This is a genomic window from Paraburkholderia tuberum STM678 (genome assembly GCF_902833905.1).
GTDB classification, from domain to species: Bacteria; Pseudomonadota; Gammaproteobacteria; order Burkholderiales; family Burkholderiaceae; genus Paraburkholderia; species Paraburkholderia tuberum.
The window spans coordinates 57,326-171,853 of record NZ_CADFGP010000003.1; the positions used below are offsets into that span (position 1 = coordinate 57,326).

A 114,528-nucleotide genomic window follows, 5' to 3' on the forward strand; every position below is an offset into this window, starting at 1 on the left:
CTCCTTTGCGCTGAAGGGAGCGCGTGCTCTCTCGCGATGATGTCCATATTCGGGTGCCTTCGAAGCGATTGCAAGTTATGTGCCAATGGTTTTGCCCGCCTTCAGACGGCCGGCGAGCGCCAGCCGTGACCGATCGCTCTTGATACCGCATGGCGATGATGCACAGTTTCGGCGCACTTCACCATTTTCACTCGATGAGTGCACCGTAACAAGTCGCAACATGCTGCGCGCTGACCGGCCGTGTATCCGGCTCAACATCTTCTGGACCCGGAGCCTACGGTCCGACCGGTTCTCGTAATGCGGAGCGTCGCGGAGGTGGGGAATATACGCAGCGAGCCTCGCGGCGAGCGAGCTGCGGCTCGCTGTGGTGGGCCACGCGGATGGTTTCGCCGAGCGGGCCAGCGCGTTGCTGCTGCTCGGCTGCATGCCAGGCGGCCCTGTGAAGACAATCGGTGCCGGCGAGGCTTACGACACCCGCGATTTCATGAACGATTGTCGGGATCGTAACGTGACGCCGCATATCGCGCGCAACGATGAGCGCTCTGATGGCAGTGCGATCGACGGCCGCACTTCACGGCACGAACGCTTCCGGATCAGCCAGATCCTCCGCAGGCGTATCGAGGAGCATTTCGGCGAGGGGGCAAAACGGTCGGACGGACCCGGCGGACGGTTTATCGCGAGATCCGAGGCGCCAACCAGCACTTCAAGCTGACGACGCTTGCGTGGAACCGGTAGTCCGGCCGACGATCGTACGTCCGGGTTGGCTGACGTTCCACGCCGGGTGCTCTATTTGCGAATCCATTCCGACCGTTCAGCGTACTAGTCACTAGCCTTATTGAGCATCGCAATCGCCTCGGACGGCAGAGGAATCTGTGCGGCTGCCATCAGGTCGTTCAGTTGATTAAGCGAGGTGGCGCTGGCAATCGGTGCGGCAACGGTTGGCTGCGCGATCAACCAGGCCAGTGCGATCTGTGCGGGTGTCTTGCCCAGACCCTGTCCAACTTCGTCGAGTGCCGCGAGAATGCGCATGCCTCGCGGGTTCATGTAGGGCTTGACCGCATCGCTGCGCGCACTGTTGGCCAGGTCCCCGGCCGTGCGGTACTTACCCGTCAGGAAGCCGTTTGCCAATGAAAAGTACGAGAGCACGCCGATGTTGTACTTCTCGCAAACACCCCGAGCAGCACTTTCGAACTCGGCCCGGTCGTAAAGGTTATAGTGCGGCTGGAGCGTCTGATAGGCGGGTAGTCCTTTGCTGCTGCTGACCTGGAGACTTTCTTCGAGTCGGGTCGCGGTATAGTTCGAAGCACCGATGGCTCGCACCTTTCCTTGCTTGATCAGGCGATCGTAGGTGTCAAGGGTCTCCTCGAGCGGTGTCCCGGGATCGTCCTCATGCGACTGGTACAGATCGATATAGTCCGTGTTCAGCCGCCGCAATGACGCCTCAACGGCCTCGGTGATGTATTGCTTCGACAACCCCTTTTGGCCCGGTCCCATCTCCATGCCCACCTTGGTAGCAAGCACGATCTTGTCCCGCTTGCCGCTGCGGGCTAGCCATTTGCCCAGGATCGTCTCGGACTCGCCGCCCTTTAGCCCTGGAATCCAGTTCGCATAGACGTCGGCTGTATCGATGAGATTGAAACCCGACGACGAGAAGGCGTCCAGAATGCTGAACGAGGTTGCTTCGTCGGCAGTCCACCCAAAAACATTTCCGCCCAAAGCAAATGGCGCGACGCTGATACCTGTATGACCTAACTTACGCTGATCCAATTTCGCTTTCCTCTTGATTGCTTAGCATGATGTTGGCGTGCGCTGTACGCACCCGCGATGGCCGGCAAGTACCGGCCGCAAGGCCGGTTAGCAACGGAGCTTCGCGGCTGGCAACAAAGGTAACGCGTCAATAACGCCGCTCCGGCGGCTTTTCACACAGTGGATTTTGGGGCGCAACTTCTTATAGTTCATATGCTTACGTGAACTTTTAAATGAAATTGCTGTTGTCGAGGCTTTTTTGAAATGTCGGGGTCTGGGCTAATTAGAGTTTTTAGTAATGTCCGATTCAGGCTCATTAGAAATGTCCGATTTCCGCCCTGAGGCGCACGCTGTCGCGATGCGTTGACCCAGGGGGCAATCATGAATGGGCGTGGCCTGATCACGGCAACCATGCGCGAACTGGAACGAGTCAAGGTCATCGAGGCGGTCATTGAAGGCCGCCTGCGCTGCTTTCAGGCAGCCGAGCGGCTGGACCTCTGTGAGCGCCAGATCAGCCGGCTGTGCCGGCGTTATGAGGCCGATGGTCCAGCCGGGCTGGTGTCGGGCAAGCGTGGCAAGCCGAGCAACCGTGAGTTGCCCATCGATCTGCGTGCACGGGCCATGGCACTCGTGCGTGAGCGCTACGCCGATTTCGGACCGACACTCGCGTGCGAGAAGCTGGCCGAATCTCATGGCCTGGTGCTGGCAAAGGAAACCGTGCGGCGCTGGATGCGCGATGCCGGGCTGTGGGTGCCGCGCCGGCAACGGCCACCGAAGATCCACCAGCCGCGGGCCCGGCGCGCGTGCCTCGGCGAACTGGTGCAGATCGACGGCAGCGACCACCGGTGGTTCGAGGACCGGGCGCCAGCCTGCACACGCTGGTGTATGTCGACGACGCCACCAGCCGGCTGATGGCGCTGCATTTCACGGCCACGGAATCGACGTTCAGCTACTGCGAGGCGACGCGGGCGTATCTGGAGCGCTACGGCAAGCCGGTGGCGTTCTACAGCGATCGGGCCAGCGTATTCCGGCCCACGTACAGCCGCACCGGCGCGCGGGGCGTCACGCAGTTTGGCCGGGCGATGTACGAGCTCAATATCGACACCTTCTGCGCGAACTCGAGCCCCGCCAAGGGGCGCGTGGAGCGCGCCCACCTGACGCTGCAGGACCGGCTGGTCAAGGAGCTGCGGCTGCGCGGCATCCAGACCATGGAAGCGGCAAATGCCTGGGCGCCCGCCTTCACGGCCGCCTACAACGCGCGCTTTGCGAAGCCGCCGCGGAGCACGTTCGACGCGCACCGGCCGCTGCGTGACGATGAGGATCTCGACGCGATCCTGACCTGGCGGGTGATGCGCAAGGTGTCGGAATCGCTGACGGTGCTGAATGACCTCATGATCTGGCTGCTGGAGGACACACCGGCTACGCGCCGGCTGATCGGCCACTACATCGATGTATGGGAGTACCCGGACGGTCGCATCGAACTGCGTGCCGGTGGCGTGGCGCTGCCCTGTGTGCCATACGACAAGCTCGCGGAGATCGACCAGGGGGCGGTCGTTGAGCACAAGCGGCTGGGTCATGCGCTGCAGGTCGCGCAGGCGCTGCAGGCCCAACGCGATAACCGTCGTGTATCGGGCTCGCCGTCACGCACGAATCGCGGTGCAGCGGTACGCAAACCGGCAGCCTCGCCCGGCACGAAGAAGCCGCGCGCATTCACGCAGACCGATCTGAATGAAACGATCCTGCAGCTCGTCACGCAATACACAAAACAGCCAAAGGCAGCATCAAAAGCAGGCCGTCGGTCTGCAAGGGCACACTGAACGGACTGACACGCCCTGCCCATTCATAAGCAGTCCTTCAACACCGGATGAGTTGAAACCCGTGAAAGACAGACTCCACACCAACCCCTGAGATCAGACATCTCTAATTAGCCCAGACCCCGACATTTCAAAAAAGCCTCGACATATAAGTAGTCCTACCTATAACGCCGATGCTCGAGTGTTCAAACGACGTTAGCGCTTCGCCTTGCGGGCATATGAACGTGGTGAGCGTGGCTTCGCGCCGCTAGAGATCACCGCTCACACCCGAGGATGTCGTCGCTTGAACTCATACGGCCCACAAACTAGTGCAGCGGCGGGAGAGTTACTCCTCCACGACGATAGGCGAGCTTTCCGTTCCTGCGAGAAAATCCCTGAGTTGCTCTTCCGAGTGAAGTACCGCATGCAGTGGTGCGCGGGCAAGTTGCGCGTCATACAGAGCTATCAGTTCTTCAAAGTCGCCGATGACGTCCGGCGTCAGACGCCACTCGCCCGTCTTACGCGCGCGCGCCAGCGTCACCTCCACAGCACACTCGGCGACCTTGAAGTGCTCGGCGGGATGCCTTCCGTAGCCCGCACGTTGCAAAAAATAAGCGAGATAGACGGCGCGCATCAGTTCGTTGATCAGGTGACTATTGGCCTGGCACTCACGACAAGCGGCCAGCGCCAGATGCAGCCTCAGGGACTGTTCGCTAGCGGACGCACGATCCATCGGTAATAACAGCGCCTTTGTCAACGGCCGGCGTCGCTGACCGGTCCGAGTCCGGTTTCGTTTGACAGACATCTACTGGAAATAGGGGTGTGGGAAGATAGCCCGATTATAGCGAGCCTGTTTGCCAGATCAGTTTCGGTGCCTACACCACCGACTTATGCGTCCAGGTATTGGAAAGGCGGTGTATCCGCGACAGGTTGTGAAAAAAGCCGTGCTCCTGGAGGTCAACAGGTCGGCAGCAGCTCAATTAATCCTGACTTCTCGCAAATCATCCCGCACTTCCGCAGACCGCCATGAATCTGTCACTGTTGCGACAAGAAATCCGTTACGGGCCACGCCTCTTGCCCCATGGGCAACCGCCCCGGCCGTGTCATCGAAGAGGTGCCGGTCGGCCAGAAGAATACCATCAGAAGGAACAAGCCGATGGACCGCTTCGGGTGCAGCCGATCGCTGCTTAGTCTCTAGTTCCAAGTGCAACACCTTGAATGAGGTAGGGTGTTGCGATGAAGAAGAACTACAAGCATTTGAGTGCGGAAGAACGCGCGGCGATCATGATCGAACATCAAAAGGGCGGCAGCATAAGAACTATTGCGGGGCTGCTGGGGCGCAGCGCTTCGACGGTGTCGCGCGAACTGGCGCGTAATTGCAGCGTGGACGCGCCGCGCTACTGTGCGACGCAGGCGGCCTCGGCCTATCGGCTGCGTCGTCGGCGCTGCGTACGGCCGCGCAAGTTGATCGAAGGCAGCGCGCTTTATCGGCATGTGCATGATCACCTGGTCTACTGGCGCTGGTCGCCGCAGCAAATCGCTGCCAAACTGCGGGCCATGTATCCAGACGACCCAAGTCAGCACGTCAGCCACGAGACGGTCTATGCTGCCATTTACACCTATGCACGTGGCTCGCTGAAACCAGCCATGATCGCAGCCTTGCGCCAAGAAAAACCGGCGCGCGGAAATCGGCGCACGACGCTTGCTGGCGGCAGCTATGTTCCCGAGGATTTGCGCATCCAATATCGCCCCGAGCAGATCGAGCAACGGCTGTTGCCGGGGCACTGGGAGGGCGACTTCATCAAGGGTGCGTTTAATCGTTCCGCCGTGGGCACGCTGGTCGAACGCAAGACGCGCTTCGTGATTCTGTGCCGCATGGATGGCTGTACGGCCAAGAATGCGCTGGAAGGCTTCTCGCGGCAAATGAAGAAGTTGCCGGCCTTTCTTCGCGAGAGCCTGACCTACGATCGGGGAACGGAAATGGCCTGCCATGTCGAGCTCTCCAGGCGGCTCAATATCGATATCTGGTTTGCTGATCCGCATGCGCCCTGGCAGCGCGGCAGCAATGAGAACACCAACGGCTTGCTGCGTCAGTTTCTGCCAAAGGGCACAGACCTTTCGACGCTCTCGCAGACCCAACTCAATGACATCGCCAAATTGCTTAACGGGCGGCCTCGCCAGACGCTCGGCTGGGACTCCCCCGAGGAAGCAATGGCTAAAGAGTTAGAGAAGGCTGGATTAGCTAATCGTTGCACTTGACTCTTGAGACTGCCCTGTCAGGCAGAGGTCGGCCAAGAGCGTCTGTCGGCATTTACGCTCCGAAGTAGTCGAGTTCGGGCGTCACGCGCTGAAGATCTGCGACCGAGCGCGTTATGCGCTCGCCTGTTGCAGATGATGCTCCATATCGTTGCACGCTCCTTAGAATTCGGCGTTTGTTCAACTCGAACGCGAGTCGCACCTGCTGTACAGTCTCATTGCGAGGGCCAAGCTCTTCGCAAACGACTTCAGATGGCAGCGCGAAGGCGCGGTATCCCCAGCCGAACCCATAGGCGGAAAACCACACCGCCGAGTCTGCGTAAAAAATGGGGGCGGCAATGACAGTACGTTGCTGATCCATCGCATTCACCTGCGTCGACGATAGGTTGACATCAAAGTGTTGCACAGCGACCTTACAAACGCGGGGTTCTGTCGACACGACGTTACCACTCCGCCGAGATGATTGCCTTGTAGCAGAGGTGTGATTTTGCGAATCGGGACTGACTCGAACGGGTCGCGTCCTTCGCATCCCCAACAGGCAGGACCAGCATTATTTACGAACTCCAACAGCACCGGCTCGAGGGGCTGGGTTGGCAGCTCGATGCGGATTGCAGTCCCGGGGAGGCCCGGCTGGGCGGAAAACTGGAGGAGTTCAGCAACCGCTCGCCATGTGCCCGACGCGCCTGGCAGCATGCGGCCAAGACCCAGTCACTCGCGGCATCGCGCCGAACGGCCGTTTGTCCGCCTCCTACGAACGATCCGTGCTACCCCACTCTGGCACTGCCAGCGTACGTGCGGATATTCCCAGCATGCTCTCGCACTCGTCGCGCGAGACGGGCACAGCGGCAAAATCGTCGAAAGAATGGCTCGCCACTGGGACAATGTGCTCGCGAATGAACCCGGCACCTTCCTTTGCTCCAGCTTCCCGATGCTTCAGTGCGCATTCCCATTCAAGAACCGCCCAGCCCGGAAAATCGTATTGCGCCATCTTGGAAAACACCGTGCGAAAATCGATCTGCCCGTCACCGAGCGAACGAAAACGACCGGCCCGGTCAACCCATCCTTGATAGCCGCCGTAAACACCTTGCCGTCCAGTCGGTCGAAACTCGGCGTCCTTGACATGGAATGCCCGAATGCGCTCGTGGTAGATGTCTATGAACTCGAGGTAGTCGAGCTGCTGAAGCAGCATATGACTCGGGTCGTACAGAATGTTTGCCCTTCGATGGCCGCCAACTGCCGAAAGGAATCGCTCGAACGTGATTCCATCAAAGAGGTCCTCTCCCGGGTGCAATTCGAAGCAGACGTCGACGCCCGCGTCGTCGAATGCATCGAGCACCGGCCGCCAACGGTGCGCCAGCTCGGAGAATGCCGCCTCTATGAGACCGTGGGGGCGTTGCGGCCAGGGATACAGGAACGGCCATGCCAAGGCGCCCGAAAACGTTACGTGCGCCGACAGCCCGAGGCGCCCGGACGCGCGAGCGGCCAACCTCAATTGGTCCGTGGCCCACTCTGCCCGGGCTGCTGGCGCGCCGCGAACCGCGGCTGGGGCGAAGCCGTCGAACAACCTGTCGTAGGCAGGATGGCTGGCGATCAATTGCCCCTGCAGATGAGTCGATAGCTCTGTAATGACGCAACCATGACTCGCGAGTATCCCCTTGACATCATCACAATAGGCCTGACTTTCCGCGGCAAGCGCCAGGTCGAAAATCCGCTCGCTCGAAGTTGGCAGCTGCAAGCCGCAAAACCCAAGAGATGCTGCCCACTGCGCGAGGTGCGGCAGCGTGTCGAACGGTGCGTCGTTGCCGATGAACTGCGCCAGAAAGATGCCGGGCCCAAGAAGTGTTTTCATGGTCTTCCAATGAGATGATCAGGCTGAGTTGCGAATCACAAGCTCGTGGTCGAGCAACGTGCCGAGCGCCGGTGTGCTCGGATCACGCATCCGTTCGAGCAGCAGATTGGCGGCATTCTCTCCCAGCCGGAACATAGGTTGAGCAATGGTGGTCAGCGCGGGCTGCACCATCGTCGCGAGCGGTATATTGTCGAAGCCGATAACAGCAACGTCCTGCGGAACGCGCAGGCCCAGTTCATGCACTGCTTGCATCGCGCCAATTGCAAGCGTGTCCGATACCGCGAAGATGGCGTCCGGTTTGATGGCGCTGGCAAGCAGCCTTTTTGCCACGCGTCTGCCGTCGTCGAACGTCAGGCCATCGGTCTTGACGATCGCCCCGTCATAAGGCGTCAGCCCGGCCTCCGACAGGGCTGTCATGTAACCGACCTTGCGCTGCCTCGCATACAGGAAGCGCTCATCGCTATTGATGAACGCGATTCGTCGGCGACCGCGTTCCACCAGATACTTGACGGCGTCGCGAGCTGCCTTCGCGTTGTCGATGCCCACATAAGGCACTGATCCTTTCGGATCGAACTCACAACAGGCAACCCACTGCAGCAGGCTGTTTTCGGACGCCAACTCCCGCTGGGTCGAAACGGGATCGAGACAGATCGCGCCGTCAGCGAGATGGGTTCTCAACATATCGAAATAGGTGCGCTCCTCCGTGAGGCTCGCACCCGTGTCGCACAGCAGCAAGTGATAGCCGTGGCGGCGTGCGACCGCGTCGATGCCCTTTACGATCTCTGCGTAAAAGGGATTGCTGAAATCCGGGACCATCGTGATCAGCAAGCGGCTTTCCGCTGTGCGCAGGTTTCTCGCCAGTCGGTTCGCTGTATAGCCTTCCTGAGAGATTATCGCTTCCACGCGCGCACGCGTAGAAGCCTTCACCGAGCGAGATCCGTTCATTACGCGCGACACCGTGGCCGTTGATACGCCGGCCTTTTTGGCAACCTCATCCATTGACATTTTTGTGCTCGCTTATGTAATCGATTGCAATTCTACGGCGCTCACGTTGATCCTGCTCTGCGTGTAAACCACGATGATGGTGCTATTGCCTGCTCCCGCTTTCGCGAATAGAGTTCTGTAAAAATGCAATCGATTACAAAAACGGCCCGGCGTCGGTGACGAACGGCCGTTCACCAGGAGACATGTGTGAGCAACATTGAGTTAGGAGTGGCGATTGCGGGCCCCGGCATGATTGGCGCCGTGCACGCCCGCGCGGTACGCATGGCGGGGGCACACCTTCGCGGCGTCGCAGCGGCAAGCCCCATCGCCGGAGTCGAGGCCGCCAGGCGCTTCGGCGCGGCACGCGGCTACGATTCCTTTGATCATCTGATTGCCGATCCGTCCGTGGACGTGGTGCATGTCTGCACGCCAAATTCGTCGCACCGAGACCTCGCTCTTGCAGCCCTCGAAGCCGGCAAACACGTGATCTGCGAAAAGCCGCTCGCGACGAAGGCCAGCGACGCCCGCCTGCTTGCCGATACCGCGCGTCGCACGGGATGTGTCGCCACGGTGCCGTTCGTCTATCGGTTTCATCCCATGGTGCGCGAGGCACGCGCCCGAGTCTCAGCGCTTGGACGCCTGCAACTCATTCACGGCAGCTATCTGCAGGACTGGCTCCTCGGCGCCGACGATACCAACTGGCGAGTCGACGCCACAGTCGGGGGCGCTTCACGCGCGTTTGCCGATATCGGCTCTCACTGGTGCGACCTCATTGAATGGGTGACAGGCGAGCGTCTGTCATCGGTCGTCGCATCGTTCGATACGACGGTGGCGCAACGCCCCGACCAGGAGCGCCAGTCTTGTGCGTCCTGCGGCACCGCTGAGGGTCATGCGGGTGGCTCGATTGCAGTGAAGACGGAAGACGTAGCCGCGGCGACGTTCAAGACCGGATCCGGAGTTCTGGTCAACGTGACGGTCAGCCAGGTCTCTGCTGGACGCAAGAACCGCTTGTGGTTCGAGATCGATGGTGCCAATGGGAGCGTGGTTTTCGATCAGGAGGATCCCGAACGCCTGTGGTTTGCGCGCGAAGGGAGAACCGAGCTGCTGGTGCGCGACCCGAACGTCGGTTCGCCAGAGCAACGACGGCTGGCGACGCTTCCCGCCGGCCATGCACAGGGATACGCGCAATGCTTCGAGGCATTCGTCGCCGACACTTACGCAACCATTCGCGGGGAACAGCGCGACGGGCTCCCGACTTTCGATGATGGTCTGCGCTCAGCGCAAATCGTCGAAGCGGTCCTGGAGTCCTCCCGCACGAACAGCTGGATATCGATTAACGGAGGACATCAATGACTAATCTTCTGCGATGGGGGGTGATGGGCGCGGCCGAAATTGGACGCACCCAGGTGATTCCCGCCCTTCAGACCTCCGCGACCGGAACCGTTGTCGCGCTTGCGAGCCGTGACGGCGCAAAGGCGCGTGAGTACGCACAGGCGCTGAACATCCCGCGTGTCGTGCCGACCTACGAGGCGTTACTCGCGGACCCGGAAGTCGACGCTATCTATCTTCCGCTGCCTAACAGCTTGCACGCCGAATGGGCGATTCGCGCGGCTCAGGCCGGCAAAGCGGTGTTGTGCGAGAAGCCGCTCGCTGTGACGGCACAATCAGCCCAGGCAATCGTTGACGCGTTCGATCGGTACGGCAGTTCGTTGATGGAAGGCTTCATGTATCGATTCCATCCGCAGCATCGGCGAGTGCGGGAACTGATAGCGGATGGCGCGGTAGGCGCGGTTCGTGAGGTCCGAGCGCACCTGTCGGTGAATCTGATGACTCCGCCGGACCCGGCCAACGTGCGCCTGCAGCCTGCGCTGGGCGGTGGGGCCCTACTGGATATGGGTTGCTACGCGGTGAACGTAGTCCGGATGATTTTCGGCGTCGAGCCCACACGGGCACAAGCGAGCTGGATCGTCGACCCGCGCTTTGATGTGGATGTCGCCGGTACCGGCATCCTCGAATTCCCGGACTGCTGCACCGCATCGGTTAGCTGGTCTTTCATCGCCGGCGGGCAGGGAAACTATACGGTCATCGGCACGGAAGGCTCAATCGAAGTGCCGCGCGCGATTCTGCCTGGAATGGGCACCCGTGCGCCCGATGCGCTGGTGGTTGTAGTGGACGCCGATGGCAAGCGCCGCGAGGAGTCGTTCGCGCCGGTGAACCAGTACAGGCTGATGGCTGAAGCCTTCGCGTCCGCGCTGTTGAACAAGCAGCCCATGCCGTTCGCTGCAAGTGACGCGGTTGCAAATATGGAAGTGCTTGATGCGCTGGCCGAGGCCGCTCGCTCAAGGTGCGCGCAAAACATCGGAGCTCGATGATTGCGGCGACGGCAGATGCGAGTCATCAGCCATTCACCGACTTCAAGCGCATGCATCACTACTTCTTGGGGTACGTCATGTCTAACGTTGTCACACCATCTACCGGTCAATCGGGTAGCTCGCCAACCGTTTCGCCCGATGCTCAACGGCTTGCACCGCTATTTGCACCGCTTGATATTCGCGGGCTCGAATTGCGCAACCGCTTCGTGTTCCAGCCGCACTTCACCGCATTGGGTAATCTCGACGGGTCTGCGTCGGATGACCTCGCGGCCTACTACGAAGAACGCGCGCGCGGCGGCGCCGCTCTGATCATCACGGAGAGTCAGGCGATCCATCCCACCGGCAAGATGTCACGGCGGTTCATCCACGCATGGGATCCGAAGGTCATTCCCAACCTGCGCAAAATCACGGCCGGCGTTCACGCGCACGGCGCCAGGATTTTCAGTCAGCTCACCCACGCAGGCCACACGTCGCTCGAGCACCCGCCGCACATCCTGTGGGCACCGACCCAGATGCCCGAGCCGTCCAGCCACTTCAGCACCAAGGCGATGGATGAGGACGATATCCGTACGGTGATTGACGGGTTCGCGATTAGCGCGCGCAACGCACGAGAAGCAGGCTTCGATGGTGTCGAAATCAAGATTGCGCATGATGGCTTGTTGCGCTCTTTCGCATCACCGTTCTTCAATAGACGCACCGACCAATATGGCGGCTCGTTCGAAAATCGCATGCGCCTGTCCATCCAGGTGCTTGAGGCTATCAAGCAGGCAGCGGGCGATGACTTCCCGGTCGGAGTCCGTCTTTGCCTCGACGAGTTCACGCCATTCGGGTATGACCTCGAGTACGGCCTGCAAATGGCACATGCGCTCGAGGCGACCGGGAACGTCGACTACTTCAATTCGGATGCCGGTTCGTTCTCCAGCTACTGGATGGAGATTCCGCCTGCGGCCGTCGCCGCCGGAGATTTTCGCAGGCTGTGCTCGGAGCTCAAGAAAAATACCAGGCTTCCGGTCGTCGCATTCGGGCGGATCAACGCCACGCAGCAAGGCCTTGACATGATTCGTGCGGGCGAGGCCGACATGCTTGGCTTCGCACGGCAACTCATCACGGATCCGGAGACGCCCAACAAGATCCAGCGCGGGCGCGGCGACCTCGTTCGCATGTGCATCTCCTGCAACGATGCATGCCTGCATCAGGTCAACCAGGAGAAAGGAATTCGATGCATCCAGAATCCGGGCGCCGGACGGGAATTGACAGTCAACGAGCGGTTTATCAAGCGGGCCGATTCAACGCGGCGGGTAGTCGTGGTCGGTGGTGGTCCGGCCGGACTGAAAGTCGCAGAGGTCGCAGCAAAACGCGGCCACACCGTCACGGTGCTCGAACGCCAGCGAGTGTTGGGCGGCCAGGTCATGCTGGCGGCCAATCAGCCTGAGCACTCGGCTATCGCCGAAGTGACATCGTATCTGGAAGCGGTGACGGCCGATCAAGGTGTCAAAGTGCGTACGGGCGTGACAGCCACTCCTGAAATGTTGCTCGAAATGGCGCCCGATGTGATCGTGATTGCTACGGGCTCTGAGCCCAACCTGCCTAATCAGTCGGACGACAACGCCGCGCAGGCTCGCGCCTTGGGACGCCAGACGCTGCCCGAAATCCCCGGTCTTGATCTCCCTTTCGTGGTGTCTTCCGACCGTGTGTTGTCGGGGGAGGTGGACGTTAGCGGAAGGGTCGTGGTGATCGACGACAACGGCCACTGGGAAGCAGCGGGCACAGCGGAATATCTCGCGGACCGGGGCTGCCATGTCGAAATCATCGCGACACATTCAGCGGTGGGGGAAGACCTCGAAAGCGGGACGCGAACTCTTTTTCATCGACGCGCCGCAATCAAGCACATCGGCATACGTACCAGCACGCTTGTGTGTGAGATCGCGCCCGGCCGTGTGCAGACCGCCAAGGTCTTCAGTTCGGGTGACGCCGTGGGTTGGGGCCAGTATCTGCTGCTGCCGGGTGACGAGGAATGGATCGAGGGTGTCGACTGGGTCGTCGCGGTGATCGGCAGACGCTCGCGTGAGGATCTGTATCTGAGTCTCAAAGCGTCGACGGATTTCAGCGGCATCCAGATCGAACGCGTGGGCGACTGCGTCGCGCCTCGACTCGTTCAAAGCACGATTGGCGAGGCGTTCGCGCTCGGTCAAACGCTCTAAGCACTTCGACATAGGAAGGAGACAATGATGAAGCTTTCATTCAATACCTGGGTTTATTCCAGTTTTCCCGTGTGGGTTCCGTCGTATCCGCTCAGCGAGACCATCGAGCGGATCGCGGCCGTCGGTTACGACGGCATCGAGATCGGCGCAGCTGCGCCGCACGCTTATCCTGACTATCTGGACACCGCGCGCCGCCGCGAGATCAAGCAGATGCTTCAGACGAACGGCATCGCGCTGTCAAGCATGCTGCCCGCGCCCGGCGGCGGCCCGGGCTTCAACGTTTCTTCGCCAATGGTCGAAGAACGGATCGCTGCGATCGATCAATACAAAAAGGTCATTCAACTGTGCGCCGAACTGGGCGGCAAGACCGTCATCTACGTTGCTGGCTGGCAAATCTACGGCACGACGCGTGGCGAGGCATGGGAGTGGAGCCGCGAAGCGCTGCGCACGCTGGCGCCGGTGGCACGAGACGTAGGGATCACACTGGTGATCGAGCCGACCTCGGCCGACAGCAATCTCGTCGATGATTGCGACGATGCGCTGCAGATGATGCGCGAAGTCGACGAGCCGAACGTCAAGCTGATGTTCGACACGTATCACGTGCTGTATCGCAACGAGGTTGCGAGCGACTATGTGTATCGGTTCGGCAAGGATCTTCACCATGTGCATTTTGCCGACTCGAACCGGCTTCCTCCAGGCGAGGGCAAAGGGGATTTCCTTTCGGTGGTGCAAGCGCTGCACGATATCAAGTACGACGGATATATCGCAATGGAGATCGGCTACGATCGGCGCGATTCCAATCCGGACGCCATCGCGCGGCGCGCCTATAAGAACGTCAAGGAATTCCTTGGCGCGATTGAACGTAACGGAAGAAGCTCATGAACGCGATCCTTCGTAGTGCTTCCGTACGTTATCGGCGAGACGTCCCCAAAGGCACACCGATCCTTGTCGCCAAAGGCATCGGCAAATCGTTTCCGGGCGTCGTGGCCCTCGACAACGTGGACTTCGAAATCCGTGCGGGCGAGGTCAATGCGCTGGTGGGCGAAAACGGTGCGGGGAAGTCCACGCTGATCAAAATGATGGCGGGCTTTCATGCACCGGACGAAGGTGAGATCCGTGTCGATGGAGAGTTGCTGACTCCAAGTCCGCAGGCTGCACATGCGGCTGGGGTGGCCACCATTCATCAGGACCACCATCTCGTACCGAACATGACGGTTGCCGAAAACATCATGCTGGGGCGCTGGCCATCGCGTTTTGGCGTTATCTCCAGGCGCGAGCAAATGGCGCGAGCAGAGGCTGTCCTGGCACGGGTCGTTCCGAACTTGTCGCCCACGACGTTGGCACGCCAATTGACGCCGGCCGAAGGACAGTTGGTCGAGATTGCCCGCGCTATCTCGGAGGATTCGCGAGTGCTGGTGATGGACGAGCCGACCACGTCGCTTTCGCCGCCGGAAATCGAGAGACTGTTTCAGGTCGTGGATGACCTGAAAGCGCAGGGACTTGGCGTCGTATTCGTCTCGCACTGGCTCGAGGAGGTGTTTCGCATCTCGGATCGTATTACGGTGCTGCGCGATGGCAGGCTTGTCAGCAGCATCCCTGCGTCCGAGCTTGACCACGCGAAAGTCATCAAGATGATGGTGGGACGCGATGTACAGCAAGTGAAGTATTCTCCCCGCCAGGCCGGCGAGGTCGTACTGCACGTGGATGGACTGAGCCGCGCGGGCGTCCTTGAAGATATCTCGTTCAGCGTTCGCGCAGGCGAGATCGTGACGCTCGCGGGACTCGTCGGTGCAGGCCGCACCGAGGTCGCGAACTGCATTGCTGGGATCGATCGATATGACGAAGGAGCCATATCCATTGATGGCAAACTTGTCGCAGCCGGCGATCCGAAGAAAGCGATCAAAGCGGGTATCGCGCTGGTGCCCGAGGATCGGCGCGAACAGGCGCTGGTGCCAAAACTCAGTGTCAGCACCAACATCACGATGCCATTGCTCGATCGCATCGCACCGAGGGGCGTGATTTCCGAGTCGCGCGAAGCCGAAATTGTGAACGAGGCAGCGCGCTCGCTTTCCATCAAGATGGCCTCCGCAAGCGTTCCCATCTCGACACTGTCAGGCGGCAACCAGCAAAAAGCCGTGATCGGCCGATGCGTCGCTCTTGGGCCGCGCCTTCTTATTCTCGACGAGCCGACCAAAGGCGTCGATGTCGGCGCAAAGGCGGAGATCAGCGAAATCATCATCCGGCTTGCATCGCAAGGCGCGGCGGTACTTCTCATCAGTTCGGAGTTACCGGAGGTGCTGGCGCTCAGTGACCGGGCGCTGGTCATGCGCTCGGGTCGGATTGCTGGGCAGTTGACGCGCGACGAGCTATCTCAGGAATCCGTGATGAACTTGGCCACTATGGGCTGAAGAGGAAATCGAAATGAATCAGGAACGCCAAACCTTAACTCAAGCGGTGCCTGTGCTGGGCCGCGGCGCGACAACCAGGCGACTCTCCCTGCTGGACGCAATCCAGGACCTGGGACTGCTCGCTGTCATCGTGATCGGCGCGGTTGTGCTCGGCTTGTTGAGCCCCGTGTTTTTCACGCGCATGAATATCGAGAATCTGCTGTACTCATCGACCATCATCGCGGTCGTGGCAATCGGTCAGGCTTTTGTCGTGCTGGTCGCCGGCATTGACCTGTCCGTCGGCGCAGTGCTCGCGCTTTCATCGGTGCTATGTGTCGGACTTCCGCTCAAGTTCGGAGTGCCGGTGGGCATGGCCGCGCTTATCTCCCTGGCGTTGGGCGCACTCGTCGGACTGGTTAATGGGTTGGCCGTAACGGCGATCCGGATTCCGGCGCTGATCGCCACGCTCGCGATGATGAGCATTGCGCGCGGTATCGCCTACATCTTTTCCGACGGTCGCAACATTGCACCGGTTCCGGATGTGTATCTCGACATCCAGGCCGCGCGCGTGTTCGGCATCCCGGTTGTCATTGTGCTGGTGCTGGCGCTATTCGTCGTCGCTCACTTCGTGCTGAGCCGAACCCGCTTCGGTCGCTCGATCTATGCGACAGGGGGCAATGCGGTCGCAGCACGGCTGGCCGGCATCCGTACCAATCGCGTGGTCGTTCTGGCGTACGTCATCTCGGGTATCGCAGCGGCGCTCGGCGGGCTCATGATCACGGCACGACTCGAAGCCGGTGCGGCAACCGCAGGGTTCGGCTATGAACTCACCGTGATCTCGGCTGTCGTGATCGGCGGCGTCAGCCTGTTCGGGGGCGAAGGAAAAATGGGCGCGGTGCTGCTGGGCGTTCTGTTGCTTGGACTCGTGCAAAACGCAATCAATCTGCTCAACGTGCCTGCCAATTACGACTACGTAGTGAGCGGCGCCGTTATCGCCATAGCGGCCTCGCTTGACGTTTATCGCCGACGGTATGTCGAAGCCGGATTGAAGAAGCGCTTGCTCGTCAACAAGAAGGCGAGCGAGCAAGAGCGGGATAACAGGCAAAACCCGGAGCATGCCTGACAGGCAGTAGATCAATCAAGGAGACAACCCATGAAACATCTTCGTTCAATCAGCCGCCGCACCATACTGAAACGCAGCGTCGCCATCGCCGCCGCTACCCTGATCGTGGGCGGTCTTTCCGCTCCGGCCGGCGCGATCGCCGCCGTGCCAACCGCCAAAGGCAAGAGCGTTCAATACGTTACGTTCGGGCTTCAGTTCGAATACCAGGTCGCCATGGTGGATGGCATCAAGAAGCGGGCAAAAGATTCGGGCCTCAACCTCGAGACAGTCGATGGCAAGGGCGATCCAAACCTGCAGATGACTCAGGCGCTCGACGCGGTGAGCAGGAAGCCCGATGCACTGCTGGTCGACCCGGTGGATGCAAAGCTGATCACGGCCGGGGTCAAGAAAGCGAACGCCAACAACGTTCCCGTCTTCATGATGGAAAATGCGCCGCCCGAAGGCAAATACGATGCTCTGGTCGAGTTCGACAACCAGGCCGGCGGTGCGATGGGAGCCGATACGGTGGCCAAACTGGTGGGTGACAAGGGCACTGTGCTGGAACTTCGCGGCTCGGTTGATTCCGCTCAGGCGCAGGCGCGACATCAAGGGTTCATCGATCGCATGAAGTCGAAGTATCCCAACATCAAGGTCAAGTCGCTCAATACCGAATGGAATGCCGACAACGCCTACAAAATGGTGCTGGACGCCTTGACCCAGGACCCGGACATCAAGGGCATCTTCAGCCACAACGACGAAATGGTGCGCGGCGTGATTTCCGCATTGCGTCAGACGAACAGGCTCGTACCTGCGGGCAAGCCGGGGCACCTGTTCATCGTCGGACTTGACGGCACGCCGCTGGCGCTCAATCGCATTCGTGCGGGCACACAGGACGCCTCAGTCGGCCAGAATCCTGTGGCGATGGGATCTGACATCGTCGATGCGATCGTCGCCGGTTTTCAGGGCAAACCGTACCCCAAATCGATGCACATCGAACCGGTCCTGATCACGAAGGCCAATGTCGACGACCCGACACTGTGGGGAAATTTTGAAAGGAAGAAATAGCTCGGCAATAGGGCAACGAGGCGCGGCAGCCACTCAAGGAAGGCCCGCCCTGCCTCGGATGTAACTAGCTAATAGGAAATGCAGATGAAAATCCTGGTGCCAGTCAAGCGCGTAGTCGACTACAACGTGAAGGTCCGGGTGAAGTCGGACGGCACGGGCGTCGACATTGCGAATGTGAAGATGTCGATGAACCCGTTCGACGAGATCGCGGTGGAAGAGGCGGTGCGCCTGAGAGAAGTGGGCGTGGCGACGGAGGTCATCGCGGTGTCGTGCGGCGTCACGCAGTGTCAGGAAACGCTGCGCACGGCGCTCGCGATCGGCGCGGACCGCGCGATCCTGATCGAGTCTAATGAAGACCTGCAGCCGCTGGCGGTGGCCAAGCTCTTGAAGGCGGTGGTCGAAAAGGAGCAACCGCAGCTCGTCATCCTCGGCAAGCAGGCGATCGACGACGACTCGAACCAGACAGGCCAGATGCTCGCCGCACTGGCGAACCTGCCCCAAGCCACGTTCGCCTCGAAAGTGACGATCGCCGATGGTAAGGCGACGGTCGCGCGCGAAGTGGATGGCGGTGCGCAAACGCTGTCGCTTATGCTGCCGGCGGTGGTGACCACCGACCTGCGCCTGAACGAGCCGCGTTATGTGACGCTGCCCAACATCATGAAGGCGAAGAAGAAGCCGCTGGAGACGCTCAGGCCTGAAGACCTTGGAGTGGACGTCACGCCGCGCCTGAAGACGCTGAAGGTGGTCGAGCCGCCCAAGCGCAGCGCCGGCGTTATGGTGCCGGATGTGAAGACGCTGGTCGAGAAGCTGAAGACCGAAGCCAAGGTGCTGTAAGAGACGCGGAGACGAAAGAGATGACGATTCTGGTAATTGCGGAACACGACAACGCATCGATCAAGGCGGCAACGCTGAACACGGTCGCGGCAGCGGCAAAGATCGGTGGCGACATTCACGTGCTGGTGGCCGGTCACAACCCGCAGGGCGCGGCGGAGGCTGCAGCGAAGATCGCGGGTGTGGCGAAGGTGCTGCTGGCCGACGCGCCGCAACTGGCCGAAGGCTTGGCGGAAAACGTCGAAGCGACGGTGCTGACGCTCGTGCAAGACCCGGTGAAGGGCTACTCGCACGTCTTCGCGCCTGCGACAGCATACGGCAAGAACATCGCGCCGCGCATCGCCGCGAAGCTCGATGTCGCACAGATCAGCGACATCACCGCAGTCGATACCCCGGACACGTTCGGGCGTCCGATCTACGCGGGCAACGCGATCGCCACGGTGCAGTCGACTGACCCGATCAAGGTGATTACGGTGCGCACGACGGGCTTCGACCCTGTCGCAGCCGAAGACGGCGGCGCGACGGTCGAGAAGATCGAAGCCGCTGCAGATCAGGGTATCTCGCAGTTCGTGAGCCGCGAGGTGACGAAGCTGGACCGTCCGGAACTGACCTCGGCATCGATCATCGTGTCAGGCGGCCGGGGGCTGGGCAGCGGCGAGAACTACATGAAGGTGCTCGAGCCCCTGGCGGACAAGCTCGGCGCGGCGCTCGGCGCCTCGCGCGCGGCAGTCGACGCCGGCTTCGTGCCGAACGACTACCAGGTGGGGCAGACAGGCAAGATCGTCGCGCCACAGCTATACGTGGCGGTCGGCATCTCGGGTGCGATCCAGCATCTGGCCGGGATGAAGGACTCGAAGGTGATCGTCGCGATCAACAAGGACCCGGAAGCACCAATTTTTAGCGTCGCGGATTATGGCCTCGTCGGCGACTTGTTCACGTCGATTCCCGAACTGACGGCGGAACTTGGCTAGAGCGTGTTAGGCACTTTCTGTCAGACCTGGTAACAGTATGACTTCCTGCGGGACAGAGGCTGGCCTGCCGCAACGGAATCAAACGCGGGTTAGCATTGCTGTCAGAGCCGCACGGTGCGGACGTGCCGCACCCGGCGATTTCCGACGCGGAGGCCAGCATGGAGCACGATAGCACTCTTTACGTGGGTCTTGATGTTCATAAGGATTCGATCACCGTCGCCTATGCCATTGGTTCGGGCGAGGTTGAACTGCTCGGCAAGATCGGTACTACGCAGGCCGACGTGGAACGGTTGTGCAAGAGACTGCAATCTAAAGCGCGATGCGTCAGCATCGTCTACGAAGCCGGTCCGTGCGGATATGGGCTTTACCGGCAGCTTGTCCAGAAAGAATTCCAGTGCATGGTCTGCGCGCCCTCGCTGATTCCCCGCAAGCCAGGTGAGCACATCAAGACTGACAGACGTGATGCCGTCAAGCTCGTCCGATCGCTGCGTGCCGGCGACCTGTCGGCCGTATACGTCCCCAGCATCGACGATGAAGCATTCCGGGATCTGGCCCGCGCATGGGTGATTGCCAAGGACGACCTCAAGCGTGCACGGCAACGGGTAAAAGCCTTTCTGCTGTCGCACGGCGTGCGCTACACCGGCTCTGCCGACTGGGGGCCGGCGCACCGACGCTGGCTGAGCGCATACAGCTTCGACAGTGCGTGGCAGCAGTTTGCGTTTGAAGAGCTACGTCGCGCGATCGAAGACCGGCTCGCCCAATGTGACCGGCTGGAGTCCGCGCTGCGTGAGGCAGTCGTCAACTGGCGCTTCTATCCCGCCGTCCTGGGCCTGCAGGCAATGCGCGGTGTCCAGTTCACCACGGCAGTGGGCATGCTCGCCGAGCTGGGCGATCTCTCACGCTTCGTGCACCCACGCCAGTTGATGGCGTGGCTCGGGGTGACGCCGTCCGAGCACTCATCGGGCGGCAAGCGTCGTCAGGGCAGCATCACTAAAAGCGGCAACAGTTATGCAAGAAAGCTGCTAGTTGAAGCTGCATGGAGCTATCGCCACCCTGCGCGTGTGAGCCCCGATATTCAGCGTCGTCACGAAGGTCTGCCTAAACCGATTGTAGATCGAGCCTGGGACGCACAGGTGCGCTTGTGCCGACGCTATCGCAAACTCGTCGCGCGCGGCAAGCAGAAGAATATCGCCGTAGTCGCAGTTGCCCGTGAACTCAGCGGATTCATCTGGGACATCTGCCGGCTCTCCTTGTCGCTGGCCATACCGCGCGAGACACAGATGCCATGATGTACAGCAATGCCCTGCGTCTGCATCCACCGTAACGACACGTGCAGGAGTTTCCTGAAGGCGGCGTAGCCCGGCACACGAGTAACCCGCGACCAGGGTAGGCAACGGATCTCATCCGAATTGCGGTGGTAGGTAGCGGAAGGCTCATTGGGCGGACATCTGTAATGCGGTAGCCAATCCGCGGATATCAGCTTGATCCACCGTCGAGATTTACTGCTACGTCGCCCTCAGGAAATTCAAACATCGAAAACACAGAACCGATCATATTGACACGAGAAGTCATATCAGGCCTGGCGGGATGATAGAACGCAAGCCATACCCGACAGATGTTTCGGACGAGGAATGGAGCTTCGCCGCTCCGTATCTGACCTTGATGAACGAAGATGCACCGCAGCGCCGATACGAACTGCGCGAAATGTTCAACGCGCTTCGCTGGATGGCGCGCGCGGGTGCATCGTGGCGCATGCTGCCGACCAACTTTCCGCCGTGGGAAATGGTCTACCAGCAAACGCAGCGCTGGCTGAACGCGGGTTGTTTCGAGGCGATGGTCAACGATTTGCGCTCGGTGCTGCGCGTGGCGCAACAGCGTCAGGGCCAGCCCAGTGCGGTCATTCTGGATGGACGCACATTGCAGTCCACGTGTGAAAGCGGGCCGCGTGCGGGCTACGACGGTTACAAGCGCAAGCGGGGCAGCAAGGTTCACATGGCTGTCGACACGCTGGGGATGCTGCTCGCGGTGCACATTACGCCGGCCAACGAGCAGGAGCGCGCGCAGGTGGCCGAGCTTGCGCGTCAGGTTCAGCACGTCACCGGTCAGACGGTGAAACTTGCGTTTGCTGACCAGGGCTATACGGGCGACACTGCTGCACAGGCCGCACGTGATGAAGGCATTGAGCTGCAGGTCATCAAGCTGCCTGAGGCGAAGAAGGGCTTCGTGCTGCTGCCCCGCCGCTGGGTGGTCGAGCGCAGTTTCGGCTGGCTCAACCGCTTCCGGCGGTTGGCACGCGACTACGAGCGCCTGCCCGAAACCCTGGCAGGCCTGCACTTCGTCGTCTTCGCCATGCTTATGCTCGTTCATGCTGCACCGATTATGAAAAGTGCCTAACACGCTCTAATCTGCGCTTGCTCGAGCATCCAGGCCTCGATCTTGTCATGCCACATGCGTAGCAGGTCGAGAGGGCGACGGCGGTAGTGCTTCTCAGCAATTGCGGACGGCTTATGCCCTTGGATTTGGGCGACAACGCCGACCGGAACTTCTACCCACTCCGAAAGCGTGCCGAATGATCGGCGCAGGCCATGCAACGAAATATGAGGCAAACCTGTCGGCGCCAACGCTCGATTGTGCGCATGACGTGGCTCGGCTATTTTCCCGTCGGACGCTGTTTTACTGGTGAACACCCACTCGGACGGCTCCCATTGCTCGCCCCTTTGCGCAAGACGCGCGGATTGGCGTTTGTTGGGAGGGCTTTCGTTCAGTCGTTGAAGGTTCAACAATAGGCTCGCTAAGTACGGGGTGAGCGGAATAGTCCGACCGCCAGTCCCTTCGACTTTGTCGTTCATTGTCAGGCTCCGCCAGCGGAAGTCCACGTCTTCCCAGCGCAATGCTGCCAGCTCCTCCCGACGGGCTCCGGTAATCAGAAGGCCTTGTAGGTATGCGCTGATGACTGGATTCGCGATGCCACGTACCGCGTTAAACCAAACGGACAGCTGTTCGCGCTGAAGGCAGTCGTCCTTCGCGGCGCTGCGAGGGAGAATGCCCTTGACCTTTGGCGAAGCATACGCGTCTTGGGGGATGATGCCCGCGTACGTTTCGTGAGTGTCGCACCACCGAATGAACGCCTTGAAGAGGCCGAAGGCATGGCCAGCATTCGTTGGTCCCCGGGGTATTTCGACCTCGAGCCACTCGGACATGGATGTTGCCGTGATCTCGGTCAACCTGCGCGGCATGAGCGGAGCCAATGGTCCACGCACTTTTTCTTTGCCGCCACGTTTTGCAATGCCTCCGCCAGGCGACGAGAGGTTGATGTGGTCGAGGATGTATCTCTCCGATCGCGGCTTTTTCGTTTTGGGCGAGATCTTTGTTCGCAGATGTTCCAAGTAATGCTCCCACGCTTCGCCGACGGTCACATCTTGACGGCGCTTCGCTGCCTGTCGGGCTTCGTGTGCGGCTTTCTGCTCGGCCTCTCGTTCGCGCGGATCAACGCCGCCGTCAATGAGCGTCTGGAGACTACGCGCGCGCTCCTGAGCCTTGTCGATCGTCCAGCTCTTCGGATCGCCGATCGTAATCCGCACGGTCGAGCCATGGATCTTCCCTTGGAAAATGTAAGCCTTGGCTCCGCCGGTTGTGGCTCGCAAACCGAGTCCGGGAGTCTTGCTGTCCCACAGAAACGACTGCGATTTACCCTGTTCGCAGCGATGGGCTTCCACCCGAGCCGCAGTGAAGTTTACCTTCGCCACCCTAACCTCCTTGTCCATAAGCCGGCAGTCTCATGTAACCGCCATGTAACCGAATTATGGGGCAATGAAGCTATGCGGATCAACTTCCATCGTAAAGTTGGTAATTTAAAATTGTTCAAATACAATAACTTACCGATTTTTATCAACTCGAATCCATCTCGAGAAATACCGGCTTGTTCGTATTCGCAATGCGAAGGTCGGGAGTTCGATCCTCCTCCTCAAAACGAAATCCGGCCTCGCGCCGGTTTTTGTTTTTCTACATCGACAAACGCACATCGTCATTGCCCTCGACGCACGAGTTGACCGCGTGCCGTGCCTTTGGGAACAGCAGGCGCGACGCACAGGCGAAAAAGCTCCGCTCAAAACTTATCCCAACCTCCGCGATCAAGTCGGTCGCGCGTGCAACGGCGTGCATGACCTCGCTCATCGTCCTCCCCGCTTGGCCAGCGAGCGCCGAGCCGTCGCGGATCCGGTTGACCGACGTCGCGATCGGGTCCTTGATCTCCTTGGCCGCGCTCGACGAGCGTTGCGCGAGGCTGCGCACCTCGCTCGCGACCACCGCGAAGCTGCGTCCCTGCTCGCGGGCGCGCGCCGTTTCGACGGCCTGGTTCAGCGCGAGAATGTTGGTCTGAAACGCAACGCCTGGATGATCTCCGTGATGTCCGCGATCTTCGTCGCGCTGTCGATGATGTACCGCGTCGTGTTGACGACCTAGGGCCGGCCACCGCGCTGCCCTTCTGCGCAACAGACAACGCAATGACCGAAAAATTAGAAGCTTGCGCGGTTTTGCGCGTATTTAAAATGCGTGATGAATGCATCGCTTTTCGTTTGAATTTCGGTCTCTTTTCCATTTGGCAGCGATTCTCCATGCCAGCACAGCGGTGCTTTACCGGAGGACAATGTTTTATTCATCCACCCGGAGCGGTCACGGTTGAGGTAGGCTTAGCCAATCCCATCATGTCCCCCGTTCTGCGCCCTGATGGACTGTCTCCCCTCGGGGCACGCACCTCAATAGCTCGTCTCCACGTATGTCAACTCCGGACCCCGGCAATCGCGACCTCCGTGCCGCGTTAAACGACCTAGACGGCGCCCGCAACTGGATGGCATCCATCTGCGGCCCCCACGGGCTCCAGGTCAGTCACCCAGAGCGCTTGCGCTTCCACCAGTCCGGCACCGTACTTCGTTCGATGGCGACGACGATAGGCTACGTCGAATACGGCACCGACGTGACGGTCGCGGTGAGCGAGAGCAGTCCGCTGAACTGCTACAGCGTGAGCCTGCCGGTGGTCGGTCAACAGGAGCTCGCAGCACACGGCAAGAGGTGGTTGTCGGATCAGGATTGCGGTCTGATCGTCAGTCCGCAGGAATCGCAGGATCTCGCGATCACCGGCAATTGCCGCAAGCTGCACGTCGCGATTCCGCGCTTTGCGCTTCAGCTGGTGTTGCAGACGATGCTGCAACGCCCCGTCGAAACGCCGCTCGTGTTCCAGCCTGACATGGACGCAGCCGCCGGCGACCAGGCATCGTGGTGGCGCGTGGTCAAGTTCCTGGCCGGCGAGATGGAGCGCTCGGGACCATCGCTGGGGCAGCTTTACATGTCCAGCGAGTTCGAACTGACGTTGCTGAAGGGGCTGCTGCTGTCACAGCCGCATAACTATTCGGAACAGCTGGCCAACGCGACCGCGCCGACTCCGCCGCATTATCTGACCCGCGCGCGTCAGTTCATTCACGACAACGCGCGCGAGCCGATCACGCTCGAAGACATCGAGCGCGCGTCGGGTGTGTCGCGCTTCAAGCTGTTCGACGGCTTCCGTCAATATTTTGGCTGCGCGCCGATCGCGTATCTGAAACGCTACCGGCTCGAATCGGCGCGGCGCGATATTCTCGACGACCGCTCGGTGCGCAATATCTCGTCGGTGGCGTTGGGCTGGGGGATGTCGCATCTCGGCCGTTTTTCGACCGAGTACAAGGCATTGTTCGGCGAGTCGCCATCCGAGACGCTGAAGCGCGCGGCGCGGCGTTAGAACGTCCTATCGCGCGTTGCTTTCGCCGAACTTCTCGTAAAACAGCCGGTAATCCTGAATACCCTGCTCGGTGAGCCAGGTCTTGATCGCTTCGACCATCGGCGGCGGTCCGCACACGTACATGTCGAAGCCATTCGATTCGAGAAACGAGCGGTCGAAATGCTCGGGAATCAGCCCGGTCTTGCCCGACCATTCCGGCGCTGGATTCATCACGACCGTCTCGACCGCGAATCCTTCGATGCTCGCCTTGTAGCCGTTGATGCGCCCGGTCTCGCACAGATCGGCTGCATTCGTGACGCCGTAGTACAGATGCACCGGATGCGCGACATTGCGTTTCGCCGAGATGTCGTCGAGCATGCCGAGGAAGGCAGAGAGTCCCGTGCCGCCCGCCACCATCACGAGCGGACGCTCGACCTGGCGCAGATAGAACGCGCCGAGCGGCGCCTCGAACTCGACCGTATCACCGGCCTTGCAACGTTCGCGCAGATAGTTGCTCATCATGCCGTCGGGCAGCAGACGGATCAGGAATTGCAACTCGTTGCGCGCGTTCGGATGATTCGCGAACGAGTACGAACGCCATTCTTCGGTGCCGGGCACCTTCACGCGCGCATACTGGCCCGGCAGAAAATCGAGCTGACGCTCATGCGCGCTCGCATCGACTCGCAGAATCGCGGTCGTCGCCGACACCAGCTCGACGCCGACCACGCTCGCGCACACGGTGCTCGTGCCGGCGCCTTCGCACAGCGTCGAGTCGAAGTCGAAATAGAACGACGCATCCGACTTCACGCGCGTCTGGCACGAGAGGATCTTGCGCTGCGCGAGGTCCTCTTCACTGAGCGTTTCCTCGTCGACGTAATCGAGCGTGTAGTCGCCCGATTCGCAGCGCCCCTGGCAGGTGCCGCACACGCCTTCGCGGCAGTCGAGCGGAATGTTCACGCCGTTCTTCAGCGCCGCGTCGAGCAGCAACTCGTTCGGACTCACATCGAAGAACGCGGTTTTGCCATCGGCAAAGCTCAACGCGACCTTATGTTTCATCGTCGTGCTCCCGGCTCACAGATGGTAGAAATCCAGCACCGCGTTGATGTGGTCGTTCAGCAGCAGCACGTGCTTGCGCTTGATCTTCCAGCTATCGCCCGACGCTTGCAGGTCGTACACCGCGCGGCCGTAGAAGTAGTCGGTCGAGCCGTGACGCGTGTACAGCGTCGACCAGTTCACGTTCGCTTCGACGCTCGAATCTTCGCGCTCGCTGAGGCGCACGTTACTGATCTGATGCATCGTGCGCGGCAGCGGCGTCGACGCGGCCGACTTGCCGGTGCGCAGCCGAAACACGCGGTCTTCGAGACCGGCGCGATCCGAGTAGTAAATCAGCGACATGCCCTGCTTCGGATCGGTCGTGTACACGTGCTCGGAATCCCACTGCGGCACATGAAACACGCTCTGCGGATCGAACAGGTCGACATATTCGTCCCATTGCTGCTTGTCGCACAGATCGGCCTTCAGATACAGAAACTGCTCGACGGAGTGTTGGAGTTGGCTCATGCCTGCTCTCCCTGCGATTCGATGGATTTGTCGAGACCCTTGAGGATCGTGTCGCGCCAGGTGCCGTGCTGGTTCACGTAAAGCCCTTCGTGGGTCAGCTCGGTGCCGGTCAGATTCGGCTCGACGCCGAGCAGCGTGGTGTTCGCGGTCGCGCCGCTGGCCCACTTGTGATGCCCGCGCGAGATGTCGCTCCAGCGTTCGAGGCGCGCCTGGAAGCCGCGCTGCTGCTCGCGGAACTCGACGAGATCGTCGGGCGTGCCCATGCCGGACACGTTGAAGAAGTCTTCGAACTGACGGATGCGGTTCTCGCGATCCTTCGCCGACTCGCCCTTCACGCCGATGCACTGGCTGATGACCTCGGTCTTGTTCCACGCGACCGGCCGCACGATGCGCAGCTGCGAGCTGATCTGGTCCATGAAGAACAGGCTCGGGTAAACATTCAGATTGCGCAGCCGGTGCATCATCCATTCGGCCTTGTCCTGGCCGTAGGCTTCGACGAGCCGCGGCATCACGCTCTCGTAGCCGGGACGCACTTGCGGGTTCGGCATGTCGCTGAACAGCACGCTGTGGCCATTCCTGAACGCGAACCAGCCGTCGTCGGTTTCGCTGTCGCCGGCGCCGAGCTTGCTGTAGTCGAGCGTGCCGCCGGGGTTATCCCCTTTCTTCGCATTCGACTCGATGCGGTGCTGCACGGTCGCCACGTAGTTGTAGTGCACGGTGCTCACGTGATAGCCGTCGAGACCGTTCTCGTTCTGCAGCTTCCAGTTGCCGTCGAACGTGTAGGTCGACTTGCCGGGCAGCACTTCGAGCTCGCCGGTCGGCGACTGCGCGACCATCATGTCGAAGAAGATGCGCGCGTCGCCGAGATAGTCTTCGAGCGTGTCGATGCCGTCGACGTCGAGGCTCACGAACACGAAGCCCTTGTAGCTCGCGATGCGCGCTTTCTTCAGGCCGCGCACCGACTTGTCGAAGTCGTCGCAGTATTCGCCCGGCGCCTTCACCTTCACGAGCCGGCCGTCGTTCTTGTAGCACCATGCATGGAACGGGCACGTGAAGGTCGACTGGTTGCCCTTGGTCATACGCGTGAGCGTCGCACCGCGGTGCTGGCACGCGTTGATCATCGCGTTCAGGTTGCCGGCGCCGTCGCGCGAGATGATCAGCGGCTGGCGGCCCGCGCGCATCGTCAGGAAATCGTTCTTGTTGGGGATCTCGCTTTCGTGGCACGCATAGATCCAGGCCTTCTCGAAGATGTGCTCCATCTCGAGCGAGAACAGCTCTGGCTCCGTGAACATTTCGCGGGCAATCCGGTACACGCCTTCCGCGGGGCGGAAGTCCAGACAGCCGCTGACGAATTCGCGCCATTCCGAGGCGCTGCGCTTCTCGCTCATGATGTCTCTCTCTCCTTGTGTCCAATCGTTTGAACGTGACAGGCTCGATTGAATACCCAAGTGGCGAGGCCAACTATCCAGCCAATTCGCATTTGCTATCCGAATATTTGGACGGCGCCTGGATAATCTGGCGATCGGGCGCAACCCCCGCCGGACGGGACTTCTGGCGTGCCGTTCCGGTGCATGCGGGCAAAAACCCGGCTACGCAAACGTTTGCCTGCGCGCCATGTCTGCTACGCTCACGTTTTCGTAGGTCGCGTTTTTGACGGTGATTGCCGAGACGCGGCCGCTTCTTCACGCGCGACGTTCAGCGCATGTCAGAACCAAAAACGCATGGTGACGCGCCGACCGAACAACGTGATTGCGATCAGTGTCTTACTGGCTGGCGCGATCCTCGCGATCGCCGTGTCGCTGCTCGCACAGATGCGCGACGATGCGTTGCGGCGCGCGCAGGACTCCATCGCCAACATATCCCTGCTGGTCCAGCGCGATGTTTCGCGCAATCTCGAGATCTACGACCTGTCGCTGCGCGCGGTGATCGACGGACTGAAGCAGCCGGGCGTGCTCGATCTGCCGCCGGAGATCCGCCAGATGGTGCTGTTCGACGGCTCGATCAGCGCAAAGGACATGGGCTCGGTATTCGTGCTCGACGAGAACGGCAACGTGCGCTTCGATTCACGCGCGTGGCCGCCGCGCGCAAGTAACCATGCGGACCGCGATTACTTCAAGGCGCAGCGCGCTTCACCCGACGTCGGCCTGTACATCAGCCATCCGTTCAGCCCGAGCGGCACCGACGACGACCTGCGCATCGCGCTGAGCCGGCGCATCTCGAGGCCGGACGGCAGCTTCGGCGGCGTGGTAGTCGGCACGCTGCGCCTCACGTATTTCCATCGGCTGTTCGACGGCATGAAGCTCGGGCCGAGCGGCTCGATGGCATTGATGCTCAGCGACGGCACGATGTTGATGCGCCGTCCTTACGATTCGAAAACGATCGGCATCAATCTGACCGGCTCGGCCAACTTCTCGCGCTTCATCAAGCAGCCGAGCGGCGACTTCTTCGGCATGGCGGCGATCGATCGCGTCGAGCGCTGGTATGCGTTCCGCCATATCGACGGCTTTCCGCTGATCCTCGACGTCGCGCTCTCGACGCGCGACGTCTACGTCGAGTGGCGGCGGCGCGCATGGATCATCGGCACGCTGATCGGCGCGCTCGACGTGACGATCATCGCGCTCGCGATCCTGTTCTCACGCCAGTTGCGTCTGCGCCGCGCGGCCGAGGAAGAGTTGCGCGAACTGGCGCGCACGGACGGGCTGACCGGCCTGAACAACCGCCGCGCCTTCGAGGAGCACGTGAACGACGAATGGCGACGCGCGCAGCGCACCGGCCGGCCGCTGTCGCTGCTGCTGATCGATGTCGACAACTTCAAGGGCTTCAACGACCTGTACGGCCATTCGGCCGGCGACGAAGCGCTGATCGGCGTCGCGCGCTGTATCGCGCAGAACGTGCGACGTCCGGGCGATACGGCCGCGCGCTTCGGCGGCGAGGAGTTCGCGGTGCTGCTGCCGGACACCGACGCGACGGGCGCGCAGCGGATCGCCGAGCAGATCCGCGCGGCGGTGCAGGCGCTGCAATGCCGCCATGTGGCCAGCACGCATCACGTGCTGACGGTGAGCGCAGGCGCTGCGACCGCGCAGGGCGCGGCGCTCGCGACGAGCCGCGCGCTCGTCGACGCCGCCGACGAAGCGCTGTATCGCGCGAAGGATGCCGGCCGCAATCGGGTGATGCTGTACGGCGCGCCGACGGACCACTCCTCGCGGGACGGCGCCGCGGTGACGCCGGACCCCGACCCGCGCCGCGCGAATTGACGCGCTTCCAGGGCTCGTTTCCCGAGCCACTTGTCGGCCCGCTTGCCAGCCCTTATTGCTCTCCGTAAACTCGCGCGTAACTTTTGCCGGACCCACGCCGCAGCGCGTGATCGGCACACACTACGCCGACCCTGAGGAGAATCCCCGCGATGGCCGCATCCTATTTCCCCCGCTGGCGCCGCCAGCCTGCTGGCGCCGAAGGCGGCATCGTCGGCATCGACGAACGGCTCGGGTGGCCGCAGATGTTCGCGATGGGCGTCCAGCACGTCGTCGCGATGTTCGGCTCGACCGTGCTCGCGCCGCTGCTGATGGGCTTCGATCCGAACCTGGCCATTTTCATGTCGGGGATCGGCACGCTGCTGTTCTTCGTGCTCGTCGGCGGGCGCGTGCCGAGCTATCTCGGTTCGAGCTTTGCGTTCATCGGCCTCGTGATCGCGGTGACCGGCTATGGCGGACACGGCGCGAACCCGAATATTGCGGTCGCGTTGGGCGGCATCATCGCGTGCGGCGTCGCGTACGGGGTGATCGGCCTGATCGTGGCGGCGGTCGGCACGGGCTGGATCGAAACGCTGATGCCGCCGGTCGTGACCGGCGCGATCGTCTGCGTGATCGGTCTGAACCTCGCGCCGATCGCCGTGCATGGCGTGAGCGGCAGCAATTTCGAGTCGTGGATGGCGCTCGTCACGGTGCTGTGCGTCGGCGCGGTCGCGGTGTTCACGCGCGGCATGCTCCAGCGTCTGCTGATCCTGGTCGGCCTGCTGCTCGCCTACGTCATTTACGCGATCGTCACGAACGGCCTCGGCATGGGCAAGCCGATCGATTTCTCGATCGTCGCGAACGCCGCGTGGTTCGGCATGCCGCACTTCATGTCGCCGGTGTTCGACCCGCACGCGATGACGCTGCTCGCGCCGATCGCGGTGATCCTCGTCGCCGAAAACCTCGGCCACATCAAGGCCGTCAGCGCGATGACGGGCCAGAACCTCGACCGCTATATCGGCCGCGCGTTTCTCGGCGATGCGCTCGCGACGGTCGTGTCCGGCTTCGCGGGCGGTACCGGCGTGACCACGTACGCGGAGAACATCGGCGTGATGGCGGTCACGAAGATCTATTCGACGCTGGTGTTCGTGATCGCCGCGTTGATCGCCCTCGTGCTCGGCTTTTCGCCGAAGTTCGGCGCGGTGATCCAGACGATTCCGGGACCGGTGCTGGGCGGTGTGTCGATCGTCGTATTCGGGCTGATCGCGGTGACGGGCGCGCGCATCTGGGTCGTCAACAAGGTCGACTTCTCCGACAACCGCAATCTGATCGTCGCGGCCGTCACGCTCGTGCTCGGCGCCGGCGACTTCTCGCTGAAGCTCGGCAGCTTCGGGCTCGGTGGCATCGGCACCGCGACGTTCGGCGCGATCATCCTGTACGCGCTGCTGAGAAGAAAGCCGACGCAAGGGCCGGTGGCCTGAGCGTTTTTTATCGGCACTGGCATGTCAAGCGCCGGTGCCGACGCCGATGCGGCAGCCAACTCCTACCTTTTGCGCGCGGTCAGCGCCGTTTCCGACAGATCCACCTCGCGCATCAGCTTGTACAGCGTCTCGTCGTTGATGCGCTGGGTGTCGCGCAGGTCGAGCAGCGTCTTGCGCTCGGCGCGCATCGCCGCGAGCTTCATGCGGAATTCGAGGGCATCGGCACGGCGCGCGAGTTCGCGTGGCGCCTGTTCGTCGTCGAGCGTCGCGAGGCGGCGGCGGTACAGGTCCATTACCCGCGCGGTTACATCGGTCGCGTACGCCTGAGCCGATTCCTCGAGGTCCGCGCATTCCGTGTCGTGCAGATGATCGATCGCGCGAATCGCCGACTGCGCGGCGAGCGTACGCGCGAGTGCTTCCTCGGCGGCGTGCGGGTCCTTGCCGCGCCGCCAGCCCCGCAGCAGCAGCGGCAACGCGGCCACCGCCACCAGCAGCGACACCAGGATCACCCCCGACGCGATGAAGATCGCGAGATCGCGTCCCGGCAGCGGCGTGCCGTTCGGCAGCACCTCCGGCAGCGACAGCACGCCCGCGAGCGTCACCGCGCCGCGCACGCCGGCCACCGTCGTCACCGACACCATGCGCAACCCGGGCACTGCGTTCGCGACGCCGTGCTTCGTCGCGCCGCGGCTCGCGAACCAGCGCAGCAGCCACACCCACGCGAAGCGCATCGCGTACAGCGCGAGCGCCACCGCAACGATATAGCCGATCAGCAGCGCGACCTGCGCGTCATTGGTTTCGTGCGCGTCGAGCAGCGCGCGGCCGAGGATGCGCGGAAACTGCAGGCCGAGCATGATGAACACCATGCCGTTGAACACGAACTCGATCATCGTCCACGTGCTCGAGGCCCGCACGCGCGAGGCGACCTGCCATTTTTCCGTGATGCTCGCGTAGTTCATCATCATGCCGGCGGAGACCGCGGCGAGAACGCCCGACAGCTCGAAGCGCTCGGCGGTCAGATAGGCGGCGAACGGGATCAGCAGGGTCATCACGACGCCCGGCGCGGGATCGCCTTCTTCGGTGAGATTCAGGAAGCGCGCGGACACGAAGCTGAACACCGCGCTCACCGCCGCGCCGACCGCGAGGCCGCCCACCGCGATGATCACGAAGCTCACCGACGCTTCGCGCAGCGAGAACGCGCCGGTCAGCGCGGCGGCGATCGCGAACTTCAGCGCGACGAGGCCTGACGCGTCGTTCATCAGCGCCTCGCCTTCGAGGATATGCATCAGCTGGACCGGAATCTTGCCCTTGCCGGCGATGCCGGACAGCGCGACTGCGTCGGTCGGCGACAACACGGCGGCGAGCGCGAATGCGACCGGCAGCGAGATCTGCGGCACCAGCGCGTGCACGAAGTGACCGACCACCAGCACCGTCATGAACACGAGGCCTAGCGCGAGCATCAGGATCGCGCGGCGCGCCATGAAGAACTCGCGCTTCGGGATGCGCCAGCCGTCCGCGAACAGCAGCGGCGGAATGAACAGCAGCATGAAGATTTCCGGATCGAACGCGACGTGCAATTCGAGGCGCGGCCACGCGAGCATCGCGCCGATCGCGATCTGCACGAGCGGCAGCGGCAGCTTGAACGGCAGCGCGCGGGTCAGCATCCCGGACGCGGCGACCGCGAGTAGCAGGATCAGGACGGTAAAGACAATTTCCATCGTGTTGTTTCGGGGGATGCAGGGGTTGTCCCGGGAGAGGGCGCGATGCGCAGGGTCGAGTGTAGCCCGGCGGCGCGCGCCGTTGCCGCGAGCTTCGCCGCGACGCGGCCTGCGAATCGGTGCACCGCAACGGTGCGCGCGACGCCCACGGGCGGCGCACGAGCGCTGTCGCCGGTGCAATGTTTCGGCCGAGTTACAGCGCAGTGTGCGTCAGCGTGCGCATGGACCTTGCTTAACCGGTAATGATGACGCACATTTTGAGAGCTCGTTGCCGGTCGCGTTCGGACCGGCCGGCTCTCGCGTGAGAGGATTGCATGACGATTGCGCAACAGGACAGGGCGGCGAGCGTGCCGCACGGCTTCGAGGTCGAGGTGAGCTCGGGCCTTCAACGCTATTCGGTGCAGCACGGCGAACTGACGCTTACCAGCGTGTTCCAGCCGATTTTCAGTCTGTCGCACCTGCGCGCGGTCGGCTATGAGGGCTTGCTGCGCGCGCACGACGCGCTCGATCGCGCGGTGTCGCCGCTCGATGTGTTCGGCGAGGCCGCGCGCCTCGGCGACGCGCTGCAGATCGACCGGCTGGCGCAGACGCTGCATCTGGAGAACTTCAAGGTGCTCGGCGCCGAGCGCGAATGGTTGTTCCTGAACGTGCACCCGGGCGTGCTGACCGACCCGTATCTCGCGGCCGCTTTGCTCGCCAACCTGCGGCGGCTCGATCTGTCGCCGCGGCGCGTCGTGCTCGAAGTGCTCGAGCAGAGCGCCGAAGATCTCGATCGACTCGCCGACGCGGTGCGCGAGTTTCGCGAGCGCGGCTTCCTGATCGCGCTCGATGATTTCGGCGCCGGCCATTCGAACATCGAGCGGATCTGGCAACTGAATCCCGACATCGTGAAGCTCGACCGCGTCATGCTGTCGCATGCCGCGCATCGCGCCGACATGGCGACGATCCTGCCGGGGCTCGTGGCGATGCTGCATGAAGCGGGCAAGCTCGTGCTGATCGAGGGCATCGAAACCGAGCACGAAGCGCAGATGGCGCTCGCCTGCAATGCCGACTTCGTGCAGGGCTTTTTCTTTGGCCGGCCGAATCCGGGTGTTGCCGATCCGATCCACGCGGCGGTTTGCATCGGCGAAGTCACCGAGCGTTATCGTGAGCAGGCCGAGGCACGCGAGCGGCGCAGCGCGAGTCGGCTCGCGCCGTATCTGCGCGCGTTCGAGCGCGCCGCGGAGCGTCTCGCCGCCGGTGAGCCGCTCGACGAGGTGTGCTGGAATTTCCTCGCGCTCGATCACGTGGCGCGCTGTTTTCTGCTCGACGCGAAGGGGCGCCAGGCCGGCCGCAACGTCGTGCTGCGCGCCGATCGCGCGGCGCACGAAACGCGCTTTCTGCCGCTCGCCGACGCGCAGGGCGCGAACTGGCTGCGTCGGCCGTACTTCAGCGTCGCGATCAATGCGCCGGAGCGGGTGCACGTGACGCGGCCGTATCTGTCGATCAACGAGGCGTTGCCGTGCGTGACGCTGTCGGTGGCAACGCGCGTCGGCAGCGAGACCTGCGTGCTGTGCGGCGATATCGACTGGGTCGAAGACGAACGCGACGCGCGCATCTGACATGGTGTCGTTTTCAACGACACCAGGTTGCGCTCATGTCCGTGCTGCTCGAAGTGATTGCCACGACCGTCGCCGATGCGCGCGCTGCCGCGCAGGCCGGTGCCGACCGTCTCGAACTCGTGACCGCGATGGGCGAGGGCGGATTGACGCCGAGTGTGGGGTTGATCGAGGCGGTGGTTTCAGCGCTCGGCGTCCGGGCAGCCGGCGTCCCCGTGAACGTGATCGTGCGGCCGCATAGCCGCGCGTTCGTCTACGACGCCGACGACTACGCGGTGATGCTGCGCGACATCCGGGCCGTCAAGGCGGCCGGCGCGAACGGCATCGTGATCGGCATGCTCGATGCGGAGCGGGGGATCGACCGCGAAGGTCTCGCGCGCGCGTGCGAAGCTGCCGATGGACTCGCGATCACGTTCCATCGCGCGTTCGACGAGGCGCGCGATCTGCGCGAAGCGCTCGACGTATTGCTCGGTTTCGAGGCGGTGACGAATGTGCTGACGTCGGGCGGACAGCCGTCGGTGCTGCGGGCGCAAGCGACGATCGGCGAATTGCTGCGGCAGGCTGCCGGCTCGCATTGCACGGTGCTCGCCGGTGCCGGCTTGACGGTCGATGCGGTCGCGGAGTTCGTGAGCAAAACGCACGTCGAGGCCGTGCATTTCGGCTCCGGCGTGCGCGTGAACGGCAACGGACTCGCGCCAGTCGATCCGGCGAAGGTGATGCAGGTGAGGGCGCTGCTCGACGCAATGCAACGGTGAGCAGCGCAAAGAACCACTTACTTCGCGACCACCACCGGAATGCCGCGCAACTGCCCGGCGCCCTTCATCTCCTCGAGCGACTTCTTCACCGCGACACCCGTCGCCGCATCGATGCCGAGGCGCGCGGCGAGGTCACGCTCACCACGCTTGACCCCCGCCAGATTCGCCAGCTTCACGTGCCCATACCCGCGCACGCGCGCATGCAGCTCAGCGAGTTTCGCGACGTCGTCGAGATGGCCCGCGTCGAGTTTCGCTAGCGCACGGTGCAGCGTGGCTTCGTAATCGCTCGCGAGCTCGCGCTCCATCTTGCGCTCGAGCGTGCGGCCGAACGGATCGAGCGCAGAGCCACGCAGACCGCGCCATTTCGCGAGCAGGCCGAGCACGGGCCACATCCACTGACCATAGGTTTTCTTCGTCGGCGCGGCGCCGGGCTGCGCGCGCGTGAGCGTCGGCGGCGCGAGGTTGAAGCGGATCGTGAAGTCCTTGCCGGCGACGCCCTCGAACTGCGCTTCGAGCGCATCGCGGAACGCGGTATCCGTATGCAGACGCGCAACTTCGTATTCATCCTTTACCGCGAGCAGCCGGTAGAACGTGCTCGCGACCGCGCGCGTCACGCGCTCGCTCGCCGCATCGACGGCGGTTTCCGCGCGCCGTGCCGCATCGACGAGCGAGCGATATCGCTTCACATAAGCCGCGCCGCCATACGCGAGCAGCCGTGCTTCGCGATGGGCGATCAGCTCGTCGAGCGTATCGACCCGCACGCTCGGCTTCGGTGCATGACGCGACTGCCACAGCGATTCGAGCGCGGCGGGATCAGCCGCGGCCATGCGCCCGATCGAGAACGCGAGCTGGTTCATCTGCACGGCGACGTTGTTCAGTTCGATCGCGCGCATCATCGCGGCGAACGACACCGGCACGAGACCGAGCTGCCACGCGAAACCGAGCATCAGAATGTTCGCGCCGATCGTATCGCCGAGAAAACGCGTTGCGAGCGCTTGCGCGTCGCACGTCGACATACGCTCTTCCCCGGCCGCGTGACGCATCTTGTCGATCAGCGCGTCGGCATGCAGCGTCGCATCCGGGTTCTGCACGAAGCTCGCGTTCGGAATCGCATGCGTGTTGACGACGATGCGCGTGCGGCCATGTCGCACCGTCTGCAGTGCATCGGCACTCGCGCCGACCACCGTGTCACAGGCGAGCAGCACGTCGGCCTGCTGCGTGTCGATGCGGACCTGGTTCAGCCATTCGTCGCGGGCGGCAAAGCGCACGAACGACAGCACCGCGCCGCCCTTCTGCGCGAAGCCCATGAAGTCGAGCACCGACGCGCTCTTGCCTTCGAGGTGCGCGGCCATGCTGATCAAGGCGCCGACCGTCACGACGCCGGTGCCGCCGACGCCCGTGATGAGGATGTCGTACGGCGCGGCATCGAGTTGCGTCGCGGGAATCGGCAACGCGTCGACGTGCGCGGCGAGCGCCTGCGGATCGAACGCGTCGCCCGCGGCTTTTTTCAGCGTACCGCCTTCGATGGTGACGAAGCTCGGGCAAAAGCCGTTCACGCACGAGTAGTCCTTGTTGCACGACGACTGATCGATGCGGCGCTTGCGACCGAGCGCGGTTTCCACCGGTTCCACCGACAAACAGTTCGACTGCACGCCGCAATCGCCGCAGCCTTCGCAGACTTCCTCGTTGATGAAGAGCCGTTTGTTCGGGTCGGGGAATTCGCCCTTCTTGCGGCGCCGGCGTTTTTCGGCCGCACAGGTCTGGTCGTAGATCAGCACGGTCACGCCGTCGGTGTCGCGCAACTGGCGCTGCACCGCGTCCATCTCGCTGCGATGGTGAAACGTCGTGCCCTGCGGAAACTGGCCGTGATGGCCGTCGTATTTCTCCGGCTCGTCGCTGACCACGACGAAGCGCGACACGCCCTCGGCTTCGACCTGACGTGCGATCTGCGGCACCGAGATGCTGCCGTCGACCGGCTGGCCGCCCGTCATCGCGACCGCGTCGTTATAGAGGATCTTGTAGGTGATCGTCGCGTTCGCGGCGACCGCCTGGCGGATCGCGAGAATGCCGGAGTGAAAGTAGGTGCCGTCGCCAAGATTCTGGAATACGTGGCGGGTTTTCGTGAACATCGAATGCGCGGCCCAGTCGACGCCTTCGCCGCCCATCTGAATCAGCCCGGTCGTGTCGCGCTCCATCCACGACGCCATGAAATGACAGCCGATGCCCGCCTGCGCGATCGAGCCGTCCGGCACTTTCGTCGACGTGTTGTGCGGGCAGCCGGAGCAGAAGTACGGCGTGCGCTTCACGCTGTCCGCCGCGTTCGACAGGATCTGCGGCGCGACCAGATCGACGACGCGTTCACGGCGATCGAGCGCCGGCTTGTGCTTCGCGAGCCAGTTCGCGAACACCGGGAGAATGCGCGACGGCCGCAATTCGCCGAGCGACGACAGCAGCAACGTGCCATCTTCGGCGTGCTTGCCGACCACGACCGGCCGTGTGCCTTGTGTGCGGTTGTACAGATAGTCCTTGATCTGTTGCTCGATGACCGGGCCTTTCTCTTCGATCACGAGCACTTCGGACAGACCCGACACGAACGCGTCGATGCGCGTCATCTCCAGCGGAAACGACAGCCCGACCTTGTAGATGCGCACGCCGGCCGCGTCGAGATCGGCGACCGTCAGATCGAGCCGGCGCAGCGCTTCCATCAGATCGAGATGCGCCTTGCCACAGGTGACGATGCCGACATTGGCGTGCGGGCTCGGCGCGATCCATTTGTCGATGCTGTTCATGCGCGCAAACTGGCGCACCGCGTCGAGCTTCGCGTGCAGGCGCGCTTCGATCGTCAGGCTCGGCAGATCGGGCCAGCGGTTGTGCAGACCGCCGGCTGGTGCTTCGAATTCCGGTGGCGGTGTCCATTCGGTTTGCAGCGCGTCGAGATCGACGGTCGAGCCCGATTCGACGGTCTCCGAAATGGCCTTGTAGCCGACCCACGCACCGGAGAAGCGCGACAACGCCCAGCCATACAGGCCGAATTCGAGCATGTCCGCGATGTTCGACGGATTCACGACCGGCATGTGCCAGCCGATCAACGCGAAGTCGCTCTGATGCGGCATCGACGACGACACGCAGCCGTGATCGTCGCCCGCGACCACCAGCACGCCGCCGTGCGGCGACGAGCCGTACGCGTTGCCGTGCTTCAAGGCATCGCCCGCGCGGTCGACGCCCGGGCCTTTGCCGTACCACATCGCGAATACGCCATCGACGGTGCGCTCGGGATCGGCTTCGACGCGCTGCGTGCCGAGCACGGCGGTGCCGCCGAGTTCTTCGTTGATCGCGGGCAGAAAGCGGATGTCGCTCGCGGCGAGCAGTTTTTTCGCCTTCCACAACTGCTGATCGACCATGCCGAGCGGCGAGCCGCGATAGCCGCTGATGAAGCCGGCCGTGTTCAGGTTGCGGGTCTTGTCGAGCGCGCGCTGCATCAGCGCGAGGCGCACGAGCGCCTGCGTGCCGGTCAGAAAGATCCGTCCGCGCGTCGCGGTGAGATTGTCGGAAAGCTTATAGTCGGCGAGTGCGGGCGTGCCGTCGATGGGCAGGCGAGCGGTCATGGGGGAGTCTCCAATGTTCTGGCTTCGCGCGCGGGCGGTGGGGTCACGGATGCCGCGCAGCGAAAGAGACTCTATTTTTTAGCGCTCGTGAGAGTGAATTATTTCTTCTTTAATCGGGCGTGCGCGAATGGGCGCGACGAGTCGCGCGTTTCGGCCCGCTTTTGAGCCGGATTTGCCACGCGGCGGCGCGCTTCGGGTATGCCCTGGGGTATCGTGGGGCGGCGAATGGGACGATGGCTGTTGCTATTGCGCCGTGTTCGCCGCGATGTCCGGTTGGAGCGGTGCCGCATCGAGCGGCACGATTTCGTCGAAGTGCGCGTAGTCGATGTGGCTCACGCCGTCGCGCTCACTCATGATGTCGACGAACCGGTGCTGCCAGACGATCTGGTCGCAAGTCCACATGTGGCGCGCCTGCATGGTTTGCGACGTCGATTCGTCGATGCCTTCGAGCGTGAGCAGCAGCGAAACGTCGCGGCCTTTCAACGATTCGGCGTTTTCGCCGAACAGCGGGCTCGCTTCGTCGATGATGTGCATCAGCGTCCAGCCGAGCTTGAAGACCGGGTGCTGGTCGCGCACCAGCGCGAGGTCGTAGAGCTTGCGCAGCGTAAAGCCTTCGATCGAGGTCTCCAGGCGCATGATGCGCAGCCGCGCGCGTGCCTCGGCGATCACGTTCTGACGCGCGTTGGCCGAACGCACCATCAACGTCATGCGGCCGTCGATCGGCCGGATCACCGCGTAGCGCGCGAACATGATCTTCGCGTGCGGCCGCGAAAAGCGCGCGAAGATCAGCCCGGTCGCCAACGCGATGCTCGACATGCCGATGAAGATTTCGAGCGTCGCGATCCAGTGCGCGTAGACGGTTTGCGGATGCATGTCGCCGTAGCCGACCGTCGCGAGGGTTTCGACGCTAAAGAAGAACGCGCCGGCGAAGCCCTTCGGAAACTGATTCGCGATCGGAGCGTCGCCGAGCATGTAGAGCATGGCGAACACGATGTTGAGCAGCAGGAACAGCAGCGCGAGCGACACGAAGAACCCCGGCCAGCGCACGCCGAGCGCGCGGTGATACAGGTCTTGCCACAGCGGCGTCGGCATGCCGTGCGCGATCACCACGCGATCGTCGAGACGCATTTCGCGACTGCCGCGCGCGCGGCGCCTCGCGTCGGTGTCGCCGAGCGTGGAAAAACGGTCTGACGGTTCGCTTGCCATCACGCGCTCGTGGGAATGAAGACGTGGACAGCGTAGCATGGCGCGCTGCGCGAGTTCCCGCGCGGTGCGAAGGCAGCGCGGCGCGATGTATCGCCAGGGTGCGAGGTTGCGCGATGCCGTCGTTGAAATGCTTTCGGGCGCGTCCCGGAATTCAGGCTGGGTCAGGTCGCATCACGCGCGGCGAGCGGGTCGGGCGTAGCCGCGCGCCACACCCACCCACTCGCCGTCACGGAAACACGCGCGGCTTCGGAATTCCCGCGCCATGCTCGATATCGTCGACCGCCTGCCGATGCGCACTTTCCACCGCTTCGGCCTGCTCGGCATAACCCGCGTCGCCGCCGACCGTGGTCCACGCCTTGACGGCCTTCTCGCGATGACGGATTTCGTATTCCGCGTCCCAGCGCGCGCCACTGAGTTCGAGCGGACGAACGTGAATCGAATACACGCCGTATTGGAACAGCTGTTCAGCCATGATCGCCTCCAGCCGGCCGATCCGGCAGCGGCGCGCCGATGCGCGAGGACGCGCGACGCGCTGCCCCTTGGTTCGGCCTACAGTTCGATTTCCCCGAGGATACGATGTGCGAGCGCTTTGGCTTCTTCGAGCGCTTCTCCCGGCGTCGACGACGTCGAGTCGACTTCGTAGAGCGTGGTTTCCTGATCGGCGCTGGGTTCGCCTTCGTCGCGCGCGAGGGTGACGACACCTTGCCAGGCGTCATGTGCGACTTCTCTTATCGACGCGGTGGCCGTGTAGAGCCCTTTGGTGTAAGTGACGTCCTCCATGGCCTCGCTCCTTTTCGCAAAGGTTTCGATGTTTTCATCCTAGCACGGCGTGGCGGGATCGGTTCCCGCCCTGGGGCGGCTTCGCGCCGCGCGACGTGCTCGACATCCGTTACGCTACGCGCCCCCCAAGGCAGCAGAATTACAGCGCCGCGTGTTATAGCAGCGCGACCACCTCGTCGAGCGTCGGCGCGTGCGCACCGGCGTGCCCGCAAGCCGCCGCGCCGGCCGCGAGCGCGAACGCGAGATGCTCGGGCCACCCGCGTTGCGGCGCGCTCATCAGGCTGAACAGCAGACCGCCGATCGACGCATCGCCCGCGCCGACCGTATCGACCACTTCGACGCGCGGCGGCTTCGCCTCGATCACCGCGGCGCCGTTTAGCAGCATCGCCGCTTCGGGGCCGCGCGTGACGAGCACGCTGGCGGCGGGATTCATCGCGCGCAATTGCGCGAGCGCGGCGGCTTCGTCGCTGGTCTTGAAGATCATGCGCAGGTCTTCGTCCGATACCTTGATCAGATCCGCGAGCGCCGCCATCTTGCGCAGCGTCGGCTCGTAGCCGTGCTCCATCAGGTTGCGATAGTTCGGATCGAAGCTGATCTTCACGCCGTGCGAACGCAACTCGGCGGCGAGTTGCGCCAGTGTGTCGCCGAGCGGCTGACGCACGAGGCTGATGCAGCCGAAGTGCGCCCACTTCACCGCGTTCATCCAACCGGCGGGCAGCTTCGCCGGCTCGAACGCGAGGTCGGCGCCGTTCTCGCCCATGAAGAAGTACGCGGGCGGATGCGTCTGATGCACGATCGCGAGCAGCGGCGGGCGCTCGACGCGCTGCAGGAAGCGCATGTCGAGGCCGGCCGCGACGCTCGCGTCCCACAGCTCGTCGGAAAAGTTATCGACGCCGAGCGAGCCCGCGCACGCGGTCGGCAGGCCGAGCCGCGCGACGCAGCGCGCGGCGTTCCAGCCCGCGCCGCCCGGACGCGACAGCCAGTGCGATGCGCCGGTGCGCACGAGATCGGTCAGGATGTCGCCGGCGGATACGAAAACGGGGAGGTTGGTCGTCGCGCTCATTGTGCTTTCTCCGCGGAAGCCGCTGCGGCGGGAGCGGCTGATTCAGCCGCAGCGTTTTCGCCGAGCGCGTGGGCGAGCACTTCGTAGCACGCGCCCATCGTGTGATAGTCGGTCTTGCCGGCCGGGCTCTTTTCGTCGCTGTACTTGCGGTTGTCGCAGGTGAGGATGCGATACCAGGCGCCGTACTTGTGGTCGACGAAGTGCGTCCAGCCATAGCGCCAGATCTCGTCGTACCAGTCCCAGAAGCGCTCGTTGCCGGTGCGCTTGCCGAGCAGCGCGGCGGTCGCGAACGTTTCGGCCTGCACCCAGAAGTACTTGTCGTGATCGCACACGGTGCCGTCGGGGCCGAAGCCGTAGTAGAGGCCGCCGTGGTCTTCGTCCCACGCGTGCGTCATCGCGGCGTCGAACAGTTCGATCGCGCGCGGCAGCAGCCATGGCAGCGGACGGAAGCGTTCGAGAATCAGCAGCAGCTTCGCCCATTCGGTCTGATGACCGGGCTGGAAGCCCCACGGACGGAAGATGTTCGAGCTGTCTTCCTCGTTGTAATGCCAGTCGACCGACCAGTCCGCGTGAAAGTGCTCCCACACGAGCCCTTGCGACAGCTTCGCCTGGCGCAGCGTGATATTGGACGCCACGCGCTCGGCGCGATCGAGATACACCAGATGACCGGTCGCTTCGTGCGCGGCGAGCAGCGCCTCGGTGGTATGCATGTTCGCGTTCTGCCCGCGGTACGTGCTGACACGCCAGTCGGCCGACGCGTCGTCGGCATAGAGGCCGGCGGCGGCGTCCCAGAAGCGGTGCTCCATCAGCTCGAAGGTCGCGCCGATCATCGGCTTCGCTTCCTCGATGCCGGCCATCGCCGCGTGCGAGTACGCGAGCAGCACGAACGCGAGGCCGTAGCAGTGGCGCGTCGCGTCGAGCGTGCGCTGTTTGCCGTCGCGCCATTCGATTTCCCAGTCGTAGCCCTCGTGCTGCGAGTCCCAGTGCGCGTCGCGCAGAAAGCGCAGGCCGTGGCGCGTGTATTCGAGGTGCTTCGGGTCGCCGAACTGCCGGTACGCCATCGCGTAGTTGAACACGTAGCGGCAACTGCTGACCAGGTGGCGCGTGGTGCGGTTGTAGATCGAACCGTCGTCGCGCAAGAAGTGGTAGAAGCCGCCGCTCGGGTCGAGCACGTTCGGCGCATAGAAGCGCAGCGTGTCTTCGATGTGCGTGAGCAGAAACTCGCGCTTGCGGAAGCTGGCGAACGGCGGCGCCTTCGCGGCGTCGCTGGAAAGTTGAAGCGGATCGGTTAGCGTCATGGCGTTTTCACCAAAGTACTGGCACGGGCAACGAGTTGAACGGGCAAGCGGACTTCGAGTTCGGCGGGCGAGTCTTCGAGCAGCAGTTCGACGCCGCGTCGGCCGAGCGCTTCCTTGTCGACCGCGATCGTCGATAGCGGCGGGGTAGCGTGGGCGGCGGCGGGGATGTCGTCGAAACCGATGATCGCGATGTCGTCGGGCACGCTGAAGCCGCGCGCGAGACACACGCGCAGCGCGGCAAGCGCGGCGGCGTCGTTGAACGCGAATACGGCGTCGGGGCGCGGGCCCGGCGCGTCGAGCAGGCGCTGCATCGCGCGCGCGGCGCCGGTGTCGGGATCGAGCCCGGCGTCGATGTTCACTTCGAGCGACGGATCGAACAGCAGCCCCGCTTCGAAGAACGCGCGCCGGTAGCCGAGCGCGCGCTCGGCGATGCTGAAGTGCGCGAGCGAGCCGCCGATGAACGCGACGCGCTTGCGCTGCTGCGCGAACAGATGGCGCATTGCGAGCGTGGCGCCGCCAGCGTTGTCGAGATTGACCGAGCGCAAGCCCGGCGACCATAGATCGATCAGCACCAGCGGGCGTTGCATCGCGACCAGCGTGGCGAGCGTTTCGGGCTCGACGAAGCCGGCGATCGCGACGGCGTCGGGCGCGTGCAGGCGCATCTGGTGAATCACGTCCTCGGTCGGCCCGGCAGTCAGCACCGACGGCACGATGCCGCGCTCGCGGCACGCGTCTTCGACACCGTGCAGCACGTGCGAGAAGAACGGGCTCGCGGCGAAGTTGTTGTGCTGACGATGCAGCAGGAAAGTTAGCCGGCGGATGCGCGGACGCAGCTGCGCCGAGTCGTAGCCGAGCTGGCGCGCCGCTTCGACGACGCGTTCGCGCGTGGCCTCGGAAAGGCCCGGCTGATTCTTGAGCGCGCGCGACACGGTGCCGATCGAAACGCTGGCCGCGCGGGCGACGTCGCGGATGGTTGTGGCCATCGAATGAAGCTGCCGCGCGAGGCGAGGCAGCACGGGTTCAGGTCGGGCGATTGTATAGTAAAACGTAGCTAGAGCCGCTCGAAAAACGCCAGCATGACGCCAGTAAATACCCGTATTTTATGGACTTGTTGGAAATTAAGTTGTTTAGTAAAAATGCCTAAACAGTAGGCGGGCCGCCGTTTTCGAGACGGTTCGAGAATCGTCCTATGCCATCCGGCCGAGGCGACAGCGAGAGCGTTTGCGCGTGAAATAACGACAAAGGCCAGTGAAGAGCCAAAAGAAAAGCCGCCCGAAGGCGGCTTGCTTCACACGATCAAAACGACGCTCAGGGAGGGCGCTTATGAATGTCCTGTTTGCATTGCGTGTGTTTTCAACGGCGCGCGACGGCGGCCGCGGGTCGCCGCGCCGCGGCATTGCTCTCGCCGCTGAGGTCGCGGGCGCCCCAGCGTTGCGCGAGCGCGGCGCAGACCATCAGCTGGATCTGGTGGAACAGCATCAGCGGCAGCACCACGGCGCCGACCGCATGCGACGCGAAGATCACCTTGGCCATCGGCACGCCGGCGGCGAGGCTCTTCTTCGAGCCGCAGAAGATGATGGTGATCTGGTCCGCGCGGCTGAAGCCGAGCCGCTTGCTCGCGAAGATCGTCACGGCCAGCGCGAGCGCGAGCAGCACGGCGTTTACCACGACGAGGCCGCCGAGCGCGGACAGCGGAATCGTGTGCCAAAGGCCTTCGGTGACGGCCTCGCTGAACGCGCCGTACACGACGAGCAGGATCGAGCCCTGGTCGACGAACTTCAGCACGCCGCGATTCTTCTCGATCCACTTGCCGATCAGCGGGCGCAGCAGCTGGCCGGCAACGAACGGCACGAGCAGTTGCAGCACGATTTTGCCGGTCGTATGCCACGGCGACGCACCGCCGCTCGCGGCCTGATTCGTCACGATGACGCTGACGAGTGCTGGAGTGACGAAGATGCCGAGCAGGCTCGAGGCGGACGCGCTGCATACCGCGGCCGGCACGTTGCCCTTGGCAATGGACGTGAACGCGATCGACGACTGGACCGTCGACGGCAGCGTGCAGAGGAAGAGGACGCCGGCGTAGAGCGACGGCGTGACCAGCGGCGAAAGGACCGGTTTAAGCGCGAGGCCGAGCAGCGGAAACAGCGCGAACGTGCTCAGCAGCACCACGAGATGAAGGCGCCAGTGCGTCGCGCCCGCAATGATCGCCTCGCGTGACAGCTTGGCGCCGTGCAGGAAGAACAGCAGGCCGACCGCGATGTTCGTCACCCAGTTGAACCCCGCGGCGGCCTGTCCATGAACGGGCAGGAAGCTGGCGAGGATCACGGTGCCGACGAGGCACAGGGTGAAGTTATCGGGCAGGAATTTCGGGCGGGCCATGTCGCAATCTCGATTCAATGACGCGGTGTAAGCATGGGACGGGTCTGTCAGGCGTGGTCCATGCCAATGGAAAGCGGCTATTGTTGTCGAAAGCCGATTGAAAACGCAAATTCATTTGCCGAATCGATTAATGAAGTTTGCGCATCGACTCTCCAATCAGGCCGAGCCCATTCGTGCGACGCGCCAGGTTTCAGTATTGGCGAGGTGCTTTCTCGCGACAAACCGTTTAACCATTGACGTTGCAAGCGGCGTTTATTTGCAACAAACGGCGCCCGCGCGGGCCAGGCGAAAACGCCGGCCAGCAAGCCGCCGAGGCGCGTCCGCAAGAGGGCTCCGGCGCGGAAAACGCCGCAGTAACAGCGTGTTACATCCACCGACGAGACCTAACACTTTTTGGCTCGACACCCTCTGCCCCCGACCATAAATTACTCGTTCAAAGGCCGCAGGGATGCCCTGCGCCGCGACAGGAACGCGGCGCTTTTCTCCTCCCGCAACAGGTCCATCGCAGCTCGAACGGTGGATTTCAGGCAAGTCTTCGGGCGTGAGAGTCACAGGTGGACGCGTTGTCGAGAACGAGACACTGGGCGTGGGGCGCGGTCATCGCCGTGCTGTGCTCGTTCGCCTATGCGAAGGAGCCGGGTGGGCCGCATGGCGGCGGTGCCGCCGCGGGCGGCGCTTATTCGCGCGACACTGCCGGGCGCGCGCCGCGCATGGAGATGCGTGGCGACGGCCGTTATGCCGGTGCGGGCGGCGCACCTGCTCCGCGCGGCTCGCGCGGTGCGATGGCTTCTCGTGACGCACGCGCGCAGCGCGGCAACCCGAATATCGCGGACGCCAATTTCGGTTATGGCCTCGGCAGCTACGAGTCCGGCATGCGCCGCGTCGGCGATCCGTCCGGCTATGCGGGCGCGATCACGCCGGTCAGCGCGGAATCGCGTCCGGTGCCGCATCCCCCGTCCAACATGCCGATGCGCAACGGCTCGATCCGCGCCGACGTCGCCCGCTACAACGAAGAGCGTGGCGCAGCGCGCCCGATGCAACGCCCAGCCGACGATCCGCGTCAGCCGGGCGGTTCACCGTACCGGAATTAGCTGAGCGCGATTTCGCAAACCACCGCACCGCCCCAACCGCAGTCCCGAAACCCGTCTTCCAGATCCTTCCCGCGATCCCTCGCGCGGCTTCGCGCGCCTTCCTCTGCGCCGTAGCCCCGAATCTGACGTTTCGACGCCACACTTTTTTGAAAACACCCGGCATCGAATTACCGGTCAGCGTCAAATCTTGGCATTCTGCCGCGTCGCGTCATCGGCCCGTCATTTAAGGCGTTCACGCACGCTGTGGCGCGCGGTTCGCCGCATGCCGCATTGCGTCCAGGGGGCGGCGCTAGTCCGCTCTGAAGCGTCATATCAAGCCGATAACCAACCAAACTAATCAGACCGATATACCCGCAATAAGCAGCGATATTTTTGTTTATAAAAATGGTCCGCAAAGATGGGACCCGCCCAGATTGACTCGACGATCAAACGGATAACAACGACGTTTCGTGCGAGCGCCCCCTTTCGCACAGCCACACCCTTTTGACAAAGAATGGAGAACCCATGAATACAAGCCTCAGCAGCGCGCTGAAGACTACTCTCAAGGCCACTGCATGCGTCGCCGCGCTGGCGAGCGCGTCGTCGGCGTTCGCGCAATCGAGCGTGCAGCTCTACGGCCAGGTCGACGAATGGGTCGGCTCGCAGAAGTTTCCGGGCGGCCAGACCGCGGCGGTCGTATCGGGCGGCGGCATGTCGACGTCGTACTGGGGCTTCAAGGGGACCGAGGATCTGGGCAACGGCTACAAGGCGATCTTCACTATCGAAGGCTTCTTCCGCGCGCAAACCGGCGAGTACGGTCGCTTCACCGGCGACACGACGTTCTCGCGCAATGCGTACGTCGGCATCGAATCGCCGTACGGCACGGTGACCGCCGGCCGCCTGACGACGCCGCTGTTCGTGTCGACGATCCTGTTCAACCCGTTCGTCGATTCGTACGTGTTCTCGCCGATGGTCTATCACGTGTACCTCGGCCTCGGCACCTTCCCGACCTACACGACCGACCAGGGCGTGACCGGCGACTCGGGCTGGAACAATGCGGTGTCGTATACGTCGCCGAACTTCAACGGCCTTTCGGCGACCGCGATGTACGCGCTCGGCAACACGACCCAGAACGGCGCGAAGAAGTGGAGCGGCCAGGTGCTGTACTTCCATGGCCCGTTCGCGGCGACGGCGGTGTACCAGTACGTGAACTTCAACAACGTGCCGGGCGACCTCGGCAGCTTCGAAACGTCGGGCGTGCCGGGACTGCGCAGCCAGAGCGTCGCGCAGGCGGGCGTGTCGTACGACCTGAAGTTCGTCAAGCTATACGGCCAGTACATGTACACGTACAACGACCAGCAGGTCACGAGCTGGCACGTCAACACGGGCCAGGGCGGCGTCACGGTGCCGTTCGGGCCGGGCACGGTGATGGCGTCGTATGCGTATTCGCGTAACGGCGGCGGTTCGAACCAGACGCGCCAGACGGCGGCGGTCGGCTACGACTATCCGCTGTCCAAGCGCACCGATGTCTATGCCGCGTACCTGTATGACCACATCACCGGTCAGTCGAGCGGCAATACATATGGCGCGGGGTTGCGCGCGAAGTTCTGATCTCGGCCCACGGTGTCACCGCAAAGCCCGCGTTCCGCCCGGAACGCGGGCTTTGTCGTTTTCGGGTGCCGCCGGATACGAGCGTTTGCTGCCGTCCTTTTGATAAACCCGGCAAAATGACGTCGATTGATTCCTGAAGCGAGCGACTGAGATGGACACCCTCGTCAGCATGAAAGTGTTTCGCCACGTGGTCGAAGCCGGCAGTTTCGTCGGCGCGGCGGACAAGATGGAGATGTCGGCGGCGATGGCGAGCAAGCATGTGATGCATCTGGAGCAGCAGCTCGGCGCGCGGCTCCTGAACCGCACCACGCGCCGCGTCGCGCCGACCGAGGCAGGCCGCGAGTACTACGAGCGGCTGAGTCAGGCGCTCACCGAGCTCGACGAAGCCGGCCAGGCGGTCGGCGCGGCAAGCGTCGTGCCGCACGGGCGGCTGCGGGTGTCGTCGCTGTCGGCGTTCGGCCTGAATCACGTGATGGCCGCGGTCGCGGACTACGCCGCGCAGTATCCGCAGGTCACCGTCGATATGACACTGTCCGACCGCGTCGTCGAGCTGATCGACGAGGGCTTCGACGTCGCGATCCGCGCGTCGCCGGGCGGGCTCAAGTCGTCGTCGCTGATCGCGCGGCAGATCGCGACCGCGCATCTGGTGCTGTGCGCATCGCCCGCCTATCTGCGCAAGCATGGCACGCCGAAGAGCGTCGCCGATCTCGCGCGCCACAACTATCTGCAGTACGCGGGCGTATCGGCGCTCGAAGTCGCGACCGGCGACGCGGGCTCGCGTGTGCGCCTGTCGGGCAACCTGATCGTCAATCAGCTCGAGGCCCAGCGCGTGGTCGTGCTGCATGGCGCGGGCATCGCGATGCTCGGCACCGAGGTGATCGGCAGCGATCTCGCCGAAGGGCGGCTCGTGCCGCTGCTCGTCGACCAGGTGCCGCCGCGGGAGCTGCCGATCCACGTCGTCTACACGAGCCGACGGCATCTATCGGCCAAGGTGCGCTCATTCGTCGATTTTCTGGCGGCGCGGTTCGCAAACGAGTCGCTGTGGCCGTCGCTCGACCAAATCAAGGCGTTGGCGGTGCGGTAGCGTTTCGCGAAGCACCGAGCATCCGTCGCCAATCGCCCGCCCCGTGCCCCGGCGCCGTGTTACCCCGTTTCTATATACTGATTGTGAGCACCCATCAGTTAAATGATCTGGGGGAGACATGACCGATCTGTCCACGCCGCAGCGTGCCGGCAGCCACGAACTGCCCGCGGGCCGGCGCCTGCGCTTCGTCACCGCCGCCGCACTGTTCGACGGCCACGACGCGTCGATCAACATCATGCGGCGCATCCTGCAGGCAAGCGGCGTCGAGGTGATCCACCTCGGCCACAACCGCTCAGTCGCCGAAGTCGCGACCGCCGCGCTCAACGAGGACGCCGACGGCGTCGCCGTGTCGAGCTATCAGGGCGGCCACAACGAATACTTCCGCTACCTGGTGGATTTGCTGCGTGCAAGCGGCGGCGAGCGCATCAAGGTGTTCGGCGGCGGCGGGGGCGTGATCGTCCCCGAGGAAATTGCCGCGCTCGAACGCGACGGCGTCGAAAAAATCTACTCGCCGCACGACGGTCAGCGGCTCGGTCTGCAAGGCATGATCGACGACATGATCGCGCGCTGCGTCGAAGGCGCGCGCGCGGCCGACGCGGCGCGGCCGACGCCGGTGCGCGAATGGCTCGCCGAGCTGGCCGGGCGGCCGTTGCCGCGTTGCGGTGAGGCCCATGCTCCGCACGCTGGCACTGCTGCTGGCTCGCACCCCGCCGATTCCGCCGTGCCGATCTTCCGCCGCCTCGCGCAACTGATCAGCGCGTTCGAAACGAACAGCGTCGACGCCGCCGCGCGCGACCAGCTAGCGATGCTCGCGCAAGCGCCACGCATCCCGGTGCTCGGCATCACCGGCACCGGCGGCGCGGGCAAGTCGTCGCTGACCGACGAGCTGATCCGCCGCTTCCGGCTCGACTACGGCGACACGCTGAACATCGCCGTGCTCGCGATCGATCCGTCGCGCCGAAAATCCGGCGGCGCGCTGCTCGGCGACCGCATCCGCATGAATGCGATCGGCGATTGGGGCGACGGCGCCCGCATTTATATGCGCTCGATGGCGACGCGCGAGGCATCGACCGAACTCTCCGATTCGCTACCCGCCGCGCTGATGCTGTGCAAGGTGGCGGGCTTCGATCTGATCGTCGTCGAGACGTCGGGGATCGGTCAGGGCGATGCGGCGATCGTGCCGTTCGTCGACGAATCGCTGTACGTGATGACGCCGGAGTTCGGCGCCGCGAGCCAGCTCGAGAAGATCGACATGCTCGACTTCGCGAGCTTCGTCGCGATCAACAAGTTCGATCGCAAGGGTGCGCAGGATGCGCTGCGCGACGTCGCGAAGCAGGTGCAGCGCAATCGCGGGGACTTCGCGACATCGCCCGACGCGATGCCGGTGTTCGGCACGATCGCGGCGCGCTTCAACGACGACGGCGTGACCGCGCTGTACCGGCGCATCGCTAATGCGCTGCGCGCGCACGGCCTGCGTGAGGGCGGCGCACGGCTCGGCGCGACCGAAGGCCTGCGCTTTTCGAGCAACCTGCATGCGATCGTGCCGCCCGCGCGCGTGCGCTATCTGGCCGACATCGCGCAGACGGTACGCGGCTATCGAGCGCGCGCCGACGCGCAGGCGCAAATCGCGCGGGAACGCTGGCAACTGGTCGAGACGCGCCGCATGCTCGGCGAGGCGGGCAGCGGCGCCGCGTCGCTCGATGCGCTGATCGACCAACGCGGCGCCGCGCTCGGCGAGCGCGAACGCAAGCTGCTCGACGCGTGGCCGCAAACGGTGGCCGCCTATGCGGGCGACGAACATGTGGTGCGCATCCGCAAGCGCGAAATCCGCACCGCGCTGACGGTCACGACGCTGTCCGGCTCCGAAATCCGCAAAGTGTCGCTGCCGAAATTTGTCGATCACGGCGAGATCCTGCGCTGGCTGATGCTCGACAATCTGCCCGGCTATTTCCCATTCACCGCTGGCGTGTTTCCGTTTCGTCGCGAGAACGAGGACCCGACGCGCATGTTCGCGGGCGAGGGCGATCCGCAGCGCACGAATCGTCGCTTCAGGCTGCTGTCGGAAGGCATGCCGGCCAAACGGCTATCCACCGCGTTCGACTCGGTGACGCTTTACGGTGAGGAGCCGCACGAGCGCCCGGACATCTACGGCAAGGTCGGCAATTCGGGTGTGTCGGTCGCCACGCTCGACGACATGAAGACGCTGTATGACGGCTTCGATCTGTGCTCGCCGGATACGTCGGTCTCGATGACGATCAACGGCCCCGCGCCGACGATCCTCGCGATGTTCTTCAACGTCGCGATCGAGCAGCAGATCGCGCTGGGCGAGCAACAGCAAGGCCGCCCGTTGACCGAAGCCGAACTCGCCGCAACGCGCCGCGCCGCGCTCGAAAACGTGCGCGGCACCGTGCAGGCCGACATCCTGAAAGAAGACCAGGGGCAGAACACCTGCATCTTCTCGACCGAATTCAGCCTGAAGGTGATGGGTGACATTCAGGCGTATTTCGTTGAACACGGCGTGCGCAATTTCTATTCGGTGTCGATTTCCGGCTATCACATCGCCGAGGCCGGCGCGAACCCCATCTCGCAGCTCGCGTACACGCTCGCGAACGGCTTCACCTACGTCGAGGCGTATCTCGCACGCGGCATGTCGATCGACGACTTCGCGCCGAATCTGTCGTTCTTCTTCTCGAACGGCATGGACCCGGAGTACACGGTGCTCGGCCGCGTCGCGCGACGCATCTGGGCGGTCGCGATGCGCGAGCGCTATGGCGCGAACGAGCGTAGTCAGAAGCTCAAGTATCACGTGCAGACGTCGGGCCGCAGCCTGCACGCGCAGGAGATCGATTTCAACGACATCCGCACGACGCTGCAGGCGCTGATCGCGATCTACGACAACTGCAACTCGCTGCACACCAATGCGTTCGACGAAGCGATTACGACGCCGACCGAGGAATCGGTGCGCCGCGCGGTCGCGATCCAGCTGATCATCAATCGCGAATGGGGGCTCGCGAAGAACCAGAATCCGAATCAGGGCAGCTTCGTGATCGATGAATTGACCGATCTGGTCGAGGAGGCTGTGCTCGCCGAATTCGAGCGGCTGACAGAGCGCGGCGGCGTGCTCGGCGCGATGGAAACCGGCTATCAGCGCGGACGGATTCAGGACGAGTCGATGCTGTACGAGCATCGCAAGCATGACGGTTCGTACCCGATCGTCGGCGTCAATACGTTCCTGAGCGCGCATCCGCATGAAGCGCCGCGGCCGTTGGTGCTGGCGCGTTCCACCGACGCGGAGAAGCAGAGTCAGCTGCGGCGGTTGCGCGACTTCCAGGCGCGCCACCGCGACGCCGCGCCCGAGGCGCTCGAACGCCTCAAGCGCGCGGTGATCGACGACGGCAACGTGTTCGCGGTGCTAATGGACGTGGTGCGCGTGTGTTCGCTCGGGCAGATCACCCACGCGCTGTTCGAGGTGGGCGGGCAGTATCGGCGCAATATGTAGGCCGCGAGCGGGCGGCCCGGCCCGGCCCGCTCCGTTCTTCACCTCAGCGCGCGATGCCGAGCCGCGCCTTCGCGTCGTTGTATTCCTTCTTCAGACGCCGCACGAGCTCGGCGACGTCCGGCACGTCGTCCATCAGGCCGACGCCCTGGCCCGCGCCCCAGATGTCCTTCCACGCCTTCGTCTTGTCGCCGCCGAAGTTCATCCTGGTCTTGTCCGATTCGGGCAGCGCGTCGGGATCGAGCCCCGCGTTCGTAATGCTCTCGCGGATGTAGTTGCCGTGCACGCCGGTGAACAGGTTCGTGTAGATGATGTCCGACGCCTTCGCGTTGATGATCGCCTGCTTGTAGCTGTCGACCGCGTGCGCTTCTTTGGTGGCGATGAAGCGTGTGCCCATGTACGCGAGGTCCGCGCCCATCGCCTGCGCGGCGAGAATCGAGCCGCCGTTGGCGATCGAGCCCGACAGCACGATCGGGCCGTCGAAAATGCGCCGCACCTCGCCGACCAGCGCGAACGGCGAGGTGGTGCCCGCGTGGCCGCCCGCGCCCGATGCGACCAGAATCAGCCCGTCGACGCCGGCTTCCAGCGCTTTCTGCGCATGACGCAGATTGATCACGTCGTGCAGCACGATGCCGCCGTAGCTGTGCACCGCATCGACGATCTCGCGTGCCGGCGCGCGCAGGCTGGTGATGAAGATCGGCACCTTGTGCTCGACGCAGACGCGCACGTCGTGCTCGAGCCGCGCATTCGACTGGTGAACGATCTGATTGACCGCGATCGGGCCGATCACCGCATCCGGGTTCGCGGCCTTGTGCCTGGCGAGTTGCGCCTGGATCTGCGTCAGCCATTCGTCGAGCAGCTCGGCCGGGCGCGCGTTGAGGGCAGGGAACGAGCCGACGATACCGGCCTTGCACTGCGCCAGCACGAGTTCGGGATAGCTGACGATGAACATCGGCGAAGCGACGACGGGCAGCGCGAGGTTTTGCAGAACGGCGGGCAATGCCATGGTGCGAGTCTCCAGGTTGGGCCAACCGGTGCGACGTGCGCCCGGCGAATAGATGAATGAGTTTAGCGGCACACGGCTTGCGGCGTGTTGACCGGCGAATGCGTGTGGCAGTCGAACGATACCGGCATGCCGAAGTCGCGCCAAACATTTAAGAACGGTCGTTCGATTATAGGCGAAGTGGGTTCGAAGGAGTATTCAGGTTCCATGTCTGCGTGGGATATCCCACCTCGCACGGACCTGTTGGCCTTCTACAATGCACGGACCTCAAACGATCAACGAGACGTCATGGCCTTCGAAAATTTCACGTCTTTTCGCGTCGCCGTGGGCGATGTCGACATTTTCGGAGTGAAGGGCGGCGCCGGGCCGCCTCTGCTTCTGCTGCACGGCCATCCGCAATCGCATCTGATCTGGGAACGCTGCGCCGCGCCGCTCGCGCAGCACTTCACGGTGATCGCAACCGATCTGCGCGGCTATGGCGCGTCGGACAAACCGCCGAGCGATGCCGCGCACGCACCGTATTCGAAACGCGTGATGGCCGCCGACCAGGTCGCGGTGATGCGCCACTTCGGCTTCGAGCGCTTCCTCGTCTGTGCGCACGATCGCGGCGCGCGCGTCGCGCACCGGATGGCGCTCGATCACGCCGACGCGGTCGAGCGTTTGATGCTGCTCGATATCGCGCCGACACTCGCGATGTACGAAGCCACCGACCGCGCGTTCGCAACGCACTACTTCCACTGGTTCTTCCTGATCCAGCCCGAGCCGCTGCCCGAAACGTTGATCGGCGCAAATCCGGCTGCCTATGTCGACGCGGTGATGGGCGGACGTCATGCGGGTCTCGCACCGTTCGATCCCACCGCGCTCGACGCGTATCGGGCGGCGCTCGCGCAACCGGGTGCGGTGCACGCGATGTGCGAGGACTATCGCGCGTCGGCGAGCATCGACCTCGAACATGATCGCGCCGATATCGAGCGCGGCAACAAGATCGGCTGTCCGCTGCGGGTGCTGTGGGGCGACAAGGGCGTGATCGAAAAATGCTTCGATGCGCTCGACGAATGGCGGCATGTCGCGCGCGACGTGAGCGGCCGCGCGCTATCGTGCGGGCACTATCTGCCCGAGGAAGCGCCGGACGAACTGGTCGCCGAGATGCTGTCGTTTTTCGAGACGCTCGAACAATAAGCGCCGGGCTGCTTCGCGCGACCTTCGTTTGACCAGCGATGGACCTTCGTTAGCCGAGCGGCGGCAGCCGTCGCGCGACCGGCGTCGACTTGACGATCGCCGTGCTGGTCTCCGCGCGCTCGGTCACTTTCGACAGGATCTCGTCGAGCTGCTCGATCGAATGCAAGTACAGGCGGCAGATGAAACAGTCGTCGCCGGTCACCTTGTCGCATTCGACGAACTCCGGAATGCGCCGGATCACTTCCTCCACCAGATGCAGCTGCCCGGGCAACGGCTTCACGCGCACTACCGCCTGCAGCGTGAAGCCGAGCGCGCGCGGATCGATCTGCACGGTGAAGCGCTCGATCACGCCCTGCGCTTCGAGCCGCCGCACGCGTTCGGCCGTGCTGGGCGCCGATAAGCCGACGACGCGCGCGAGTTCGCTGACCGGCTGGCGCGCGTCCTGCGCGAGCGCGGTGAGCAGTGCGCGGTCGGTGTCGTCGAGTGCGACCGGCGTGATCGATGCAAGGCGTTTGCTCATGACGGCCTTCGTTTATGAGGTGAAAATGCGGTAACGCTTAAGTTTAGCCATGTATTCGCGCGGGTGGATTAATTAGACTGCCAGTTATGCAGTCACAATCCGGGATCGAATCATGGCTTCAAACAAGGCTTCCGTCACGACCTCGAGCAGTTCGCCCAGCGACATCCGCCGTGGCGCGGCGCAGATGAGCGTCGCGATGCTGATGTCGGGCACGATCGGCTGGCTTGTCGTGTCGTCGCAGCAAAGCCCCTTCAACGTGGTGTTTTTCCGCTGCATTTTCGGCGGCGCGACGCTCGCGCTCGTGTGCGCCGTACTCGGCCTGTTCCGCCGCGAGCTGTTTTCGTGGAAGATGCTCGGCCTCGCGTTGCTCGGCGGCGCGGCGATCGTCGTGAACTGGGTATTGCTGTTCGCCGCGTATTCGCGCGCGTCGATTTCGATGGCAACGGCCGTCTACAACACGCAGCCGTTCATGTTGGTCGGGCTCGGCGCGCTGGTGTTTCGCGAGCGCATCAGCGCATCGACGATCGCGTGGCTCGTGGTCGCGTTCGTCGGGCTCGTGTTCGTCGTGAAGGTCGAGCCGGCCGTGCTCGCGGTGCCGGGGCAGTATCTGGTCGGCGTCGCCTATGCGGTCGGCGCGGCGGCGATGTACGCGGTGTCGTCGATCATCACGAAGCGGCTGAAGGGCACGCCGCCGCATCTGCTCGCGCTGATCCAGGTATCGCTCGGCGTGCTGTTGCTCGCGCCGTTCGTACGCTTCGACGCGTTGCCGGCAAACGGCGCGCAGTGGCTCGAACTGGTCGTGCTCGGCGTCGTCCATACCGGTCTCATGTACGTGCTGCTATATGGCGCGATCCAGAAGCTGCCGACGTCGATGACGGGCGCGTTGTCGTTCATCTATCCGGTGGTCGCGATCATCGTCGACCGGCTCGCGTTCGGACAGACGCTCGCATGGATTCAGGTGCTCGGCGCCGCGCTGATTCTGCTGGCGGCGGCGGGCGTCAATCTCGGATGGCGGATCGTGCCGCAGAGAAAGCGCTTATCGTCCACGTGATGCCGATTCGACATTCAATCGGATATTGCTACGGATCCCGGAATAACGCGCAAGCGTTCAAGCGCCTAACGCCGTTTGATGACAGATCGTGTATGCATTCGTAAAACGTGGCGTCAAATTTCTGTAGGGAAATCACCGATGCGATGCAAAAACCCACACGCGTATCATCGACAGCGACGCTGATCACGTCCAACAGATGTTCCGCCGCTCGCTTCGTCGAGCGGTTTTCTTTTTGGCAGCACGGTTTTGCGTTCCGGTGCGCTTTTCCACCGCGCCGGTCGAACCGGTCACATCACAGTTCAATGCCGCGCGAGAATGCGCGTGCCGTCCACTTCGAGCGGTCCACCGTTCGCCGCAAGCTCCCCGATCATTCCCTTCAGCAACGCGGGCCATTCGCCGCGCGGCTTCAGCATCGAGGCGGCGGCGCGCATCACGGCCGCGTCGTCGAGCATGCGCAAAAGCGTGTCCACGCTCATCTCGCGGACTTCGAGCAGCTTGAATACGATCAGCACCTTCAGCGCGTTCCTTGCGTTGCGCGCGGGATCGGCGCGCAACCAGGCGACGCGCGACATCGCGCGTTCGAGCGCCGCTTCGACCTGCGTGAACGGCGCGCCGTGGCCTGGGATGACGACGCGCACGTCGAGCGTTGCGATCAGGTCGAGCACGGCTTGCTGCTCGGCGAAGCCGCTTTCGCCTTCGAGTTCGGGAAAGATCACGCCGAAGCCGTTTTCCCACAGCGCATCCGCGCTGATCAGCAAGCGTTCGTCCGCGCAATAGAGCATCAGCGAATGCGGATCGTGGCCGGGCGCGCCGAGCACCTGCCAGTCGAGTGCGCCCAGCCGCAAGCGCGCGCCGGGTGTCAGCGTGCCGGTGAAGCCGAAGCGCTCGCAGGTTTGACCGGTCGCGCGAAAGGTGAGGCGAGTTTCGTCCCAATCGCGTACCGCGTTTGCTTCCGATGCGGGGATCAGCGTGTGGCACGGCCACGTAGCCTGCAACAGCGCGTTGCCGCCGCAGTGGTCCGAATGCAGGTGCGTGTTGATGATCAGATCGAGCGGCCGCGTGCGCAACGCATTGAGTACCAGCGCGACCGTTTGCGATGCGTGCGTCGCATAGCCGGTATCGACCAGCGCGGCGCATGTGTCGTCGACGAGCAGCACGTTGTTCGACGACAGCCAGCCGCGCTCGAAAACCCGGATCGATGCGGGCAGCGCGATCATGGCGTGGCCGTGCTCGCGTGCGCGTTTGCGACCGCGGGGGGCTTCGGCATCACGAGGATCGTCGAGGTACCCGTCAACATCAGCTCGCCGCGCTGATTGACCACCGAACCTTCGAGATAGGTCAGATCGCCGTTCAGGCTCGGCTTCCAGTGAGCGTCGTGCACACGCCACGTGATCGTCAGCGTGTCGTGCGCCTGCACTGCCTTCTTCAGCTTGATATCGAATTCGAGGCCGAGCGGTTGCGCGTAAGTAGAGAAATGCGTGGCGAGCAGCGCCATGAAATACGCGGTGGGTTGCGTGCCCGACGCGATCAAGCCTCCAAAGCGGCTTTGCGCGGCATACGCTTCATCGTGATGCAACGGGTTCAGATCGACGACGAGCGTCGCGAACGATTTGATCGAATCCACCGACAACTCGAGCGTCGAACTGAACGTCTCACCGGGCGTCACGATGCGCGGCGCGGCGTTCATTGCTTCTCCTTCGTCGTCGATGTCGTGCGCAGCGCCATTAACGTCGCGTGGCGCACTTCGATCGCGTCCCACACCGCGCGCTTCGCGTCGTTGTCGAGCGTCGACCAGCCGGCGATTTCGTCGATCGTGCGCAGGCATCCTTCGCACCAGCCGGTCGATGCATCCATCCTGCACACGCTGATGCACGGCGACGGCACGCAACCGCCGTCGTCCCTGTCGTCGTAATCGTTGCCGCTCGCCATCGTGTTCAGGCCGGCTCGCGCAACGCGACATCGACGACCGGCGCGCCTGTGAGCGAGATCAGCTCCTGCGCGGTCAGATTGAACACCGCGTGCGGATGACCGGCGGCCGCCCACAGGCTCTCCAGTTCGAGCAAATCCGCATCGATCAACGTGAGCGGCTCGGTCGCGTGACCGACCGGGCACACGCCACCGATCGCATAGCCGGTTTTCTCGCGCACGAACTTCGCGTCCGCGCGGCCGATCTCGCCGACCTGCGCGGCCACTTTCTTTTCGTCGACACGATTCGCGCCGCTCGCGATCACGAGCACCGGCGCGTCGTCTTCGCGGCGCCGGAACAGGATCGACTTCGCAATCTGCGCGACCGAGCAGCCGAGTCCGGCGGCCGCTTCGGCGGAAGTCTTGCCGGTTTCCGGCAGCATCACGATTCGCCCCGCGTGACCGCGTTCGCGTAGCAGCAGCGCGACGCGACGTGCCGAGTCGGGCAGCGCGGCGAGATCGTCGGAGTCGAAGGACGCGAGGTCGTTCATTGTTTGGGACCCTGAATGAAAATGGATGCTGCGGTTATACGCAGGTGTTTGCTTCGCTGCGCGCCTTCGCGAGCAGCGCTTTACCGGCGCGCGACACGTTGGACCGGCCGATCGCGTTCGAAATGAAGTCGCCGATTTCGACCACTTGCGCGAGGTCGATACCGGTCTCGATGCCGAGGCCGTTCATCAGATACAGCACGTCTTCGGTCGCGACGTTGCCGGTCGCGCCCTTCGCATACGGACAGCCGCCGAGCCCCGCGACCGATGCATGAAAAATCTCGACGCCTTCGAGCAGCGCCGCGTAGATATTCGCGAGCGCCTGGCCATACGTATCGTGGAAGTGTCCCGACAGATGCTCGCGCGGAAACACTTCGGTCACGGCCTCGAACACTTCGCGGGTGCGCTTCGGCGTGCCGACGCCGATCGTGTCGGCGATATCGATCTCGTCGCAGCCGAGCGCCGCGAAGCGCTTGACGACGTCGACGACCGACGCGACCGGCACTTCGCCCTGGTACGGACAGCCGAGCGCGCATGACACGCTGCCGCGAATCCGCAGCTTATGTTGTTTCGCCGCCGCGGCGACTGGCGCGAATCGCTCGATGCTCTCCGCGATGCTGCAGTTGATGTTCTTCTGCGAGAACGCCTCGCTCGCCGCGCCGAAGATGACGATCTCGTCGGCGCGCGCGGCGAGCGCGCCTTCGAGACCGCGCAGGTTCGGCGTCAGCACCGAGTAAATCGTGCCGTCGCGGCGCTCGATGCCGGCCATCACGTCGGCGCCGTCGGCCATCTGCGGCACCCATTTCGGCGACACGAACGACGCCGCCTCGACGTTGCGGAAGCCCGCCGCCGACAGACGGTTGATCAGCTCGATCTTGGTCGCGGTCGGCACGAATTCCTTTTCGTTCTGCAGCCCGTCGCGCGGACCCACTTCGACGATTTTCACTTGCTTCGGTAAGGCCATGATGTGTCTCCGATCCGATGCGGTTTGATCGCTGTCCCATCCGGGATGGGTGCTGCCGCGTTGCTGCAATTCAAGTCAGCCCGCACGCCTGCGACGCGTGCGGGCGCGGGTTTCACTCAGTAGCCGCGTTCCAGTTGCACTGCGCCGCTCACCTGCTCGCCGCGCATCATCGCGCCGATCTTGTCCGCGACCTGCGCGACGCTGTCCTCGCGCAACGTCAGCGCCGACGTGTGCGGCGTGATCGTGACGCGCGGCTCGCGCCAGAAAGGATGATCGGCGGGCAGCGGTTCCTCGCGGAACACGTCGAGCGTCGCGGCGGCGAGCTGGCCGCTCGCGAGCGCAGCGAGCAGATCCGCTTCGACGAGATGCGCGCCGCGCGCGACGTTGATCAGATATGCGCCGCGCGCGAGCTTCGCGAAGACTCGCGCATTCAGCACGCTTTCCGTGTCGGGTGTATGCGGCAGCAGATTGACGAGCACCTTCGCGCCGTCGAGGAAGCTATCGAATTGCGCGTCGCCGGCGAACGTCGCGATGCCACCGATCTGCTTCTCGCCGCGAGTAAAGCCGCGCACCGGCAGGCCGAACGAAGCGAGCGTTTGCGCGACCTGCGTGCCGAGCACGCCGAGCCCGAGCACACCCACCGTGAACGTTGCGCGCGGATGCGGCTCGAGCACTTTCCAGCGGCGCTCGCCTTGCAGCACCTGATATTCGTCGAAGCGGCGCAGATAGCGCAGCACCGCATGCGTCACGTACTCGGCCATCTGCGCGCCCATGCCGGTATCTTCGAGGCGAATCAACGGCACCTCGGGCGGCAACGTGCCCGGATGCGCGCGTTCGAGCGCGAGAATCGCATCGACGCCAGCGCCGAGATTGAAGATCGCGCGCAGCGTATTGCGTCCGGCCAGCATCTCGCGCGGCGGACGCCAGACCACCGCGAAATCGGCTGGGCCGGTGTCGCCGGGCTTCCATTCGCGCAGCTCGGCGGCGGGTAGCGCGCGCGCAAAGTCGTGCAGCCACGCGGCGGCCTCGGTGTGCGGTGCGTAGAAGAGTATTTTCATGCGGTCCGGAATGCGTCGGCGTCGATGTGGGCGTGAGCGGGACGGACCCGGAGCGCGCGACGGCAATCGGACGACGCGTGCGGGATCGGGTCTCCTCCCGGTATGAACAGGCTTCATTCTACTTTTTCGACGCAAATCGCGCGCGTTTGCGCACGGACGTGCGCTTCAAGATGCATGCCGTGGTGGGCGTCGAGTTCGCGCGTACCCGCGCATTTCTTCGTTTGCCCCATAACGAAAGCACAAAAACCTGGTTCATCGATGCGCGACCGAGCGGGACAATGATTGCCTGGATTCCTTGCGCAGCGAGGCACGCACATGCTTTCGTGCACTCGACCGATCGCGACAATTCCTAATTTGACGCAATTTGTATTTTGATTAGGTTTCTTGAATTGGTGATCAAAGCTTCGCCATGAAAAACACCCCGAAGATTGGATCAACGTCCAACTTTCGGGGTGAATTTCGCCACTATGCGGCGACGCAGACCATTAGTTCGCGCACGCAGCGCATGCGGCTCAGCGGTTCCGCGACTCAATTCGCCACGCTGTGATCCCCGTGCCCATGCGCACACCCATGCTCGCCCCCACTCTGCTCAACCGGCATCTGCTGCGCAGCCTCAGCGCGAATCCCCAGGCGCGCGAGCAGCTTGCGATCCGCTTCCGCCTGCGGGTTGCTCGTGGTCAGCAACTGATCGCCGTAGAAAATCGAATTCGCGCCCGCGAGGAAGCACATTGCCTGCAACGCCTCATCCATCTGCTCGCGTCCGGCCGATAGACGTACCATCGCGCGCGGCATCGTGATGCGCGCAATCGCGATCGTGCGCACGAATTCGAACGGATCGATCGCTTCGGTCCCGCTCAGCGGCGTGCCTTGCACCTGCACCAGATTGTTGATCGGCACCGATTCCGGATACGGCTCCATGTTCGCGAGCTGCGCGATCAGCCCCGCGCGTTCGCGGCGCGATTCGCCCATCCCGACGATGCCGCCGCAGCACACGTTGATGCCCGCGTCGCGCACGCGTTCGAGCGTGTCGAGCCGATCCTGGTACGTGCGCGTCGAAATGATCTGGCCGTAGAACTCCGGCGACGTATCGAGATTGTGGTTGTAGTAGTCGAGGCCCGCATCGCGCAGCGCTTGCGCCTGGTGCGTTTCGAGCATGCCGAGCGTCACGCAGGTTTCGAGGCCCATCGCCTTCACGCCGCGGATCATGTCCTTGATCGGCTCCAGGTGGCGGTCCTTCGGATTGCGCCACGCGGCGCCCATGCAGAAGCGCGTTGCGCCGTTCTGCTTTGCGACCTGCGCGGCGGCCAGCACTTCGTCGACCGGCATCAGCTTGTCGGCGGCGAGACCCGTGTCGTGATGCACCGATTGCGGACAGTATGCGCAATCCTCTTCGCAGCCGCCGGTCTTGATCGACAGCAGCGTCGACAGTTGCACCGCATTGGCGTCGAAATGCTCGCGATGCGTTTGCTGCGCGCGAAACAGCAGGTCGTTGAACGGCAGTTCGTACAACGCGACGATATCGGCGACGCGCCAACGCGCGAGCGGTTTCGCTTCAGTAGCGGCTGCGGTCGGATTGCTGTTGGCGGCGCTCGCTTCGGCGGTGCCCGCTGCGATATTCAGTTGTGTCATGTGATCGATCCTCGTGTACGGATGAAATGGGGTTCGGCTCTGCGGGGCGGCGCTATGCCGCGCGCGATCGGCGCAGCGTTTGCAAAAGCCGTCGAATTTCGAGTTGGTCGGTCGCAAGCTCCGGCGACGGCGGGCTGATATGCGGCACGACGCCGAGCAACGGCGCGTCGTACGCTTGCGCGAAATGCACGCGAATCGACGCGATGTTTTCGTCGGGAAAGGTCATGTCCGGGTCGATGCGATTCGCGACCCAGCCTGCGAGCGTTAGACCGCGCGCGGCGATCGCTTCGGCAGTCAGCAGCGCGTGGCTGATGCAGCCGAGCCGCATGCCGACCACCAGCACCACCGGCAGCTTCAGCGCGACGGCGAGATCGGCGGTGTCCTGCGTCGCGGTCAACGGCACGCGAAAGCCGCCGACACCTTCGACAACGACCACCTCGGCGAGCTTCAACGCTTGGCTGTGGCACGCGACGATGTGCTCGAGATCGAACGAGACGTTTTCCAGCGCCGCCGCGATGTGCGGCGCGGCCGGTTCCCTCAGCAGATACGGCGTGCGCATGGCGGGCGGTAGCAGCACGCTCGACGCGGCATCGAGCTGATCCGCGTCCTCGTTGTGCAGCACGCCGTTCACTTCGAACGCGCCCGCCGCGATCGGCTTCATCGCTGCTGCCTGCAGGCCTTCGCGCACGAAGCCGCGCAATAGCGCCGACGACACGAAGGTCTTGCCGATTTCCGTATCAGTGCCGGTGACGAACAGCGATAGCGCGCCGTCATCGTTATTCAAGTTGCTCATGCCGCGCGCGCTCCGACTTGTTGCAGGCCGGCCTCGAGCCGGTCGAGATCCGCATGCGAATGCGCGGCCGACAGCGAGATGCGCAGGCGCGACGTGCCGGTCGGCACGGTCGGCGGACGGATCGCGGGCACCCACAGCCCCGCGAGATCGAGCGACGCGGCGATGTCGAGCGTCGCATCGTTCGCGCCGATGATCAGCGGTTGCACGGCCGTATGTGAATCGACGGGCAGCCACGGCGTCGCCTTCAGCATCGCGCGCGTGCGTTCGATTAGTTGCTGGAGATGCGCGCGGCGCGCATCGCCTTCCTCGCCACCGATGATGTGCAGGCTCGCCGACACCGCATGCGCGGCCGCGGGCACCGACGCGGTCGTGAAGATATACGGACGCGCGCGCTGCACGAGCCATTCGATCACGGTCGCATGCGCGACGACGAACGCGCCGGAGACACCCGCCGCCTTGCCGAGCGTGCCGATCGAGATCAGATGCGGCGAGCGCAGCGCGGCCTGCGCGATCGCGCCACGGCCTTGCGGACCGAGCACGCCGAAGCCGTGCGCATCGTCGACGATCAGCCATGCGCCGTGCCGCTCGGCGAGTTCGAGCAAACGCGGCAGCGGCGCGATGTCGCCGTCCATGCTGAACACCGTGTCGGACACGATCACCTTGACGTCCGCCTCCGACGCTTCGAGCATCGCGCTCAATGCATCCACGTCGCAGTGCGGATAGATCTGGACATCCGCGCGCGACAGCCGCGCGCCGTCGATCAGCGAAGCGTGATTGAGCGCATCGGAGAACAGCGTCGTGCCGCGGCCCGCGAGCGTGGTCAGCGTCGCGAGATTCGCCATATAGCCGGTGCTGAAATACAACGCGCGGGCGTCGTCGAGAAAGCCGCCGGCAAATTCAGCGAGATCGTCTTCGAGTTGCGCATGCGCACGCGAATGACCGCCGAGCAGATGCGAGCCGCCGCTGCCCGCGCCATACAGGCGCGCGCCTTCGGCGATCGCGTCGATCAATTGCGGATGCGCGGCAAGGCCCAGATAGTCGTTGCTCGCGAAGCCTATGATTTCACGGCCGTCGACCGTCATGTGCGCGGCGCACGGTGTGTCGGCGGTGCGCCGGCGTCGGCGCAGGCCGCGCGCGTCGATTTCCTTCAGGCCTTCGGCGAGTGTGTCGAGCAGATGCATCAGCGGGCCTCCGCGAGCGTGGCGTCGAAGGTGTCACGCGTGCGCGTGGCGAGCAGCGCGAGTTCTTCGTCTTCGAGGATGTACGGCGGCATCAGATACACGGTGGTGCCGATCGGGCGCAACAACAGCTCGCGTTGCAGCGCGTTTTCGAAGAAGCGGCGCGAGAACGTTTTGGCTTGCTGAGGATCGTCGATCATTGCGTCGAACGCGAAGATCGTGCCGCGCTGACGCAGATTGCGCACCTGCGCGTGCTCGACGAGCGGCGCGAGCGCGGCCGCGAGGGTCGCCGATTTGCGTGCGTTGGCGGCGAGCACGTCGTCGCTCGTGAACAGATCGAGCGTCGCGAGCGCGGCGCGGCACGCGAGCGGATTGCCGGTGTACGAGTGCGAGTGCAGGAAGCCGCGCGCGGTATCGTCGTGATAGAAGGCCGCGAAGATCTCGTCGCGCGACAGCACGATCGACAGCGGCAGATAGCCGCCGCTGATGCCTTTCGACAGACACAGGAAGTCCGGCCACACGCCCGCCTGTTCGCACGCGAAGAACGTGCCGGTGCGGCCGCAGCCGACTGCGATTTCGTCGGCGATCAGATGCACGCCGTACCGGTCGCACAACGCGCGCAATCCGGCGACGTACGACGCGTCGTGCATCGCCATGCCGGCCGCGCATTGCACGAGCGGCTCGACGATCAGTGCGGCGATGCGGTTCGCGCGCGCCTCGAACAGCGCGCGCACATGGTCGAGCGCGCGGCGCGCGACGTCGGCGGCGGTTTCGCCCGCTTGCGCGAGCCGCGCATCGGGCGAGGCGACGACGTGGGCGTGACGAATCAGCGGATCGTACGCGTCCTTGAACAGCGCGACGTCGGTCACGCCGAGCGCGCCGATCGTCTCGCCGTGGTAGCTGTTGGCGATGCAGACGAATTCCTGCTTGTCGGCGTAGCCCCGGTTGCGCCAGCTGTGAAAGCTCATCTTCAGCGCGATCTCGACCGCCGACGCGCCATCCGACGCGAAGAACGCGTGGCCGAGCGTGTTGCCGGTCAACGCGTGCAGACGTTCCGCGAGTTCGACGGCGGGCTCGTGTGTGCAGCCGGCGAGCATCGCGTGTTCGAGCGTATCGAGCTGATCTTTCAGCGCCGCGTTGATGCGCGGGTTCGCATGACCGAACAGATTGACCCACCACGAACTGATCGCGTCGAGATAGCGATGACCGGCGCGATCGTACAGCCACGCGCCTTGACCGCGCGCGACGGGGATCAGCGGCAGACGTTCGTGGTGCTTCATCTGCGTGCACGGATGCCACACCGCGCGCAGGCTGCGGGCGACCCAATCTTCAGGGGCGACCGGGGGGACTGCTGACTTTTCCAAAGAGGTACTCCAGGGTGCTTTTTTGCCACGCACGCAAGCCTCGGCGAGTGCGCGGGGTCGAGATTAGCGGTTTATTTGGTCGCGCGCATCAACCGCGAAATGCTCGTATTTCGCGGTGGCGTGGAGGTTTAGCATCGTTCGATGCAGCTCGTTCGAGTTCGTGAGGGAAGCTCGCCAATCGACGGAGATAGCGACGTCAAAGTAGTGGGCTGTTACTGGCCAGAATTTGGGGTGACGAGGTGTTTTTTGCGGGGGAACTGAGCGCACAAGAAAAAGCCCGCCGATACGGCGGGCTTGCGGCACATCAGAATCAGGCGCGACTCACGCCTCGACTCACGCCTCTATTCGTACTTCACTCCCGGCTCGCAATCGCTTTGCGCCCATTGGCATCGGCATCGCTTGCATCCGCCGTCTGCGAGTTCTGATTGCCCCACACGACCGCGTTATCGACCGCATACAACCGGCACGGATCGGAGCTCTGCTTCTGGCAATTCGTCACCGCCACCGACATCGGGTCGTCGCCGCCCTCGGCCCACGACCACGCGCCCGAATCCGACACCGCGAACGCGCGGCTCGGATACTGATGCAGGAAGTTGCGATAGCCATTGCGGCCCTCGTTGTCGAGGTACGGCACCGAGTCGACCGCGTCGAGCGCGGCGAATCCGGTTGCCTTCGGCGCGGCCGGATCGGCGACGTGATACTGCACGGCAGTCGGCATACCGGCGCGCGCGAGGAACGCTTCGACGGCCGGCCACCATACGTGCACGCCGTCGCGGTCGCCGACCAGCCGATGCGCGTCGTTCTTGTAGTGGCCGAAGTCGACCATCTTCGCGCTGGCGCCGTGTGCGCCGTACGCGGCGTACATGCCCGCGACGAGCCGTGCGTTCCACACCGAATCGTTATCGCCATAGAGCCACAGCGACGGCACCGCAGTCTTCTCGCCGTACGCGCCGAATGCGCGCGTCAGATTGCCTTGCCAGTCTTCGCAGGCGTCCTGGCGCAGGCCGCCCGAGAAATTGATCAGCGCGCGCACGCCGGGCGCAGCTTCCGTGCCGTATGCGATCGTCGCAAGACCGCCATGCGAGGTGCCGGCCACCGCGATGTGCGTCGCGTCGACATAAGGTTGCTTCGACATGTAATTGATCGTCGCTGCGACGTCGCCGGCCTGGCCAAGGCCGTTGCGCTCGACGTCGCAGCCGTCCTGCTCGTACACGCCGTCCGAGTGACCGAAGCCCTGGCGGTTCGGCGCGACGACGACGTAACCGCGGCGCACGAATTCGCGCGCGAACGGCAGCGGGTCGCTGCGTTCCTGCGTGCGCGGGTCGCCCGGAATCTTGCCGTGGTTGAAGACGATCATCGGGAACGGGCCGGGGCCGTCCGGCTTGTAGATCGTGGTTTCAAGCGTGACCGTGCCGGCGGCGTCGACCGGCACGCGGATGATCTTTTCGTTCAGGTGAGCGGTGGGCAGGTAGACGTCGTCGTCCAGCGCGAGGCGCGGCACGCGGGCGCGCGACAGCGGTCCCTGGATGTCGCTCGACGGCGTCGCGTCGTGTGCGGAAAGGGACGAGTAGGCGAGCGGATCGGCATGCGCGATCGTGACAGCACACGTGGCCGCGGCGCAGATCGCCGCACACTTCGTCAGAACCTTGCTCAACACCATTGATGCACCTGCTTTAAAGACGTGTCCTGAACTCCGTGCTGTCCGGTTGCGCAAAACGCTGCTGACATTCAGCTTTCGTTCGCGATTTCGACACAAACAGACTCACTCGCGAGCGTTGCGGGAAGCGCACGCACGCAAATCGAGATCGCACGGGATGAACCCAACGGCCGACGCGACCCCACGCGTCGAGGATGAACGTCACTTGATGCTGTCGGAGTCCGCGCGGCTCGCGTTCGATCAGCGGCCGGTCAGCCTTCCTTTGCATGTTGCGGAGCCGGTATGACCCGCTCTCGCAATGTGACGTCATGAAACTACGGACTCATCCTGGCACGACAATTTTGTTTTGTGCAATCAAGGAGAACCCGTGACGAAAAAATTGCTGCATGTGCGAACGAGGCTTCAAAGCCTTGCCGGGCAAGGGCCGGGAACATGTGGCGGGAAGCGGGGAGTAAAGGTCGTGTCAGTGCTGTGGTGCGAGGCCAACGAAGAAGCCCGCGTGAAAGGAACGAAAAAAGGCCTATGCAAAGGCCTTTATCAAGTTTGTCGAGAGCGAGTGAAAGGCACGAGAAAGCTTCGGCGCGTAATGCAGCGATTACTTAATCGTCGCGAGCTCTTCATTTACTCATTGACGTCGCCATCGACATAACGCCAGCGGCCATCATCGCCGCGCACGAATCGACTCGATTCATGCAACCGATAAGCACGTCCCCCCACTTTGTAGCGGGCGATGAATTCGACGGTCGCGTGATCGGCATCGCTTTCGGCGAAGCCTTTGATCTGCAGTCCGAGCCAACGGGGCGCGTCGGGCGCGGTGGGATCGACGTCGAGATCGGCGGGGCAGGTGCGGGGGTCCCACGTCGCGCGCAGGTAGTCGGTTGCACCGAGCACGTACGCGCTATAGCGCGAGCGCATCAGTTCGAGCGCGCGCGGCGCCGCTTCGCCGCCGTCGATATAGCGGCCGCAGCATTGCGCGAAACGCGGCGCTTTGGTCGCGGTGCCCCCGCGTGCGTCGGGCGCGGCGCCGCCGCACGGACAGTCGACAGGTCTTTGCAGTGACAACAATGGCTTGTTCATTGAAATTTCAGTTGAGCGCGCGAGCGATCAGGATCTTCTGGATGTCGCTCGTGCCTTCGTAGATCTGGCACACGCGCACGTCGCGGTAAATCCGCTCGACCGGGAAGTCGCTCAGATAACCGTAGCCGCCGTGAGTCTGCAAGGCGGCCGAGCAGATGCGCTCGGCCGCTTCGGAGGCGAACAGTTTTGCCATCGCGGCTTCGGTCAGACACGGCTGGCCCGCGTCCTTCAGCGATGCCGCGTGCCAGATCAATTGACGCGCGGCTTCGAGTTGGGTCGCCATGTCGGCAAGGCGAAACTGCACCGCCTGGTGCGAGAACAGCGGCGCGCCGAAGCTCTCGCGTTCTTTTGCGTAAGTCAGCGCCGCCTCGAACGCGGCGCGTGCCATGCCGACGCTTTGCGCGGCGATACCGATGCGCCCGCCTTCGAGACCCGACAACGCGATCCGGTAGCCTTCGCCTTGCGCGCCGATCAGGTTCGCGGCCGGCACGCGGCACGCCTCGAATACGATTTGCGCGGTATCCGACGAATGCTGGCCGAGCTTGTCTTCGACCCGCGCGACCACGTAGCCCGGCGTACCGGTGGGCACGATGAACGCGCTGATGCCGCGCTTGCCAGCGGCCTTGTCGGTGACGGCCATCACGATCGCGACGTCGCCGTTCTTGCCGCTCGTGATGAACTGTTTGACGCCATTCAGCACGTACGCGTCGCCGTCGCGTGTCGCGGTGGTGCGCAGCGCCGACGCATCCGAGCCCGCTTGCGGCTCGGTCAGGCAGAACGCGCCGAGCATCTCGCCGCGCGCGAGCGGCGTGAGCCAGTCGCGCTTCTGCGCGTCGTTGCCATAAGTGAGCAGGATGCTGCACACCGGGCAGTTGTTCACCGAGATCGCGGTCGACGTGCCGCCGTCGCCGGCCGCGATTTCTTCGAGGATCAACGCGAGCGCGAGCGCGTCCATGCCCGCGCCGCCATACGCTTCGGGCACCAGCACGCCATAAGCACCGAGCTCGGCGAGCTGCCGGTGCACGTCGCGCGGAAAGGTGCGCTCGCGGTCCCATTGCGCCGCGTACGGCGTGATCGCTTCGCGCACGAAGGTGCGCAGCGCGTCGCGCACCATCAGGTGATCCTGATCAAGCACCATGAGCGTGTCTCCGGTCCCATGCAACGTAGTTGTCTACCAGTCGAGCTGCGTGCCGTCGTGCTGAAAGAAGCGGCCGTGGAACGCGTCGCGCGATGCCGCCGCCTGCGCCAGCACCTCGCGCATGCCGGCGACGCTGTGCGCGGGATCGAGCGCGGCCTGCGCGCCGCCCATGTCGGTGCGCACCCAGCCGGGATGCAGCGACACGCAGGTCGCGCGCTGCGCGTCGAGCGACGCGAGCTTCAGCACGGCGTTCAGCGCCGCCTTGCTCGCGCGATACAGCCAGCCGGTCGTGCCGCTTGCATCGGCGATGCTGCCCATGCGACTCGAAATCACCGCGAGCACGCCGTCCGTTTCCTCGACGAGCGGCAGCAGGATTGGCAGCAGCTGCATCGGGCCGCGCACGTTCGTGTGCATCACGTGATCGAAGTCCTCGGCGGTGATCGTTTCGATGCCTTCGGTGCGCGGACCGTACACGCCCGACACCAGGATCGCGGCATCGAGCCGTTCACCGTCGAGCTTCCAGCCGAGCGCCGCGATGTCTTCGGGCGCGGTGACGTCGAGCGCGAAGGTTTCGGCGCCGAGTTCGTTGAGCGCATCGAGCGCGGCGCCGTCGCGCGCGGTCGCGAGCACGCGCCAGCCGCTCTTTCTGTACTGCCGGACGAATTCCTGGCCGATGCCACGCGATGCACCGACGATCAACACTGTTTTCATCGTATTCCTCGAAGATTTTGTGGATGCATCAGATCAGTTCGACACCCATCGCGGTCGCCTCGCCGCCGCCGATACACAGCGTCGCGACACCGCGCTTCAGACCACGATTCTTCAGCGCGCCGATCAGCGTGACGAGAATGCGCGCGCCCGAGGCGCCAATCGGATGGCCTAACGCGCACGCGCCGCCGTTCACGTTGACCTTGTTGTGCGGTAAATCGTGCTCTTTCATCGCGGCCATCGTGACGACGGCGAACGCTTCGTTGATCTCGTACAGATCGACGTCGCCGGCGCGCCAGCCGTTCTTCCCGAGCAGCTTGCGGATCGCGCCGACCGGCGCGGTGGTGAACTTCGCGGGCGCCTGCGCGAACGTCGAATGACCGACGACGCGCGCGAGCGGCGCCACGCCGAGCCGTTTCGCGGTCGACTCGCGCATCATCACGAGCGCGGCCGCGCCGTCCGAGATCGACGACGAGTTCGCCGCCGTCACGGTGCCGGTCTTGCTGAACGCGGGCTTCAGCGTGGGGATCTTGTCGAGGTTGGCCTTGAACGGCTGCTCGTCGCGCGCGATCGTGACGTCGCCGTTGCGGGCCGCTACGGTGACCGGCGCGATTTCCCAGTCGAACGAGCCGTCCTCGTTCGCGCGCTTTGCGCGGTTCAGCGACTCGACCGCGAACGCGTCCTGCGCCTCGCGCGTGAAGTCGAACGACGCCGCGCACTCCTCGGCGAACGCGCCCATCAGACGGCCTTTGTCGTAGGCGTCTTCGAGGCCGTCGTAGAACATGTGGTCGAGCACCTGGCCGTGGCCCATGCGCATGCCGCCGCGCGCCTTCGGCAACAGATACGGCGCGTTCGTCATGCTCTCCATGCCGCCCGCGACGATCACGTCGAGCGAGCCGGCGGCCAGCATGTCGTGCGCGAACATCGCCGCGCGCATGCCGGAGCCGCACATCTTGTTGACCGTCGTGCAGCCGGTGGCGAGCGGCAGACCCGCACCGAGCGCTGCCTGGCGCGCGGGCGCCTGGCCGAGACCGGCGGGCAGCACGCAGCCGATCACCGCTTCGTCGATCTGCTCGGGCTTCAGACCCGCTCGTTCTACGGCCGCCTTGATCGCGACCGCGCCGAGTTGCGGCGCGCTCAGCGACGCGAAGTCGCCCTGAAAGCCGGCCATCGGCGTGCGCGCCGCGCTGACGATTACGATTGGATCGGCGTTGATACCACTGTGGTTTGCGTCACTCATGTTCGAGCTCCTTGGTCATAGCTTGGATGGCTACCGCCGCGCGTTGCCTGATGCGAACCCTTGTGGGATTCATCAAGCCACGCGCACATTTGGCTCGTTCGCCTGCGCATCGGTTGCTTCGGCGAACCGCTCCGGATAGCGCACGCAGAAGCGCACGCTCGGGTCGTACGGGAAAAAATCGGGCAGCTCGCCCTTTAGCAGAGAATCCTTGTATCGCTGCCACAGCTCGGGCTCGAAGAAATCCGCGTGATGCCGCATGAACGAGCGCCGCACGCGTGGATCGCCGAGCAGGAACGTGCCGTACGTCTCCGGGAAAATATCGTGGGGGCCTACCGCGTACCACGGCTCGTCCGACATTTCGTCTTCCTCGTTGCGCGGCGCCGGCACCGCACGCACGTTGCAGTCGGTCAGGTATTCGATTTCGTCGTAGTCGTAGAACACGACGCGGCCGTGTCGCGTGACACCGAAGTTCTTGTACAGCAAGTCGCCGGGGAAGATGTTCGCCTGGATCAGCTCCTTCACCGCGTCGCCGTATTCCTTGATGCCGCGCTCGACGTCGTCGTCGTTACCGTTCTGCAGGAACAGATTGAGCGGCACCATGCGTCGCTCTAGGTACAGATGGCGAATCACGAGGTTGTCGCCGTCGTACTCGATCAGCGACGGCACTTCCTTTTCGAGTTCGCGCAACAGCGTTTCGTCGAGCCGCGCGAGCGGCAGCGCGACGCTCGAATATTCGAGCGTGTCGGCCATCCGGCCGAGCCGGTCATGACGTTTGACGAGCAGATACTTCTGCTGGATCTGCGCGCGCGTGGTTTCCTTCGGCGGCGGAAAGTTGTCCTTGATCAGCTTGAACACATAGGGGAACGACGGCAACGTGAATACCAGCATCACGAGCCCCTTGATGCCGGGCGCGACGATGAAGCGGTCGCTCGAATGCTTCAGGTGATGCAGCAGATCACGATAGAACAGATTCTTGCCCTGCTTCTGCAGACCCACCGATGTATAGATTTCCGCCTTCGGCTTGCCCGGCATGATCGTGCGCAGAAACTCGACATACGCGGACGGCACTTCCATGTCGACCAGAAAATACGAGTGCGAGAAGCTGAAGATGATCAGCAACTGCTCGCGCTTGAGCAGCACGGTGTCGAGCGCGAGCACGCCCGGTTTCACGTGACGCAGCGGCACCGCGAACGGCAGCAGCGCCTCGCCGTTGATGATGCGCCCGACGATATACGCGCCCTTGTTGCGATAAAACAGCGACGACAACACGTGAATCTGGAAGTTCGGCGCTTCGTCGAACGTGCCGAACGCTTCGTGAATCGACTGCATCACGCAGGCGACGTCGCGCGTCAGATCCTCGAACGGCGGATCGAGCTGGAAGTTCGTGACGACCCGTTCGAGCGTTGCGGCAAGTCCATCAGTACCGGGGTAATACGCGCGGTAGGTCGGCTTCGCGGCCGGTTCGTCGTTCTCGATGTATTCGGTCGAGATCGCCGGGCGCACGAAAATGAAATCGTTGTTGAAGTACGAGCGATGCAGAATCTTGCAGGAAACCGAATTAAAGAAGGTTTCCGCGCATTCCGGCTGACGGTGCGTGGTCAGGAGGCCGATGTAGTGCAGCTTGATCTGCTGCCACACTTCGCTGTCGATGTTCTCCGCGTCGTACTCGTCTTCGAGCAACTGCACGCATTCCTGCACGCGATCGTCGTACGACGTGATGCGGTCGCGCGCGAGCTTTTGCAGGCCGTGCCAGTCGCCGGCTTCGAACAGCGTCTTCGCGTGGATCGCCGCGTCGCGAAAGATCCGGTAGTGACGGTCGAACCCATCGAGCATCGTCTGCGCGACGTCGAAACCGATTTGCGACGATAACAGCTTGGGGAAGTGATTCATCACGCGCGCTCCGCAAACGCCGGTCAGAGTCAGGCCGCTTCAGGCAGGCTTCGCGTCGTGCCTCGCGCCATCGAGCAGCGCGCGCGCCTGCGCTTCATACTGCGCGAGATCTTCGAGCGTCGCGTCGAGATCTTCTCGCTGACGTTCGAGCACTTCGCGATGACGCGCGACCGTCGCGAGGAACGCGTGCAACTGCGGTACGGTATCGGTCGGCGATTCGTAGACGTCGAGCAGGTCACGGATCTCCGACAGCGTGAAGCCGAGCCGCTTGCCGCGCAAGGTGAGCTTCAGACGCGTGCGGTCGCGGCCCGAATAGACGCGCCGCAAGCCGCTCGAACCCTCGCGGCTCGGCGAGAGTAAACCCTGGTCTTCGTAGAAACGGATCGCGCGTGGCGTGACGTCGAATTCGCGCGCGAGCTCGGTGATCGTGTATTGCGTATTCATCGGGACATCTCGTGGCCGCTTGGTCGGCACAAAACCGGATTGGACGATAGAATCGACGTTTACGTTATCGTCAACCTGAGCGGAAAGCAACCACAACCCGGCCGACCGGCATCGCACACCTCGCCATGCCGGAGGGTCGTCGGAGGAAGACAGTCCCCATGAATGCACTCGAACACCAGCTCGAATACCCCTTCAACGACACGATGCCCGACGCGGGCCGCACGATGGAAGTCGCGCCCGGCGTGCTTTGGCTGCGCATGCCGCTGCCATTCGCGCTCGACCATATCAACCTGTGGCTGCTGCGCGATGAGATCGACGGCCAGCAAGGCTGGACCGTGGTCGATTGCGGCATCACGTCGGACACGATCAAGGCGAATTGGGAGAGCGTGTTCGAATCGGTGCTCGACGGCCTGCCGGTGCTGCGCGTGATCGTCACGCATTGCCATCCGGATCACATCGGCCTGGCGCACTGGGTGTGCGGCGGTGGCGATAAAAAGCGTTGGGACGCGCGACTTTGGATGACACTCGGCGAATACATGCAGGCGCGCGTGATGGCGACCGGCGGTGGCTCGAACGCGGGTGGCGAGGCCGCGGCGCGGCACTTCGCGCGGCACGGTCTGACCGACGCCGAATCGCTCGAAAAACTGCGCAATCGCAATAGCTACTATGCGAGCCTCGTGCCGGCGATTCCGGGGCAATACCGCCGTTTGCGCGAAGCCGAGGACGTGAGGATTGGCGGTAGGACGTGGCGCGTGGTGACGGGCTTCGGCCATTCGCCGGAACACTGTGCGCTGCACTGCGCGCAAACCGGCACGCTGATTTCCGGCGATATGGTGCTGCCGCGCATTTCGACCAACGTGTCGGTGTTCGATATCGAGCCTGAGGGTTCGCCGCTCGAACTGTATCTGGAGTCGCTCGGCCGCTACGAGACGATGCCTGAAGCTACGCTCGTGCTGCCGTCGCATGGCAAGCCGTTTCGCGGCGTGCGCACGCGCATTGAGCAACTGCGCGAGCATCACGACGCGCGGCTCGCCGAAGTGCGCGAAGCATGTGCGGAAAAGCCGCGCAGCGCCGCCGATATCGTGCCGCTGATGTTCAAGCGCCAGCTCGATATCCATCAGATGACATTCGCGATGGGTGAGGCGCTCGCGCATTTGCATCTGCTGTGGCGGGCGGGGGATTTGAAGCGGACGCAGGATGCGGATGGGGTGATTCGGTTTGCGGCGGTGTGATCTCGGCAGTTGGCTGCTGGCATAGAAGCGAGGACGAATAGGTCCGCGCTACGCGGAGGGCACTGAGCGGCGCAGCGATGCCAAGCGTCCTTTCGTGCGAACTACTTTAACGGCAAGTCAGAGGCAGCGTCGCGTAGTTGTTGGGCTCGCCGGTTGTTGAGTTCGGAAACGCAAGCCAAACGGCGCACTTCCTGCGCACTGCCGGCCCCACCACCACTTAGCGAAGCTGCGAATTCGCATTGAGTCTTACGGTACTCGGCGAATTTCCTGTTTGATGCGACGAATTTTGCCTTGGCCTGGTTGACGTACTTGTTGTCTTCATCCCATTTGGAGAGGGTGCCAGCCATCTTCTGCTCGGCTCGGCTGAGGGCCTTCTGACTGGCCTCTGCTTTTTCTGCCAGACAGTCCCGCATTCCCGCTTGCGAGAACGCGCTGCATTCTTCGCGCAGAGCCCGTTCGCTTGCAACGGGAGCAGTTGAGGCCACAAGGACCATTGTTGGCAGGTAGGCGGTCAAACCGAAACAGATCAGCTTCATTGTGCGCATAGGGCTACCTTTCCTTTGCGCACCATTGACAAAGCGTAATCAAGCTTCCTGGCGTAGTTGGGGTCGCCCCCTCCGTTGTAACGCTCCGCTATCACTGGCGCGGACATGGGACGCCAGCCTGTAACAGCGTTTTGAACTGAACCTTTCCGGTACTTCAACACTTGTCCGGGGCGCAAAACAGTGGCAGTGGGATTCAGCTTTTTTAACGTGTCGATCGTGGTGCCCTGAGCCCTCGCCATCTTGTCGAGGCTATCTCCTGGCCTCACGGCGATTTCGTAAACCTCAGGATCAGCACCAAGTACGCTTCTGTACTTAAAATGTGCCATGCGCATTAGCAAATAACCAATACCAGCACGAATGTTATACGCCGGTATCGTTCTGACAGAGGCCATTGTCAGCCGTCCTATCCAGGCTGACGGCACAATCAAATCACCGCCTTCTTTGCGTGAAAGCAGCGATGCTAATCCAGGATCGCCTGCAACCCCGATTTGCATCGGCTTGGCGTTCCACTGAGGATCGTGGGCACCTGTTTCGACCCACAACATCGCCTTGATAAGCTGCCAGTCCAAGGGAATGTACCCGGAATTGCCGCGAAGATGGCGGTTGTACTCATGGACTGCCATCTGGATCTCGCAGTCCCAGGAATTCCATTAGGCATCGCTTACAGCCTTGCTAACGCCATCCTGCCACCGTTCAAATCCTGTCCTCGTTGGAGCTTGCATTGCCATAACCATTCCTTCTGCCAAAGTGTGGGCGGCTACTTTGCAAGCAATTATCAGCTTCTTGCCTGAGGAAAATTGCATTAGGAATCGGTCTGGCGGGCGAAGGCCCGAGATCACGTCGAAAAAAGGTTACGCAGTGTCAGATGCAACCAGCCAATTCGCGCGTTGAATAAAAAAAGCCCGGTTCAAAAACCGGGCTTTCTTGCAGGGCCGCCTGCGCTAACCGCAGCGCAAAATCACTGCACCACCACCGCCCCAAAATTCTGCCGACCAAACGGACTCACGTGATACCCGCTCACGTTCGTGCGCGTGATCGCGGCAGCGGTCGGATAGCCGAGCGGAATCCACAGCGCTTCGTCGTGGATGATCTGCTGCGCGGCTTCATACGCTTTCGTGCGCTTGGCGATATCGGACGTCGCTCTGCCCTCGGCGATCAGCTTGTCGAGGTCCTGATCGCAGAAGCGCGCGAAGTTGATGCCCGACTTCACCGCGTTGCAACTGAAGAGCGGCGACAGATAATTGTCCGGATCGCCGTTGTCGCCGGCCCAGCCCATGAACAGCGTGTCATGCTGACCCTGCTTCGCCTCCTTGATCAGCTCGCCCCATTCGATCACCTTGACTTCCGCCTTCACGCCGATCTTCGCGAAGTCGGCCTGCAGGAGTTCGGCACCGGCCTTCGGATTGGGATTGAGCACGCTGCCATTCGGACGCACCCAGATCGTCGTTTCAAAACCGTTCGGATAGCCCGCGTCGGCGAGCAGCTTCTTCGCCTTCGCCGGGTCGTACGGCCAGCCCTTGATCGAGTGGTTGTAGCTCCACGTATTCGGCGGAAACGGGTTGACGGCCGGCGTCGCGGTGTTGTCGAACACGGTCTTCAGATATGTCGTGCGGTCGAACGCCATGTTCAGCGCGGCGCGCACCTTCTGGTTTTCAAGTGGCTTCTGCTGCGTGTTCAGCGCGACGAAGGCTGTCATGAACGCGGGCGTCTGCACGATCGCGAGCGACTTGTCGTTCTTCGCGTCGGCGAGATCCTGCGGCTTCGGCGACAGCGCGATCTGGCATTCGCCAGCCTTCACCTTCTGCGCGCGCACGGTCGCGTCCGGCGTGATCGCGTAGATCAGGCGCTCGATCTTCGGCTTCGGTCCCCAGTAGGTCGGGTTCGCGTCATAACGGATCACCGCGTCTTTCGTATAGCTTTTCAGCACGAACGGGCCGGTGCCGATCGGCTTCGCATTCAGATCGACCTGCTGGCCGGCCTTCAGCAACTGATCCGCGTACTCGGCCGAATAGATCGACGCGAAGCCCATCGTCAGGATCGACAGGAACGTCGCGTTCGGCTCGTTCAGCTCGAACTTGACCGTGTTGTCGTCGACCTTGGTAATCGACTTGATCAGCTTCGGCAGCCCCATCGATTGCGCATGCGGGAAGCCGCTCGCGCCCGCCACCTTGTGCCACGGATTGCTGTCGTTGAGCATGCGGTCGAACGTGAAGATCACGTCGTCGGCATTGAGCGCGCGGGTGGGCTTGAAGTAGTCGGTGGTTTGGAACTGCACGTTGGGGCGCAGGTGAAACGTGTACGTCAGGCCGTCGGGGCTCACTTCCCACTTGTCGGCGAGCGCGGGCACGACCTTCTTCGCGGCTTCGTCGAACGACACCAGCGAGTTGAAGATCACGTCGGCCGATGCATTCGTCGTGACGAGCGAATTGAACTGCACGACGTCGAAGCCGTCGGGGCTCGATTCGGTACAGACGGTCAACGGTTTGGCGAGCACGAGCGCGGGCGCAGTGAGCAGGATGGCGGCTGCGAGCAGTTTGAAGCGCATAGGATCTCCGGTAACGAGCGCAGTCAGGCAGTGCGTCTGGTTGTGTTTATGGCGGCGATGCGTGAGCGGGCAGGTCAGCGGTCCCGGCGCGCGCGTCGCCACGATTGTGATACGTTCCCGGCGCCGTCGTACAGGTCGGGCGATCCCGGCCTGAGGCCTGGGCGCCAGGCCTTCGAGGCCTGGCCGGCGGCGCGCCTTCGCGAAAGCTTATCGAAGGGCCATTTTGGCGACAACAATTTAATCGACATATCCATATGGGGGCGGCGCGGCCATGCTGCCGCCTCAGGCTGCGGCGGCCTGACGCAGCAGGTAGCCGATGCCACTTATTGCGCGCACGCCGTACCACGACGTCATTTCCCCATCGATCAGATCGATGCGCTTGCCGGTGAGACGCGGATCGCGCGCGAGCGCATCGCGATGCGCGGCCGTGAAGCGGTACGGCTCGCTCGACAGCAGCACGCGCTCGACCTGCGCGAGCCACGGCGCGTCATCGAAGTCGAGCGTGGGGTAACGCGCGGCGCCCGCGCTGCCGCCGCGCACGTCGGGCAGCGTATGCCAGTTCACGAGGCGCAGCATCGCGGCGATATAGGTGTCGCGTGCGACGCTCATCCACGGTTCGCGCCAGATCAGGTACAGCACGCTCTGCGCGGCGAAGGCGTGAGCGCCGGCTTCGCGCAGACGCGCTTCGAGCGAGTTGCTCAAGCGCCGCGCTTCTTCTTCACGCCCGAAGATCGCGCCGAGCAGCGCGAACAGCGCGAGGTTGTCGTGCGGCGTCTGCGGATGGGTGACGACGATGTGCGGCACGAACGCGCGCAGTTGCTCGACGGTGTCGCGTTCGTTCTCGTCGAGATTGACGATCAGATGGGTGGGGCGCAGCGCGCGGATCGCGTCCAGTTTGACGGCCTTCGTGCCGCCGACCTTCGGCACCGCCCGGACCTTGTCGCGCGGATGCACGCAAAAGCCGGTGCGCCCGACGATCTGCCGTTCGAGGCCGAGCGCGAAAAGCGTTTCGGTGAGGCTCGGCACCAGCGACACGATGCGCGCGTCGGTGCCCGCGGATTCGTGCGCGACGCCGGCTGCATCGACCGCACGGGACTGCATGGCTTACTCGGTGGCGGCGCGCGGCTTGCGCGGCGCGCGTTCGAACACGCGGTCGTAGAGCCAGCGCGGCAGCACATGCAGCAGCATCGCGGCCACGCGCATCTGCCACGGAAACACCCCGAACGACGTCTGCCGTTCGACCGCTCGCGCGACCTTCGCCGCGAAAAGGTCGGAGTCCATCAGGAACGGCATGTTGTACGGATTGTGCTCGGTCATCGGCGTGCGGATATAGCCGGGCGCGATCGTGACGACCCCGACGCCGAACGGCCGCATCTCGACGCGCAACGCCTCGAGATACTTCAGGGCCGCCGATTTCGATGCGCTGTACGCGCCCGAACCGGGCAAGCCGCGCACGCCCGCGACGCTCGCAATGCCGACCAGCGTGCCGCGCTTCGATGCGGCCATCGCGGCGGCAAATGGCTCGAACGTCGCGACCATGCCGAAGTAATTGATGTCCATCACCTCGCGGAACGTGCGCAGATCGCCGTGACCCGTCAGCGCGCCGCGGCTGATGCCGGCGTTGGCGATCACGACGTCCGGCAGGCCGTGCGCGGCGATGAAGCGCGCGGCCGCATCGGCGAGCGCTTCCGCGTCGCGCACGTCGACTGCATAGATCGAGACGGTGTTCTGGGGATGGGACCGCTGGAACGCGGCGAGCGCGTCGCCGCGGCGGGCGACGAGGCCGAGAATCGCGCCGCGCCGTGCGTATTCGCCGGCGAGCGCGAGGCCGATGCCGCTCGAAGCGCCGGTAATGAAAACCTTCAGCGAAGAGCTCATACCGGCGCCTCGTGATTACATCTTCTTGGCGCGGACTTGCGAGACGAGGTAGTCGAGCACCTGGATCGTGCCCGGCAGGGTGCCGGTCGCGGCCGGGCCGGTTTCATACTTGCCCTGCACGGCGAGCGTCGGCACGCCGTCGATCTTGTAGTCGTCGAGCAGCTTCTTGTCCTTCTGCAGCGCGCTTTGCGTCGAGAACGAGTTGTACGCTTCCATGTACTTCTTCGGATCGACGCCGAGCGTCGCGAGGTATTTGCTCTGGTCTTCCGGCGTCAGCAGATAGTTCTTGTTGACATGGATTTCGTTGAACACCTTCGGCGTCAGTTCGTTCGCGACGCCGAGCGCGTCGAGCGCGTGGTACATCTTCGAGTGCGGGATGAAGTCGTCGCGGAAGGCGACCGGCACGCGGCGGAACACGACGTCCGGGCCCTGCTTCTTGACCCAGGCTTCGAGGAACGGGTCGAATTCATTGCAATGCGGGCAGCCGTACCAGAAGAATTCGATGACTTCGATCTTGCCGGCCGGCACGTCGGTCGGTTGCGGCGAGGCCAGCACGGTGTAGTCCTTGCCGGCAACCGGCGCGGTCGGCGACGCATGCGCGCTGGCCGCGATCAGGCCTAGCGAGAGAAACAGGATACTCAGCAGCTTTTTCATGTTGTGTAGACCCAGATAAGGCGGTAGCGCGGCGACGCCATGCGAAGGGCCCGTCGCCGCTGGTCGGATTCGGTGTGGCCGCCCGCCACAATACAGGTCGAAGCGGCCATCGTGCTTGTGACTCGCGCGCCGCGCCGATAGTTCGACGCGCCGTGCGAGCCGGCATTACCGTTTATTTATTGTTTGGTGAAGCGGATCACCGCGGTATCGACACCGGCGTCCGACAGACGCTGACGACTCGAATTCATGTCCTCGAACTTCGAGAACGGCCCGATGCGCACGCGGTAGTACGTGACGCCGCCGGCATCGCGCTGCGTGACCTTCGATTCGAACCCCTGGAACCCGAGGCGCGCGCGCTGCTGTTCGGCATCGGCGGCGGTCTTGTACGCGCCGACCTGCAGGAAATAGCCGGTGTTCGCCTCGCCCGGCGCCGGAGCGGCGGGCGAGCCCGGCTTGGCGTTGGCGAGCGTGGTCGCGCTCTTAGGCGCGGAGCCTGCCGCCGTGGCGGCCGGCGCGCTCGAGGTCTGCGGCTTCTTCGCCGGCGCCGGCGCGACGATGCCGCCGGTGCCGCCGGTGCCGTTCTCTTGCGCGGGATTCGGCGCGACCGCAGTGCCGTTGTTATTCGCGTTGCCGCCCGACGGCGGCACTTCGACGATCTGCGGTTCTTCGAGCATGCCCGACTGGGTCTGGGCGTTGGTCTGGCCCGGCGCGGTGTTCGGCGGAGCCGGTTGCGCGGCCTGCGGCACCGGCTGGCCCGGCGTCTTGCCTTGCAGCGGACGGTTCGGATCGTATTGCGGCTGGCTCGCACCGTTGTCGGTCGCCGCTGGCGGCGCGACCTTCGACACGAACGGCGTAGGTGCACGGGTGATATACAGCGCCACCACTACCGCGATCGCCAGGCCGACGATCAGGCCCAGCACGATGCCGAGAAAAGTGCCCCCGGTTTGCTTCGATTGCTTTGTTGTGCGGCGTGGTTTTGCCATCGTACGAATCACCTGCAAAAAGAATCCAGGAACGGCCGCCGATTATAACGACGGCCGCGCGCATATTACGCTGGAGGAGTTACATCTTGACGGGAGCGGAGACGCCGATCGTCGCGAGACCGTTGGCCAGCACCTGGCGCGTGGCCGCGAGCAGCGCGACGCGAGCGTTGCGTTCGGCCGCATCGTCGACCAGCACGCGCTCGGCACGGTCATTGTAGAACGAGTGAAATTCGCCGGCGAGTTCGCGCAAGTAGAAGGCGACCGCGTGCGGCGCGAGTTCGTCGGCGGCGTGCTGCAGCATGTCCGGGAATTCGGCGAGCTTGTTGAGCAGCGCCATCGAGCGCTCGCTCGTGAGCGGCGCGAAATCCACGCTTGCGAGCGCGTTCTCGTCGAGGCCGTAGCGCGCGTTGCACTCGGCGATCACCGAGCAGATGCGCGCGTGCGCATACTGCACGTAGTGCACCGGATTCTCGTCGTTCTGCTTCAGCGCGAGGTCGATGTCGAACACGAACTCGGTGTCCGCCTTGCGCGAGATCAGGAAAAAGCGCACCGCGTCGCGGCCGCGGCGAATGGTTTCCTCGTCGATCAGATCGACGGCCGCTTCCGAGCCCGGCGTCGCGCCGCCCGACCATTCGATCAGGTCGCGCACCGTCACGTAGCTGCCCGCGCGCTTCGAGATCTTCACCTCTTCGCCGTTGCGCATGACCGTGACCATCTTGTGCAGGATGTAGTCGGGGTAGCCCTTCGGAATGCCGATGCCAAGACCCTGCAGACCTGCGCGCACACGCGCGATCGTGCCGTGGTGATCCGAGCCCTGCACGTTGATGACCTTGGTGAAGCCGCGCTCCCACTTCGCGACGTGATAGGCGACGTCCGGCACGAAGTACGTGTAGGTGCCGTCGGTCTTGCGCATCACGCGGTCTTTGTCGTCGCCGTCGTCGGTGGTGCGCAGCCACAGCGCACCTTCCTGCTCGTAGGTCTTGCCCGCGGCGATCAGCGCGTCGACCGTTTTCTCGACGCGGCCTTCCGTGTATAGCGATGATTCCAGGTAGTACTGGTCGAACTTCACGCCGAACGCCTGCAGGTCCATGTCCTGCTCGCGACGCAGATACGTGACGGCGAAGCGGCGGATCGCCTCGAGGTCCTCAACGTCGCGCGCGCCGGTGACGGGCTCGCCGTCGCTCGCCTCGACCGTGATGCCGTTCAGATAGTCTTTCGCGATGTCGGCGATGTACTCGCCGTTATAGGCCGACGCGGGCCAGCCTTCGTCGCCGGGGGCGAGGCCGCGTGCGCGTGCCTGGGTCGACAGGGCGAGCGTGTGGATCTGCACGCCGGCGTCGTTGTAGTAGAACTCGCGGTGCACGTCCCAGCCCTGCGACGCGAGCACGTTCGCGAGCGCATCGCCGAGCGCGGCCTGGCGGCCGTGGCCGACGTGCAGCGGGCCGGTGGGGTTGGCCGACACGAACTCGATCAGCACGTGCTTGCCGGCGTCGCGCCGTGAGCGGCCGTACGCGTCCTTCTCGGCGAACACGGCGGCGATCACGCCTTGCTTGGCGGCGGCCGTGAGCCGCAGGTTGATGAAGCCGGGGCCCGCCACTTCGGCGGTGTCGATCAGGCCTTTGGCCTGCGGATTGACGAGCAGCGCATCGACGATCTGTTGCGCGAGCTGGCGCGGATTGGCGCGCAGCGGCTTGGCGAGCTGCATCGCGACGTTGCACGCGACGTCGCCGTGCGCGGCGACTTTCGGGCGCTCCAGCGCGATGGCGGGCGAGACGAAGGCGGCTTCCGTCGCGCCTTGGGTGGCAGTCGCGACCTGCTTCACCGTCTCGGCGAGCAGTGTTTCGAGTGTGTGTTTGTGTGCGGGCAGCATGCTTGTTGCGAGTCCAGTGAGGCAATCCGGTAAGGCGGAAGAGGCGCCGGCCGAGGCCGGTGTCGCAAGCGTTGAACGCGGCAGCGCTTTGCGGCGCCGCCGGCAGAGTGTCCCCCAGGCGATGCGACGAGACGCAAGCAGCGCAACGCGGTGGACTCCGCTCGGCGGCCCGCCGGCACGCAGGCTCGCGCGGCATGCGGATCGCGGCCGATGGTTCGACGCCCCCGCTTGGCCCACGTGTGCGATGCTCGTCGAGCCTTGCCATACGTGGCGCTGGGCGGCGCGCTTTTCCGTTCAGACGGATTTTAGCAGGTGCTAATATGTTCAATGAGTTGCCCACGAGGGGCTGGGGCCGCCGCGCCTTGCCGGCGCCACGTCAGGCGCGCGCTGTTGCTGCCCTTGGGACGCTCATGCGTTAACCCGACATAACGAAAAAGGGAACAGTCATGCTGATTACTTTCAAGTGCCACGCCTACCCGGACGTGATGATGCTGGAGAATCTGGCGCAGTATCTGGTCGGCATTGTCGGCAAACGCCTTGGGCAGCGGGGCGTCATTACTCACGACGAACTGGGCCCGGCCATCGAGAAGCTCGAAGCGGCGATCACCTCCGACAAGCAGGAGCGCGCCGAGCACGAGGGCCATTTCCACGAGGGCGAAGACGGCCGCGATCGTCACGAGATTCCGCCCGGTCTCGCGCAGCGCGCGTATCCGTTCCTCGACATGCTGCGCGCGGCGCAGAAGGAAAACGCGGATATCGTCTGGGGGCTTTGATTTCTGCTGGGTCCCGAGCGCCGCGGCCCGGTCTCGGAAGGCCTTCATAAGCGCTTTTGGGGCGCACTCAAAGAAAGGAGCCCGCTTGACGCGGGCTCTTTGTCATTCAGAGGGCTTGTCCGCCTCGCCGCTCACTGGCTCGCGGGGGCCGCCGACGCTGCCGCGCCTTTCTTCATCTTTTGCTTCTTCGCCTTTTTGACATGCGCCTCGGTGGGGGGCGAGTAGGAGCTGACCGCGCTCGATCCGCCCGGCGCGGCGGGTTGTGCGAGCGCCACGGAAGCGCCCGCGGCCAGCGAAACAGCGGTCAATAACAGTGTCAGCTTCTTCATACGATTTTTCTCCGTTGACGGTTGCAATTTCGGTGAGCCGGCGCGTTGTGCTCGCGCCTGACGGGATGAAAGCCGACTCAGTCTACAAAGCCGAAATTGCCGTGGCGCCAAATATTCTGTCTTTCGGACTCGATATAGTCGCGCACGCGCGGCTCGGGCCGCACGGCCCGGCCATGTATCGCTTCACGCTCAAAGCAACGGCGCCAACGCGCGCTCGGCGTCCGCTTTCGTGAGCGACATCCGCTGCGCGTAGTCGTCGAGCTGGTCCGCGCCGATCTTGCCGACCGAGAAATAGGTGCTGTCCGGATGCGCGAGGTAGAAGCCCGACACGCTCGCCGCCGGCAGCATCGCCAGCGATTCGGTCACGCTCATGTTGATTTCGTTCGCCTGCAGCACGTCGAACATGTCGCGCTTGACGAGGTGGTCGGGGCAGGCCGGATAGCCTGGCGCCGGGCGGATGCCGCGGTATTTTTCGGCGATCAGCTCCTCGCTGGAGAGGTTTTCGCTGTTCGCGTAGCCCCACAGGTCGCGCCGCACGCGCGCGTGCAACGCTTCGGCGAATGCTTCGGCGAGCCGGTCCGCGAGCGCCTTCAGCATGATCGCGCTGTAGTCGTCGAGATCCTTCTCGAACTGCCTCTCCTTCACGTCGACGCCAAGACCCGCCGTCACCGCGAACATGCCGATGTAGTCGGCGACGCCCGAGTCCTTCGGCGCGATGAAGTCGGCCAGCGAGCGGTTCGGCCGCATCACCCCGTCGACCACCGGCCGCACGCTCTGTTGACGCAGATTGCGCCACGTCAGCGCGACTTCGGTGCGCGATTCGTTCGTGTAGATTTCGATGTCGTCGTCATTCACCGTGTTGGCCGGCAACAGCGTGATCACGCCGTTGGCCTGCAGCCAGCGGCCCTGAATCAGGCGCGCGAGCATCGACTTGCCGTCGGAGAACACGCGCCGCGCCGATTCGCCGACGATCTCGTCATTGAGAATCGCCGGATAGGGGCCGGCGAGATCCCACGTCTGGAAGAACGGACCCCAGTCGATATAGTTCGCGAGCTCGTTCAGATCGAAGTTCTTGAACACGCGCCGGCCGATGAACTTCGGCTTGACCGGCTGATAGCCTGCCCAGTCGATCTTCGTCTTATTGGCGCGCGCTTGCGCGAGCGTGACCATCGGCTGTGCTTTTTTGTTCGCATGCTGATCGCGGATGCGGTTGTAGTCGGCGTTCAGTTCGTCGATGTACTTCGCGGCGCCCTCGTCGGACAGCAGGCTCGAGGCGACCGATACCGAGCGCGACGCGTCCGGGACGTAGACCACCGGCCCGTCGTAGTGCGGAGAGATCTTCACCGCCGTGTGCACACGCGAGGTCGTCGCGCCGCCGATCAGGAGCGGAATCTTCTTGACGCGGAAGTAGTCGTCGCGCTGCATTTCCGATGCGACGTAGGCCATTTCTTCGAGACTCGGCGTAATCAGGCCCGACAGCCCGATGATGTCCGCGCCCTCGACCTTCGCCTTCGCGAGGATCTCGCTGCACGGGACCATCACGCCCATGTTGACCACTTCGAAGTTGTTGCACTGGAGCACGACCGACACGATGTTCTTGCCGATGTCGTGCACGTCGCCCTTCACGGTCGCGATGACGATCTTGCCCTTGGCGCGCACGTCGCCGCCGGCCGCCGCGAGCCGGCGCTTTTCTTCCTCGATGAACGGGATCAGATGCGCGACCGCCTGCTTCATTACGCGCGCCGACTTCACGACCTGCGGCAGGAACATCTTGCCCTGGCCGAACAGGTCGCCGACGATGTTCATGCCGTCCATCAGCGGACCTTCGATCACGTTGATCGGGCGGCCGCCTGCAGCGGCGATCTTCGCGCGCACTTCCTCGGTGTCTTCGACGATGAACGTGGTGATGCCGCTCACGAGCGCATGCGCGAGACGCTTCTCGACCGGCTGCTTGCGCCACTCGAGGTTCTCTTCCTTCTTCGCGGCGCCGCTTTTGAACTTGTCGGCGATTTCGAGCAGGCGGTCGGTACCGTCTTGACGGCGATTCAGCACGACGTCTTCGACGAGCTCGCGCAGTTCGGGATCGAGTTCGGCATACACGCCGAGCTGGCCCGCGTTGACGATGCCCATGTCCATCCCCGCCTGGATCGCGTGATAGAGGAACACAGTGTGAATCGCCTCGCGCACCGGATCATTCCCGCGGAACGAGAACGACACGTTCGACACGCCGCCGCTCACCTTCGCGTACGGCAGGTTCTGCTTGATCCAGCGGGTCGCCTCGATGAAGTCGACCGCATAGTTGTTGTGTTCCTCGATGCCGGTCGCGATCGCAAAGATGTTCGGATCGAAGATGATGTCCTCGGGCGGAAAGCCGACTTCGTTGACGAGCACGTCGTACGAGCGCTTGCAAATCCCGGTCTTGCGCTGGAACGTATCGGCCTGGCCCTGTTCGTCGAACGCCATCACGACCGCAGCCGCGCCATAGCGGCGAATCAGCTTCGCATGATGAACGAACGCTTCCTTGCCTTCCTTCAGCGAGATCGAGTTGACGATCGCCTTGCCCTGCACGCACTTGAGACCCGCCTCGATCACGTCCCATTTCGACGAGTCGATCATGATCGGCACGCGCGCGATGTCCGGCTCCGACGCGATCAGATTCATGAAGCGGACCATTGCCGCTTTCGAATCGAGCATCGCCTCGTCCATGTTGATGTCGATTACCTGCGCGCCGTTCTCGACCTGATGGCGCGCGACGGCCAATGCTTCGTCGAACTGATTGTTCAGGATCATTCGCGCGAACGCTTTCGAGCCGGTCACATTGGTGCGTTCGCCAACGTTGATGAAGAGCGTCCCGGACGTGACGTTGAACGGCTCGAGGCCGGCAAGGCGCATGGTGTGATCGGTCATGGCGTGTGTGCGAGTCGGGTGCGTGCGTTAAGGGACGTGCAGGACGTGCAGGACGTCGGGGCGAAGTGTTTCAGGCGGGCTCAGGCCGCGTCGCGATACTGGCTCGGCCACTTGCGCGGCTTCAGCTCGGCGAGCGCCTTCGCGATCGCCGCGATGTGCTCGGGCGTCGTGCCGCAGCAGCCGCCCGCGATGTTCACGAGCCCCGCTTCGGCGAATTCCTTCAGCAGGCCAGAGGTATCCGCGGGCAATTCGTCGAAGCCGGTGTCGCTCATCGGGTTCGGCAGGCCGGCGTTCGGATAGCACGACACGTAGGTGTCGCACAGCTTCGCGAGCTCGGCGATGTACGGACGCATCAGCGCCGCGCCGAGCGCGCAGTTCAGGCCGAACGTGAGCGGCTTCGCGTGACGCAACGAGTTCCAGAAGGCCTCGACGGTCTGGCCCGACAGAATGCGGCCCGACGCATCGGTGACGGTGCCCGAGATCATGATCGGCAGACGCTCGCCGGTGTTTTCGAACAGCTCGTCGAGCGCGAACAGTGCGGCCTTCGCATTCAGCGTGTCGAAGATCGTTTCGACGAGGAACAGGTCCGCGCCGCCGTCGAGCAGCGCTTTCGCCTGCTCGTAGTACGCGGCGCGCAGTTCGTCGAAGGTCACGTTGCGCGCGCCCGGATCGTTGACGTCCGGCGAAATGCTGGCGGTTTTCGGCGTCGGGCCGATCGCGCCGGCGACGAAGCGCGGCTTGTCCGGCGTTGCGTATTTGTCGCACGCGGCGCGCGCGAGCTTCGCCGATTCGATGTTCATCTCGACGGCGAGCGATTCCATGCCGTAGTCGGCCTGCGCGACCGTGGTCGCGCCGAACGTGTTGGTCTCGATGATGTCCGCGCCCGCCGCGAGATACTGCTCGTGAATCTCGGCGATGATCTGCGGCTGGGTAATCGACAGCAGTTCGTTGTTGCCCTTGATGTCGCGCGCGTAGTCCTTGAAGCGCTCGCCGCGATAGCTGGCTTCGTCGAGCTTGTAGCGCTGGATCATCGTGCCCATCGCGCCGTCCAGAATCAGGATGCGCGAGTTCAGCAGCGCGGGCAGCGCTGCGCCGCGGGTGTAGGCGGGCTCCGAACGGACTGGCGTGATGGATTGAGCAGGCTGGGTCATGGCGGACGAGGGCTTGCGCCGGCGTTGGCGGAAAGCCTGTCATTGTAGCCGCAGCCGGGCGGATGCGCCCGGCGCGGAGGAGAGTGCGAGGCGCGGCCGGCAAAATCGACCGATACGAACGCGCCGCGCCGGGAATTCAGAAACGCGCTAACCAACGAGGCAATAAAAAACGGCCCGGCAAGCCAAAGCCTGCCGGGCCGTTTCGCTGCCGCCGACCGCTTGATGGAACCCGCCGGCAAAGCCGCGCGGTGCGGTCGATCGATGTCGCCAGAGCGCCAGCTGAACCCCTCCGGTCAATGCAGAACCACCGGTTGATGCATCAGACTGTCGAATTGACCGAGGAATTCATCAACCTCGTCGAGCGTCGGCTCGCCTTCGATCAGCTTTTGCACATGCTCGCGAAAACGCGCCGCCAATGCCCCGTCGATGTAGATTTCGCGCTGCATGTTCTTGTCGACAATCTCGTAGCCGCCCGACTTCATGGCAAGCAGACCTTCCTGCGGAGGAAACTCGACGACACAGTAGTTAGGGCTGTTATAGATCATTTGCATGGCGACACTCCTTATTTCCGTTGGGCTCCTGCCCTTTTCTGGACCGTAGGTGGAGCATGTGGGATGGAATTCAAGGGGTGGGTCCGGACGACGCAAGTAAAAACTCCGGACCTGACGGTTAGACTCGCCGCTCCAGAAACGATTCAAGCAAGGCGGCGAAACGCTGTGATTGCTCGATTGGCGCGAGATGCGCGGCGTCCAGCAACTCGAAGCGGGCGCCCTCGATCGCCTCCGCTATTGCCTGCGTAGCAGCAGGGGGCGTGCCAGTGTCGTGACGTCCGGCCACCGTCAGCGTCGGCGAGCGGATTGCGCCGTGCTGGCCGCGAAGGTCGAAATCGCGCAGTGCCTCGCAGGCCATCGCAAAACCTTCCGGCGAGGTGCGCGCAAATGTCTCACGGATCGGCTCGACCGCTTCGGGATGGCCGGCCTGAAAGTCGGGCGTGAGCCAACGCGCGATCGTCGACGGTAACAGCGCCTCCATGCCGTCGCTGCGCGCGGTGTGGGCGCGCTGATTCCACAACTCACGGTTCTCGGGCGGAGTGCCGCCGGTGCTGTCGGCAATCGTCAGCGTGTCGATGCGCGATGGATGGTCGAGCGCGAACTGCTGCGCAATCATGCCGCCGAGCGACAGGCCGACCAGGTGCGTCGTCCGCGCGCCGAGGGCATCGAGCAGTTTGGCGAGATCGTCGGCCAGATCGCGCATGGCGAACGGCTCGCGCGCAGCCGCGCTGTGGCCGTGGCCGCGCACGTCGTAGCGCAGCACCGTGTAATCGTCGCGGAAATAGCCTGCCATCTGATCCCAGATGGAAAGATCGCCGCCCAACTGATGGATGAACGTGAGCCACGGGCCGCCGCCTTCGTTGCTCAGCACGTAGCGTGTGTCGATACCGTTGATGTTCACTTGCATGCGGACTCCTTTGAAGGAAACGCAGTGAAAAAGCGCGGTGGGTCGCCTCGTTCGCGCGAACGGGGCTCCATTGACTTGCGAGTCAGCGTTGCAAAGGAAGTTTCGCCGATCTCGTGCGGATCTGCTCGTGACACTGTGTCACGAAAAGTGTCACGGTTTGATGATGGTCGGAGCGGTCGAATCGACCGGTGCAGCTGGGGCGGCCTCGGGTGTTACTGCCGATGCGTCGGCCGGCGCCGGCGTTGCAGGGCCCGTGGCAGCGGGGGCTGCGGGTGCAGCAGGCGTGGCCGGCGCGCCACCATTGCCGCGGTCATCCGGCGACGTGCCATCGACATTCAGCTTGCCGCGCCACACCAGTTCGAACTGGGTACCGTTCGGCTCCGTCTGCAGTATGCGCGCCGGCAGCCAGCCAAGGGACGGGGCGAGCCACACATCGACGCGGCGCTGGTCGCCATCGTGGCGCGGCAGACGTTTGAAGTGACGCGTCTGCAGATAGCCTTGCGCGGCGCGGATCGTTTCGTCGCCGATCGTCTCGATCGGCCAGTTCTCCCCGCTATCGGTATCGACGACGAAAAACTGTCGCGTCACGCCAGGCTTATAGGCATCAGGATCGCCGCGCACGAGGCTCGCGAGCTGCATCACGACACTGAAGCGATCCTGCGCGCCGTCGGGCAACGGCAACGAGGCGGGCGTGCGCGTAAAGCCAACCTTCTTGTCGTTGCGATTGAAGATCGCGATGTCTTCGGCGCGACGGCCACGCTTTTCGCTGTACTGCGCCGGCGCGAGGCCAAAGGCATCGATGCCGCCGTGGCTCGAAAACACGAACGGACCGACGAACGGCAGCGGCACTGATACGACCATTTCGTAGCCCTGCCCGTCGCTCGCCCAATGGATCGTGCCGGGCGCGTTGCGCACGCCGTTGTAGAACGTGTCGTAGTCGAGTTCGGCCGACGGCGGTACCGAAAACTTCACTCCCTGCGACGCTTGCGGCGCGCTGGCCGCGGCAGGGGCGCTCGCGACGGCGCCACTGGCATTCGCATGGGCCGATGCATTCGCGTTCGCGGTGGCGGGTGGCGCGCTAGCCGCCACTTCCGATGCCGGCGTGGCCGCGGGCTCGTTCGGTTTGGCCGGTTGCAACGCGGTCATCACATGCTGCTCGCGCGGCGGCCTCGCCGCGGGCTTGCGTGCTGGCGAGGGCGGATGCGGTGCCGGCACGGCGGGCTGTCGCGCGGGTTGACGCTCGACCCTTTCGGGCGTCAGCAGCACGACCTGCACCGGCACATGCTCGCGATTCGCCGGATTCAGATCCACGCGATTGCGCTCGAACCATTGCGCCGCGATCCAGTGCACAACCGCGACGGCCGCGAGGACGGCGATCCAGCGCCACGCGCGCGCGCCGCGTCCCGGTCCGCTACCAAAAGCGGGCAGGCGATCATGACGGCGGTTGGCGGAAGCAAAATCCATCGGCGCTTGAATCGGTGAGAGCGTGAAAGGATACGGTGCGTATCAACCGTTGTCACCACGCGGCGTCGCGCTATAGCCGAGTTCGTACGACAGCTTGCGCGCGCATTCGCGCAGCGCGGTATCGATCTCGCCGCCCCAGCGGATATCGAACGCCCCTTCATGGCCGAGCGCGACGAGACCGAGCGCGAGTTCGCCGGTCGAATCGAACACCGGCAACGAAAACGCGTGGATCGTCGGCAGCAGCATGCCTTCGACGCGCGCAGCCTCGTGCTCGCGCACCTCGGCGAGCACCTTGTCGACCTCTTCGCGGGTGCGTGGCGCGCCGCTATACGACGAGCGCCGCGAGTCGGTCAGCTCGCGCTCGAGCATCACGGCGGTCTTGCCGGACGGCAGGTAGGCGGCGAACAGCAGACCGGTCGCCGAACTGAGCAAGGGCATCACGTCGCCGAGCTTCAGCGACGCCTTGGCCGGATAGCTTGACTCCATCCAGTGCACCATCGTCGGTCCCTGATTGCCCCAAACCGCGATGCCGACGGTCAGGTCGAGCCGGTCGCGCAGTTCGGCGAGCGCGATGCGCGCGAGCTTCACACCGTCGACGCGAGCGAGCCGCGCGAGCCCCAGCTGCAAAGCGAAGCCGCCGAGTTCGTAGCGGCCCGACAGCGGGTCCTGCGCGACCACGCCCAGACGCAGAAAGCTGACCAGATAGCGATGCGCCTTCGCCGGACTCATGCCCGCGCGCTGCGCGAGATCGCGCAGCATCATCGCGCGCGGCTCGTGGGTCAGCACGTCGAGCAGCCTGAAACCGACCTCGATCGACTGGATGCCCGAGCGCAGTTTTTCTTCGCCGGGTTCGCCGGGTTCGTCATCGGCGCCGGTGGCGTCGGTTGCATGGGCGGGATCGAGCAGATCGTCGGCGGACGCGGGGTCGGTGCGGGTGCGGATCGTGCCGGAGCGGGCGTTGGCGGACATGTGCAAAAGGCGCGGGCAGCGCGTTCGGTGATCGTAATGGAGACGGCTACGGTGACACGACGACGAACACGCAGATATTGGGCCGCGCCGATTCACCATCGTAGAATACATTCCTTCCATCGTCACTAATACACGGTTCACAGCTCTATGAAACTTGCCTCGCTGAAGGACGGCACGCGCGACGGTCAACTGATCGTCGTGTCCCGCGACCTGCACACGGCGGCCATCGCCGACGCGATCGCGCCCACGCTGCAGCGCGTGCTAGACGACTGGGCCTTCTACGCGCCGCAACTGCACGACCTTTACGATGCGCTGAACCAGGGCCGTGCGCGCAACAGCTTTTCATTCGACGCCAAAGAGTGCATGGCGCCGCTGCCGCGCGCGTTCCAGTGGGCCGACGGCTCGTCGTACGTGAACCACGTCGAGCTCGTGCGGCGCGCGCGCGGCGCGCAAATGCCGCCTGAATTCTGGACCGACCCGCTGATGTACCAGGGCGGTAGCGACGACTTCATCGGCCCGCGCGACGACGTGGCGTGCGCATCGGAAGAGTACGGCATCGACTTCGAGGCCGAAGTCGCGGTCGTCACCGGCGATGTGCGGATGGGCGCGACGCCCGAGCAGGCCCTGCGCGGCGTGCGGCTGGTCACGCTCGTCAACGACGTGTCGCTGCGCAACCTGATCCCCGCCGAACTCGCGAAGGGCTTCGGCTTTTTCCAGAGCAAGCCGGCCACCTCATTCGCGCCGGTCGCCGTGACGCCCGACGAGCTCGGCGAACACTGGCGCGAAGGCCGCGTGCATCGGCCGATGATCGTCCACTGGAACGGCAGGAAGGTCGGCCAGCCCGACGCGGGCACCGATATGGTGTTTCACTTCGGTCAGCTGATCGCGCATGCCGCGAAAACGCGCAATCTGCGTGCTGGTGCCATCGTCGGTTCGGGCACGGTGTCGAACAAGGACGCGAAACGCGGCTACTGCTGTATCGCCGAGAAGCGCTGCCTCGAAACGATCGAGCACGGCGCGCCGCAAACGGAGTTCATGAAATACGGCGACACCGTGAGGATCGAAATGTTCGACGATGCGGGCAAGTCGATTTTCGGTGCGATCGAGCAGAGCATCGCGCCGCTCGAATGAAGCGCGGCGCTCACGCGGCAATGCTGTGACGCGGGCGGCACGCGCGAAAGGGTTTCGCCCGATGCCGCCACTTGCGCGCGCGGCTACACTGCGGCAAACATCACAACTAAAACCCCGACGTGAGGAGGAAGACAGCATGCCGCGATTGGACTTCTCCGCAGCTGGACGTCGGCGCGCTTGCGCGTCGCCCGTTGAAGCGCGCACGAGCGCGCGTGGCTTGCGTCAACGTTTCAATCGCACCGATCCGAGCGTGACCGGCCAGGTGCTGAAGATTCTCGCGACCCACCCCGACGCGGTAGTGGTCGGCGCGGCCGGCACGCCTGCCGCGTTGCCGCCGAAAACGCTGCGCCAGCGAGGCTACAAGGGCGTCATCTATCACAACCACGGCGTCGGCAATAACGACTTCCTGCGCGTGTGCGGCGCCGATTGCAACGGCACCTTCCTGCCCGCGAGCCCGGTGCTGGTCGCCGCGCAATTGCCGGCCGATCATCCGGCGAAGGGTCTCGCCCGCGATTACATCGCACGCTTCGAGGCGCGGCACGGGGCGGGCAGCGTGTCGGCATTCGGTTCGTACACGTCGGACGCGGGCGCGTTGCTCGAGCATGCGATTCCGCTCGCGCTGAAAGCCGGCGCGCCCGGCACGACGCCGTTTCGCCGCGCGCTGCGCGAGGCGCTCGAAGGAACACGCGGTCTCGCGGACACCAATGGCGTCGTCAACATGAGCGAGGCCGATCATCTCGGGCTCGATCAGCGCGCCCGCGTGATGGTCGAAATCACCAATGGTAAGTGGCTTTATCAGCCGCATTGAACGGGGCGCGGCGTTGCGCGCGCGACTGAACGAATCTCCTCCGGACTGCTCACCATGCCTCAGCCATCGCAACCGAACGACGCGTACTACGCGCACTACCAGTCGCTGCGTTTGCAGCGTCATCCGCATGGCGTGCTCGAAGTCGTGATGAGCGGCGAGGGCGCGAATAAAAGCGGCCTCGCGACCGCGAACGCACGCATGCATTACGAGCTCGCGGAAATCTGGCGCGATATCGATCGCGATCCCGATACGCGCGTCGCGATCATTCGCGGCGAGGGTAAAGGCTTTTCGGCCGGCGGCGATCTGCAGCTCGTCGAGGACATGGCGAACGATTTCGAGGTGCGCACGCGTGTGTGGCGCGAAGCGCGCGATCTCGTCTACAACGTGATCAACTGCGGCAAGCCGATCGTGTCGGCGATGCACGGGCCGGCGGTCGGCGCGGGGCTCGTCGCGGGGCTGCTCGCCGATATCTCGATCGCGGCGAAGACGGCCCGCATCATCGACGGACACACGCGCCTCGGCGTCGCCGCGGGCGATCATGCGGCGATCGTCTGGCCGCTCCTGTGCGGCATGGCGAAGGCGAAGTACTACCTGCTGCTGTGCGAGCCGGTGAGCGGCGAGGAGGCGGAGCGCATCGGGCTCGTGTCGCTGGCCGTCGACGAAAGCGATCTGCTGCCGAAGGCGTTCGAAGTCGCGCGCAAGCTGGCCGACGGTTCGCAGACCGCCATCCGCTGGACCAAGTACGCGTTGAACAACTGGCTGCGCACGGCGGGGCCGGCGTTCGATACGTCGCTCGCGCTGGAATTCATGGGCTTCGCGGGACCCGACGTGCGCGAAGGCCTGAGCTCGTTGCGCGAGCGGCGCGCGCCCGATTTTGGCGCGGGCGGTCCACGTAACGACCAACGATCGTGATGTCATACCCCACACGGTATGATCGAATCGACGCGCGCGGCATCGCGCGCTCCACCTATCATCCAGCACCGAGGCGACAACCATGACCGACACCACTGGCTCCGCGCCGCCCTTTCCCGGCTTCCCCGGTTTTCCGCCCGCTGAAATGCTCGATCGCATGTGGAGCATGATTCGGCTGTCGCCGTTCGGCGCCGCCATGACGGGCGCGCAGCCGGGTGGGGGCACGAGTCCGTCGCTGTCGATGATGTCCGACATGATGGCGCCGCTCACGAGCGTCGAGGAGCTCGACAAGCGCATCACCGACATGCGCGCGGTCGAGCAATGGCTGAAGCTGAATCTGAGCATGCTGCAGTCGGCGATCCAGGCGCTCGAAGTGCAACGTGCGACGCTCGCGACGCTGCGCGCGTTCGGCGCGTTCGCGCAATCGTCGATGTCGCACGCGGCGGCTGCTGCGTCGGGTGCCGCCGCGAGTGACGCGCCGAACACCGCCCCGAGCCCCGCCCGTGCGCCGAGTTGGACGAAGCCGGCCGCGCCCACGCCCGAAAGCGCCACGCAGGCCGACAGCGACGAAGAGGAGGCGCCCGCGGCGCCCGGCTTCGATGCGTCCGCGTGGTGGAATCTGCTGCAATCGCAGTTCAACCAGATCGCGCAGTTCGCGATGACGCAGCCGTCCGTGGCGGTCGCCGCGGCGGGCGGGGGCACGCAGGGCAAGCCGGAACCGTCGAAGGCCGCGGATGCGTCGGGCGCCGATGCGTCGGGCGCCGATGCGTCGGGCGCCGCCGCCCAAAACGCGAAGCCCGCCGTCAAACGGCCGGCGGCGAAGCGCGCCGCGCCGTCGGCCAAACGCGCGGCCGGAACGAGCGCGGCAACGCCGAAAAAGTCGACGTGAGCCGGACGGCGCGCCGGGAATCAGTGGCCGATGATGACGGCGACTGATCGGCTGCGTTTTTCCCTATTCCAGCGCCGGCGGTTTCCGCCCGCGCGAATCGCCGACTTTATTGAGAGAAGTCAATACCACCGTGCGCTCGCGCCGCTTCTGTCACGGGTTTCGTGGGAGGCGCGTGCTATCATTGTGTAAGCTTGATCTGGCTTTGGGGTGTGCGCCGAAAACAACCAATCCCGCCGCCCTCGCGTCATTCGCCGCCGGCGCTACCGGTGCAGGGCGGGACGGTGCGGTTGTCGACCCAGACTGGCTCGACCTCAGGCAAAGGGTATCCCTCCCGCACGGTTGGCCACGGCGCCTGATTCACGCTTCAGGCGCCAATACAAAAGCCCGGACTTCTTTGCTGCCCGATGCTTCTGGGCGGCTGATTAACGCGTAAAATTGAATGCTTGGCCGATAAACGGCGCGTCCGTTCGTCGTAGATAAAACGGCTACACGTAGCAGCAACAGACACACACAGTATGTGCAGAACAGGGGTGGGACTATGAACACCATGCTTTATCCGGAACTTTACAAATCGCTCGAATCCGTTCGATGGGACATGGAGAAGGACATTCCCTGGGACAAATTCGATGCATCGCTGTTGACCGACGAGCAGGCGGCGACGATCAAGATGAACGCGATCACGGAATGGTCGGCGTTGCCCGCCACGGAAATGTTTCTGCGTGACAACCATCACGACAGCGATTTCTCCGCATTCATGAGCGTGTGGTTCTTCGAGGAGCAGAAGCACTCGCTGGTGCTGATGGAATACCTGCGCCGCTTCAAGCCGGAACTGGTCCCGACCGAAGAGGAACTCCACGCAGTGCGTTTCGAGTTCGATCCCGCACCGCCGCTCGAAACGCTGATGTTGCACTTCTGCGGCGAAATCCGCCTGAATCACTGGTATCGCCGCGCCGCCGAATGGCATACCGAGCCGGTCATCAAGCACATCTACGAAACTATCTCGCGCGACGAAGCGCGCCACGGCGGCGCGTATCTGCGCTATATGAAGAAGGCGATGGCGCAAACCGGCGACATCGCGCGTGCCGCGTTCGCGAAGATCGGCGTGCTGATGGCGTCGGCGCGTCGCACCGAAAAGCCGCTGCACCCCACCAACCTGCACGTGAACCAGGCGCTGTTCCCGCGCGACACGATCCAGTCGCGTCTGCCGGATCCGGAATGGCTCGAGCGCTGGCTCGACGAGCAGATCCGTTTCGACGACGGCTGGGAAAAGAAGGTCATCGAACGCATTCTGCACAACCTGTCGCTGCTGTTCGAACGCACGTTCAACACCGCGCAGGAACTGAACCGTTATCGCAAGGAAGTGGTCGCGCGTCTGCAAGCCGCTGAACAAAACCCGGTGCAGCAGCAGCCGGCGTAACGACTCAGGCGGTTTCAGCACCGTATCAAACGGCGGTCCGGCAAGCGTGAGCTTGCCGGACCGTTTTGCTTCGGGCCGTCCAGCGTGTATCGTGACGGCACCTGGCATTCCTGTTCCCGTCACGCCCCAACTCCCTAATTCCCCAACTCTGTGACCGTGCGATGACCGCCATCTTTGAACGCAAGATTCTGACGCGCGATGCCCTGGTGAAGCTTCGTCCTTCGCTGCGCGCGCCCGTCGTGTTTACGAACGGCGTGTTCGATATCCTGCATCGTGGTCACGTGACCTATCTGGCCGACGCAAAGGCGCTGGGCGCGTGCCTGATCGTTGGTGTCAATAGCGACGCGTCGGTGCGGATGCTCGGCAAAGGCGACGACCGGCCGATCAACAACGAGGCCGACCGCATGGCCTTGCTAGCGGCGCTGGAAAGCGTCGATTACGTGGTGGGCTTCGGCGAGAAGACGCCGGTCGAGCTGATTTCCGCGCTGCGCCCGGACGTGCTCGTGAAGGGCGGCGACTACGACATGGACGCGCTGCCCGAATCGGTGCTCGTGCGCGGTTGGGGCGGCAAGGCGCTCGCGATTGCGTTCGAGCACGATCGCTCGACGAGCGCGCTGTTGAAGAAGGTGCGGACGCAGGGTTGATGCCGCCCATTACCGCAAAACGCGCGGCGCACTGCTGAACTTCTAACCGATCGCGTCGCTCACCTGATTACTGCGGCAACTCCGATGTCGAAATCGGCGCCTGCGGCGCGGGTCCGCCGACCACCGCCTGGTCGGCCGCGTCGGCGGCGCTGACCGGCCGCACCTTCAGCCAGTCCGGATGAATCTGGCGATTCAGATGATTCGGCTCGCGTCCGCTGGCGGTGGGTGTGGGGCCGAAGGCGCCAAGCAGCGCGACGAAAGCCAGCACGTTGACAACAATCAGAATGGCGATCGGCCAGCGAAGCATTGTGGGTGTTTCCAATTCAGAAAGAAGTTGAGCCTGGGGCGTGCGGGAGAAACTCGGGTTCGGAAAATGGGCGGCGAATTGCGCGCAACTCAGGCGCACGTTCTACACGTACATCACGCGCGACCCGGTCGTGAATCGAACGTTAGCCACGGCAGGCAATCAGCCGCTTTGCCGCGCCGTATCCTCGGCTGCGATCAGCGCAAGCCCTGACAGCACCAGCGAATCGTGGCGAGTATGCGGCACTTTCAGGGCGCTCGCCACTTCGTCGGCGGCGCCGCCGCCGACTACGAGACGCACCGGCACCTGCCACTCATCCTGCAGGTCCCGCCACATCCGCTCGATCAATCCGGCCTGCGCCAGCGTGCAGCCCGCCGACAGCGAGCGCGGCGTATCCGTTGCGAAGAACGGCCCGCGACGGACCGCGCCGGTGGTATCGGCGGCGTCGAGCAGGCCGCGCGCGTGCGCGGCGTCGAGCATCGGCAGTTGCGCGGTGTGCTCACCGAGCGAGCGCATCATCAGCGTCCAGCCCGGCGCAATCAATCCGCCGATAAACGCGCCATCGGCGCGCAAGGCCTCGAGCGTCGTCGCGGTGCCGAAGGTCGCGAGCAGCAGATGCTCGCCGGGAAAGGTCGCGTGCGCGCCGATCATGCCGGCCCAGCGGTCGCTGCCGAGCGAGTCCGGTGTCGTGTAGCAATTGGTCACGCCGCATCGACGAGCACTTGCGCGGATCGTCGCGAGCGGCAGTCGCGGCCAGTGCGCGTCGACGAGCGCCGCGATGTGCGTCGCGACCTCCGCGCCCGCGACGTTGGAGAGCCACGCGCCGCATGGCGCCGGCCAGTCAGTCCAGGCGGGTTGCGCACCCGACCGCGCGCGTGGCCAGGCAAGGTCGTCATGCGCGAGCGCGCCGCTCGCCAACTGCGTCCCATCGGGCTGCACCAGCGCCCACTTGATCCGGCTATTGCCCGCGTCGATCAGCAGATATGGCGCGCGCTGACTCATGCGACACCGTGGGCGAGGCGCAGCGACACGTCGCCGGTCGCGATGCTCTGGCGGCCCTCAGCCGTATCGAGCAGCAACTGGCCACGCTCGTCAACGCCCGCCGCCACGCCGCGCGCGAGCTCCTGGCCTTGTTCGAGCAGCACGACGTCGCGGCCCGCGTAAGCATGCACCGCGTTCCAGCGCGGCTGGAACGGCGCGAAGCCTTCGGCGCCGAAGCGCTGCAGCATCGGTTCGAGCGCGTTCAATTCGGCTGCCAGCGTATCGGTCAGATTCGCGTTCGGCAGCGCCCGTTGCAACGCGGTCGGCACGGTGCCGAGCGCCTGCGGCGGTACCTCGGCGTTCAGCGCGCCCACCTTCGCCGCGAGTTCGTCGGCGCCTTTCACGTTGGTGCCGATGCCGATCACGACCGCGCTCGCGTCGTCGGTGCTCCACGCGGTTTCGATCAGGATGCCGGCGAGCTTGTCGCCTTCGAGCAGCACGTCGTTCGGCCACTTCAGCGCGATCTGTCCGGGACCCGCGACCGGCAGCGAGCGCAGCCCGTCGACGAGCGCGACGCCCACCGCGAGACTCAAGCCCCCGAGCCCTTCGAGCGGTCGCGGCAAGACGCACGCGACCGAAAACAGCAGCGCGTTGCCGGGCTCCGCGTACCACGGCCGCCCACGGCGGCCGCGCCCGGCGGTCTGCAGATACGCGACGCGCACGATCGGCCGCGGCAGCGCGTTCGCGCGGCGCGGCAGGGCTTTCACGTGGGTCATCAAGTCGGCGTTGGTCGAGCCGGTTTCTTCGACGATTTCGATCGGCCAGTCATGCGCATGTGCGCCGAACAGCTTGACCGCGCGTTCGCGATCGATGCGCCAGTCGGTCGAAGCCGACGACGAGGCTGGTGCCGCGCTTGTCGCTGCGGACGGGGAGGCGGGAGTCTTGGAGGCATTCATGTCCCATATTGTAGCCACAGCGAACCCGCCCGGGACTCGAATGCGCAGCGGTGAACGCGACGCCGATCGATGTGCATCAGTGCGGACCGGCGGCCGAGCCTTCGTTACAATGGCCGCTAATCCGATAACCAGATTCACGCGATCCTTGAACAATGACACTCCGCCCGGCCTTGAAGTCGCGGCCGGCAGCCAAGGCAAGATCGTCCGTCTCTCGGGCCAGTGGACGGCGCTCGCGCTCGCGCGCGATCGCGACACCGGGCACGTGATTCCGGAACTGCGTTCGCTGACCGGCGCGCAGGGCATCGGCGAGTGGGACCTGTCGCGCGTCGACAGGATGGACCACGTCGGCGGCCAGGCGCTGTGGCGCGTGTGGGGCCGCAAGATGCCGCCGGGCACCGCGCTCACGGACACGCAGCGCGACATCTTCGAGCGCATCGCGCTGCTCGACACGGTGCGCGAGAGCGCCGAGCCGGTCACGCGCCTCGATCCCTTTACGCGTCTCGGCCTCGGGCTCTTCTCGTTCGTCGAGCACATGCAGGGCGGCGTCGCGATGCTCGGGCGCTTCGTGCTCGATCTGCTCGCGATCGTGCGCAAGCCGAAACTCACGCCGTGGACCGAAATCTCCGCGAACATTTACAACGCCGGCGCTCGCGCGCTGCCGATCACCGCGCTGGTCGCGTTCCTGATCGGCATCGTGTTGAGCTATCTGTCGGCACAGCAATTGCGCATGTTTGGCGCGAACCAGTTCATCGTCAATATTCTCGGCCTCGCGGTGATTCGCGAACTCGGCCCGGTGCTGTCGGCGATTCTGGTGGCGGGCCGCTCGGGCTCGGCGATCACCGCGCAGATCGGCGTGATGCGCGTGACCGAGGAGCTCGACGCGATGCGCGTAATGGGCATCCCGCACGGCCTGCGGCTGATCCTGCCGCGCGTGATCGCACTGGCCGTCGCGATGCCGCTGCTCGTGATGTGGACCAACGTGATCTCGTTGACGGGCGGCGCGCTCGCCGCGAAGCTCGTGCTCGGCATCGACATGAGCTTCTTCGCGCGCCAGCTGCCGAACGTCGTGCCGATCGCGAACCTGTGGATCGGGCTTGGCAAGGGCGCGGTATTCGGCATGCTGATCGCGATCGCCGGCTGTCATTTCGGCTTCCGTATCAAAGCCAATTCGCAGAGTCTCGGCGAAGGCACGACGACCTCGGTGGTCACGTCGATCACCATCGTGATTCTCGCGGACGCGGTGTTCGCGATCCTCTTTCAAAACGTGGGGCTAGGATGATCGCGCCACTCACCGAAGCCGTACGCGGCCAACCCGTACCGTCGATCGCCGAGCCGGTGATCGAGGTGATCGACATCACCAAGCGCTACGGCCGCAACATCGTGCATCAGCATCTGAGCCTCGAGGTGCGGCGCGGCGAGATCGTGTCGATCGTCGGCGGCTCGGGTTCGGGCAAGACCACGCTGGTGCGGCAGATTCTCGGCCTCGAGCGCCCGTCGAGGGGCACGATCAAGCTGTTCGGCGAAGACCTCGCAACGATCTCGCCCGACACCGCGCTGCTGATGCGCAGCCGCTCGGGCATGCTGTTCCAGCGCGGCGCGCTGTTCTCGTCGCTGTCGGTGTTCGACAACGTCGCGCAACCGGTGCGCGAACTCGGCAAGGTGCCCGAAGACCTGCTGCGCGACATCGTGATGCTGAAGCTCGAAATGGTCGGGCTGCCGTGCAAGCACGCGTCGAAGATGCCATCGGCGCTGTCGGGCGGCATGATCAAGCGGGTTGGCATCGCGCGCGCGATCGCGCTCGAACCCGAACTGCTGTTCCTCGACGAACCGACCGCCGGCCTCGACCCGGAGGCGTCCGACGAATTCGTCGAGCTGATCTCAGGGCTGCATCGCGCGCTCGGTCTGACGGTCGTGATGATCACGCACGATCTCGATACGATGGTCGCACTGTCGACACGCGTGGCCGTGCTGGCCGATCGCAAAGTGCTCGTCAACGCGCCGGTCGAGGAGGCCGCGGGCGTCGACCATCCGTTCATCCACGAATATTTCCTCGGCCTGCGCGGGCGCCGCGCGCTGCAGGCGCTGCCGCCGGAGCGCCGCGCGAAGCTGCCGCAGGCGGCGCTCGAGCCGGCGTCGTCCGAGTTGCCGCTGTGAGGCGGGCCGCCATGAACCAGGGAAACTGACAATGGAAAACAAAGCGCATGCGTTCTGGGCCGGGCTCTTCACGGTCGTGCTGACGGCGGCGATCGCGCTGGCGGCGTATCTGTTCAACGTCGACCGCACCGTGCGGGTGCCGTACGACCTGATCGCGCGCACCAGCGTGAACGGCCTCTTTGCGGACGCGGCGGTGCGCTTTCGCGGGCTCGACGTCGGCCGTGTGCAGTCGATCAAGTTCGATCCGAAACATCCGGGGGAGATCCTGATCCGCATCATGGTCGACGAGCACGCGCCGATCACGCATTCGACGTTCGGCAGCCTCGGCTTGCAGGGCGTGACCGGCCTCGCGTTCATCCAGCTCGACGATACCGGGCGCGATCTGACGCCGCTGCCGTCGTCAGCCCAAAAGGTCGCACAATTGCCGATGCGCCCGGGTCTGTTCGACCAGTTGCAGCGACGCGGCGACGTGCTGCTGCGCAAGCTCGAAAAAGTCACCGACAACGTGAACAACATGCTCTCGCCGGAAATGGTCGCGCAGCTGCACGACACCGCGGCGAGCATCGCGCAGGCGGCCTCGGGCGTCGCGACGCTGACTCGTGAGATGGCGCCCGTCGCCAGCAAGCTGCCCGGCACGGTCGACCAACTGAACCACACGCTCGCGTCGACCAACCAGATGATCACGAACCTGAACCGTCCGGACGGGCCCCTCGAGCGCAATCTGGACAAGGTCGGCACGGCCGCGCAGCAGGCGGGCGATGCGCTCACGCAGATGAACATGTCGCTGCAGGACCTGTCCGCGCGGGTCGGCTACGAGACGCTGCCGCGCGTCAATTCGCTGACCGAGGACGTGCGCGCGGCGGCGCAATCGATCGACCGCGCCGCCGACACCTTCAACACCAATCCGCGCAGCGTGCTGTTCGGCGCGCCGCGCCCGGCGCCGGGTCCGGGCGAGGCCGGCTTCGCGTGGCCCGCCGCTACCGCGCCCGCAGCTCACTGAATCCGCAGGCTAGAACAGAGGAAGATGCCCATGTCACGCTCGATTCACCGACTGTTGTCCGCGCGCGCCGCGCTCGCGGCGCTGCTTGCGTTCGGCGTGCTGGCGGCGGGCTGCGCGGGCACGTCCGCAGTGGTGTCGGACATCCGCTACGACTTCGGACCACCGCCGCAGGCCGTCGCGGCGAGCCGGCTGCCGGCCGTCAAGGTGCTGGAGGTCAGCGCGCCGTCCGTGCTCGAATCCGACCGGATGACTTATCGGCTGAGCTACGCCGACGCGCAGCAGACGGCCGCCTACGCCAACAGCCACTGGACGATGATGCCGTCGCAACTGCTGACGCAGCGCCTGCGCAACGCGCTGAGCGAGCGCGGCACCGTGCTGACGGGCGCGGACGGCGTGACCGCGCCGGTGCTGCGGGTCGATCTGACCGAGTTCGAGCAGGTGTTCGACAGCCAGACGGACAGCCACGGCGCGATCACCGCGCGCGCGACGCTGATGCAGGGCGGCAAGGTGATCGGCCAGCAGACCTTCGTCGCGCACGCGCCCGCGCATTCGGCGGATGCGGCCGGCGGCGCGCGGGCGCTCGCCGCGGCCAGCGACGACCTCGTCGCGCAGATCACCACGTGGCTCGGCTCGCAGGCGCTGGTCGCCGCGCAATGACGGGCGGGCAGCGCACGCAACGGAGCGCTGCATGAGCGAACGCCCCTGGCTGCGCCGCCCGTCGACGCTGGCCCGTCAGGCGCTGCTGCTTTACACGGCGCTGATCGTCTACGGGTCGTGGTATCCGTTCTCGGGCTGGCGCTCGCTCGGCATCACGCCGTTCGCCTATCTGTTCGATCCGATGCCGCAGTACCTGACGGCGTTCGACGTCGTCACCAACGTGCTCGGCTATATGCCGTTCGGCGCGCTGGTGGTGCTCGCGGTGTACCCGCGTTGGCGCGGCACGCTGGCCGTCGCGCTCGCGTTCGTGTTGGGCGGTCTGCTGTCAGGCACGATGGAAGCCGTGCAGACCTATCTGCCGACACGCGTCGCCTCCAATCTCGATCTCGCCGCCAACACGCTGGGCGCGCTCGTCGGCGCGGCGGTGATGTCGCCGTTGACCGGCGCGCTGCTCGACCGCGGCCTGCTCAGGCGTTTGCGGTTGCTGTGGTTCGAGCGCGGCCATGCGACGCTCGCGTGCCTCGTCGCCGCGTGGCCGTTTGCGACGATGTATCCGTCGCCGCGTCTGTTCGGCCTCGGCAACTGGCCGCGCGCGCTGTGGCTGAGCGTCGATCCGGCCACCCAGGACGCGCTGCTCGCGTGGACGCCGTCCGCGTGGCATGTCGGCGCATGGCCGGCGGCGGCCGCCGCGTGGCTGGACGACGACACATGGGAAGCGCTGATCACGGCGCTAAACCTGTTCGCGGCGCTCGCGCTTGCATCGCTGCCGGCGCGCCGTCATGCGCCTCGCGTGCGCCTGCTGTTCGTGTTCATCGTCGCGACCTTGTGCGTGAAGGCCGGCGCGACGTTCCTGCAATCGCAATCGGGCCTCGCGTTCGACTGGGCGACGCCCGGCGCGCTAATCGGACTCGTGTGCGGCACCGTCGCGGCGCTCGTCGCGCTGCCGCTGCGGCGGCGGTTGCGTGCGACGCTCGCCGGGGTCGCGCTGGTCGTCGCACTCGTGTTCGTCAATCTGCTGCCGGTGAACCCGTATTTCGACGCCGTGCTCGCCGACTGGCGGCAGGGACGCTATCTGCATTTCAACGGGCTCGCGCGCTGGCTCGCATGGATATGGCCCTATGCGGCGCTGGTGTGGCTCGCGTTCGCGGTCGAGCGGGCGTGGCTCAAGCGGCGCGCGAGGCGGGCGTGACGTGCTTGCGCGCCGGCCGCCAGGTCCCGACGCCTGCACAGCCCGGTCGCTATAATCGTCCGCACCGCCATTGCACTTCCTTTCAGGCTCGCCTCCCGAACATCATGGATTCCTTCTACAAGCACCACGTTTTCTTCTGTCTGAATCAACGCGACCCCGGCGCCGAGCGTCCGAGCTGCGCGAACTGCAACGCACAGGCGATGCAGGAATACGCGAAACAACGCGTGAAGCAACTCGGCCTCGCCGGGCCCGGCCAGGTGCGCATCAACAAGGCCGGCTGCCTCGATCGCTGCGAACTGGGCCCGACGCTCGTCGTGTATCCCGAGGCGGTCTGGTACACCTACGTCGACGAGAGCGACATCGACGAGATCGTCGAATCGCATCTTGCGAACGGCAAGATCGTCGAGCGTCTGAAGATCGATCAATAACGCGAACCACAAAACGATCCATCCCGATGAACGTCAACACGAAGAAGTATCTGATCGACGGCCCGGTCGGCAAGATCGAGGTCGCGCTGGACCTGCCCGACGGTGTGCGCGAAAAAGGCGCCGCGCCACGCGGCATCGCGCTCGTCGCGCATCCGCATCCGCTGTTTGGCGGCACGATGGACAACAAGGTCGCGCAGACCCTCGCGCGCACGCTCGTGCAGCTGAACTACGTCACTTACCGGTCGAATTTCCGCGGCGTCGGCCAGACCCAGGGCGAACACGACGCGGGCGTCGGCGAGCGCGACGATCTGCGCGCGGTGCTCGAGCACATGCGCGCAGATCCGGACTACGGCGATCTGCCGCTCGTATTGGCGGGCTTTTCGTTTGGCACCGTGGTGCTGTCGCACGTCGCGGCGAAGCTGCGCGATGAAGGCCGGGAAATCGAGCGCATCGTGTTCGTCGGTACCGCGGCGAGCCGCTGGGACGTCGCACCCGTGCCCGAAAGCACACTCGTGATCCACGGCGAAGTCGACGAGACCGTTCCCGTCCAGTCCGTGTTCGACTGGGCGCGGCCGCAGGAACTGCCGGTCGTCGTGATTCCGGGCGCCGAGCACTTTCTGCATCGCAAGCTTCACATCCTGAAGCGGATCATCGTCGACGCCTGGCGCTGAAAACGCGCGACGCGCATTTTGCGGGGGACAGGTGCGCGCAAACGTGTGCAAATCGACGACACGCGCGCGAAGCTGACCAGGTAGCGCGCGTATAATGGGCGCTCTTTTTTTGGGCACAGCGCCGCCCAGCCGGCAGAATCGCGCGCCGCGGAATCATTTCGCGGGAGGGCGCGGCCGGGTGCGCAGCGCTGCGCTCGCGAACCGATTGCGTCGCCATCAGTCCAACGGGCGCCCGCCGTTTTACGGCCAGATGCCCCGCCGACCGGCTCCCCCAACTCCGCGCGCTGTCGCGCAACGAATTTTTCTGCACGAATCGACCCTATGCGTTTCTCCTCCTCTGGCCGCACGTCATTCCCGTCACTCGCTTCTTTCGTTCCCGCTTCGCTCAATCGCGCCGTCGCCGTCGGCCTCGTGCTGCCGGCCACGCTCGTCGCCGGCACCGCGTTCGCGCAGGTGCCGCCGCCGGGCGTCAACGCGCGCTCGTGGGTGCTCGTCGACGCGACCAGCAACCAGGTGCTCGCGTCCGCCAATGCCGACGAGCGCGTCGAGCCGGCGTCGCTGACCAAGCTGATGACCGCGTATCTCGTGTTCGAGGCGCTCGACACGAAGAAGATCACGATGGATCAGAGCATCGAGCCGAGCGAAGCCGTGCGGCGCGTGCGCAACGACGAATCGCGCATGTTCATCGAGGCGCTCAAGCCGGTGACCGTGCACGACCTCGTGTACGGCATGATCGTGCAGTCGGGCAACGACGCGGCAATTGCGCTCGCCGAACTGGTGGGCGGCAGCGAGGCGCAGTTCGTCGACATGATGAACAAGGAGGCGCAAAAGCTCGGCATGACGCACACGCATTTCGCCGACGTGAACGGCATGCCCGACCCGCAGCACTACACGACCGCGGGCGATCTCGCGATCCTGTCGGCCCGCCTGATTCGCGACTATCCCGAGTACTACAACATCTTCTCGGTCAAGGAATTCACGTACAACAAGATCAAGCAGCCGAACCGCAACCGTCTGCTGTGGATCGACCCGACCGTCGACGGTCTGAAGACCGGTCACACGCAAGCGGCCGGCTACTGCCTGATCGCGAGCGCGAAGCGTCCGCTGCCGGGCACGACCGACGCGTCGCGCCGTCTCGTCTCGGTGATGATGGGCGAGACCAAGGAGCACGACCGCGTGCAGGACAGCCTGAAGATGCTGAACTACGGCTACACCGCCTACGACACGACGCGTCTGTACAAGGCGAACCAGGTCGTGGCCACGCCGCGCGTCTACAAGGGTTCGCAGGACAGCGTGCAGGTCGGCGTGAAAAGCGACCAGTACATCACGCTGCCGAAGGGCGCCGCCGACAAGGCGAAGCCGCAGATCGAACTCAACGATCCGCTCGTCGCGCCGATCGCCAACGGCCAGCAGATCGGCACCGCCAAGCTCGTCGCCGACGGCAAGGTGCTCGCGCAATTCCCGGTGGTCGCGCTGCAGCCGGTGCAGCAAGCCGGTGTGGTGGGCCGCGTGTGGGATTCGCTGATGCTGATGTTCAACAAGAAAAAGTAAGGGCTACGTCGCAATGACCGTTGTCTCCGAGGTTTCGCCGGACCCGATCGTTCATCTGAACGGCGAACTGGTGCCGTTGTCCGAAGCGCGCGTGCCGGTGCTCGACCGCGGCTTCATTTTCGGCGACGGCATTTACGAAGTGGCGCCGTTGTACGCGCACGCGAGCGGACGGCGCACCGCGTTTCGTCTGAAGCAGCATCTGGCGCGTCTCGCGCGCTCGGTCGGCAAGATCGGCATCGCCAATCCGCTCGACGACGCTGGCTGGCGCGAGCTGATCGGACGCGTGGCCGAGGCCAACGAAACGGACGGCGGCTTGCGTGCCGATCAGGACGCGATCGCATACATCCAGGTCACGCGTGGCGTGGCGAAGCGCGCTCACGCATTTCCGGCCGGCGTGAAGCCGACCGTGTTCGTGATGGTCACCGCGCTGAACCTGCCCGCCGCCGCGCAGCGCGCAAGCGGTGTCCCGTGCGTGAGCGCCGAGGATCGTCGCTGGCTCAATTGCGACATCAAGTCGGTGTCGCTGCTCGGCAACGTGCTGATGGCGCAATACGCGGCCGAAAACGACGCCTTCGAGACGCTGCAGTTCCGCGATGGTTTGCTGACCGAAGGGTCGTCGTCGAACGTGTGGATCGTGAAGGATGGCGTGCTGGCCGCGCCGCCGCGCAGCAACAGGATTCTCGAAGGGATCCGCTATGGGCTCATCGAGGAGCTGACGGCCGAATGCGGTATCCGCTTCGAAGCGCGCGACATCACCGAAGCTGAAGTGCGCGCGGCCGATGAAATCATCGTCAGCTCGGCGACCAAGGAAGTGCTGCCGGTCACGCGGCTCGATGGCGCGCCGGTCGGCGCGGGCCGCCCGGGCGCGGTGTTTGCGGAGCTGTATGCGGCGTATCAGCGAGCCAAGGCGGCTGAAGCCGCCGCGGCGGAAGAAGGAGTAGAGAATGAATCCCGAGAACGACTCACTGTTTGAATTCCCCTGCGATTTCCCGATCAAGATCATGGGCAAATCGCACCCCGAGTTTGCCGCGACGATCGTCGAAGTGGTGCGCGTGTTCGATACCGAGGTCGATGCGTCGCGCGTCGAGACGCGGCCGTCGAGCAGCGGCACCTACACGGGGCTGACCGTCCACGTGCGGGCGACGAGCCGCGCGCATCTCGACGACATCTATCGCGCGCTGACCGGCCATCCGATGGTCAAGGTCGTGCTGTAACACCGCGCGGTTTTTCACCTTACGGCGCGACGCGCAACGCGTCCGCCGTCACTCCCTGCGCCGCCAGGCGCGCGCGCGCCGCGGGACCCGCCTCGCAGGCGAGATCGAACAGCAGCCTGAAGCGCGCTACCTCGTCGAACAACCAGTCGCGAAACGCCTTGACCCGCGCGGTCCCCAGCGTCTGCGGCAGGCAGACCAAATAGTATTGCCACGGGCTCGGCCCATCCACATCAAAGAGCCGCACGAGCCGGCCCGCCGCGATTTCGTGCATCGCGAGCGAGCGGCGCGTCAGCGCGACCCCCTGGCCGTCGACGGCCGCCTGCAACAGATTCGACGAATCCTGATACAGCACGCCGCGCTTCGGCTCCGGCCAGTCGGTGAGGCCGGCGGCGTCGAACCATGGGCGCCATAGCTCGTCGTCGGAGCGCAGCAGCGGGACTTTGGCGAGATCGGCCGGGGTTTGCGGCAGCTTGCCGCCGTTGAAGTTGGGCGAGCAGGCGGGGAAGAAAATCTCGTCGAGCAGCAGCTCGGCGTGCAGCCCCGGATATTTGCCGAAGCCGAAACGGATCGCGACGTCGACGTCGTCGCGCGCGAAGTCCGTCAGCGCATTGGTGGTCAGCAACTCGAGATCCCACTGCGGATTTGCCTCGATAAAGCTGCCGATGCGCGGCGTCACCCAGCGGGCCGCGAACGACGACAGCATCGATATCACGAGGCGCCGCTCGCGGTCGCCGGCACGGATCGCGCGAGTCGCGTCGGCGAGCTCCATCAACGCGGCGCGCACCTGGGTGGCGTAGCGACGGCCGGTTTCGGTGAGGCGCACGCGCTTGCCGTCGCGCGCGAACAGCGACACGCCGAGCTCGGCCTCGAGCGCGCGGATCTGGTGGCTGACCGCGCCGTGCGTGACGAACAACTCGTCGGCGGCGCGCGAAAAGCTTTCGTGGCGGGCGGCGGCTTCGAACGCCTTGATCGCGTTCAGGGCGGGGAGTTGACGCAGGTCCATCGCAATATTTCTCACATAGACGTGAAAATTGATCGTTTTGCCCAAGTCCTTGCTGCACCTAGGATTCTAGTCACGAAACGATTTTTGGCGAGGGCCTCATGCGAGAAATTTCCTCTAGTATTGCATATGAAATCCGCACCGGCGACACGCTGCCGCTGAAGGTCGCGCGCAGCACGAAGTTGCGCGTGCATGGCGGCGCGGTGTGGGTCACGCGCAGCGACGACACGAAGGACTACTGGCTGCAGCCTGGGCAGACGCTGCATCTGCGGCGCGGCGAGCGGCTCTGGCTCAGCGCCGAGGGCGCCACGTTCGCGAAGGTTACGTTCTCGGTGCCGACGCGCTGCGACGAGCGCGCGCTGAACTGGCTCGCTCGCATCGGCGAGCGCTGGATGATGCGTGTGCGCGGCGGCTGGCACACCGTTTGACGGTGGCGCGGCGCAAAAGCCGTGCGTGACGCCGGGGCCGGCAGGGTACCGGCCCCGGCTGTGCAGGTTCCCGGTGGCCGCGGGCGCGGTTTCCGAGATTTCGGTAAACTCCCGGAATCATGTGCGCCACCCCGGTCTCTCCGTCTCCGCTACCTGCCATCGAGCCGCCCATGCTGCGCTGGCTCGGCCGCGAACCCTACGAAGCCAGTTTCGACGCGATGCGCGCCTTCACCGACGCCCGCACCGCCGACACCGCCGACGAAATCTGGCTCGTCGAGCATCCGCCCGTCTTCACGCTCGGCCAGGCCGGCGATCCGGCGCACCTGCTCGCGGCAGACAGCAACATTCCGCTCGTCAAGGTCGACCGCGGCGGGCAGATCACGTATCACGGGCCCGGCCAGGTGGTCGCCTATCTGCTGCTCGACCTGCGCCGGCGCAAGCTGATGGTGCGCGAGCTGGTCACCCGGATCGAGCAGGCCGTGATCGACACCCTCGCGGCGTATAATCTCGCCGGAGAACGCAAGGCGGGCGCCCCCGGCATCTACGTGGCGCCCGGGCCCGACGCCGGGCTCCATGCCGGCGCCAAGATCGCGGCGCTTGGCCTGAAAATCCGCAACGGCTGCAGCTATCACGGCGTGAGTCTGAACGTGAACATGGACCTGCGGCCGTTTCTCGCGATCAATCCATGCGGCTACGCGGGGCTCGAAACAGTCGACATGGCGACGCTCGGCATCGCCGCCGGCTGGGACGACGTGGCCCGTACCCTCGCAGCAAGTCTCACCGCAAACCTCGACGGCAATCCCGCGGCCGTCGCCCAACCGCAGGCCGGTGCGCTCACCGCCTGACTGGATCGAACGAATGACTGACGTAACCGCGAATTCCGCAGCAGCCACCCCCGCGCCCGAAGGCGTGCCGGCCCCCGCCGCCTACGACGCCACCGCGAAGCAGAAAGCGCAAGCCAAGACCGCGCGCATCCCGATCAAGGTCGTTCCGATCGAAAAGCTGAAGAAGCCGGACTGGATCCGCGTGAAGGCGGCCACCGGCAATTCGCGCTTCTACGAGATCAAGCAGATCCTTCGCGAGCACAATCTTCACACGGTGTGTGAAGAGGCGAGCTGCCCGAACATCGGCGAATGTTTCGGCAAGGGCACCGCGACCTTCATGATCATGGGCGACAAGTGCACGCGCCGCTGCCCGTTCTGCGACGTCGGCCACGGCCGTCCCGATCCGCTCGACGCCGACGAACCGGCCAACCTCGCGCGCACCATCGCTGCGCTGAAGTTGAAGTACGTGGTGATCACCAGCGTCGACCGTGATGATCTGCGCGACGGTGGCGCGGCGCACTTCGTCGAATGTATCCGTCAGACGCGCGAGCTGTCGCCGCAAACGCGTATCGAAATCCTGACGCCGGACTTCCGTGGCCGCCTCGACCGCGCGCTCGGCATCCTGAATGCGGCGCCGCCCGACGTGATGAACCACAACCTCGAAACGGTGCCGCGTCTGTACAAGGAAGCGCGCCCGGGGTCGGATTACGCGCATTCGCTGAAGCTGCTGAAGGACTTCAAGGCGCTGCATCCGCACGTCGCGACCAAGTCCGGCCTGATGGTCGGCCTCGGCGAAACCGAAGAGGAAATCCTGCAAGTGATGCGCGATCTGCGCGAGCACGACGTCGACATGCTGACGATCGGCCAGTACCTGCAGCCGTCGGAGCACCATCTGCCGGTCCGCGCTTACGCGCATCCGGACACCTTCAAGATGTACGAGGAAGAGGCGTACAAGATGGGCTTCTCGCACGCCGCGGCGGGCGCGATGGTTCGTTCGAGCTATCACGCCGACGTGCAGGCGCATGGAGCCGGCGTGGTCTGACGCGCTCGCACCTCGCCGCTGTTGCCTCGCTTCACGCCCGCAGAAACGAAAAGCCCGCCGATGTGCGGGCTTTTTTCATAGACCGCTCTTCTATCAGCAAGGAAACGACACGTGGCAACCCCGATGGATCGCGGGACCTCCGCACAATGGCCTTATCCGCGGCTGATCGCGCACCGCTGCGGCGGTACGCTTGCGCCGGAAAACACCTTGGCCGGTTTCGACGCCTGCGTGCGCTACGGCTATCGCATGGTCGAATTCGACGCGAAGCTGTCCGCCGACAACGCGCTGTTCCTGCTGCATGACGACACGCTCGATCGCACGACCAACGGCCACGGGCCGGCGGCCACGCACACATGGCAGCAACTCGCCGCTCTGGATGCCGGCGCGTGGCGCGGCGCGGAGTTCACCGGCACGCGGCTGCCGACGCTGGCCGACGCGGCCGAGCGTTGCGCGCGCGACGGCATCGCGGCGAACATCGAGATCAAGCCGTGTCCGGGCCGCGAAGTCATCACCGGCGCACTGGTCGCCCAGGGCGCGCTCGAGCTTTGGCAAGGGCAGACGCCGCCGCTGGTGTCGTCGTTTTCGTTCGATGCGCTCGCCGCCGCGCGCGATGCCGCGCCATCGCTGCCGCGCGGCATGCTGTTCGAGCGGGTGCCGGCGGACTGGCTGCGCATCGTGCGCGAACTCGACTGCGTCTCGCTGCACGCGAGTCACCGCTATCTGAGCGAACCGCTGGTCGCGCAGATCCGCGCGGCCGGGCTGCGCGTGCTCGCCTACACGGTGAACGATCCGGCGCGCGCGCGCTTGCTCGAAGAATGGGGCGTCGACATGATCTGCACGGACCGGATCGATCTGTTGACGTGACGTTGCGCTCGCAAGCTCCGCACAAACCCCTGCGGGTTTCCCCGCAAACGCGCGCGCACCGAATTCCGGATTCCCCGACAGCGCTCGTCCGGATTTCCGGAAACCCGGACGGCGCGCGCC

Annotated in this window: 100 protein-coding genes and 5 pseudogenes (1 of these 105 running past the window's edge); 47 read left to right on the forward strand and 58 right to left on the reverse strand. The window is 64.2% G+C overall.

The features are described from left to right. Positions 1-47, reverse strand: the 5' end (the start) of a protein-coding gene (locus HWY30_RS03120; protein WP_090812261.1) for an IclR family transcriptional regulator. The gene continues 880 nt to the left of window position 1, outside the view; only the first 47 of its 927 coding nucleotides appear in the window; it begins with the start codon at positions 45-47; its stop codon lies beyond the left edge, outside the window. A gap of 314 nt (positions 48-361) precedes the next feature. Here HWY30_RS03120 and HWY30_RS03125 point away from each other — a divergent pair. Next, positions 362-735 (forward strand): annotated as a pseudogene (locus HWY30_RS03125) (transposase); the annotation flags it as partial. Positions 736-819: 84 nt separating this feature from the next. Here the strand turns inward: HWY30_RS03125 and HWY30_RS03130 are convergent. Continuing rightward, positions 820-1,767: an aldo/keto reductase gene (locus tag HWY30_RS03130; RefSeq protein ID WP_090812262.1), complete on the reverse strand. Its 948-nt coding sequence runs from the start codon at positions 1,765-1,767 to the stop codon at positions 820-822. A gap of 360 nt (positions 1,768-2,127) precedes the next feature. On the opposite strand from HWY30_RS03130, the pseudogene HWY30_RS03135 reads away from it, so the two are divergent. Then, positions 2,128-3,563, forward strand: a pseudogene (locus HWY30_RS03135) (ISNCY family transposase). A 322-nt stretch (positions 3,564-3,885) separates the two neighbouring features. Here the strand turns inward: HWY30_RS03135 and HWY30_RS03140 are convergent. Beyond that, on the reverse strand, positions 3,886-4,296 hold the full coding sequence (locus HWY30_RS03140) for a hypothetical protein (RefSeq protein ID WP_244144767.1): 411 nt from the start codon (positions 4,294-4,296) through the stop codon (positions 3,886-3,888). Between the two features lie 479 nt (positions 4,297-4,775). Between HWY30_RS03140 and HWY30_RS03145 the strand changes: the two genes are divergently transcribed. Then, on the forward strand, positions 4,776-5,798 hold the full coding sequence (locus HWY30_RS03145) for an IS30 family transposase (protein WP_176078839.1): 1,023 nt from the start codon (positions 4,776-4,778) through the stop codon (positions 5,796-5,798). Positions 5,799-5,850: 52 nt separating this feature from the next. On the opposite strand, the gene HWY30_RS03150 is transcribed toward HWY30_RS03145, so the two are convergent. From HWY30_RS03150 to HWY30_RS03160, 3 genes are all read right to left on the reverse strand, one after another. Next, the gene (locus HWY30_RS03150) at positions 5,851-6,156 is read right to left on the reverse strand and encodes a hypothetical protein (RefSeq protein WP_167368832.1); all 306 of its coding nucleotides are present in this window, start codon (positions 6,154-6,156) and stop codon (positions 5,851-5,853) included. A 387-nt stretch (positions 6,157-6,543) separates the two neighbouring features. Further along, complete coding sequence (locus tag HWY30_RS03155; RefSeq protein WP_090812265.1) at positions 6,544-7,644, reverse strand: sugar phosphate isomerase/epimerase family protein; 1,101 nt, start codon at positions 7,642-7,644, stop codon at positions 6,544-6,546. A gap of 18 nt (positions 7,645-7,662) precedes the next feature. Next, a complete protein-coding gene (locus HWY30_RS03160) occupies positions 7,663-8,649 on the reverse strand; it encodes a LacI family DNA-binding transcriptional regulator (protein WP_090812266.1) in 987 nt (328 codons plus the stop codon). 186 nt (positions 8,650-8,835) lie between these two features. Here HWY30_RS03160 and HWY30_RS03165 point away from each other — a divergent pair, with 186 nt between their 5' ends. The 11 genes from HWY30_RS03165 (at position 8,836) to HWY30_RS03215 (ending at position 21,951) form a co-directional block, all read left to right on the forward strand. Further along, positions 8,836-9,981 (forward strand): Gfo/Idh/MocA family protein, encoded by a 1,146-nt coding sequence (locus tag HWY30_RS03165; RefSeq protein WP_208524302.1) that lies wholly within the window; start codon positions 8,836-8,838, stop codon positions 9,979-9,981. Next, on the forward strand, positions 9,978-11,000 hold the full coding sequence (locus HWY30_RS03170) for a Gfo/Idh/MocA family protein (protein WP_090812267.1): 1,023 nt from the start codon (positions 9,978-9,980) through the stop codon (positions 10,998-11,000). The genes HWY30_RS03165 and HWY30_RS03170 overlap by 4 nt, the downstream gene beginning before the upstream one ends. Beyond that, complete coding sequence (locus HWY30_RS03175; RefSeq protein WP_090812268.1) at positions 10,997-13,201, forward strand: oxidoreductase; 2,205 nt, start codon at positions 10,997-10,999, stop codon at positions 13,199-13,201. Before HWY30_RS03170 ends, HWY30_RS03175 begins: the two co-directional genes overlap by 4 nt. 27 nt (positions 13,202-13,228) lie before the next feature. Continuing rightward, positions 13,229-14,083: a sugar phosphate isomerase/epimerase family protein gene (locus HWY30_RS03180; protein WP_090812605.1), complete on the forward strand. Its 855-nt coding sequence runs from the start codon at positions 13,229-13,231 to the stop codon at positions 14,081-14,083. Then, positions 14,080-15,609, forward strand: coding sequence for a sugar ABC transporter ATP-binding protein (locus HWY30_RS03185; RefSeq protein WP_090812269.1), 1,530 nt, complete (start codon positions 14,080-14,082; stop codon positions 15,607-15,609). Before HWY30_RS03180 ends, HWY30_RS03185 begins: the two co-directional genes overlap by 4 nt. 13 nt (positions 15,610-15,622) lie before the next feature. Then, positions 15,623-16,711 (forward strand): ABC transporter permease, encoded by a 1,089-nt coding sequence (locus HWY30_RS03190; RefSeq protein WP_090812270.1) that lies wholly within the window; start codon positions 15,623-15,625, stop codon positions 16,709-16,711. Between the two features lie 30 nt (positions 16,712-16,741). Continuing rightward, positions 16,742-17,755, forward strand: coding sequence for a sugar ABC transporter substrate-binding protein (locus HWY30_RS03195; RefSeq protein ID WP_090812271.1), 1,014 nt, complete (start codon positions 16,742-16,744; stop codon positions 17,753-17,755). 84 nt (positions 17,756-17,839) lie between these two features. Next, the gene (locus HWY30_RS03200) at positions 17,840-18,589 is read left to right on the forward strand and encodes an electron transfer flavoprotein subunit beta/FixA family protein (protein WP_090812606.1); all 750 of its coding nucleotides are present in this window, start codon (positions 17,840-17,842) and stop codon (positions 18,587-18,589) included. 20 nt (positions 18,590-18,609) lie between these two features. Then, positions 18,610-19,557 (forward strand): electron transfer flavoprotein subunit alpha/FixB family protein, encoded by a 948-nt coding sequence (locus HWY30_RS03205; protein WP_090812272.1) that lies wholly within the window; start codon positions 18,610-18,612, stop codon positions 19,555-19,557. 158 nt (positions 19,558-19,715) lie between these two features. Then, entirely contained in the window at positions 19,716-20,846 is a 1,131-nt protein-coding gene (locus HWY30_RS03210) for an IS110 family RNA-guided transposase (RefSeq protein ID WP_090812607.1), read from the forward strand. A 301-nt stretch (positions 20,847-21,147) separates the two neighbouring features. Continuing rightward, positions 21,148-21,951 carry an IS5 family transposase gene (locus HWY30_RS03215; RefSeq protein ID WP_143037180.1) on the forward strand — a complete coding sequence of 268 codons (804 nt, stop codon included), beginning with the start codon at positions 21,148-21,150 and terminating at the stop codon, positions 21,949-21,951. Here the strand turns inward: HWY30_RS03215 and HWY30_RS03220 are convergent. Together HWY30_RS03220 and HWY30_RS41410 are read right to left on the reverse strand one after the other, a co-directional pair. Continuing rightward, the gene (locus HWY30_RS03220; RefSeq protein ID WP_090805560.1) at positions 21,948-23,303 is read right to left on the reverse strand and encodes a tyrosine-type recombinase/integrase; all 1,356 of its coding nucleotides are present in this window, start codon (positions 23,301-23,303) and stop codon (positions 21,948-21,950) included. The genes HWY30_RS03215 and HWY30_RS03220 overlap by 4 nt on opposite strands. 373 nt (positions 23,304-23,676) lie before the next feature. After that, positions 23,677-24,100 (reverse strand): annotated as a pseudogene (locus HWY30_RS41410) (methyl-accepting chemotaxis protein); the annotation flags it as partial. 303 nt (positions 24,101-24,403) lie between these two features. Here HWY30_RS41410 and HWY30_RS03230 point away from each other — a divergent pair. Then, positions 24,404-25,327 (forward strand): AraC family transcriptional regulator, encoded by a 924-nt coding sequence (locus HWY30_RS03230; RefSeq protein WP_244144768.1) that lies wholly within the window; start codon positions 24,404-24,406, stop codon positions 25,325-25,327. 6 nt (positions 25,328-25,333) lie between these two features. Here HWY30_RS03230 and antC read toward each other — a convergent pair whose 3' ends face one another. The 3 genes from antC to antA are packed head-to-tail and all read right to left on the reverse strand — an operon-like array spanning position 25,334 to position 28,254. Next, the gene (antC, locus tag HWY30_RS03235) at positions 25,334-26,362 is read right to left on the reverse strand and encodes an anthranilate 1,2-dioxygenase electron transfer component AntC (protein ID WP_090802718.1); all 1,029 of its coding nucleotides are present in this window, start codon (positions 26,360-26,362) and stop codon (positions 25,334-25,336) included. Between the two features lie 15 nt (positions 26,363-26,377). Continuing rightward, positions 26,378-26,866, reverse strand: a complete 489-nt coding sequence (antB, locus tag HWY30_RS03240; protein WP_090802720.1) for an anthranilate 1,2-dioxygenase small subunit — start codon at positions 26,864-26,866, stop codon at positions 26,378-26,380. Beyond that, complete coding sequence (gene antA / locus HWY30_RS03245) at positions 26,863-28,254, reverse strand: anthranilate 1,2-dioxygenase large subunit (RefSeq protein WP_090802722.1); 1,392 nt, start codon at positions 28,252-28,254, stop codon at positions 26,863-26,865. The genes antB and antA overlap by 4 nt, the downstream gene beginning before the upstream one ends. Before the next feature lie 333 nt (positions 28,255-28,587). Between antA and HWY30_RS03250 the strand changes: the two genes are divergently transcribed. Together HWY30_RS03250 and HWY30_RS03255 are read left to right on the forward strand one after the other, a co-directional pair. After that, positions 28,588-30,120 (forward strand): sensor domain-containing diguanylate cyclase, encoded by a 1,533-nt coding sequence (locus HWY30_RS03250; RefSeq protein ID WP_090802724.1) that lies wholly within the window; start codon positions 28,588-28,590, stop codon positions 30,118-30,120. A 149-nt stretch (positions 30,121-30,269) separates the two neighbouring features. Further along, entirely contained in the window at positions 30,270-31,577 is a 1,308-nt protein-coding gene (locus HWY30_RS03255) for a solute carrier family 23 protein (RefSeq protein ID WP_090802728.1), read from the forward strand. 62 nt (positions 31,578-31,639) lie between these two features. Here the strand turns inward: HWY30_RS03255 and HWY30_RS03260 are convergent, their stop codons facing one another. After that, positions 31,640-33,295 (reverse strand): Na+/H+ antiporter, encoded by a 1,656-nt coding sequence (locus HWY30_RS03260; RefSeq protein WP_090802730.1) that lies wholly within the window; start codon positions 33,293-33,295, stop codon positions 31,640-31,642. Positions 33,296-33,609: 314 nt separating this feature from the next. On the opposite strand from HWY30_RS03260, the gene HWY30_RS03265 reads away from it, so the two are divergent. Both HWY30_RS03265 and HWY30_RS03270 read left to right on the forward strand, forming a co-directional pair. After that, the gene (locus HWY30_RS03265) at positions 33,610-34,896 is read left to right on the forward strand and encodes an EAL domain-containing protein (RefSeq protein WP_090802732.1); all 1,287 of its coding nucleotides are present in this window, start codon (positions 33,610-33,612) and stop codon (positions 34,894-34,896) included. A gap of 35 nt (positions 34,897-34,931) precedes the next feature. Further along, complete coding sequence (locus HWY30_RS03270) at positions 34,932-35,648, forward strand: copper homeostasis protein CutC (protein WP_090802733.1); 717 nt, start codon at positions 34,932-34,934, stop codon at positions 35,646-35,648. Positions 35,649-35,665: 17 nt separating this feature from the next. On the opposite strand, the gene HWY30_RS03275 is transcribed toward HWY30_RS03270, so the two are convergent. From HWY30_RS03275 to HWY30_RS03310, 8 genes are all read right to left on the reverse strand, one after another. Beyond that, a complete protein-coding gene (locus HWY30_RS03275; RefSeq protein ID WP_090802735.1) occupies positions 35,666-39,253 on the reverse strand; it encodes an indolepyruvate ferredoxin oxidoreductase family protein in 3,588 nt (1,195 codons plus the stop codon). Between the two features lie 243 nt (positions 39,254-39,496). Then, a complete protein-coding gene (locus HWY30_RS03280; RefSeq protein WP_090802736.1) occupies positions 39,497-40,459 on the reverse strand; it encodes an ion channel in 963 nt (320 codons plus the stop codon). Between the two features lie 226 nt (positions 40,460-40,685). Further along, complete coding sequence (locus tag HWY30_RS03285; RefSeq protein WP_090802738.1) at positions 40,686-40,931, reverse strand: hypothetical protein; 246 nt, start codon at positions 40,929-40,931, stop codon at positions 40,686-40,688. 77 nt (positions 40,932-41,008) lie between these two features. Then, positions 41,009-41,239, reverse strand: a complete 231-nt coding sequence (locus HWY30_RS03290) for a hypothetical protein (protein WP_018419210.1) — start codon at positions 41,237-41,239, stop codon at positions 41,009-41,011. A gap of 154 nt (positions 41,240-41,393) precedes the next feature. Then, the gene (locus tag HWY30_RS03295) at positions 41,394-42,302 is read right to left on the reverse strand and encodes a carbohydrate kinase family protein (RefSeq protein ID WP_090802739.1); all 909 of its coding nucleotides are present in this window, start codon (positions 42,300-42,302) and stop codon (positions 41,394-41,396) included. Next, positions 42,299-43,600 carry an AGE family epimerase/isomerase gene (locus HWY30_RS03300; RefSeq protein ID WP_090802741.1) on the reverse strand — a complete coding sequence of 434 codons (1,302 nt, stop codon included), beginning with the start codon at positions 43,598-43,600 and terminating at the stop codon, positions 42,299-42,301. Before HWY30_RS03300 ends, HWY30_RS03295 begins: the two co-directional genes overlap by 4 nt. Next, positions 43,597-44,583 (reverse strand): LacI family DNA-binding transcriptional regulator, encoded by a 987-nt coding sequence (locus HWY30_RS03305; protein ID WP_090805561.1) that lies wholly within the window; start codon positions 44,581-44,583, stop codon positions 43,597-43,599. The genes HWY30_RS03300 and HWY30_RS03305 overlap by 4 nt, the downstream gene beginning before the upstream one ends. A 370-nt stretch (positions 44,584-44,953) precedes the next feature. Continuing rightward, entirely contained in the window at positions 44,954-45,979 is a 1,026-nt protein-coding gene (locus tag HWY30_RS03310) for a bile acid:sodium symporter family protein (protein WP_090802743.1), read from the reverse strand. A 554-nt stretch (positions 45,980-46,533) separates the two neighbouring features. Here HWY30_RS03310 and HWY30_RS03315 point away from each other — a divergent pair. The 4 genes from HWY30_RS03315 to icmF all read left to right on the forward strand — a co-directional run bounded on the left by HWY30_RS03315 (position 46,534) and on the right by icmF (position 53,243). After that, on the forward strand, positions 46,534-47,070 hold the full coding sequence (locus HWY30_RS03315) for a hypothetical protein (RefSeq protein ID WP_167368616.1): 537 nt from the start codon (positions 46,534-46,536) through the stop codon (positions 47,068-47,070). Positions 47,071-47,574: 504 nt separating this feature from the next. Next, entirely contained in the window at positions 47,575-48,660 is a 1,086-nt protein-coding gene (locus HWY30_RS03320; protein ID WP_090802744.1) for a porin, read from the forward strand. Between the two features lie 151 nt (positions 48,661-48,811). Then, on the forward strand, positions 48,812-49,744 hold the full coding sequence (locus HWY30_RS03325; protein WP_090802746.1) for a LysR family transcriptional regulator: 933 nt from the start codon (positions 48,812-48,814) through the stop codon (positions 49,742-49,744). 118 nt (positions 49,745-49,862) lie between these two features. Then, the gene (icmF, locus tag HWY30_RS03330) at positions 49,863-53,243 is read left to right on the forward strand and encodes a fused isobutyryl-CoA mutase/GTPase IcmF (RefSeq protein ID WP_090802748.1); all 3,381 of its coding nucleotides are present in this window, start codon (positions 49,863-49,865) and stop codon (positions 53,241-53,243) included. 43 nt (positions 53,244-53,286) lie between these two features. On the opposite strand, the gene HWY30_RS03335 is transcribed toward icmF, so the two are convergent. Further along, positions 53,287-54,246: an NAD(P)H-dependent flavin oxidoreductase gene (locus HWY30_RS03335; protein ID WP_090802749.1), complete on the reverse strand. Its 960-nt coding sequence runs from the start codon at positions 54,244-54,246 to the stop codon at positions 53,287-53,289. A 285-nt stretch (positions 54,247-54,531) separates the two neighbouring features. Here HWY30_RS03335 and HWY30_RS03340 point away from each other — a divergent pair, with 285 nt between their 5' ends. After that, complete coding sequence (locus HWY30_RS03340; protein WP_090802751.1) at positions 54,532-55,422, forward strand: alpha/beta fold hydrolase; 891 nt, start codon at positions 54,532-54,534, stop codon at positions 55,420-55,422. A gap of 49 nt (positions 55,423-55,471) precedes the next feature. On the opposite strand, the gene HWY30_RS03345 is transcribed toward HWY30_RS03340, so the two are convergent. Then, complete coding sequence (locus HWY30_RS03345; protein WP_090802753.1) at positions 55,472-55,942, reverse strand: Lrp/AsnC family transcriptional regulator; 471 nt, start codon at positions 55,940-55,942, stop codon at positions 55,472-55,474. Positions 55,943-56,054: 112 nt separating this feature from the next. Here HWY30_RS03345 and HWY30_RS03350 point away from each other — a divergent pair, with 112 nt between their 5' ends. Continuing rightward, positions 56,055-56,993 (forward strand): DMT family transporter, encoded by a 939-nt coding sequence (locus tag HWY30_RS03350; RefSeq protein WP_090802754.1) that lies wholly within the window; start codon positions 56,055-56,057, stop codon positions 56,991-56,993. Between the two features lie 299 nt (positions 56,994-57,292). Here the strand turns inward: HWY30_RS03350 and HWY30_RS03355 are convergent, their stop codons facing one another. From HWY30_RS03355 to HWY30_RS03435, 17 genes are all read right to left on the reverse strand, one after another. Next, on the reverse strand, positions 57,293-58,210 hold the full coding sequence (locus HWY30_RS03355) for an MBL fold metallo-hydrolase (RefSeq protein ID WP_090802756.1): 918 nt from the start codon (positions 58,208-58,210) through the stop codon (positions 57,293-57,295). Then, positions 58,207-58,680, reverse strand: a complete 474-nt coding sequence (locus HWY30_RS03360) for a MaoC family dehydratase (protein ID WP_090802757.1) — start codon at positions 58,678-58,680, stop codon at positions 58,207-58,209. Before HWY30_RS03360 ends, HWY30_RS03355 begins: the two co-directional genes overlap by 4 nt. After that, on the reverse strand, positions 58,677-58,922 hold the full coding sequence (locus HWY30_RS03365; protein ID WP_090802758.1) for a DUF1289 domain-containing protein: 246 nt from the start codon (positions 58,920-58,922) through the stop codon (positions 58,677-58,679). Before HWY30_RS03365 ends, HWY30_RS03360 begins: the two co-directional genes overlap by 4 nt. 5 nt (positions 58,923-58,927) lie before the next feature. Then, positions 58,928-59,449 (reverse strand): YbaK/EbsC family protein, encoded by a 522-nt coding sequence (locus HWY30_RS03370; protein ID WP_090802760.1) that lies wholly within the window; start codon positions 59,447-59,449, stop codon positions 58,928-58,930. Positions 59,450-59,483: 34 nt separating this feature from the next. Beyond that, entirely contained in the window at positions 59,484-60,410 is a 927-nt protein-coding gene (locus HWY30_RS03375) for a hydroxymethylglutaryl-CoA lyase (protein WP_090802761.1), read from the reverse strand. 116 nt (positions 60,411-60,526) lie between these two features. Next, positions 60,527-61,468 (reverse strand): 2-hydroxyacid dehydrogenase, encoded by a 942-nt coding sequence (locus HWY30_RS03380; RefSeq protein ID WP_090802763.1) that lies wholly within the window; start codon positions 61,466-61,468, stop codon positions 60,527-60,529. Positions 61,469-61,996: 528 nt separating this feature from the next. Further along, a complete protein-coding gene (bioB, locus tag HWY30_RS03385; RefSeq protein WP_090802766.1) occupies positions 61,997-63,097 on the reverse strand; it encodes a biotin synthase BioB in 1,101 nt (366 codons plus the stop codon). A 52-nt stretch (positions 63,098-63,149) separates the two neighbouring features. Beyond that, positions 63,150-63,890 (reverse strand): dethiobiotin synthase, encoded by a 741-nt coding sequence (gene bioD / locus HWY30_RS03390; RefSeq protein ID WP_090802768.1) that lies wholly within the window; start codon positions 63,888-63,890, stop codon positions 63,150-63,152. Then, complete coding sequence (gene bioF / locus HWY30_RS03395) at positions 63,887-65,071, reverse strand: 8-amino-7-oxononanoate synthase (RefSeq protein WP_090802770.1); 1,185 nt, start codon at positions 65,069-65,071, stop codon at positions 63,887-63,889. The genes bioD and bioF overlap by 4 nt, the downstream gene beginning before the upstream one ends. Next, entirely contained in the window at positions 65,071-66,432 is a 1,362-nt protein-coding gene (bioA, locus tag HWY30_RS03400) for an adenosylmethionine--8-amino-7-oxononanoate transaminase (protein ID WP_090802771.1), read from the reverse strand. The genes bioF and bioA overlap by 1 nt, the downstream gene beginning before the upstream one ends. A gap of 352 nt (positions 66,433-66,784) precedes the next feature. Then, positions 66,785-68,092 (reverse strand): dienelactone hydrolase family protein, encoded by a 1,308-nt coding sequence (locus HWY30_RS03405; protein WP_090802773.1) that lies wholly within the window; start codon positions 68,090-68,092, stop codon positions 66,785-66,787. 618 nt (positions 68,093-68,710) lie between these two features. After that, complete coding sequence (locus HWY30_RS03410; RefSeq protein ID WP_090802774.1) at positions 68,711-69,166, reverse strand: YchJ family protein; 456 nt, start codon at positions 69,164-69,166, stop codon at positions 68,711-68,713. A 7-nt stretch (positions 69,167-69,173) separates the two neighbouring features. After that, positions 69,174-70,304, reverse strand: coding sequence for an acyl-CoA dehydrogenase family protein (locus tag HWY30_RS03415; RefSeq protein ID WP_090802776.1), 1,131 nt, complete (start codon positions 70,302-70,304; stop codon positions 69,174-69,176). Positions 70,305-70,337: 33 nt separating this feature from the next. Then, complete coding sequence (locus HWY30_RS03420) at positions 70,338-71,015, reverse strand: SDR family oxidoreductase (RefSeq protein WP_090802777.1); 678 nt, start codon at positions 71,013-71,015, stop codon at positions 70,338-70,340. A 28-nt stretch (positions 71,016-71,043) separates the two neighbouring features. Continuing rightward, positions 71,044-72,252 carry an acetyl-CoA C-acetyltransferase gene (locus tag HWY30_RS03425; RefSeq protein WP_090802779.1) on the reverse strand — a complete coding sequence of 403 codons (1,209 nt, stop codon included), beginning with the start codon at positions 72,250-72,252 and terminating at the stop codon, positions 71,044-71,046. 72 nt (positions 72,253-72,324) lie between these two features. Beyond that, a complete protein-coding gene (aceK, locus tag HWY30_RS03430) occupies positions 72,325-74,142 on the reverse strand; it encodes a bifunctional isocitrate dehydrogenase kinase/phosphatase (RefSeq protein WP_090802781.1) in 1,818 nt (605 codons plus the stop codon). Between the two features lie 39 nt (positions 74,143-74,181). Further along, positions 74,182-74,586 (reverse strand): MerR family transcriptional regulator, encoded by a 405-nt coding sequence (locus HWY30_RS03435; RefSeq protein ID WP_090802783.1) that lies wholly within the window; start codon positions 74,584-74,586, stop codon positions 74,182-74,184. Between the two features lie 158 nt (positions 74,587-74,744). On the opposite strand from HWY30_RS03435, the gene HWY30_RS03440 reads away from it, so the two are divergent. Further along, the gene (locus HWY30_RS03440) at positions 74,745-75,818 is read left to right on the forward strand and encodes an MBL fold metallo-hydrolase (protein ID WP_090802784.1); all 1,074 of its coding nucleotides are present in this window, start codon (positions 74,745-74,747) and stop codon (positions 75,816-75,818) included. Positions 75,819-75,919: 101 nt separating this feature from the next. Here HWY30_RS03440 and HWY30_RS03445 read toward each other — a convergent pair whose 3' ends face one another. The 8 genes from HWY30_RS03445 to argS all read right to left on the reverse strand — a co-directional run bounded on the left by HWY30_RS03445 (position 75,920) and on the right by argS (position 84,293). Continuing rightward, complete coding sequence (locus tag HWY30_RS03445; RefSeq protein WP_090802786.1) at positions 75,920-76,363, reverse strand: lysozyme inhibitor LprI family protein; 444 nt, start codon at positions 76,361-76,363, stop codon at positions 75,920-75,922. Beyond that, complete coding sequence (locus tag HWY30_RS03450; protein WP_341809923.1) at positions 76,351-76,986, reverse strand: LysM peptidoglycan-binding domain-containing protein; 636 nt, start codon at positions 76,984-76,986, stop codon at positions 76,351-76,353. The genes HWY30_RS03445 and HWY30_RS03450 overlap by 13 nt, the downstream gene beginning before the upstream one ends. A gap of 335 nt (positions 76,987-77,321) precedes the next feature. After that, positions 77,322-78,908, reverse strand: a complete 1,587-nt coding sequence (locus HWY30_RS03455; protein ID WP_090805564.1) for an ABC transporter substrate-binding protein — start codon at positions 78,906-78,908, stop codon at positions 77,322-77,324. 282 nt (positions 78,909-79,190) lie between these two features. Continuing rightward, positions 79,191-80,009 carry a helical backbone metal receptor gene (locus HWY30_RS03460; RefSeq protein ID WP_090802788.1) on the reverse strand — a complete coding sequence of 273 codons (819 nt, stop codon included), beginning with the start codon at positions 80,007-80,009 and terminating at the stop codon, positions 79,191-79,193. Positions 80,010-80,012: 3 nt separating this feature from the next. Next, complete coding sequence (locus HWY30_RS03465; protein WP_090802789.1) at positions 80,013-80,786, reverse strand: SDR family oxidoreductase; 774 nt, start codon at positions 80,784-80,786, stop codon at positions 80,013-80,015. A gap of 15 nt (positions 80,787-80,801) precedes the next feature. Further along, a complete protein-coding gene (locus HWY30_RS03470; RefSeq protein WP_090802791.1) occupies positions 80,802-81,440 on the reverse strand; it encodes a thiol:disulfide interchange protein DsbA/DsbL in 639 nt (212 codons plus the stop codon). Positions 81,441-81,616: 176 nt separating this feature from the next. Then, positions 81,617-82,423, reverse strand: coding sequence for an SPOR domain-containing protein (locus tag HWY30_RS03475; RefSeq protein ID WP_090802793.1), 807 nt, complete (start codon positions 82,421-82,423; stop codon positions 81,617-81,619). 79 nt (positions 82,424-82,502) lie between these two features. After that, the gene (argS, locus tag HWY30_RS03480; RefSeq protein ID WP_090802794.1) at positions 82,503-84,293 is read right to left on the reverse strand and encodes an arginine--tRNA ligase; all 1,791 of its coding nucleotides are present in this window, start codon (positions 84,291-84,293) and stop codon (positions 82,503-82,505) included. Positions 84,294-84,739: 446 nt separating this feature from the next. On the opposite strand from argS, the gene HWY30_RS03485 reads away from it, so the two are divergent. Further along, the gene (locus HWY30_RS03485; RefSeq protein WP_090802796.1) at positions 84,740-85,066 is read left to right on the forward strand and encodes a DUF1840 domain-containing protein; all 327 of its coding nucleotides are present in this window, start codon (positions 84,740-84,742) and stop codon (positions 85,064-85,066) included. 131 nt (positions 85,067-85,197) lie between these two features. Here the strand turns inward: HWY30_RS03485 and HWY30_RS03490 are convergent, their stop codons facing one another. The 7 genes and pseudogenes from HWY30_RS03490 to HWY30_RS03520 all read right to left on the reverse strand — a co-directional run bounded on the left by HWY30_RS03490 (position 85,198) and on the right by HWY30_RS03520 (position 93,344). Then, a complete protein-coding gene (locus HWY30_RS03490) occupies positions 85,198-85,395 on the reverse strand; it encodes a hypothetical protein (RefSeq protein ID WP_018419250.1) in 198 nt (65 codons plus the stop codon). 189 nt (positions 85,396-85,584) lie between these two features. Beyond that, positions 85,585-88,314 (reverse strand): annotated as a pseudogene (metH, locus tag HWY30_RS03495) (methionine synthase); the annotation flags it as partial. Positions 88,315-88,382: 68 nt separating this feature from the next. Then, positions 88,383-89,453 (reverse strand): homocysteine S-methyltransferase family protein, encoded by a 1,071-nt coding sequence (locus HWY30_RS03500; protein WP_090802800.1) that lies wholly within the window; start codon positions 89,451-89,453, stop codon positions 88,383-88,385. 293 nt (positions 89,454-89,746) lie between these two features. Further along, a complete protein-coding gene (locus HWY30_RS03505) occupies positions 89,747-90,004 on the reverse strand; it encodes a BTH_I0359 family protein (RefSeq protein ID WP_090802801.1) in 258 nt (85 codons plus the stop codon). A gap of 118 nt (positions 90,005-90,122) precedes the next feature. After that, the gene (locus HWY30_RS03510; protein ID WP_090802803.1) at positions 90,123-90,911 is read right to left on the reverse strand and encodes an alpha/beta fold hydrolase; all 789 of its coding nucleotides are present in this window, start codon (positions 90,909-90,911) and stop codon (positions 90,123-90,125) included. 150 nt (positions 90,912-91,061) lie between these two features. After that, positions 91,062-92,375 (reverse strand): DUF3108 domain-containing protein, encoded by a 1,314-nt coding sequence (locus HWY30_RS03515; RefSeq protein ID WP_090802805.1) that lies wholly within the window; start codon positions 92,373-92,375, stop codon positions 91,062-91,064. Between the two features lie 42 nt (positions 92,376-92,417). Further along, the gene (locus HWY30_RS03520; protein ID WP_090802807.1) at positions 92,418-93,344 is read right to left on the reverse strand and encodes an IclR family transcriptional regulator; all 927 of its coding nucleotides are present in this window, start codon (positions 93,342-93,344) and stop codon (positions 92,418-92,420) included. A 147-nt stretch (positions 93,345-93,491) separates the two neighbouring features. On the opposite strand from HWY30_RS03520, the gene HWY30_RS03525 reads away from it, so the two are divergent. The 6 genes and pseudogenes from HWY30_RS03525 (at position 93,492) to rfaE2 (ending at position 99,145) form a co-directional block, all read left to right on the forward strand. Beyond that, positions 93,492-94,475, forward strand: a complete 984-nt coding sequence (locus tag HWY30_RS03525) for a fumarylacetoacetate hydrolase family protein (protein WP_090802809.1) — start codon at positions 93,492-93,494, stop codon at positions 94,473-94,475. A gap of 223 nt (positions 94,476-94,698) precedes the next feature. Next, a pseudogene (locus tag HWY30_RS03530) lies at positions 94,699-95,283 on the forward strand (ABC transporter substrate-binding protein); the annotation flags it as partial. 54 nt (positions 95,284-95,337) lie between these two features. Further along, the gene (locus HWY30_RS03535; protein ID WP_090802811.1) at positions 95,338-96,195 is read left to right on the forward strand and encodes an enoyl-CoA hydratase/isomerase family protein; all 858 of its coding nucleotides are present in this window, start codon (positions 95,338-95,340) and stop codon (positions 96,193-96,195) included. An 82-nt stretch (positions 96,196-96,277) separates the two neighbouring features. Next, the gene (locus tag HWY30_RS03540; RefSeq protein ID WP_090802813.1) at positions 96,278-97,084 is read left to right on the forward strand and encodes a PhaM family polyhydroxyalkanoate granule multifunctional regulatory protein; all 807 of its coding nucleotides are present in this window, start codon (positions 96,278-96,280) and stop codon (positions 97,082-97,084) included. Between the two features lie 538 nt (positions 97,085-97,622). Beyond that, positions 97,623-98,501, forward strand: coding sequence for a ferritin family protein (locus HWY30_RS03545; RefSeq protein ID WP_090802814.1), 879 nt, complete (start codon positions 97,623-97,625; stop codon positions 98,499-98,501). A 161-nt stretch (positions 98,502-98,662) separates the two neighbouring features. Further along, positions 98,663-99,145 (forward strand): D-glycero-beta-D-manno-heptose 1-phosphate adenylyltransferase, encoded by a 483-nt coding sequence (gene rfaE2 / locus HWY30_RS03550; protein ID WP_090802816.1) that lies wholly within the window; start codon positions 98,663-98,665, stop codon positions 99,143-99,145. A gap of 67 nt (positions 99,146-99,212) precedes the next feature. On the opposite strand, the gene HWY30_RS03555 is transcribed toward rfaE2, so the two are convergent. The 3 genes from HWY30_RS03555 to HWY30_RS03565 all read right to left on the reverse strand — a co-directional run bounded on the left by HWY30_RS03555 (position 99,213) and on the right by HWY30_RS03565 (position 101,386). Beyond that, positions 99,213-99,452 (reverse strand): hypothetical protein, encoded by a 240-nt coding sequence (locus HWY30_RS03555; protein ID WP_090802818.1) that lies wholly within the window; start codon positions 99,450-99,452, stop codon positions 99,213-99,215. 159 nt (positions 99,453-99,611) lie between these two features. Next, positions 99,612-100,451: a type III pantothenate kinase gene (locus HWY30_RS03560; protein ID WP_090802820.1), complete on the reverse strand. Its 840-nt coding sequence runs from the start codon at positions 100,449-100,451 to the stop codon at positions 99,612-99,614. Then, on the reverse strand, positions 100,448-101,386 hold the full coding sequence (locus HWY30_RS03565) for a biotin--[acetyl-CoA-carboxylase] ligase (RefSeq protein ID WP_090802821.1): 939 nt from the start codon (positions 101,384-101,386) through the stop codon (positions 100,448-100,450). The genes HWY30_RS03560 and HWY30_RS03565 overlap by 4 nt, the downstream gene beginning before the upstream one ends. A 145-nt stretch (positions 101,387-101,531) precedes the next feature. Here HWY30_RS03565 and HWY30_RS03570 point away from each other — a divergent pair, with 145 nt between their 5' ends. From HWY30_RS03570 to HWY30_RS03615, 10 genes are all read left to right on the forward strand, one after another. Next, a complete protein-coding gene (locus tag HWY30_RS03570; RefSeq protein WP_090802823.1) occupies positions 101,532-102,665 on the forward strand; it encodes an MlaE family ABC transporter permease in 1,134 nt (377 codons plus the stop codon). Beyond that, positions 102,662-103,540, forward strand: a complete 879-nt coding sequence (locus HWY30_RS03575; RefSeq protein WP_090802824.1) for an ABC transporter ATP-binding protein — start codon at positions 102,662-102,664, stop codon at positions 103,538-103,540. The genes HWY30_RS03570 and HWY30_RS03575 overlap by 4 nt, the downstream gene beginning before the upstream one ends. Before the next feature lie 31 nt (positions 103,541-103,571). Continuing rightward, entirely contained in the window at positions 103,572-104,540 is a 969-nt protein-coding gene (locus HWY30_RS03580) for an MlaD family protein (protein ID WP_090802825.1), read from the forward strand. A 30-nt stretch (positions 104,541-104,570) separates the two neighbouring features. Then, entirely contained in the window at positions 104,571-105,197 is a 627-nt protein-coding gene (locus HWY30_RS03585; protein ID WP_090802827.1) for an ABC-type transport auxiliary lipoprotein family protein, read from the forward strand. Positions 105,198-105,228: 31 nt separating this feature from the next. Then, a complete protein-coding gene (locus HWY30_RS03590) occupies positions 105,229-106,386 on the forward strand; it encodes a VanZ family protein (protein ID WP_090802829.1) in 1,158 nt (385 codons plus the stop codon). A gap of 104 nt (positions 106,387-106,490) precedes the next feature. Then, positions 106,491-106,814, forward strand: a complete 324-nt coding sequence (locus HWY30_RS03595; RefSeq protein ID WP_090802831.1) for a (2Fe-2S) ferredoxin domain-containing protein — start codon at positions 106,491-106,493, stop codon at positions 106,812-106,814. A 26-nt stretch (positions 106,815-106,840) separates the two neighbouring features. Further along, positions 106,841-107,485, forward strand: a complete 645-nt coding sequence (locus HWY30_RS03600; protein ID WP_090802833.1) for an alpha/beta hydrolase — start codon at positions 106,841-106,843, stop codon at positions 107,483-107,485. A gap of 321 nt (positions 107,486-107,806) precedes the next feature. Next, positions 107,807-109,036 carry a D-alanyl-D-alanine carboxypeptidase family protein gene (locus HWY30_RS03605; protein ID WP_090802836.1) on the forward strand — a complete coding sequence of 410 codons (1,230 nt, stop codon included), beginning with the start codon at positions 107,807-107,809 and terminating at the stop codon, positions 109,034-109,036. A gap of 13 nt (positions 109,037-109,049) precedes the next feature. Then, positions 109,050-110,009 (forward strand): D-amino acid aminotransferase, encoded by a 960-nt coding sequence (locus tag HWY30_RS03610; protein ID WP_090802837.1) that lies wholly within the window; start codon positions 109,050-109,052, stop codon positions 110,007-110,009. Then, positions 109,981-110,250: a DUF493 family protein gene (locus HWY30_RS03615; RefSeq protein WP_018419275.1), complete on the forward strand. Its 270-nt coding sequence runs from the start codon at positions 109,981-109,983 to the stop codon at positions 110,248-110,250. The genes HWY30_RS03610 and HWY30_RS03615 overlap by 29 nt, the downstream gene beginning before the upstream one ends. A 19-nt stretch (positions 110,251-110,269) precedes the next feature. Here HWY30_RS03615 and HWY30_RS03620 read toward each other — a convergent pair whose 3' ends face one another. Further along, complete coding sequence (locus tag HWY30_RS03620; protein WP_090805566.1) at positions 110,270-111,253, reverse strand: transcriptional regulator GcvA; 984 nt, start codon at positions 111,251-111,253, stop codon at positions 110,270-110,272. Positions 111,254-111,351: 98 nt separating this feature from the next. Here HWY30_RS03620 and HWY30_RS03625 point away from each other — a divergent pair, with 98 nt between their 5' ends. The 4 genes from HWY30_RS03625 to ugpQ all read left to right on the forward strand — a co-directional run bounded on the left by HWY30_RS03625 (position 111,352) and on the right by ugpQ (position 114,408). Continuing rightward, positions 111,352-111,678 carry a DUF2917 domain-containing protein gene (locus tag HWY30_RS03625; RefSeq protein WP_090802839.1) on the forward strand — a complete coding sequence of 109 codons (327 nt, stop codon included), beginning with the start codon at positions 111,352-111,354 and terminating at the stop codon, positions 111,676-111,678. Positions 111,679-111,797: 119 nt separating this feature from the next. Then, positions 111,798-112,523, forward strand: coding sequence for a lipoyl(octanoyl) transferase LipB (gene lipB / locus HWY30_RS03630; RefSeq protein ID WP_090802840.1), 726 nt, complete (start codon positions 111,798-111,800; stop codon positions 112,521-112,523). 13 nt (positions 112,524-112,536) lie between these two features. After that, a complete protein-coding gene (gene lipA / locus HWY30_RS03635; RefSeq protein WP_090802841.1) occupies positions 112,537-113,544 on the forward strand; it encodes a lipoyl synthase in 1,008 nt (335 codons plus the stop codon). 111 nt (positions 113,545-113,655) lie between these two features. Beyond that, on the forward strand, positions 113,656-114,408 hold the full coding sequence (gene ugpQ, locus HWY30_RS03640) for a glycerophosphodiester phosphodiesterase (RefSeq protein WP_090802842.1): 753 nt from the start codon (positions 113,656-113,658) through the stop codon (positions 114,406-114,408). Positions 114,409-114,528 lie beyond the last annotated feature (120 nt).

Bases quoted from the DNA above. Each gene is read 5' to 3' on its own strand.
- HWY30_RS03145 (WP_176078839.1), top strand. From the start codon at position 4,776: ATGAAGAAGAACTACAAGCATTTGAGTGCGGAAGAACGCGCGGCGATC.
- HWY30_RS03150 (WP_167368832.1), bottom strand. From the start codon at position 6,156: ATGGATCAGCAACGTACTGTCATTGCCGCCCCCATTTTTTACGCAGAC.
- HWY30_RS03155 (WP_090812265.1), bottom strand. From the start codon at position 7,644: ATGAAAACACTTCTTGGGCCCGGCATCTTTCTGGCGCAGTTCATCGGC.
- HWY30_RS03160 (WP_090812266.1), bottom strand. From the start codon at position 8,649: ATGTCAATGGATGAGGTTGCCAAAAAGGCCGGCGTATCAACGGCCACG.
- HWY30_RS03170 (WP_090812267.1), top strand. From the start codon at position 9,978: ATGACTAATCTTCTGCGATGGGGGGTGATGGGCGCGGCCGAAATTGGA.
- HWY30_RS03175 (WP_090812268.1), top strand. From the start codon at position 10,997: ATGATTGCGGCGACGGCAGATGCGAGTCATCAGCCATTCACCGACTTC.
- HWY30_RS03180 (WP_090812605.1), top strand. From the start codon at position 13,229: ATGAAGCTTTCATTCAATACCTGGGTTTATTCCAGTTTTCCCGTGTGG.
- HWY30_RS03185 (WP_090812269.1), top strand. From the start codon at position 14,080: ATGAACGCGATCCTTCGTAGTGCTTCCGTACGTTATCGGCGAGACGTC.
- HWY30_RS03190 (WP_090812270.1), top strand. From the start codon at position 15,623: ATGAATCAGGAACGCCAAACCTTAACTCAAGCGGTGCCTGTGCTGGGC.
- HWY30_RS03195 (WP_090812271.1), top strand. From the start codon at position 16,742: ATGAAACATCTTCGTTCAATCAGCCGCCGCACCATACTGAAACGCAGC.
- HWY30_RS03200 (WP_090812606.1), top strand. From the start codon at position 17,840: ATGAAAATCCTGGTGCCAGTCAAGCGCGTAGTCGACTACAACGTGAAG.
- HWY30_RS03205 (WP_090812272.1), top strand. From the start codon at position 18,610: ATGACGATTCTGGTAATTGCGGAACACGACAACGCATCGATCAAGGCG.
- HWY30_RS03210 (WP_090812607.1), top strand. From the start codon at position 19,716: ATGGAGCACGATAGCACTCTTTACGTGGGTCTTGATGTTCATAAGGAT.
- HWY30_RS03230 (WP_244144768.1), top strand. From the start codon at position 24,404: ATGGCATCCATCTGCGGCCCCCACGGGCTCCAGGTCAGTCACCCAGAG.
- antC (WP_090802718.1), bottom strand. From the start codon at position 26,362: ATGAAACATAAGGTCGCGTTGAGCTTTGCCGATGGCAAAACCGCGTTC.
- antB (WP_090802720.1), bottom strand. From the start codon at position 26,866: ATGAGCCAACTCCAACACTCCGTCGAGCAGTTTCTGTATCTGAAGGCC.
- antA (WP_090802722.1), bottom strand. From the start codon at position 28,254: ATGAGCGAGAAGCGCAGCGCCTCGGAATGGCGCGAATTCGTCAGCGGC.
- HWY30_RS03250 (WP_090802724.1), top strand. From the start codon at position 28,588: ATGGTGACGCGCCGACCGAACAACGTGATTGCGATCAGTGTCTTACTG.
- HWY30_RS03255 (WP_090802728.1), top strand. From the start codon at position 30,270: ATGGCCGCATCCTATTTCCCCCGCTGGCGCCGCCAGCCTGCTGGCGCC.
- HWY30_RS03260 (WP_090802730.1), bottom strand. From the start codon at position 33,295: ATGGAAATTGTCTTTACCGTCCTGATCCTGCTACTCGCGGTCGCCGCG.
- HWY30_RS03265 (WP_090802732.1), top strand. From the start codon at position 33,610: ATGACGATTGCGCAACAGGACAGGGCGGCGAGCGTGCCGCACGGCTTC.
- HWY30_RS03270 (WP_090802733.1), top strand. From the start codon at position 34,932: ATGTCCGTGCTGCTCGAAGTGATTGCCACGACCGTCGCCGATGCGCGC.
- HWY30_RS03275 (WP_090802735.1), bottom strand. From the start codon at position 39,253: ATGACCGCTCGCCTGCCCATCGACGGCACGCCCGCACTCGCCGACTAT.
- HWY30_RS03280 (WP_090802736.1), bottom strand. From the start codon at position 40,459: ATGGCAAGCGAACCGTCAGACCGTTTTTCCACGCTCGGCGACACCGAC.
- HWY30_RS03285 (WP_090802738.1), bottom strand. From the start codon at position 40,931: ATGGCTGAACAGCTGTTCCAATACGGCGTGTATTCGATTCACGTTCGT.
- HWY30_RS03290 (WP_018419210.1), bottom strand. From the start codon at position 41,239: ATGGAGGACGTCACTTACACCAAAGGGCTCTACACGGCCACCGCGTCG.
- HWY30_RS03295 (WP_090802739.1), bottom strand. From the start codon at position 42,302: ATGAGCGCGACGACCAACCTCCCCGTTTTCGTATCCGCCGGCGACATC.
- HWY30_RS03300 (WP_090802741.1), bottom strand. From the start codon at position 43,600: ATGACGCTAACCGATCCGCTTCAACTTTCCAGCGACGCCGCGAAGGCG.
- HWY30_RS03305 (WP_090805561.1), bottom strand. From the start codon at position 44,583: ATGGCCACAACCATCCGCGACGTCGCCCGCGCGGCCAGCGTTTCGATC.
- HWY30_RS03310 (WP_090802743.1), bottom strand. From the start codon at position 45,979: ATGGCCCGCCCGAAATTCCTGCCCGATAACTTCACCCTGTGCCTCGTC.
- HWY30_RS03320 (WP_090802744.1), top strand. From the start codon at position 47,575: ATGAATACAAGCCTCAGCAGCGCGCTGAAGACTACTCTCAAGGCCACT.
- HWY30_RS03325 (WP_090802746.1), top strand. From the start codon at position 48,812: ATGGACACCCTCGTCAGCATGAAAGTGTTTCGCCACGTGGTCGAAGCC.
- icmF (WP_090802748.1), top strand. From the start codon at position 49,863: ATGACCGATCTGTCCACGCCGCAGCGTGCCGGCAGCCACGAACTGCCC.
- HWY30_RS03335 (WP_090802749.1), bottom strand. From the start codon at position 54,246: ATGGCATTGCCCGCCGTTCTGCAAAACCTCGCGCTGCCCGTCGTCGCT.
- HWY30_RS03340 (WP_090802751.1), top strand. From the start codon at position 54,532: ATGGCCTTCGAAAATTTCACGTCTTTTCGCGTCGCCGTGGGCGATGTC.
- HWY30_RS03345 (WP_090802753.1), bottom strand. From the start codon at position 55,942: ATGAGCAAACGCCTTGCATCGATCACGCCGGTCGCACTCGACGACACC.
- HWY30_RS03350 (WP_090802754.1), top strand. From the start codon at position 56,055: ATGGCTTCAAACAAGGCTTCCGTCACGACCTCGAGCAGTTCGCCCAGC.
- HWY30_RS03355 (WP_090802756.1), bottom strand. From the start codon at position 58,210: ATGATCGCGCTGCCCGCATCGATCCGGGTTTTCGAGCGCGGCTGGCTG.
- HWY30_RS03360 (WP_090802757.1), bottom strand. From the start codon at position 58,680: ATGAACGCCGCGCCGCGCATCGTGACGCCCGGTGAGACGTTCAGTTCG.
- HWY30_RS03365 (WP_090802758.1), bottom strand. From the start codon at position 58,922: ATGGCGAGCGGCAACGATTACGACGACAGGGACGACGGCGGTTGCGTG.
- HWY30_RS03370 (WP_090802760.1), bottom strand. From the start codon at position 59,449: ATGAACGACCTCGCGTCCTTCGACTCCGACGATCTCGCCGCGCTGCCC.
- HWY30_RS03375 (WP_090802761.1), bottom strand. From the start codon at position 60,410: ATGGCCTTACCGAAGCAAGTGAAAATCGTCGAAGTGGGTCCGCGCGAC.
- HWY30_RS03380 (WP_090802763.1), bottom strand. From the start codon at position 61,468: ATGAAAATACTCTTCTACGCACCGCACACCGAGGCCGCCGCGTGGCTG.
- bioB (WP_090802766.1), bottom strand. From the start codon at position 63,097: ATGACACAACTGAATATCGCAGCGGGCACCGCCGAAGCGAGCGCCGCC.
- bioD (WP_090802768.1), bottom strand. From the start codon at position 63,890: ATGAGCAACTTGAATAACGATGACGGCGCGCTATCGCTGTTCGTCACC.
- bioF (WP_090802770.1), bottom strand. From the start codon at position 65,071: ATGCATCTGCTCGACACACTCGCCGAAGGCCTGAAGGAAATCGACGCG.
- HWY30_RS03405 (WP_090802773.1), bottom strand. From the start codon at position 68,092: ATGGTGTTGAGCAAGGTTCTGACGAAGTGTGCGGCGATCTGCGCCGCG.
- HWY30_RS03410 (WP_090802774.1), bottom strand. From the start codon at position 69,166: ATGAACAAGCCATTGTTGTCACTGCAAAGACCTGTCGACTGTCCGTGC.
- HWY30_RS03415 (WP_090802776.1), bottom strand. From the start codon at position 70,304: ATGGTGCTTGATCAGGATCACCTGATGGTGCGCGACGCGCTGCGCACC.
- HWY30_RS03420 (WP_090802777.1), bottom strand. From the start codon at position 71,015: ATGAAAACAGTGTTGATCGTCGGTGCATCGCGTGGCATCGGCCAGGAA.
- HWY30_RS03425 (WP_090802779.1), bottom strand. From the start codon at position 72,252: ATGAGTGACGCAAACCACAGTGGTATCAACGCCGATCCAATCGTAATC.
- aceK (WP_090802781.1), bottom strand. From the start codon at position 74,142: ATGAATCACTTCCCCAAGCTGTTATCGTCGCAAATCGGTTTCGACGTC.
- HWY30_RS03435 (WP_090802783.1), bottom strand. From the start codon at position 74,586: ATGAATACGCAATACACGATCACCGAGCTCGCGCGCGAATTCGACGTC.
- HWY30_RS03440 (WP_090802784.1), top strand. From the start codon at position 74,745: ATGAATGCACTCGAACACCAGCTCGAATACCCCTTCAACGACACGATG.
- HWY30_RS03445 (WP_090802786.1), bottom strand. From the start codon at position 76,363: ATGCGCACAATGAAGCTGATCTGTTTCGGTTTGACCGCCTACCTGCCA.
- HWY30_RS03450 (WP_341809923.1), bottom strand. From the start codon at position 76,986: ATGGCAGTCCATGAGTACAACCGCCATCTTCGCGGCAATTCCGGGTAC.
- HWY30_RS03455 (WP_090805564.1), bottom strand. From the start codon at position 78,908: ATGCGCTTCAAACTGCTCGCAGCCGCCATCCTGCTCACTGCGCCCGCG.
- HWY30_RS03460 (WP_090802788.1), bottom strand. From the start codon at position 80,009: ATGCAGTCCCGTGCGGTCGATGCAGCCGGCGTCGCGCACGAATCCGCG.
- HWY30_RS03465 (WP_090802789.1), bottom strand. From the start codon at position 80,786: ATGAGCTCTTCGCTGAAGGTTTTCATTACCGGCGCTTCGAGCGGCATC.
- HWY30_RS03470 (WP_090802791.1), bottom strand. From the start codon at position 81,440: ATGAAAAAGCTGCTGAGTATCCTGTTTCTCTCGCTAGGCCTGATCGCG.
- HWY30_RS03475 (WP_090802793.1), bottom strand. From the start codon at position 82,423: ATGGCAAAACCACGCCGCACAACAAAGCAATCGAAGCAAACCGGGGGC.
- argS (WP_090802794.1), bottom strand. From the start codon at position 84,293: ATGCTGCCCGCACACAAACACACACTCGAAACACTGCTCGCCGAGACG.
- HWY30_RS03485 (WP_090802796.1), top strand. From the start codon at position 84,740: ATGCTGATTACTTTCAAGTGCCACGCCTACCCGGACGTGATGATGCTG.
- HWY30_RS03490 (WP_018419250.1), bottom strand. From the start codon at position 85,395: ATGAAGAAGCTGACACTGTTATTGACCGCTGTTTCGCTGGCCGCGGGC.
- HWY30_RS03500 (WP_090802800.1), bottom strand. From the start codon at position 89,453: ATGACCCAGCCTGCTCAATCCATCACGCCAGTCCGTTCGGAGCCCGCC.
- HWY30_RS03505 (WP_090802801.1), bottom strand. From the start codon at position 90,004: ATGCAAATGATCTATAACAGCCCTAACTACTGTGTCGTCGAGTTTCCT.
- HWY30_RS03510 (WP_090802803.1), bottom strand. From the start codon at position 90,911: ATGCAAGTGAACATCAACGGTATCGACACACGCTACGTGCTGAGCAAC.
- HWY30_RS03515 (WP_090802805.1), bottom strand. From the start codon at position 92,375: ATGGATTTTGCTTCCGCCAACCGCCGTCATGATCGCCTGCCCGCTTTT.
- HWY30_RS03520 (WP_090802807.1), bottom strand. From the start codon at position 93,344: ATGTCCGCCAACGCCCGCTCCGGCACGATCCGCACCCGCACCGACCCC.
- HWY30_RS03525 (WP_090802809.1), top strand. From the start codon at position 93,492: ATGAAACTTGCCTCGCTGAAGGACGGCACGCGCGACGGTCAACTGATC.
- HWY30_RS03535 (WP_090802811.1), top strand. From the start codon at position 95,338: ATGCCTCAGCCATCGCAACCGAACGACGCGTACTACGCGCACTACCAG.
- HWY30_RS03540 (WP_090802813.1), top strand. From the start codon at position 96,278: ATGACCGACACCACTGGCTCCGCGCCGCCCTTTCCCGGCTTCCCCGGT.
- HWY30_RS03545 (WP_090802814.1), top strand. From the start codon at position 97,623: ATGAACACCATGCTTTATCCGGAACTTTACAAATCGCTCGAATCCGTT.
- rfaE2 (WP_090802816.1), top strand. From the start codon at position 98,663: ATGACCGCCATCTTTGAACGCAAGATTCTGACGCGCGATGCCCTGGTG.
- HWY30_RS03555 (WP_090802818.1), bottom strand. From the start codon at position 99,452: ATGCTTCGCTGGCCGATCGCCATTCTGATTGTTGTCAACGTGCTGGCT.
- HWY30_RS03560 (WP_090802820.1), bottom strand. From the start codon at position 100,451: ATGAGTCAGCGCGCGCCATATCTGCTGATCGACGCGGGCAATAGCCGG.
- HWY30_RS03565 (WP_090802821.1), bottom strand. From the start codon at position 101,386: ATGAATGCCTCCAAGACTCCCGCCTCCCCGTCCGCAGCGACAAGCGCG.
- HWY30_RS03575 (WP_090802824.1), top strand. From the start codon at position 102,662: ATGATCGCGCCACTCACCGAAGCCGTACGCGGCCAACCCGTACCGTCG.
- HWY30_RS03580 (WP_090802825.1), top strand. From the start codon at position 103,572: ATGGAAAACAAAGCGCATGCGTTCTGGGCCGGGCTCTTCACGGTCGTG.
- HWY30_RS03585 (WP_090802827.1), top strand. From the start codon at position 104,571: ATGTCACGCTCGATTCACCGACTGTTGTCCGCGCGCGCCGCGCTCGCG.
- HWY30_RS03590 (WP_090802829.1), top strand. From the start codon at position 105,229: ATGAGCGAACGCCCCTGGCTGCGCCGCCCGTCGACGCTGGCCCGTCAG.
- HWY30_RS03595 (WP_090802831.1), top strand. From the start codon at position 106,491: ATGGATTCCTTCTACAAGCACCACGTTTTCTTCTGTCTGAATCAACGC.
- HWY30_RS03600 (WP_090802833.1), top strand. From the start codon at position 106,841: ATGAACGTCAACACGAAGAAGTATCTGATCGACGGCCCGGTCGGCAAG.
- HWY30_RS03605 (WP_090802836.1), top strand. From the start codon at position 107,807: ATGCGTTTCTCCTCCTCTGGCCGCACGTCATTCCCGTCACTCGCTTCT.
- HWY30_RS03610 (WP_090802837.1), top strand. From the start codon at position 109,050: ATGACCGTTGTCTCCGAGGTTTCGCCGGACCCGATCGTTCATCTGAAC.
- HWY30_RS03615 (WP_018419275.1), top strand. From the start codon at position 109,981: ATGAATCCCGAGAACGACTCACTGTTTGAATTCCCCTGCGATTTCCCG.
- HWY30_RS03620 (WP_090805566.1), bottom strand. From the start codon at position 111,253: ATGGACCTGCGTCAACTCCCCGCCCTGAACGCGATCAAGGCGTTCGAA.
- HWY30_RS03625 (WP_090802839.1), top strand. From the start codon at position 111,352: ATGCGAGAAATTTCCTCTAGTATTGCATATGAAATCCGCACCGGCGAC.
- lipB (WP_090802840.1), top strand. From the start codon at position 111,798: ATGTGCGCCACCCCGGTCTCTCCGTCTCCGCTACCTGCCATCGAGCCG.
- lipA (WP_090802841.1), top strand. From the start codon at position 112,537: ATGACTGACGTAACCGCGAATTCCGCAGCAGCCACCCCCGCGCCCGAA.